Source organism: Wolbachia endosymbiont (group B) of Horisme vitalbata (assembly GCF_964028625.1).
In the GTDB taxonomy this organism is placed as follows: domain Bacteria; phylum Pseudomonadota; class Alphaproteobacteria; order Rickettsiales; family Anaplasmataceae; genus Wolbachia.
Map to the genome: position 1 here is coordinate 1,384,114 of NZ_OZ034797.1, position 115,343 is coordinate 1,499,456.

Consider the following 115,343-nt stretch of genomic DNA (forward strand, 5'->3'; position numbering starts at 1 on the left):
TCTATCAGATTTGACAATTTAAAGATGATAAATAATGGAGTTAGACTAAAAAATGGCAGATTAGAGTCTAAAATCATCGGTGGTAATATGACTTTGGTTGAAAATAGCATAGGAACTGCCTGGCAAATAAACGCAAAAAACAAAATTCTATTTTTAGAAGACATAAAAGTTTATCCATATTCAATTGAGCGAAGTCTAGATCACCTAAAACAAGCTCATATTTTTGATGGAGTAGATGCAGTAATATTCGGTGACTTTGTTAACTGTTATAATGATAATCTTGTTGAAATTGTAAAAGAAAGGTTTGCAAAGAGTGTTAACTTTCCTGTATTTACAATGAAAGGGGTAGGCCATGGACATATAAATGACCCTTTACCTCTTAACACTCACACTATCATCAGCATTCAAGACGAGAAGGAGTTTATGGATGTGCAACAGTGGGATGAATGAAAAGTAGCCTCTGTAGCGTCATTCAAGTAGCCCTCTTTATTGTCATTCAAGTACTCCTTTTTCTGTCATCTAAGTAGCCCTCTTTCTTGTCATCCCAGTGCTTGACACTGGGATGGCTTTGTTGCATCGCTATCTACGGCGGATTAAAGATAAAAAAGATGAAGAATATCAGTAGCTTATTATTCTAGCATTTATAGTAAGGACGGTCAGTGAATATCTAAATTTGAGTAAAAGAAATTTTACTACCATTCACTAATCTAGCTAAAATTCAAGAATTTCAATGCTTTAGCTATTTTAAGTAGAATTAAATTTACTAATACAAACAATAAATTACTATTCTTAAATTTGATCAGATTGACTGCAAAAAAATAAGATTTTCAATAAGTTGCTTGTATAGTTAGCCTTTCATAGGTAGCGATGCAACAAAGCCCACTGGGATCCATATATAACAAATCATGTAATAAACAAAAGATTGTAGGAGTATATGTCAAAAACAATGTTTGTGATGAAATAGACTGGATTCCAGCGTCACGCGCTGGAATGACATCGTCATAAAGTGAAACAGCGTCACGCGCTCTACTATGAAGGAATGCTAGTAACTCCCTGCTGTCCATTTATTAAGGCGGCAGATGATTTCTCTGCTCCATCAACTTTAGTACTAGGCTTTAGTAATGCATATGTAGCACAACCAACTACCAGTGCTGCTGCTGTAACTGCAACCACTGCTATAACGATAGGTATCAACTGAGCTGTAATTGTTCCAGTTGTAAAAAGTGCCACTGCTATAGCAGTGCCTAATAATGTAGTTACTCCACCAGCAATCATTGCCTTATTACGTGCTTTCACAAAAGCTGCGTCTAATAGAGCTTTTACTACGTCTTGATTCTTAGCATAATCTAAAGGAGTCTTTCCATATTTATCTACTGCATTAACATCTGCTCCTGCTTTGATTAAAGCATTTACTATATCTACTTGACCATTCTTAGCAGCATTATGTAAAAAAAGAGGTTCGTCTACATCAAAATCTGCTTCTATTCTGAATAAAGCCTTTGTTATCTTTGTGTGATCATACAAAGCAGCATAGTGCAAAGCAGTGCTATTCAAACTATCTTTCGCATTAACATCTGCTTCTTTTGAGATTAAAAACTCTACTATCTCTTTGCGACCATAAAAAGCAGCATAGTGCAAAGCAGTGCTATTCAAACTATCTTTCGCATTAACATCTGCTTCTTTTGAGATTAAAAACTCTACTATCTCTTTGCGACCATAAAAAGCAGCATAGTGCAAAGCAGTGCGATTCAACACATCTTTCGCATTAACATCTGCTCCTTTTGAGGTTAAAAACTCTACTATCTCTTTGCAACCACACAAAGCAGCATTGTGCAAAACAGTGCACCCAAAACTACCTTTCGCATTAACATCTGCTTCTTTTGAGATTAAAAACTCTACTATCTCTTTGCGACCACACAAAGCAGCATGGCACAAAGCAGTGCAACTAAAACTATCTTTCTCATTAATATCTGCTCCTACTCCGAGTAAAACCCCTACTGTCTTTGTGTAACCATTCCGAGCAGCTATTATTAATAATGGAAACTTTGAGTACTCTATCCCTGAAATATTTAAGCTAAATCCATGATTTACATCAAATGCACCTTTTTCCCACTCTTTATATAGACCTTGATCCTGTTCCTTTAGTTCTTCTTGTATTTTCTTAATTATATTCTCTTTATCTAAGCCTTCCTTAACCTCAATCGTCCTCAGTACTTTTTTCAGTGATTCATATTCTCCTGTCACGATTTTACCTTCAATATTAAAAGAGTTACTTAATTATAACATAATTATGATAAAAAGTCAATTAAAACAAGCTAATAACTGGGATTGTGAATAGTAAATTAGATTCAAGTAGCCTCTTTGGTGTTATTTCAGTGTTAGACCTTTTCATATCCCTACGAGCAAATTAATGTTATCCTTTTATTGCTAATCTAAAGTTTTTTATGTTCATACACTTGCGTGTTCATAGCGTTTATTCTCTGCTTGAGAGTTCGGTTAAAATTGAGGAGCTGATTGGTCTTTGTTTGCAGAACAAAATGCCGGCAGTTGCAGTTACTGACTCAGGTAACTTATTTGGCTCACTTGAATTTGCAGAATATGCAGCAAGTAGGGGAATACAGCTAATAATAGGATGCAATATTATCGTTCGACACTTAGAACAAAATTTATCAATACTGCTACTTGCAAAAAATGAACAAGGGTACACTAATTTAGTCACCTTGGTGAGTGAGTCTTTTAAAAAGTGCAAGAATAACAGCGATATTCCTTACGTTGATTTTGATGAGCTATTAAATTTAAGTTCAGGCCTAATCGCCTTAACTGGTGGATATGACGGCATATTGGCTCAACTGTTATTGAAGCAAGATAAAGAAACGATAAAAAGACTGCTCTCAGCATTCGATGGTCATTTATATGTTGAATTGCAGCGTCATGGGCTGAATAAAGAGCTAGAGCTTGAAGAAGCTTTAATAGATTTTGCTTATCAGCGCAATATACCACTAGTTGCAACGAATGATGTGTTTTTTCCAAATAAGTCTGACTATGAGGCTTATGACATATTAACGTGCATATCAGAGGGCAGTTATGCCCTGGAGAATAACAGAAAGAAGTTAACTACCGAGCATTACTTCAAATCTGTGGCAGAAATGGAGGAACTGTTCAGCGACATTCCCGAAGCAATTCATAACACTTCAGTGATAGCTAAGCGGTGCTCTTACATGCCAAGAAGCAGGCAGCCTATCTTGCCTAAATTTCCTTGTCGAGAAAATAAAACTGAGAATGAAGAACTGAGGGAGCAGGCAGTTGCAGGATTAGAATTCCGCATTGCAAATGAAACGGACATAGACCTTAAACAATACTACGATCGGCTGAATTACGAACTAAGCGTAATAACTTCGATGAACTACGCTGGCTACTTTTTGATAGTTTCTGATTTCATTCGTTGGAGCAAAGCAAATGGCATTCCAGTTGGACCGGGAAGAGGTTCTGGTGCTGGATCGATTGTTGCTTGGAGCTTACAAATTACAGATCTTGATCCAATAAAGTTTGGTCTGATCTTTGAAAGATTTTTAAATCCTGATCGTGTATCGATGCCTGACTTTGATATCGATTTCTGCCAAGAGAAAAGGGACCTGGTTATTGATTATGTTCAGAAAAAGTACGGTTATGTTGCTCAAATAATCACTTTTGGAAAATTGCAAGCAAGGGCAGTATTGCGTGATGTTGGTAGAGTATTGCAAATGCCTTACTCTCAAGTGGATAAAATATCTAAAATGGTTCCATTTAATCCAGTAAATCCTGTAACTTTATCGCAAGCGATAGAGCTTGATCAAAACCTACAGAAAGAACGAGATAGTGATGAGGTAATTGCAAAGCTTCTTGATATATCACTAAAGCTCGAAGGAATATATCGTCACGTTTCAACTCATGCTGCTGGAATTGTAATATGCGATCAAAAATTAGAAAATTTTGTTCCCGTCTATTATGATCCAAATTCGGCTCTGCCAATCACTCAATACAGCATGAAATATGTAGAAAAAGCTGGGTTAATAAAATTTGATTTTCTTGGACTTGGTACGCTAACACTAATAGATCATGTATGTCGTTTAATTAATCGTGATGAAAAAAAATTTGATATTTCCTCGGTTTCTTTGATTGATCAAAGAACCTATGAAATGCTCTCAAGAGGTGATTCAATCGGAGTGTTTCAGCTTGAAAGTTCGGGAATGAGAGAAGCTTTAATCAAACTAAAGCCAGACTGCATTGAAGATATCATCGCTTTAATTTCTCTTTATCGCCCAGGGCCTATGGATAACATTCCAACTTATGTTGCAAGAAAGCATGGACTTGAAAAGCCAGATTACATTCATCCATTGCTTGAGGAGGTGTTAAAAGAAACATTCGGAGTAATAATCTACCAAGAACAGGTAATGGAAATAGCGCGTATTCTCTCTGGATATAGCTTAGCAGAAGCAGATTTACTCAGACGTGCCATGGGTAAGAAAATTAAGGCAGAGATGGATAAACAACGTGAACTTTTTGTTCAAGGAGCAACAAAAAACGGTGTTGATTACGACAGGGCAAGTTATATTTTTGATCTTGTTGCAAAATTTGCTGGTTATGGATTTAATAAATCCCACGCTGCAGCATATGCGATTATATCTTACCAAACAGCTTACCTTAAGGCTAACTACCCGCTAGAATTTTTTACGGCCTTGATGAATCTCAACATTGATGATAGAGACAAACTGAATTTGTTTTATCATGCTGCAAAATCCAGTGGAGTTGCTGTTCTTTCGCCTGATATCAGCAAATCTAAGGCTGAATTTTCAATAGAGGGTGAGCACATACGCTACGGAATTGCTGCTTTGCGTAATGTTGGTTTTGCTACAGCAGAAGGAATAGTAAATGCACCTTATAAGGACATATGGGAATTTATTCAAAATTCTGGTCATATGATAAATAAGAGGGCGCTAGAAAGCTTAATTAAATCTGGAGCTTTCGATAGTGTGCACAAAAATAGAAAGCAGTTATACGAGTCAATAGACACATTGATTTACTTTGCAAATAAAAATAGGCAGTCAAATCAAGCTGCTTTATTTGGTAATCTTGATATTCTGAAGCCAAAACTTGAGAACGTGGAAGATTTTAATGAAGAGGAAAAATTAGAGCATGAGTTATTTTCATTGGGATTTTACTTAACTAATCATCCACTTGAAAAGTTTAGAACTCTCTTGAAAAAATTAAATATTGGGTTTATCGGAGAGAGTAAGACGATAAAAACTGCTGGTGTAATATTAAATGTGCGTATGAGAACCTCAGAACGTGGAAGATTTGTTATCCTAACACTTTCTGATCCCCACAATGTTTCTGAAATAGCATTCTACAATAATGAAATAATAGAAGAAAAAAGGAATCTATTTTCACCTGGAGCATTTGTGATAATTGATCTTGAAATTTCAGAAAACACAACGAGACTATCAGGAAAGGACATATCTGAATTTACAGAAAAGGTTACTTCTCTAATGAAAGGATTAGTTTTAACTGCTGTATGTGCAGACTCGCAAAAAGTTGCTGAGGAGTTGAATTCAGTGTTAAAAAATGGAGGCAAAACCAAAATAATGCTAAAGTTTCTTCTCAAAAAACATAAAGTCAGCATCTTGTTGCCAGGTACATATTCAATCACCCCCCAAGCTATTTATGAAATATCTCACTTAAGTTGGATTGAAGGCGTAGAAATTAATACAAATAACTTGCTTATATAAAAAAGTTTTATATAATAAAGTGTTTAATTGATATTAAAGGAAGATATAGTGAATCTCTATGAATTTACTTTTATAGCACAACCGAACTTATTGCAGCAAGAAGTAGAAGAAATGGTCCAAGAATTGGCTATTTTGTTGAAAAATATTAAAGCAGATGTTATTTCTCAGGAGGTTAAAGGTCTCATAGAAAGAGAACATAGCACAGTTACAAAACAAGAGCTAGAGGCAAGTACTGAAAGCATTAAAAAAAGTCTGATTGTTTACTCTGATTTTTTTGAAACTCTGACAAAAATTTTATGGGTTGAATTGGAAGAAGATTTTTCAAATTTAAAAGAAATAAAGTCAAGAATCGATAAAGAATTGAAAAATGAACTAAGTGATACGGGAATAAAACAAAATTTTATGGACCTTCCAGGAGCTAACACTAAAAGTGCATTTATCTATAATGTAGTAAATGCTTTTAAGGAAAATATTTCACAACATCTAATAAAGCCCCTTCAAGAGGTTTTAAAAAGTTTTAAAATAGTAGACTCAAATCAATTGAGTAAAACGCTGGAAGTGCTTTTGAAAAATATTGAAGCTTCAGGATTGATAAAATATGAATATTGGGGTCTATTGGATTTTGCATACCCAATAAATAAGATGAAAAGTGGTCATTACTGTATGATGTGTATAAGTTTTACTTCAAGCATTATGGATGAATTTGAGCGTAGAGTAAAACTGAATGAGAATATTATTCGCCACTTGTCTGTACGAGTTAATGAGTTTTTTAAAGGTAAATCTTACATGCTGGATAAACAAATTGAGGAGAAAAGTGCATAATGATGAAAAGACGAAATAGTTTTAATAATTCTTACGTGTCTGTAAATAACAGAACTGGCTTTAGGCGTCCTAAGGTCTGTCCTCTTACTGCATCTAAAGATGAGGACATAGACTATAAGAATATAGATTTATTGTCCAAATTCACCTCTGACTATGGTAGAATATTACCTAGAAGGTTAACAGGTGTGTGCGCAAGAAAACAAAGAAAGTTGCGCTTAGCAATTATAAGAGCACGCTTTTTAGCTCTTGCTCCTTACTGTACTAAAAAAGTTAGGTAATTTATGTTAATAATTTTAAAGGAAAATATAACAACTTTAGGTAAGCTTGGTGAAGTTGTCAAAGTTAAGCCAGGTTATGCACGTAATTTTCTTTTTCCACAAAAAAAGGCGATGAAAGCCACTAAGGAAAATTTAATAAAGTTAGAGGAACAGCGTTTATTATTGGAAGAAGAAAATATCAAAAAATTAAATGCAGCAAAAGTGCTTGCATCATCACTGCATGATAAATTTATTATATTAATAAAGCAAGCTTCAGAGGATGGAAAGATTTTTGGCTCTGTAACCACACGTGAAATTGCAAAAACTTTATTACAAGAAGGATATGATATAAGTCATCATAGTTTATCTTTTGGTGGAATAAGTATCAAAAATTTGGGCGAGTATCAAGTAAATATAGAATTACATAGTAAAGTGATAGTTCCAATTACTATATACGTTGTAAGATCTGAAAAAGATGCACATGAATTGAGGCAAGTAAAGTTGCAAAATCAGAAATCTGAGCAACAAGAGGCAGAGCAAGATGCGAGTAAAGAAGCTACTGATGGTGATGATAGCTGATCAAAGATGATCCCTTGTTATAGTCGTAAAGAAATGTCTTCCATTGCTAAGCTGGTATCATCCCAGTGCTCCCCTCATGTCATCCCAGTGCGTGACACTGGGGTCCAGTTTATTTCATCATGGACATTATTTTATGCTTCTAGAATCCGTTGTCCATTGAATAATTTGCAAATACTTTTATATCTGGATTCCAGTGTCATGCACTGGAATGACACCATTATTGAAATAAATCAAAAATGATCCCACGCTATAGCCGCAAAGAAATGTCTTCCATTTGGGAAGAAAAAAATAAGTTTAATATATGGCTCAAAATAGAAAAATTAGCGTGTGAAGCTCAAGCAGAGTTAGGAGTGATTCCAAATAGTGTTGCTCAGAAGCTCTCTGATGTTATTGAATTTGATATTGAACGTATTAACGAAATTGAATCCATTGTAAAACACGATGTTATAGCTTTTTTAACATATGTTGCTGAAGAAGCGGGAGTTGATGTTCGTTATCTTCATTATGGAATGACAAGTTCTGACGTTTTAGATACATGCCTTGCGGTTCAGTTAAAGGAATCATGTGATATTTTGCTCGAAAATTTAAAAAATATACTTTCAGCACTGAAAAAAAAGGCTGAGGACTATAAAAATATTGTTTGTGTTGGGCGCAGTCATGGAATGCATGCAGAATCAACAACTCTTGGATTAAAATTTGCTAGATTTTATGCTGAATTTAAACGCAATTATCAGAGATTAATTAGCGCGAAAACAGAGATCTCGATTTGTAAAATATCAGGTGCAGTAGGTAATTTTTCAAATGTTGATCCGTTTGTTGAAGAGTATGTAGCGAAAGAAATGGGACTTATACCTGAAACCATATCGTCTCAAGTCATTCCTCGTGATAGACACGCAATATTCTTTTCAGTTTTAGGAGTGATTGCAAGTTCAATAGAGAATATTGCCGTTGAAATACGTCACTTGCAAAGAACTGAAGTTGGAGAAATTTCTGAGTATTTTTCCACTGGTCAGAAGGGAAGTTCTGCTATGCCGCATAAGTGTAATCCTATTTTAAGTGAGAATTTGACTGGGCTCTCACGCTTAATACGCAGCTATGTTTTTCCTGCATTAGAAAATGTTGCATTATGGCACGAACGAGATATATCGCACTCGTCTGTGGAAAGATGCATTGCTCCTGATGCTTGTATAGCAATGGATTTTGCTTTAGTACGATTAACAGATTTGATAGATAAATTGGTGATCAATAAGGAAAACATTGAAAAGAACTTAAATTCTTCAAAAGGCTTGGTTTTTTCACAACGAGTATTACTCGAGTTGGTAAATAGTGGTTTGGCGAGGGAAGAGGCATATAAAATTGTTCAGAATAATGCAATGAAAGTAAAGCAAGATAACAGTGATTTTCTGTTCGAATTGAAACAAGATAAATCCTTGCATGGAATTATTGACTCTGAAAAACTTGAGTCTTTGTTTGATTTGAAGTATTATATGAAACATATAGATTACATATATAGCAAGGTTTTTAATTAGGCTGAGTAGCTCAGTGGTAGAGCAGGAGGATCATAATCTCTTGGTCGGGGGTTCAAATCCCTCCTCAGCCACTCAAGCTAAGCTATGGTTTGGCGATAGCAGCGCACTTGACAAAATAACGTGATTCATTGTCAATTAACTGAAGTTTTTTTTCAGTTGTTCATATAGTATATGGAATAATGTATGTGAAGTGATAAAGATACAACATTTGTTGTATCTTTTCAGGGGAATGGCTAATGGTATCCGTTCAAGAAAGTGGTAAGGTAGATGAGAAAAGACAACTAAATGAATTTCATCCGAGTAGCTGACACTGGCATCTATATAAAGACAATCTAATGCACTCATTTAAAGTGAAGTTTTCTGGATCCCAGTGTCTAGGCACTGGGATAACAAGAAAAGAGTTGACTTGAATGACACCGAATAGGTACTGGGACAGAGGCTACTTGAATAATATTTTACCATGTCATTCCAGCACTTGATGCTGGAATCCAGAAGTTTTTTGAGCACAAAAGTCATGCTAAGTTTTTGTTGTTAAGAAAGGCTGGATAGCTACTTGCATGACACCATTTGTTACTGTGTTTTTGTCTATCTTATTTTGCTACCCTACTGAACGAATACACAAAATCTAACTTTTTTCTATACAACCAGCCAGGTCAAGAAAGGTGAATCTATCTCTTGTTGCAAATGTAAGATTGACTACCTTGCAATATTGCTCTTTGTTCCAATTAAGATGCTCCGGTAAGTACGGAATTGATAGATCTTCAAATACTTTCTGCAGGTGTTTTGCAGATAGTAAATTTTGCTTAATTAAACTAGAAATATTACTCCATTCTTTGCAAATAATCTCTTGAATTTTTTGCTGCATCATTTGCTTCTGCTTTAGAATTTTTATAAATTCGGTATTACCAAAGCACTGAGTTATATGTTTTACATCTAAAGTGATCGGTTTGGTAATCGGGTTTCGTATTGACAATATCTCCTCTTGCAAGTTAGCCATGGTAATCGTTGTCACAGCAATTTTTTCCCCATGTAACGAGGAGGAATAATCCTGTGTTACCATCTCAATTGCATGAGCTATCATATGTTCTCCTTGACTTGCAGAGTAACTGCCTTTTGACATCACCATTCCGAGTCCTGAAATCAATAAGGCTTCCATAAGTAATAAAACTACTCTTTTATCTTTTTTAGCAAGTGCCAAGTGTTCTCTGAGCAAAATTTCCTCCAGATTGCGAACAAGTTTAAAGGGGAGTTCATTATATTCTGTGCCAAGTAATAGATGAGATAATAGCCAATCGGCTTGTACTGTTGAACGGCAGATGAAATCTGCAAATCCACTTAATGTGAGGCGTGGTGGTGCGTTGGCAATTATATCGGTATCAATGTATATTGCCTTTGGAAGATGTGCTCCGAACGATTTTTTATATCCATCAACTAATATTGAAGCGTTTGCAGAGCTATATCCATTCATGGAAGCAGCTGTTGGAAAGGATATGTAGTCTTTGCCTTCTAAATAGCTTGCGTACTTACAGATATCATTAACAGTGCCACTGCCAAATGCAACCATTAAGTCACTATCTTTTGCTTTATTTCTAACTAGGTTTACAGCTTGGAGAGAAGCAGCTCTGTTCAGTCTATTTGGTGTCATCCAAGTAGCGTGACACTGTGATCCATCATAGTCACGCGCTGGAATGACAGGTGTGGCTGGAATAATTAAATGAGAAACTTTATTAAGTATGTTTTTGTTTAAAAGTTTTGCTGTATTTTTATCTGCAATCAGAAAAATGTCATTTCCGTATTGTCTACATATTTCATAGATATTATCAGCAAGTACTGTTACTTCCCTAATAAGAACTTGTTCTGTGTGCTGTAATATTTGTTTTAAATATCGCATAGAATGTTTACAATACGGTAATGTTAGTATTTCAAGATTGATATGAAGATTGACCCTGTAGAACTAACTAAGAAATTAATTTCTTTTAAAAGTATAACACCAAAAGACGATGGGGCAATAGAGCATATAGCAGCCATTCTCAAGAAAAGTGGTTTTGAATGTGAGATTTTAGAGTTTGGTGATAAAGTTAAAAATCTTTATGCGAAATATATAAATGGAGTACCAAACTTGTGTTTTGCTGGACATGTTGATGTTGTACCACCAGGTGAGTTAAAAGATTGGATATCTGATCCATTTAAGCCAGAAATTAGAGATGGAATGCTATATGGAAGAGGAGCAGCTGATATGAAAAGTGGAATAGCCGCATTTATTGCTGCTATGGTAGATTCAGTTGCAGGTAAGTTTCGATTCAGTGGTTCAATCAGTGCATTGATTACCAGTGCTGAAGAAAGCGCGGAAGAACATGGAACAAAGGAAGTTTTGGAATGGATGAAAAGTAAGCAAAAAAAGATAGATTTTTGTATAGTTGGAGAACCAACGAGTAGTGAGAAATTAGGTGATACCATAAAAATAGGTAGAAGAGGTTCTGCAACATTTAAATTGATTTGCCATGGTAAACAAGGGCACGTTGCCTACCCAGATCTAGCAGATAATCCAATATATAAAATGGTATCGATACTAAGTAAGATAAAAGATACCACTTTTGATACTGGTAATAAATACTTTCAGCCTTCACATTGCGAAATTACTACTATCGACGTTGGAAATAATACTAATAATCTAATACCTAGTTCAATAGCAGCAGGTTTTAATGTTCGATATAACAATACACAAACACCAGACGTTTTATATAAGATGATTGATGCAATATGCACCAATGTGACTAACGATTATAAACTGTCTATGCAGAGCAGCAGAAACGTTTTTCTCTCTATTCCTGATAGAAATACTGATATTATGCTTGATGCGATAAATAAAATTACCGGCATTGATGCTGTGCTGAGTACAAATGGTGGCACATCTGATGCTGCGTTTATTAAGGATATTTGTCCAGTAATTGAATTTGGTATGATCAACAAAACCGCACATCAGGTAAATGAATGCGTATCAATAGACGATATACATAAATTAACAGCTATATATAAGGAGTTTATAAAAAATTATTTTTACCCCACTAATAAAATATTAAACCAGATCAATGTAATTGGTAATACGCCTGATGGTCCATTATTAGCTTGAGGTGCAGTTGCATAGAGAAGAAAACTTACTAGACACATTTTACCAGCCCCTTATTATAATATTAAGGGTATTTTTGACTCAAAACTTGTCTTTGATCTGTGCAAGCTCAATAACAAAAACTCAGTAAAAAGCTTATTAGCGAAAATTATCTGTTCAGCAGAGTGACAAAATAAGATAGACAAAAAGGGTATAAGAACAAATAGTGTCATGCAACACTGGTGTTTTGTACACAAAACGTTGTAAAGCGCTTTTGTCAACCTGGATCCCAGCTCGGATAACAAGAAAAGAAGCACTGGTTTCACATAGATCTGAATAAATATAATTTCTTAAACATTTATAGCTCACATAAAACCCGGTCTGACTGTCATAAAGGCTACTCATTGCAGCAGACAACTTTCGCACTACTTCAAATTCTAATTTTCAACTTAAAGAGGTACATAATGTCAAATAACTTCAATTTCAAAGAATTTTTTCACCATCACGAAGCAAATAGCACTTTAGATGATATACAAAGGTACTGCATACTGTGGCAATCAGTGATATCACAGGCAATGATTGATGCAGCAAGTAACTGTAAAAAAACAGAAAGCTTGGTAGAGAAACGTAAAGCAATTTCCTGGCTATCAGACTTCAGTCAAGATTTTGTTGAAACATGTATACTGGCTGATTGCGATCCGTTATACGTAAAAAACAAAATACAGCCAATTCTAAAAAAGATAAAGCCCTTTTAATGAGGTTTACCCCTCTCACCAAGAAAAATATCATTTAATCTTTTTTCTATAGCTTCATCTATATCTTGGATTAATAGCTGCTTTATCATATTCACTTTCCGTTCTGCCTCTTGAAGATTATTGTTACCGTAACTGTTCTTATTACTATAACCATAACTACTGCCATTTGGTTTATTACTCATTTTTCTTCTTGTTCTGAGTATCTGAACTATCTTCTCCTTGAAAAAAGACTTCCAGCCTGTGCCAGAAAATAATTTGTAGAGAAAATGCGGAGTAAGAAACGCTACTAATATTCTAATAGAAACTCCATAACCCAAATCATCTCTATTTTCATAATACCATTTTAAATATTGATACAAATGGTAAAATGCATTTTTGAAAGAGCTAAACTCTACAGTATACCAAAAACCATTGGTGAGAAACATAAGCATAATGCTCGATGTATAAAGATACAGAGTGAAAAGAAATAGCTTGACAACTATATCTTTCAAGCTGCCCAGTATATAATTAAATAACCTTAATTTATAAAAAAGTGATATCATTTCACGCACACTTTAATAAAGCTGGGGTGGAAGGATTCGAACCTTCGCGTGACGGTATCAAAAACCGCTGCCTTACCACTTGGCTACACCCCAATATTGTTTATATCAATAACATTATTAACCCAATTAGTAAAAGATTTATTCGATTTTCCTATGGGTATTATCACAACGGCTGGTTGATCATAAGAATGCATTGCCTCGATTTTTTCTACAATCTTATCAGCCTGATCATTCCTACTCTTCATAATTGTCACCACTTCACAATTACTATTAATTTTACCTTCCCATAAATACAGAGAATTTACTTCAGGAAATATATTTACACACACAATTAACTTCTCGTTTAACAATTCTTCAGAAATAGCCTTAGCCTCTTTCAAGTTTGAAAAAGTTATATAGACTAAAACTAAATTGCTCATTAACCGCTACATAAATGCATTTTTACTATACTCTACTTAGATTTATTCATCAAGAGAAAATAGGAGAGACCTCTTCAGTGCTTGACACACAGAAATTGAAGATGTCATTTAGTAGCTCTCCTCTTGTCATCCCAGTAGTTCTCCTCTTGTCATCCCAGTGCGTGACACTGGGATGGCTTTGTTGCATCGCTCAAGTGAAAAGAACTGGCAGTTACTGACAAAATTCATTATAAAACAGCCATTTAACTGTTGAAGAAAAAATATGCCACAGAAAATGAAAGTCAGTAACCAAAACGAATATAACAAATTCCTTGAAAAAAGGGGAATATTTTTCGTTACATCGATGAAGCTATCGAAAATTGGTATGAAAATAGTCCAAAGATGCAGGGTGGCAACTATATTTATAGTGATAAAGTTGTGATTTTGGTGCATATAATCGTTAATCTTTTTAGAATTGGTTTAAGACAAACGGTAGGGTTTGTAAAAGGGTATTTGCAACAAAAATGAATTTTGTCAGTATAGCCCTTCTCATAATAGTCCAAAAAGAGTAAGATATGGATTGATAGTAGTGGAAGGTAAGGATGCCAGTAGCAAATAGTTATGACTTAAGAAAAAAGGTAATGGAAGCATTGGATGAAGGAGAGAGTGGAGAAACTGTTGCCAAGAGATTTAAGATCGGAAAAACAACTTTATATGAGTGGAAGAAAAGACGTGAGAAAACGGGAGATTTTCAGTCAAAAAAGCCTGGAAGCGTGGCATAAAATTACTGACTGGAATGCATTTGCCGAATTTGCAAATGAGCAAGGTGGCAAAACTCAGTCAGAGATGCTGGGGCAATATTAGTAGACAAACAATTCATCGAGCACTTAAAAATATAGGATTCACAAGAAAAAAAAGACCTACGGATATAAAGAAAGAAATGAAGAAAAGCGAGCTCAATTTTCAAAGGTTATAGCAACAAAAGAACCTAAAGAATTAGTGTATATAGATGAGTCTGGACACTGAACCTATGGGTATTGCCAGAAAGGACAGCGGTTTTATGCCCTAAAATCTGGGAAGAAAACTCAACGAATTAGCATGGTTGCAGCCTTAAGTGGAAGAAAAATAATTGCTCCGTTAACCTTTGAAGGCCACTGCAATATAGATATCTTTAATAAATGGTTTGAGCAGTTTCTGACACCGATTTTGAAACCTGGACAAACTGTTATCCTTGATAATGCTACTTTTCATAAGTCTAATAAGATTTGCTAAAGGAGTTGGCGCAGAAATTTTATATCTACCTCCTTATTCTCCCGATTTTAACAAAATTGAGCATCATTGGTTTGCTATAAAAAACAGAGTTAGTCCTCTATTCACATCTTTTCGTCATGCTGTTGATTCCGCTTTTCTATAAGCTTTTCGGACTATTATGAAAAGAGCTATATTAAGCTATATAACTCAAAATCTTGATAAAATGCAGAAAAGTTTTTTTAATTTCAGCTCCATCCTCGAAGAGTTAGAAAATAACTTTAAGCAAGTTAGTCAGAATTTTTCTGACGCAAAGGAACAAGTTTTAAATTTAGCTGTCAACTCTGAAAATTTGGCAGGCAAGTTTCTTAATTATCACCCGAATATGTGCATAGTATAAAATTAGCTTGATAGACTTCAAGAGCTTTGCCTATGAAGTCAGTGTGCTTCTTGAAATGCAATATACTTTTATTACTTTAATTATGAAAATCCGTTAAGCCTTCTTGCCAATTACTACAATATTTTCACTTGGAAAAAAGTAGTCAGGTATAGCCATGTTCTTTGGTGCAGGACCGCCAATTACTCGGCCTGATGTGTCATAATATGAACCGTGACAAGGGCAGAACCAACCGTTGCCGTCTTTTGTAGCGTGATCAACTGGTACACATCCAAGATGGGTGCATATTCCAATCATAATTAACCATTCATCTTTTCCTTTGTATACTCTTTTTTCATCTGATTCAGGATCTCTCAAATTTTCTGCATTTATGGCTCTTGCAGCCTCAATCTCTTGTTTTGTGCGCTTGCGGATAAATACTGGCTTACCTTGCCATTTTACCTTTTTTCCTTGTCCTTCTTGAATATCAGATAGATTAACCTCAACCGTAGACATCGCTAAAACCTCAGCAGAAGGATTCATAGACTTAACCAATGGCCAAAGACCGCTTGCAGCTCCTATACCTGCCATGGCACACGTAGTTAATGTGATAAAATCTCTTCTACTCTTATTTTTGGCAAAATCTTTAACAAGAGATGTTTTTTTATTCTTCTCATTCGTCAATGATTTTTTATTTTTAGTTAACTTCTTATCCATCAATCTCTACTTGAACATAGACATATATTTTAATTTAAATATTATAGATTAATCAATAGAAATTTGCACTATTTGTTTAACCTTTGCTATATAGTTAAGAAGAAACAGAGTTGTCAATTTCGGAAATACTATCTTCAGTGGAATCGGGATCCTCAATTTTCGCTACTGACACCACCTTTTCTCTACTCTCTGTTTTAAACAGAGTGACTCCTTGAGTGCTACGTCCTGCAATTCTGATATCATTTACTGAAATACGAATTAACTTTCCTTTATCTGTAATAAGCATGATATTATCACCCTGTTCAACTGGAAAGCTAGCAACAACATTACCGTTTCTGTCGGTAGTAAGGATATTTGTAATACCAACACCACCTCTATTTGTTACCCTATACTCGTACGCAGAAGTTCTTTTACCAAAGCCATTTTCAGTAATAGTTAATATGAACTCCTCATTCATTGCAAGTTTTAAGAACAGTTTGTTATCTATTCCTAAATCATTCAAAGTCTTTTCCAATTTAGAATCAATGGAGTTATTAATTGCAGTCCCCAGTCTTTTTGCAAGTGGAACTTTTAAGTAAAGTTCTTTTGTTTCTGTTGCTACACCTATCCCATTTAATATGGTCATAGATATCACGCTGTCATTCTTTGCAAGTTTGATACCTCTTACGCCATCTGAATTGCGACTTTTAAATTGACGCACATCACTTACAACAAATCTGATACTTTTGCCGAATCTTGTTGAAAGAAAAACATGATCAATTTCATTGCATACTTTAACTGATATTAACTTATCTCCCTCATCGAGCTTGATTGCTATTTTTCCATTGCTTGGAATATAGTGAAAATCTGCTAAAGAGTTGCGCCTTATGTTCCCATGAGCAGTAGCAAAAACTATGTTTTGATTTTCGTCATTTTCACTTGGTAATGGCATTATATTAGTTATAGTTTCACCATCGCTAAGCGGGAATATATTAACAAGTGCTCTTCCACGTGCAGTTGGCTCTGCAATAGGTAACTTATAAACTTTTAATCTATAAACTCGGCCAATATTAGAAAAGAATAAAAGGCTAGTGTGGGTATTCCCAACAAATAATTTTGTGGTTACATCCTCTTCTTTTAATCCTTGTCCTAGCTTTCCTTTTCCACCACGACGCTGAGTTCTATAATGAGAAAGCTTCACACGCTTGATATAACCATTCATAGTTACGGTTATCACCATATCCTCTTGTGGAATTAGATCTTCAGCTTCAATGTCCGTATCTGATTCCTCTATTGAAGTTTTTCGCGGCACAGTAAATCTGTTCTTTATTTCTTGTAGATTGTTTTTTATTTCTTTCATCAACTTCTCTCCTGAGCCAAGAAAAGCGATATATTCTTTTATCAGGTTGATCATTGAACTTAGCTCAGCTTCTAATTTGTCTTTTTCAAGGCCTGTTAAACGTTGCAATTTCATGTCAAGAATAGCTTTCGTTTGCAGCTCAGTTAATCTATACACTCCGTCTTTCAAAAAGCTTGTGCTGTCTGAGATTAATCCAATAATTGTGTTTATCTCAGCTGAAGTTTTCCATTCTTTATTTAAAAGTTCTCTACTTGCTTCCGCAGGATCTTTTGCACCACGGATGATTTTTATCACTTCATCTATGCTCAAGACCGCAATGTAGAGCCCTATATATATATGAGCTTTTTCCCTCGTTTTTCTTAGACGAAACTCTGTTCTCCTGATTAATACTTCTTTTCTAAAATCAATAAAAGCAGCTATAATTTCTTTCAACGACATCAAAGCAGGCCTGTTGTTGTTGAGGACTAAAGTGTTAACACTAAAACTACTTCTTAGTGGAGTTAGTCCCAATATTTGATTAAGTATAAAACTTGCTTCAGCATTTCTTCTGAGGTCAATTACTACCCTAATACCAGACTTATCAGATTCATCCCTAATTTCTGTTATGCCATCAATTCTTTTTTCTTTTACAAGCTCACCTATCTTCTCAATTAATTTTACTTTATTTACCTGGTAAGGTATTTCATCAATCACTATTGCTTGCCTATCTTGTGACAGGTCTTCCATGTGAGTCTTGCCTTGCACAACAATTGATCCACGACCCGTTGCAAATGCTGATCTTATTCCAGACCTTCCAAGAATCGTTCCCCCAGTTGGGAAATCCGGTCCTGGCATCACTTCAAGTAACTCATCCAAAGTAACTTCAGGATTATCTATATATAACATACAAGCATCTATTATTTCTCCAAGGTTGTGAGAAGGAATATTGGTTGCCATACCAACCGCAACACCGCTTGCACCATTTACCAATAGATTCGGAAATTCTGCAGGCAGTACAACAGGCTCTGTTTCATTTCCATCATAGTTTGGCCTAAAATCAACTGTATCTTCGTCAATATCATTTAGTAAAAAATGCGACACTCTGTGGAGCCTTGCTTCTGTATATCGCATTGAAGCTGGCGGATCTCCATCTATCGAACCAAAGTTACCTTGCCCATCAATAAGTGGTAAAAGAAGAGAAAAATCTTGAGCCATCCTGACCAAGGAGTCATAGATAGCCATGTCACCATGTGGGTGATATTTTCCCATTACATCCCCGACTATACGAGCTGCTTTTTTATACGGTTTACCGGCATCGAACCCAGCCCTCGACATTGCGTATAATATGCGCCTATGAACAGGTTTAAATCCATCTCGCACATCAGGTATAGCTCGACTTATGATCACACTCATTGCGTAGGAGAGATAAGAATCCTCTAGCTCTTTCACTATTGAAACTGGTACTATGTTGTCTTGCATTTTCTATACTTTGATTGAAATAATTGTAATATTAATATTCAACTAGGCTAATGGGCAATGACAGACTTGAACTGCCGACCTCCTCGGTGTAAACGAGATGCTCTACCAGCTGAGCTAATTGCCCCTCTAGATATAATTCTATAGTTCAATGTTGTTGTTGTAAACAAAAATAGCGATACAAGCAACTCTTATGGAATCGCTGGGTGCGCACTATGGAGTTGTATAAATTTTAGCCTTGCTGCTACCTTGTATAAAGGTATTCTTTCACTTGCATTTTTTGACATGTTCAACAACTTTGAATAACATGCTGTGGCATTTTTAAAATCTGAGAGCTTATCTAGAATAACAGCTAAATTATAGGTATAAAAAATATTGTTTTGATCTAAAGAAATTGCTGCTTTCATATATTCTTTAGCTTTTACGTAATCCCCTTTTTTCATATAGATCAAACCTAAATTTGCTGATAAAGGGGCGCTATTTCTGAGTGTATCATACAATTTCAACATTTCACTCAATGCTAAATTAGGATCATATTGTGAGATTATCGTCAGAAAATTCTTTAATACATAAGGGTTGCTAGGATATTCTTTTAACAGTCTTGTGTAAATCTCTACAGCTTTTTTAAATTCTTTGTTAGCGTAATAGATATTCCCTAGTCCAATTAAAGCACTTTCATGATAAGGAAATCTTGCGATAATCTGATTGAGGAGAGAAGTAGCTGTTTCACTATCTCCTAACTCAAAGGAATCTTTTGCTTTTTTTAAAATAGAGTATATGTCAAAATTCTTGCCAGAATTCTGCGAAATTTTGATATTAAATTTGTCACTTTTTCTCTCGAGAACATCAAGATCTTTATATTTTTTATCAGCTTTTATATGCTTGACAACACTATCAAAGACCTTCTGTATCTCCAAATTTTCACTAGCATAGGTAACAGAAGACCTCCATAAAATCACAACGCAAATTAACATGCAGACAAACATAGATCCTAGTGTTGTGGCATTGGCTGCAGCGCGTAACCAGTAAATCTTATTTCTTTGAACTATACGCAACACATTACAAATTCATAAATGCTAAATTACTTATCTAATATAATAATAAAGATATTATTAATTGGCAGATACTATTTAGAATGAGTTAAAAGAGCACTTCTACACATTCCATATGGTTGCCAATTACACTCCTCACATGCGTAGTCAAATTTCTCTAAAGACATTTTCTTTCTAATTCTTTTTACTGCTTTACTCCAGGTCAAAATCTCGCCAATTTTTATTCCTAAAATTTCCATATGCCTTCTATCTAGCTCTAAAACTTTAGCTTGTGTGGTACATTTACCTTGTTTAGTCTGGTTTGGGCAAACACTACAAATAGTGTCAAGATTATCAACTACTTCGATTTTAGTATTAGGATCACTAATTACTTTACTTGCTATCTTTTTGTAATTTTCTACAAAGCCCTGAGAATATCCATACCCTTGAAATGCAAGAGTGCACATAAAATGATGAGGACGAAACCTTATCACTTTTTCAAATACTGCAAAGCTGCTACAAGTAGAAAAATTTTTACCAAACCAGGAAGGATGAATGGTAAAACACCTACCATTATTGCTTGTTTCAGACCCACGTAAATAGTAAGCCAACTAATACCACAAATAAAGATTACGACTGTACCCGCCAGACAACTTAAAGAATTACACATAAATGATTTATATTTAGAGTTCAGTAATTCATTTACTCTGCTCATTACTACAACAGCAACTAAACAGCCAATCAAATATCCACCTGTTGGCCCGAGAAAAATGTGATGACCACCAGAAAAATTCGCAAAAACAGGAAATCCTGCTGCACCAAGTGATAGATATGTAAGCACAGAATAGAATGCTGTTCTGCGGTTAAATTTAAGCCCAATAAGCATTACTCCTAAAGTTTGCAATGTGATAGGCACAGGCTGCAATGGTATGCTTATTTGAGCCATCAAGAATAAAAGTAAAACGCAAGACAATATTTCAGCCAGTGTTGATCTGCTGCTAGATTGTGTTATAAACATACTTTCCCAATAAAAATAACTTATTAAATGTCATATATGTGTATGAGAGGTTTTGCAATTTAAATTTTGCTCATATTGTGCTACAATGAATTATTTATGCACTATTAAATTAAAAATGATGAGTAAACAAGATCTATTATCGTTGATGAAAGCAAGACACAGCGGACGTTCATACGATCCTACAAGAGCAATATCTCAGGAAGACATGGATATTTTAATGGAAGCTGTAAGGCTGACTCCCTCATGTTTTGGTGATGAACCCTGGAGATACGTAATATGCAACAAACAGAACAATCAAAGCGCATGGGAAAAGCTGCTAAATTGCCTTGATGAATCTAATCAAAAGTGGGCAAAAGATGCACAAATACTAATTATATCTCTAAGCGCTAAGAATTTCCGTAAATCTGACAAAGGTGAAAATTTTTGGGCTAATCACGATACTGGTGCAGCAAATTATGCACTTATGCTACAGGCTGCAGCTATGAACTTAATGGCTCATCAAATGGGTGGATTTGATAGAGATAAAATAGTAGAAAAATTCAACATATCCGATGATTTTAATGTAATGTCAGTGATAGCGGTTGGTTACGAAGAAGATGGCGCTGAAACAAGTAAGAAGAAAAGAAGACCAATAGAAGAAATATTTTTTTATGATGAGTGGCCAAAAACTAGTTAACTTACTTTGACCACCCCTCTCTCAATACCTTAAAAATAGGATTATCTGGTAAGTATAGCTCTTTTCATAATAGTCCAAACGAGGTAAAATAAGGTTTTATAGTAGTGAAGGTAAGGATGCCAGCAGCATATAGTTATAAAAAAAGCAATGGAAGCACTAGAAGAAGGAGAAAGCAGGGAAACGGTGGCAGCAAGATTTAAAATTGGAAGAACTACGTTATGGGAGTGGCAGCAAAGAAGAAAAGAAACAGGAGATTTTCAGTCAAAAAAACTTGGAAATGGAGGTTATAATCACAAAATTACTGACTGGAATAAATTTACTGAATTTGCTAAAAAATATGGTGGTATCGGAAATGGCTAAGCTTTGGAGCAATGTTAGTATTCCAACGATCCATCGAGCTCTTAAAAAAATTGGACTCACACGCAAAAAAAGACATATGGATACAAAGAAAGAAACGAAGAAAAACGCGCTGAATTTTTGAAAATTATAGCAACAAAAGAACCTCAAAACTTAGTTTATATAGATGAGTCTGGACACCGAGTTATGGATATTGCCAGAAGGGACAGAGGTTTTATGCTCTAAAATCTAGTAAAAAAATTCAACGAATCAGTATGATTGCAGCCTTAAACGGCAGAAAAATAGTTGTTCCGTTAACATTTGAAGGCCACTGTAAATGGATATCTTTAATAAATGGTTTGAGCAGTTTCTGACACCGATTTTGAAACCTGGACAAACTGTTATCCTTGATAATGCTACTTTTCATAAGTCTAATAAGATTTGCTAAAGGAGTTGGCGCAGAAATTTTATATCTACCTCCTTATTCTCCCGATTTTAACAAAATTGAGCATCATTGGTTTGCTATAAAAAACAGAGCTAGTCCTCTATTCACATCTTTTCGTCATGCTGTTGATTCCGCTTTTCTATAAGCTTTTCGGACTATTATGAAAAGAGCTATAGTATATCCAATCCAGGAATTTTGGTAAAATCTATACCAGTTACTCGATATAATTCTTCATGCAAAGCAAAGTTTGGTTTACTTTTTCTGTGCTTATTTTTCTCTTCACCTAACTTTTTACTCTCATCAGACTTTGTCTCAAATGTTTTATAATATTCTTAAATGCTCCTGTCACATTCTGCTACTTTTTCCTGATAAATATTATATAGCTCAAATTCTTGCTTTAATGTAAATAGGTGTTCTTTTCTATAGTTTCCTGCTAATGCTTTTGCAATAACAGATTTATCACTTTTTATTCGTCCATCTCTTAGTTCAGCCAATTTTTCAGGATTATTCTCACCATCTATTATTGCTTTAATAATTTGCATTCCAGTTACACCAGTTGTATCGCTTATAACTTTATGTAGTTGAATATTCATTTGTGTTAGCGCTTTTTGCATACGCAAAGTATGTGTAGAAGCATTTTCAATTAAATTTTTACGTTGCCGAACATAACTACGCAATACACACATTTGATCATCTGGCCTAAATGACCCTTGGAGTAACCCGTAACTGTGTAGTTGTTGAATCCATTTGCACATCTGATTTTCTCCCAGGTACATTTTTAACATGTTTTGCGTTTACCAGTTTTACTTCAAATCCGTGTGATTCAAGTACTTGAAACAAAGGAATCCAGTACACTCCTGTTGACTCCATGGCTACTGTATTAACTTTACATTTTTTCAACCATTTTGTTATGTTGTAGAGATCTTACGTAAAGCAGCTAAATTTTTGTATACGTTGTTCATCGCTTCCTTCGGGTACACATACATAATGTACAGCCGAGCCAACATCGATTCCTGCTGCATTAGATCTCTAATTTACTTTTGAACTTTGCCATTTTTAATCTCCATTATATAATAATCCATAATTGAGAAGTGCTTAAGCTTGGGACGGTTGAGTTATACATTCTTCTAATCGAGGTAGCCCAAAAGGCTCAATCAGTGGTTCGACCGTTCCTCCAAAGCCACGCTGTCCTACGGGCACTTAAGTCACCATTGCACAGTTCGGCTATAACTGCAAAAAGCTCTTCTCTACAAAATTATACATAAAATTTGCTATACACTCAGCTAGGAAGTTTCTTTTTGGTTTGACAGGTTTTATCTGTCCGGCGCTGTCCAGTATGATAGGGGTTTTTAGGTCAATTCGGCAGATGCTATATACCATGCTGCTATAAAACCTAAATAAATCTTTCTGAATTCTACTTTGTTCTACATTATGAATGGCAGAATTGTTAGTATTATAAAGCCTTTCTGGATGTGGTTCATTTAAGATATTATATCCAACAATGGCAGGATGGTCCTTAAGTTCTCTTGCAAGATCTTGCCAAAATTTTGCTGCTTGTTTTTGAAAAGCTTGATCTGACCATAAACGTAAATCATCTTTATCGTTATTATTTTGCTTCCATCTAGATCCAGGTAAGCTAAGCATCGTTAACACTACTGGTATTTTTTGTTGATGAAAAGCATCTAAAACATCTTTCAGAACTTTCAGGTCTTTGGAAATCAGGCCCGGATAATTGTCTGCATTGCCTAAGAGGAAGTCACGTTGCGTAGTTTCAAATTTGTCAGGAGCAAGACGAATAAAACCAATTTTGTATTCCTTTGCTGCTTTGATTAAGTCACTATCAACTTTTCTATTGAAAACATTTGCTCCCTTTCTAACTCCAGTTTGCCAAAAGAGCATTTTGCTGTTCTCCGGTATTGACTTAGCACTCACATTACAGAAAACTATAGAATACAAAACAGCTGTAATTAGAAGAAAAATTTTCACTTATATAATTTTGCTATAATGGTAAGTAACCTAACAGACAAGATCCCGTTTGTAAAGATGCATGGTACTGGCAATAGTTTTGTTATCATAGACTCACGTTCAGCAAATAATTTAGACTGGAATTATAGACAAATTGCTGATCAAGGCAGTTGTGATCAAGTGATAATTATAACAATGTCTAATGCTGCAAACTGCTTTATGCATATCTACAATGCTGACGGTAGTCGAGCTGAAATGTGTGGAAACGCAGCACGCTGTGTTGGATATTTGATAATGTTAGAAAAAGGTACTGAATATATCACTATTGAGCTGATAAATAATCGTATCTTAGAATGTTTTAAAGTAGGTGATAAATCAATAAAGGTCAATATGGGTAAACCACTGCTTAAATGGAATGAAATTCCTCTTTCTTGTGAATGCGATCCCCTTTATCTACCTATAGAGCTTGAAATGCTGAAAGAGCCAGTTGCAGTAAATATTGGTAACCCTCATATAGTTTTTTTTGTTGATAACATAAGCGAAATACCATTGCAGAATTTAGGACCAAAGCTAGAAAATCACGAATTATTTCCTCAGAAAACAAATGTTAGTATTGCACAAATAGAAAAATCTGGAGAAATAAACTTAAGAGTTTGGGAAAGAGGAACAGGTATTACTGCTTCATGTGGTAGTGCGGCTTGTGCAGCATTTGTTGCATCTATACTTCGTAAGTGTTTGGCTACTAAACAAACTTCAGTGCATTTACCAGGAGGTCAGTTACTGATTGAGTGGTCAAAAAATATACTGATGACTGGGGATATAGGGTTTTTATGACCTAGGCTAGGCACTGACACTCATTACTTCTAACACCTTTTTACCAATCACAGCAGGGGTTTCTGCAATCGCAATCCCAGCACTGCGCATAACCTCTAACTTTGCACCAGCACTTCCGCCACTAGAGGAGATAATAGCCCCAGCGTGCCCCATACGTCTTCCTGGAGGTGCTGTTTGACCTGCTACAAAACCAACGATTGGCTTTTTAGTTTTTTCTGTTTTCACAAAATGTGATACATCCTCTTCTTCGTTTCCACCTATTTCACCAATAACTACAATACCATGAGTATCGTCATCTTTTAAAAAGAGCTCCATACAGTCAACAAACGTCATACCATGAACAGGATCCCCTCCAATTCCTATACATGTTGACTGACCAAGACCAACAGCGGTTGTTTGTGCTACTGCTTCATAAGTTAAAGTTCCAGAACGAGACATAATTCCTATATGTCCACGTCTGTGAATATGTCCTGGCATAATTCCTATTTTGCATTCTTCGGGTGTAATAACCCCTGGACAGTTTGGGCCAATCAATCGACTGTTTGAAACAGCGAGAGCGTGCTTTACCTTTACCATGTCAAGTATAGGAATGCCCTCTGTGATGCAAACTATTAATTCTATCTCTGCATCTATTGCCTCAAGTATTGCATCAGCTGCAAATTTAGCAGGTACATATATCACAGTAGCATTCACATCAGTTTTTTCTTTAGCTTCTGCTACGGTATTAAAAACTGGTAAATTAAGGTGAGTGCTTCCACCCTTGCTAGGAGTTACACCGCCAACCATTTTGGTTCCATAGCTAATTGCTTGTTCTGAATGAAATGTACCTTGTGCACCAGTAAAGCCCTGGCATATTAATCTTGTATCTTTATTTACTAAAACAGACATACTCTACTTCACCTCTTGTACTATTTTCTGTGCAGCCTCGTCAAGTTCGTCTGCAGCAATAATATTTAGCCCTGACTCTTCTAAAATTCTTTTTCCTTCTTTAAAGTTAGTGCCTGATAGTCTAACCACTAAAGGGACCTTAATATCTATTTCTTTTGCAGCTTCAACTATTCCATTTGCAATGATATCACAACGCATTATACCGCCAAATATATTAACGAAAATTCCTTGTACATTACTATCAGATAATATAATTTTAAATGCTTCAGTGACAGTTTCCTTACTTGCTCCACCACCAACATCTAGAAAGTTAGCAGGCTCTGCTCCATAGTACTTTATTATATCCATTGTTGCCATAGCAAGACCTGCACCGTTCACCATGCAACCAATATTGCCATCCATTTTGATGTAACTAAGTCCATGTTTTGAAGCTTCTATCTCTTCTTTAACTTCTTCATCATAATCACGAAGCTGCACGATTTCTGGATGACGATATAAAGCGTTGTCATCAAAATTAATTTTAGCATCAAGTGCAACAAAATCCCCGGAATTTGTTTCAACTAGTGGGTTAATTTCTATTTGGCTTGCATCAGTTGTAATAAACGCATCATATATATTTTTTGCAATATTTGTTATTCTTTCTATTTGTTCTGAATTCAAATTAAAATTATTGGCAAGTTTACTGTTATCAAGATTTGTAAAACCAGTAGCAGGGTCAATATCAAATTTCACAATTTTTGTAGGAGAATTTTTTGCCACTTCTTCAATATCCATTCCACCTTCTGAGGAAAATATAAATACTAACCTACTGAGCTTTGGATCAACTACTAGACTCAAATAGTACTCTTTTTTAATGCTTGAACCTTCCTCAATGTATACTCTTCTTACCTGCTGTCCACTAGGCCCTGTTTGATGAGTAACTAAAGTTATGCCAAGCATGTCCTTTACAAGTTGTTGAGCTTCTTTAGTTGACTTTGCTAGCTTTACGCCACCAGCCTTACCCCTACCACCTGCATGAATCTGAGCTTTAACCACAAACACGTCAGATTTTAGTTGATTTATTTGAGTTTCTACTCCTTCTGCAGATGTAGCAACAAAACCCTTTGGTACCGGGACATTAAACTTGTGTAAAATTTCCTTTGCTTGATATTCATGAATATTCATAAGATAACTAATTATTAACCTTAGTAAAAACTACCAACCATAACGCTGTCTTCTGCATTCTTGCTGATACCTCTTTTTCCTTGCTTCAGCTTTTTTTTTAGCTGTTTTCTCTGATTTCTTTTCGTGATATTTTTTTTTCATTTTGAGCCCTCTTCCTTCCTTTTGAATTATTTTTCTCAACACTGGAAGAGCTCTATCTACATCACCATAATGGACTGATACTTCAATCAAACTCTATACCTCCTTCGGTAATCACTTCAAAATCCATTTATAAATTAGAAAATTAACATTGTCAATTATTTTATAAACTTGAGCGATAGAATATGGTATGCAGTGATTTATATGAAAAAAGCTTCATTCTGCTGTCAATCATTTACTTGCTGATAAAAATTGCTCTTAGGTTACAGTGCTCTTGTAATTTTTCTAATCTCGGGGCGGAGAGATTTGAACTCCCGACCCTTTGGTCCCAAACCAAATGCGCTACCAGGCTGCGCTACGCCCCGACTTCTTTACTAAGAGTATCGATAGTTCGGAAAAATGCAAGTTTCATTTATTTCTTTTAGGAAAAATATAATGCAGATTTCTTTATATAGAGTGTCAAGTTGCACTAGCCATATTAAAAAATCTAGCTATACCAATTGGTGAAGGTTAATGCAGCAACTACAGCAGTATCAACTCTCAAAATTCTTTTTCCTAGACTCAGTTTCTGACAAAATTTATTGGCAGAATCAAGTTCGTAAGATGAAAAACCACCTTCGGGGCCAACAATAATAGCAACGTTTTTCTTGCCTTTTAGAACTTTATTAGGAGGTTGTCCTTCACCTGTTTCATCACACAAAACAAAATTTTTATTCTGGGAATCGGATAATTCACAAAAATTAATAGGAAGAAAAATCTGTGGTATACTTGTCCTACCGGATTGTTCCGCAGCTTCAATTGCCTGTAATTTCGCTCTACTTAGGTTAATGTTTTTTACTACTGTACGTTCTGTTGAAATAAATTGAATGCAGGTTACTCCCATTTCAGTTGCTTGTCTTACTATGTTGCTTAAGGCGCCGCTTTTTACCAGAGCACAATACAAATATAGATTTTTTTCATGTTGTTGTTGTTTAGTGCGTTCTTTTATTATAATTTTTGTCGATTTACTTGATATATTCACTACTTCTCCTAACCATTCTCCATCCTTTCCATTAAAAAGATAGATGTTATCATGCTTCTTAAGCCGCATTACATTGTAAATATAGTGACTTTGTCGTGGATGAAGAGCCAAACTTACATTTTGTGATAAAGCTTCTTCAACATAAAGCCTAATTTTTTTCATTCAAAACTTTAGTTATTTGCATTCTGTTTGAGTGACTCTTACGGGATTTGAACCCGTGTTACCACCGTGAAAGGGTGGTGTCCTAACCACTAGACGAAAGAGTCGACTTGAATCTAACTGAGTTATATCGATTATACATATAAAGTCAATTCAATTATTTTGAATCACACAGTTAGAGTGATATATCAGTGATTTTATATCGACAGCCTCCTATTACCCCATGTTCAATGCTTACTGAACCTATCTCAGATTTAGGAGCTTTAGATCCTAAATCTAATTTTTGTTCAACTTTTGTATCTGAATCATAGCCAGAATCGTATCCAGAATCTCTACGCTCAAAATTTTGCCTTATTTCTTTTACGTTAAAGCCAGCCTTGGTCTTGATTTGCTGACTCGCTGGCTTATTAGCACTTTGCTCATTTAGTTTTACTTGCAAATTATTCACTTTATCCTGCACTAATCCATGATAAGTCCCAGAATTATCTTTTATATGTTTTGCTTGTCTTTCTGATCTCTTTTTCGATAAATCTACTTTAGCATAAATAGGCTCTGGTTGCTCTTTATGATTTAAGCTAGTGGGCTTTTTTTGCTCTGAGAAATCATCTACATCTTCATAAATAGGTTCTCCTGATATACTAGAATAACCACTATCTTTCAATGATAAATTTTCAGTAGATCTTTTATGCAAATCATATACTTCAGCATAAATGGATTCTTCCGATACGCTCAACTCTTCTAATGAGTTACTAACCTTAGCGTCATATACCTCATCATAAATGGGCTCTTTTAAAAGTAAAATATCATCATGCTCAAAAATTCTAGGAGGTTTTTTAGGTGAGTTGGCCTTAAATTTTAGCTCTACTTCCTCTTTAAGCTTGTCACAACTTTCCGTTTGTTTCAAAATCTCCAATATTTCTTTTCTTTCTTTTTTTATTAGCTCACCAAGCACTAAACAACATTTTTCTTTACGATCTTTGAGACTGTCCTTATCTCCGTACTGCATAGCTTCTGATGCTATTTTGTATTGAAGGATTACATTTCCTATACTATTATTTATTTCATTAATATTTGCTCCAGCACTAATAAGTAACGTCATTACATTATGATCAAGATTTGTTACTGCATACTCTAAAGCTCGATTTAAAGTTTGATCATTATTCAAGTCAAATGACCCCTTGTTCCTAAAAGGATTAATTCTAGAAAAGAGTTTTTCAAAGCTGTTTACTATGTTATGAAGACTTAAAGCTAGCCTCACGCCTCTTATATTGCTATTTCTAGCGGATTTAATTAAAAAACTATCTACTATACCCATGATTGTACCCCTCTATATAAAAGCTCACCATTGTGGTACAATTTTAAACTATAACGATTTATTTTATATTAATAACCGCTTTTCACACCCACTTGACAAGAGGCGGCATCGACATCATAATTGCATCGGGGTTACCATTAGTCATTAAACCAAACCTTGTACCACGATCATAAAGAAGATTGAACTCCACATATCTGCCACGTTTTATCAATTGTTCTTCTCGTTGTTCTTTTGTCCAAGATTTTTGCATATGTTTGTGTATGATGTGTAAGTAAATTTCTAAAAAGGCTTCACCTACTGCTTTTGTGAACTCAAAATCATTTTTCCATTTGCCAGAAGTTAGATTGTCATAAAAAATTCCACCAATACCACGTGGCTCTTTTCTATGTTGTAAAAAAAAGTAATCATCACATTGCTTTTTAAATTTCGGATAATATTCGATGTTGAACTCATCGCAAGTTGCTTTAATTGATTCGTGAATATACTTGCAATCTCCCTCATCTTTATAAATTGGAGTAAAGTCCATTCCTCCACCAAACCATTGTTTTGAGGTATATATCAGCCTTGTGTTCATATGTGCTGCAGGGATAAGGGGAGATTGCATGTGAGACACTAAAGATATACCGCTTGCCCAAAACTCTCCATTGCTTTCACTTGCACCAGGAATTTCATTAATGGCTGAGTCTGCGAGCTTTCCGTATACTCTTGAAACGTTTACTCCAACTTTTTCAAAAATATTACCAAAGATAATTGTAGATTCACCACTTCCTCCACCTGGTCGGTTCCACTTTCTTTTTTCGATTTTTGGTTCTGTGAATGACTGTAACTCAATTGATAAGAAAGATTCGGTGATCTTGTTTCTCAGTGCGCAGAACCATTCAAATGCTTGTGTCTTTTGTTTTTCCATAATGCCTTCTGTTGGCTTATTAATATTATTCTACTCTATATTTACAGGAATTAATTAGATTGGGATAGTAACTACCCATCAAGGATGTTAATAAATCTATAATAATTAAATCAATATAGTAGAATATTTTTATATGTGCAAGGATGCCAAGCAATAATAATGAGTAAAAGATACATAGATAACAAAAAAGAGAACAGAGTTGACTTCATACTAAGAAATTATGGGATGTCAATTATTGTGATGGCAGTCATTATGTTCTTACCTCCAATAGCAATATCAGTACTCTATTTTTCTAATGTATATAGTCAGCATGTTAATATAGAGATTAATTTATTAATTAGCATTCTAATGACTCTCTTTGTGGCATATAATATAAAACGTTACAAGTATCTACTTAATATCATAGAGTTTCAAAATGCAATATTTGCAAATGCGCTGAATCATAATACAGAGTTTTGTCTCATTTTACATAAAGATGAGGGTATTATTTATGCTGATGCGAGGTTCTACGAAAGGTTTAAAGATCACATAAACGATGATGTTACGCTAGATAAAATCCTTGAAGCAGGAGATGTGTCAGAAAAAGACAGAAAATCACTCTATCATGCGTTAAGAAATAACACTTCTGTAAAAGTATGCATTTCCTTAAGCAAGAAGAGTAGAATATCTAACTTTCTTTTGCTCTCTGAACCAATACCGGATAATCCACAAATTGCTATAAATAGTAATAAGACTTTAAATTTATCATTAGCCCCAATAGCAAGACCGAATGGGTATTTTGTACTGAAGGCAACACAGGTAAACAAAGAGCAGGTATATGAAGAGTTGATAGAGAAACACAATATAGCAACTTACGTTGCAAATACAAAAGGAGGTATCTTATCTGTAAATAAAAGATTTTTAGACATGTTTGAACTAAAAAAATTGGAAAAAGGTAGCTCAATCAATGATTTTATATCTCAATCTAAGTATGACGATACAATAACCAAAAATGAAATTATGTTTTTTACTATAAGCGGTGCTCCATTTAAGGCTTATATGAGTACTGCTATATTTTGTGATAAATACAATCATAGCTATATACACGGCTTTATAACACCAACTGAATCAAATATTGTTGATTATCAACTACACCCTTGTTTTACAAATTCGTCAATTGCTATTGCACAATGCGACATAAATGGCAATTTTATAAAGAAAAATATAGCATTAGTAAAACTTGCGGGGTCAAATAATGGTTCTATCTTTGCATTGATATCAGATGGTTATCATATGAAAGTGCGTGAATATTTTTCAAGTAATAGGATAAATAATGCGTCCTTTGATGTGCAGCTCAATGGCGGTAATAACATGAAAATATATTTTAATAAGTTTCTTCATAATAAAGTGATGTTCATACTTTGTTATTTTATTGATAATACTGAACGTAAAAAACTAGAGATAAAACTTGAGCATTATCAAAAGGTGCAAGCTATAGGGCAATTAGCAGGTGGTATTGCACATGATTTCAATAATATATTAACCGGAATAATAGGATTTTGTGATTTGCTTTTACTCCAGCACTCAGCTAGCGATCCATCTTTTGGAGATATAATACAGATACAGCAAAATGCAAAACGTGGGTCAAATTTAGTAAGACAACTGCTTGCTTTTTCAAGAAGACAGACTTTGCAGCCAAAGATTATTAATGTAAATGGTACGATAGCTAATCTTTATGAAATGATCAAAAGATTAATAGGTGAAAATATAAAATTTAATATTTATTATGGTAGCGATTTGGGTGCTGTTAGGGCTGACCAAGGACAATTAGAGCAAGTTATGCTTAACTTAGCAGTTAATGCTGGTGCTGCTATGGAAAAGGGGGGAGAGTTAACTATACGAACCTTTAATCAAAAGGTTGATTCATTAAATTCTACACCTCAGGATATGTTTTCTCCAGATAAGGAAACGATTGAACATGGGAATTATGTTGTGATTGAAGTGATTGATACTGGATGTGGAATGACGAGTGATATAATTGAAAAGGCATTTGATCCATTTTTTTCTACCAAAGATATTACTTCTGGTACAGGTCTTGGCCTCTCTACTGTATATGGCATTATTAAACAAACCGAAGGATACATCTATGTTGCTAGCAAAGTGAATCATGGAACTAAATTTAGCATATTTTTGCCCATAGTTTACATATCGGATGAAAATGATAAAGAGGAAGATAGTAAAGAAATAGAGAAACCGGTAGAGATTAAAGGTAATGGTATAATTTTATTAATTGAAGATGAAGATTCAGTAAGGGAATTTACTGCTAAGGCTCTTACAAGAAAAGGATTTAATGTAATAGAAGCGAGTATAGGCAGCGAGGCACTAGAGATCATTAGAAAAAAAAATCAACACATAGATCTAATAATCACTGATGTAATCATGCCAGAGGTGAGTGGTCCAGAAATAGTTAAAGAAACATTGATACATAGGCCAAACATCAAAGTTATTTTTATTTCTGGGTATACAGAGGATGCTTTTTTAAAGAGCGATGAAATCAATATAGAAGACTTCCATTTTTTACCCAAACCATTTACTCTGAATGAGTTAGGAAATAAGGTTCAAAGTGTGTTACACAAGACAAAAAAAGGCAGTTTACTTTGAGCATGATTGGCAACAAAAAAATTTTTCTAATGCAAAAATTTCTTGCATATATACAATAGAGTTATTTTATACATAAGATAAAAGGTGTGAGCAAGATCATTGCAATAGTAAATCAAAAGGGTGGAGTTGGTAAAACTACAACTAGTATAAATTTATCAACAGCCTTTGCTGCTGTGGGAAAAAGTACTTTACTGGTAGATCTTGACCCTCAAGGAAATGCTAGTACAGGACTTGGGATTTCTTATCGTAGCAGGGAAGAAAAAAATATATATAAAATACTGCTGAGCAGCGAAAGTGAATTGGTGGAATCGGCAATTTTCAATATAAAGGAAATTCCAAATCTATCGCTGATTTCATCAGTGGTTGACTTATCAGCTGCAGAAATTGAGCTATCACAACTTGAGCAGGGAAAATTCGTACTAAAAGACACTCTAGAGAAAGTGCGTGATAATTATGAGTACATAATCATCGACTGCCCTCCATCACTTGGTCTGCTTACTATCAATGCTTTGACCGCTGCTAACTCTATTATTGTTCCTCTTCAGTGTGAATTTTTCGCTCTGGAAGGATTGAGCCATTTAGTTAAGACTGTAGAGCTGATAAAAAGAAATAACCTAAACCCTTTCCTGGCAATAGAAGGAATATTGCTCACAATGTATGACAGACGCAACAAACTTAGTGAGCAGATAAAAAATGATATTTGCCAGTATTTAAATGATAAAGTATATAAAACTATCATCCCATTGTATGAGACCATTATTCCACGTAACGTACGGTTATCAGAAGCGCCTTCTCATGGAAAACCTGCTATTGTATATGATCTTAAGTGTCCTGGTGCACAAGCATATATAAGTTTGGCAAAAGAAATTTTAAAGAAACACATGAGCATCTGTAAAGAGAAAAAGCTGATAAGTGAGGGTGCAGCGTGAAGGACAATAGGCGCTTAGGTAGAGGTCTTGCTGGCCTCATAGGCGATAATTATGGTAATAAAGAAGATCGGTTACCTATTTCATTACTACACCCGAGCAAATTTCAGCCGAGAAAATATTTTGATGAGGAGTCATTAAAAGAACTTGCAGGTTCGATAGAGAAAAATGGTATAATACAACCTGTTGTGGTGCGCAAAGATCCAAATAATGAAGGTTATGAAATAGTAGCAGGGGAACGTCGTTGGCGAGCAAGTAAGGTCATAAATCTTGATAGTGTGCCGGTTATCATAAAAGATTTAAATGACAAGGAATGCTTAGAAGTATCGATAATTGAAAACATACAGAGGCAAGATATTAATCCAATAGAAGAAGGTGAGGCGTACAGAAAACTAATAGATGAATTCTCCTATACACACGAAGAATTAGCCTTAACTTTAGGTAAAAGCCGCAGTCACATAACCAATATGATACGAATGCTGTCACTCCCTAATGGAGTAAAAACAATGATCAACGAGAAAAAATTGTCTATGGGTCATGCAAGAGCATTGATTAATGTTGAAAATGCGGAAAGTATTGCAGAAAGAATAGTTTCTCAGGGCCTGAGCGTTAGACAAACTGAAAAATTGATAAAAGACTTACAACAAAATAACGACCGAAAAGAGCATAATTGTACTAAAAATCAAGATATGGCAGCATTAGAAGGAGCTATATCTTCTCAGCTTGGTTTAAAGATCAAAATTAATGACAGTAATTCTAAGGGTAAAGTCATGATACGTTATAACAACTCAAATGAATTGGATTTTATATTGAAAATTTTGAATAGAAGACTTGAATCAGCTATTAATGTCGAAAGTAGCTCATAGAAATTTCTTGACAAACCTTCCCACTTTCCTTGCAATGGAAGTGAAATGGTGGAGTTTGTCAAGTAAGTTATTTCGTTTCTACCTTCAATAAAAATTTGCACGCAATAGCACAGAAGCATACGTTGCTATTCCCTCATTTCTTCCAATAGAACCTAATTTTTCCGCTGTGGTTGCTTTGATATTTACGAATTCATCATTAATTTCTAATATTTTTGATATGAATTCCTTCATTCCTGCTTTGTAAGGCGATATTTTAGGCTCTTCACAAACTATAGTAATATCTAAATTAGACACGCTATATCCTTTTTCCTGTGCTTTTTTAGCAGCAAAGTCAAGAAAATGAGATGAATTGCAATCCTTCCATTTAGAGGAATTAGGAGGAAAATGTTCTCCTATATCGCCACATCCTAGTGCTCCGAGTATTGCATCAACGATTGCATGTATTGCAACATCACCATCGGAATGTGCCTCTATTGCCATATTATGCTCAATTTCCACACCGCAAATTTTTATAAAGCTCTTAGCATCATTTTGAATTTTAACAAATTTATGTATATCATAACCGGTTCCGACACGGAATTTTGGCTCTCCAAAGAGAAGTTTTGCCATATTGATATCCTCTTTTGTAGTTAACTTAAAATTCTTTTTCTCACCTTCAATAATCGCAACATGTTTTTTATGCTCCACCATTAGTGATGAATCATCAGTAAATTCTTTGACTGACTGATGGCACGATAATAATTCTCTGAAATTAAAAATTTGAGGGGTTTGTATGGCTCTAAGTTTTTCTCTTGAAATCGTAGATTCAACGAAATTATTACTCACCAACGATATAGTATCCTCGACTTCTATTGCTGGAACTACTCCTGTATATTGACCATTAATCATAGATTCAATCAAGTTATTTATTAGAATATTTGATACAAAAGGCCTACAAGCATCATGTATAATAACAAAATCTGGATTGATCTTTTGCAAACTCTCCAGTCCAAGTTTAACTGAACTCTGCCTGCTTTTTTCTCCACATACTGGACTCAGCAATTTAGTATCTATAGTTGATGACGTAACTTCTTTATAGAAATCTTTTTGACTTTCATTTACTACCACTCTTATGTAACTTATGTACTGATTAGCTAAGAATTTTCTAATTGTGTGAAATAAAACAGACTTACCTGCCAGTTTTATATACTGTTTAGGGATTTTGGCATTGCATCTACTGCCTACTCCTGCTGCAACTATTAATGCTGCTATCTTGTATTCCTCAAGTCTGTTAGTGTACATGCTTATCATTTTCGTTGTTAATACAAGTTATCTAGCATTTTAAAAAAGTTTGATCCAATTCTCAAAAAAGAATATTCTTTTACTAGGTGTAATATATGTTAGAGGGAAATAATGCACGTTGCTAAGTATCATAAAGAAAATGAGATACATCTTATATTTTTTCATGGAATAGGTGATAATTATAAAAATGCGTCCAGGTATATACAAGATAGATCTACATATCTCCATAGGTCTAATTTCTACACTCATGCACATAAATACCCAATTGCATTTCAAAACTATATAACTTACGCAATAGCTAGTTTCTTATTTTTAGGAATATCCATATTATCACCCGCTCTGATATTATTTACCAACCCAATGACGTCTAGGACAGCGAATTCAGCAATATTAGCAGCTTTGATTTGCACTTTTTTGTCTATATCAATACTCATGATTCCATTTATAAATAAGAATAAAAGCTTATCTCAGTCTTCGATAAAAAAAATCAATGAATTAATGGACAAGGGTGTAAAACCTGAAAACATCATACTTTTCGGCCATTCCTTTGGAGGAGCAGTTGCATCAGAAGTATTAAAATATTTTACAGACAAAAATATTAAACTTGGAGGCGTTATTTTTACTAGCACTTTCAGCTCTTTTCATAATGCAATAAAGCATTTTCCAATTCCTCAAGCAAAAATTTTAAGTGTACTGCCCTCATGCTTATTGAAAAAGATGCTTAAGGTCCTAAATTTAGATTTTGATATAGTAAGCAATATACAAAAGCTACAAAATGATAATATACCAATAGTAGTCATTAATCATGAAAGAGACACCTTAATACCATATCCTGTACAATTGGCAAAGGCAGTAGATGATCTATTGTTAAATAGAAATTCGATTAAGATCGTTAATCTGAGAGGCTTTACAGATAACCCGCATAACGGAGTTTTATCTAGTTGGCAATTGAGTGAAAATTTGGCTGATCTCATGCCTAATAAAATAATGAATAGATAGTACTTACAAAAAACTGTATATTTTTCGGTAAATTAACTATTCTAAACACATGCAAAAACGTCATATAACTATTTGTTGTGTACTGCTTTTCATAATAGGGGCATTATTTTTGATGCGTCCTATGATTGTTCCGTGTCTAATATCTGTTTTTGTTGCACATCTATTTAACCCGCTAGTAACCAAGTTTGAAAAATATAGAATACCACGTTCATGTTCTGTAGTTTTTATAATACTTACCTTATTGATAGCTTTTATATTAGTTATCACATTTGTTTTACCTATTATATATTTTCAAATTACTTTAATATTAAATTTCTTAGTGAATAAGATACCTTCATTAAAGCTTAAAGTGATTCCTTCTGTGCTAGAATTTCTTAATATAAAAACTGAAGATAGTTTATTTGATCACTTGTCTAAAAATCTAGTAGAAAATTACAGTGATTATATATCTTATTTTATAAATGCTCTTAGCATGGGCAGTAATCTTATAATTCAAGTGCTAAATTCAAGCTTTAATTTGATTTACATGGTATCATTAATAGCTATTACGCTTGTGGTGTTTTTTTATGTATTACGTGATTGGCCTGCAATTGTAGAAAAGGCTAATAAACTAATTCCCATTCTTTACAGAGAAAAAGCTGCAGGTTATTTTTCCAAAGTAGATTTCATTATATCTAATTACCTAAAGGGACAGTTAAACGTATGTATAGTCATGATGATCTTTTACTCCGTGGGCCTTAGCATAATTGGGCTGAAGCATTCTGTAGCTATTGGAATTTTATCAGGAACATTAACATTTATACCCTATATAGGGCCATTATTATACACTATTATCGGATTTTTGAGCGCCATTACTCAATTTAGTGGATGGTTTGAAAGTACTGCTGTCTTGCTATTATTTAGTGTTGGTCAATTAATAGACTCAAGCATATTAGTGCCTTTATTAATAGGAAAAAAAGTTCATATACATCCAACTATCATTATTTTAGGAGTTGTCATATGCACCTCATATTTTGGGTTTATAGGTATATTATTTTTTATTCCAATAATAGGAATGTTCAGTGTATTAGTAGAATATGCAATCAATAAATATTTTGAAAGTGAGCTTTATAAAAATGGCTAATTAGTTCACGATAAAAAGAAAAAGGACCTCTGATACATTTGAGAGATGGTGCGACCTGAAAGTCTTCGGTCATATTGTTTAAAAGGAGAGGAATTCATTCAGAAAGAAACTGAAAGGATTCTAAAACTTATTAAACCAGATGTTTTGCCGTCTGAGTCTACGCATCAGTGCGAATCGGGCAACCGGTTGGTGCCAAGCGATGCGGACAATGAACCTCCTCTTGAAAAAGAAGATGCTCAATCGTGAGAGGGGCATAAACTGCAAGCATCATGTGGTTGGAGGGCTAGGCTAGTGGTATGGTGAACGTAAGTGAAGCTTTATAAGTACCGATACGATGAAAGAGCTAAAGATGCTGATAAGCTCTGACCAAAAGGTAATGTGGATAAGTTACATTTTTCATTTCTAGATGTACGCAAATAATAACTCCACCGGTATAGAGAAGCCACCTAACCCACTGTTGTATGACTGGAGAAACAGGGTAAGCCTGTATTTTCGCCTACATGGCAAGCAAACCGCAAGGAATGCTGATGGAAGTGCAGGTAAAGGAGAATGGAGAAAGCGAATGCCATTTTGTAACGAAATGGATAGAATTTGTAACATTAATTCGCGTGAAAACGAGCAGACTTCCATTTGGTCCCTCGTGACAAGAAACTTTGTTAACCACTTAAGGTAGGAAAGCAGATGATTACAAGTAAACCCGTAAGTGCATCTACCGAAAGCTTTGAAGCATGGAAGCAATTGCCATGGAAGAAATGCCAGAAAGTTATTGTGAGGCTACAAAGACGTATTGTTAAGGCTGTCCAAGAAGGAAGATGGGGTAAGGTAAAAGCTTTACAACATCTTCTCACACGCTCTTTTAGCGGAAAAGCTTTGGCTGTTAAGAGAGTAACTGAAAACCAAGGAAAAACCACAGCAGGTGTAGATCGTCAACTATGGTCAACTTGCAATGCTAAATTTCAAGGAATAAAGCAGTTAAAGCAAAGAGGATATAAACCTTCTCCGCTAAAACGGATTTATATCAGTAAATCTAATGGCAAAAGAAGACCTCTTGGAATACCCACGATAAAAGATAGAGCCATGCAAGCATTATATCTGTTTGCTCTGGAACCGATAGCTGAAACGATCAGTGATCGTCACTCCTATGGCTTTAGACCTAAAAGATCCTGTGCAGATGCTACAGTAGCTTGTCATTTGTTACTGGCAAGTCGTAATCAACTACAATGGATACTTGAAGGTGATATCAAAGGATGCTTTGACAACATTAATCATGAATGGCTTATGAAGCATATTCCTATGGAGAAAAAAATTCTGCATAGTTGGTTAAAAGCTGGCTTCCTAGAATCAAAAACTCTGTATCCCACAACTGCAGGTACCCCGCAAGGTGGTATAATTTCTCCAATACTAGCCAATTTAGCCTTAAACGGACTTGAAAAGTTATTGGAAAGTCGATTTGGTAAACTCGGCAGTAGAAAAAGAAACAAAATCAGAAGTGGAGTGAATGTAATCAGATACGCAGACGACTTTATTATTTCAGGTTTCACACATGAAGTACTGGAAAAGGAAGTTAAGCCTTTAGTATCATCTTTTCTTCATGAGCGAGGTTTAATTCTGTCAGAAGAGAAGACAAAGATTACATCTATCACAACAGGGTTTGACTTTCTTGGTTGTAATGTACGTAGATATAATAAGAAGTTAATTATTAAACCTTCGAAAGAAAGTATTAAAAGACTTCTTAATAAAGCACGTACATTGATAAAAGCAAATATAGCGAACACTCAGGCTATAGTAATTAAGTCACTCAACTCTCTACTGAGAGGATGGGGAAATTACTATCACCATGTGTGTGCTAAAAAAGCGTTTAGAAAGATCGACAATGAAATTTGGCATAGTTTATGGAAATGGGCAAAGAAAAGACATCCTCGTAAAGGATTACGTTGGATAAAGAATCGTTACTTCAAAGTAATGGGTCAACGCCAATGGGTTTTTGCTGCACCCATATGCAAGAACAAACCAAAAGAGATACGGTATTTAAGACTGCTTAAGCTGATTGATATACCTATCAGACGACATGTTAAAATCAGAGCGGATGCAAATCCCCTTGACTTAAAATGGAAAAAGTATTTTGATGAGAGAGTGAAACGAACAAGAATGTTAGCAAGCTCTTTCTCAAGAGAAGGTTCTCTACTGTTGGTGTCACCATTAAGAATGATGTTTCCTGAGGAATCATGAAGGACAAGCCGGTTCTAGAAAAGAAGAACTTAGATAAGGGGCTCAAGCGTAGTGTGGGGAAACCTGCATGCTGCGTTTCTAAGGGAGGGGGTAGTAGTAATACTGCTTCCTTACCTGACCAAGTAAATTTTTATGCAAAAATTATTATCAAAAAGTAGTAATGTAAGAGGCTTTACGTGCAATTAAATTTATTTAGCAATAATCAAGTTGATTATTGCTGGCAAAACTATATCACCTTAGACGAAAATAAGCACGTATATAACTCAATAGTTAACGATTTATCTTGGAAATGCCTGATTCTTTTTGGACCTAACAGCTCTGGAAAAACTCACCTTGCTCATATTTGGCAATCAATAAACAATGCAATTTTTATCAATGTGAATAATTTTGTAAGCGAAATGAGGTATAGCGATGCGTTTATTTTAGAGGATGTACAAAACATTAAAGATGAGGAAATGTTGTTACATTGTTATAATTATATGAAAGAAAATGATAAGAGACTGCTAATCACTTCTTCAATTTCACCAAAAAAGCTTAACTTCAAACTAAGAGATTTAAGCTCCCGAATATTGTCAACTACCAGCGTAAAAATTTTGCCTGCAAGCGAGGAATTATTAAGAATTATGCTAATAAAACTATTTTCAGATAAACAGTTAAAAATTGATTTAAAAGTGATTAATTATATTCTAGCAAGAATAGAACGTTCTTTCCACAGCATTAATAAAATTATAGAAAAAATAGATAGTGAATCCATAGGATCGAATGTAACCATTCCTTTTATTAACACTTTATTAAAAAAAAGTCCCAAGTGATTCCTTCTGCTCAAGACATTTGTTATATATATTAAAGATTTATTAATACCCATACAATAATGAAGTTGAAATCACTATCTCTTTATGTTAAAATTATAATAAATGCTATGATGTAATAAGCATAAACAGACATAGCTAAGGGATATTTTATATGATAGTAAAACTTACTTTACAGGATGTTTTTTATAGATTTGATGTTATAATTGAAATATGGTAAAAATAAGATCAAATTTAAAAAAAAGGTTAAAACAAAGGTTTGTAGTACTTACTTTATTGATAAATGTTTTATTTATCTCATATTTTCTTATAAAAAATACAAAAAATACTTTTAATCAAATTATAGTCAAAGAAATAAATATAGGAGCTGATAATGAAAAATAAACAACCACAAAATAAAAAAGAGGATCTTTACATAACGTATTACATAGATACTTTGGTTTCCGAAAAATCCTCTACACAAAATACTTTGGAAAGTTATCGTTCAGATTTACACCAACTTGAAAAATTTTTATTAGAAGGAGGCACTACCTTAGTTGGTGCAAGTAAAGCTAATATTAAAGATTATGTAAACTTTTTACGTACACAAAAGAAATATAAAACTAGCTCTATATCAAGAAAAATATCTGCTATCAAAAATTTCTATAAGTGCCTATTTAATGATGGAATAATAGATTTTAATCCAGCACCGGCTAATGATAATGAATTAAGAAATCCAAAGGTTTCCCGTCCTTTGCCTAAGTATTTAAGTGTTCAAGAAATATTTTTGCTCATGGAAACAGTAAAAAAATCAGCAAGCGGATCGAATAAAGAGATAAGCAGTAAAAGGCTATGTGCAATTTTAGATATTCTTTACTCTTCCGGGATGCGTGTTTCTGAACTAATCAATATGAAGTTATGTGAAGTATCACATTTAGTAAACAGTAATGGTAAGGAAGGCTACATAATAATAAAGGGAAAAAGTGGCAGAGAAAGGCAAATCTTTTTTAATCAACAAGCATTGCAAAGCCTTAAAGATTATTTATCAATTCGTGACAATCTGCTCCCTAACAACAAAAAATCTGATTGGCTATTCCCAGGTGATAAACCTAATAAACCAATTACAAGGCAAAGAGTTGGTCAATTAATAAAGGAATTAGCAAGAAAGTGCGATATTGATGAAAATAAAATCTCTCCACATGTGATTAGGCATTCTCTTGCTACCCATCTACTGAATAGCGGAGCAAATATTGTGCTGATACAAAAAATTCTTGGCCATACTAATCTTTCTACAACACAAATATATACTCATATTGCTAACGAAAAGTTAAAGGACAAATTAGCTGATTCTCATCCTATTACTCAGATGATCAATAATTAAACTTATTGCTTTTAGTTTTGTAGTAAAGTTAAATTCAAATAAGTTTACGTGTGTTTGTGATTGCAAGTTTATTATTTAATTTACTCCTTATATTATGGGAAGTATTCTATACTTTAATTACTCTCCCTGTAATTTTCTTTCCTGAGTGTGTAATAACCATTTTCCTTGTTTGCTCGGTGAGAGTTGTATTATTCATGTTGCGTTTATTATGTGGCATTAAATATGAAGTGAGGGGAATGGAAAACATTCCTAAGCAACCTTTTATAATTGCATCTAAACACCAATCTCCATTTGAAACATTTATTTTTATACTACTTTTTAGAAAAGCAGTTTTTATTTTAAAACGTGAATTGAAATGGATTCCATTCATTGGTTTGCATCTCATGGCATTAAAAATGATTTTTATTAACCGCTCAGATGGTATTAGTTCTGTGCGTCATATCATGAAATTAGCAAAAGTGTGTATAAAAGAAAATAGAGGCATAATAATATTTCCTGAAGGTACAAGAACAACTATAAACCAAAATATAAAATATCAATCGGGTATTGCTGCTTTATATAGCGTATTATCTGTTCCTGTGTTACCGATTGCTTTAAACACTGGTTTGTTTTGGCCAAAAAGCATACTTTCTCTGAGAAAGAATCCCGGAAAGGCGGTAATAGAAATATTACCTCCCATATATCCTGGGTTAAACAAAAATGAATTCTTGCAAAGTTTAGAAAAAATCATTGAAGAAAGAAGTAGTAGATTAATTGCAGAAAAAACTGATATTGCAAATTAACAAAAAAACTTTATAATTAAAAGAAAAGTACAGGTATTAATATATGGCAAATCATAAGAGTGCTAAAAAAATGATGAAGGTAATAGCAAAGCGTACTTTAGTAAATAAGATGCGAAAAAGCAAAACTCGTACTGCTATTAGAAGATTAGTTGATATAATCAAGTCTGGTGATAAAGAGAATGTTGTCTTGGCATTTCGGAATGCTGAATCCAATTTACATAAATGTGTAAATAAAGGTGTCATTCATAGGAATACCGCTGCGCGTAAAATAAGTCGCTTAAATGCAAAAGTAAAAGCATTGATGACCGCTTAATACGGTTAATGTAAAGTTAGCTGTATTAATATATACTCTTCAGTTTGTATATTCTGTATAAAATTAAGTAGCTTAAGTGATGGATAAAAAAGCATTATTGGAACTAAGTAATGGGTCAAAAATTGATCTACCCGTATTAAATGGAACAGTAGGTCCTGGCGTGTTAAATATCAAGGATTTATATAAGAAGACAGGATTATTCACTTACGATCCAGGGTTTGTTTCTACAGCTTCATGCTCTTCTACAATTACATTCATTGATGGAGATGAAGGAGTTCTTAAATATAGGGGACATAATATAGCTGATTTGGCAGAGAATAATAATTTTACTGCTGTGATTTATTTATTGCTCTATGGTGAATTACCCAGTTCAGAGCAACACAAAAAATTTCTTCTCAAAATACAAGAATCATCCAAAGTATCAGAGCAAGTTACAAATGTAATCAAAGCATTTCCAAAAACTGCTCACCCTATGTCGATTTTAGTTGCATGTTTTGCAAATTTGTCAGCGTCTTACCATGAAATGCATGGCAACAATGTCAATGGTGAAGATTTAGATTTTGGAATTTCTGCAATAGCAAAAGTTCCTGCAATTGTTGCAATGATTTATAGACATATCAACAATCAGGAATTCATAAATGCTAATAATAAATTAAGTTATAGTGAGAATTTCTTAAATATGATATTTGGCAGTGCTGTTAATAATACCCTTTTTGTAAAAGCTCTGGATAAAATATTTACTCTTCATGCTGATCATGAACAGAATGCTTCTACAGCAGCTGTCAGATTGGTAGGGTCAGCTGGTTCTAATCTATTTGCAAGCCTGTCTGCAGGAGTTGCTACACTTTGGGGTCCAGCACACGGTGGAGCTAATGAGGCAGTTATAAATATGCTAAAAGAGATAGAGCAAAGTGGAGATGTAGATAGATTCATTGAGAAAGCTAAAGATGATAAAGATCCATTTAAGCTAATGGGATTTGGACATCGTGTTTATAAAAACTATGATCCGCGCGCGCTTATATTAAAGGATGCTTGTCATGAGATTTTAAGCAAACTAGAGCAAAACAATAAATTACTTGAAATTGCAAAAAAACTTGAAGAAATAGCTTTAAAGGATGAGTATTTTATTACACGTAAGTTGTATCCAAATGTTGATTTTTACTCAGGTATAATAATGAATGCTATCGGTATCCCTTCAAGTATGTTTACACCCATTTTTGCACTTGCAAGAACCACTGGTTGGGTTGCCCAGTGGTATGAAATGGTAAACGATAAAGAAACCAAGATTTGTAGGCCAAGGCAGCTATACCTTGGCAAATAAACTTTCATTCACAATTCGTCCTCAAATAGTCTAATTTTCTTTAGCTATAAAATACAGCAAATTGATTTTTTACTAGTTGATGTCTGCTTTTTTGCAGAACATTGGTCAGGCTGTGATATAGAAGGTTGGTTAAATGTTGTTTTGGGCTTATTAAAAGAAGATCGTGCTGAAGATCGTGCTGAAGAAGGGCCAAAGCCACTATCTTTAGCCGAAGCATCATCCCCACCTTTACCTTCACCATAGTAGTCGGGCCTAAGGAATTTGCTTGAGTTTTTAGCATGTGATTTACCTATAACTGAATTCTTAGGTGAATCACCAAAACCACTATCTGCACTTGTATCTGCACTTGGTCCATCCGTCCCTACTTTTTCTTCAGAAGGGGCAAGAGTTTGTGGTTTCATAGCTGGCACACGCGCAGGATCAATGGACAGTTTATAATCCTCATTGATTACAGAGCTCTCTATGATCTTATCCATCACGCAGTAAGCAATGTCTCGGTTAAAAAAGTCTATTGCATATATTCGTCCGTCACCATATGTTGGCAGACCTCTTTCTGCAATATCATCTTTTACATCACGCAATACTTTTGTACCACCAAACACCTTATTATTAATATGATCAACTTCTTTTTCATTTAAAAACTCTATGTAATTATCATAATCAATAACAGGAGCCAAAATTGAATACTCATCTTCACTTTCTTTATGGCAAGTATGCCACATAGAATCAATTGGTAGGTGCGGTAGTGCCTTACAAATTAAATCAACAATTGCGAACTTCAGAGTTTTATTCATTTCATCCTCGGTATTTGGATTATCATCCTCGGTATTTGGAGTATCAAAACAACGGCATGTCAGAGATACTATATGCTTTACTATGTCTTTAACAAGCTTAGGATTATCAAAAATGCTTTTCTTTAGATATACATAATTTCCTTTCTCTTCTAAAAAATCCTTAGTTTTTTTAGGACCATTTTCATAACCTGTTATCCTCGATGAGAGCAAATCTACAAAAGAACGTTGCAAATTTCTATCAACACACTCCGCACCATATAGATAAGATCCCTTATCAAAGACTTCATCAATTATATTATAATCTACATACTTTTCTATCTCCTTCTCTATATCATTTGGTAGCTCCTCAAAACCTAGTTCCGATTTTTTGTCTTCTTTTTTTTGCTCTTTAATAAGATCTGTTGCAAATCGCGCGATTTCATTGGCTAGTAAAAACTTTAGATTAGAAACCACCTCTTTCCTCATTGGCACCAAAAATTTATTACCTTCAGGCAATTTCTTTTGGTAAGAGTTAAAAGGAAAAAACTCTGTATAAAAACAATCATCACTAATAGTGTCATCAGAATGCCTTTTTTTCCTGTCATCCCAGTCTGGGATGGCTTTGTTGCATCACACTTTATGAGATGGTGATTTATGGTAAATTCATGTAACTATCTCAAATTTAGCCACACCAATATCAGTGAATTTATTAAGCAAATAGCATCTAGTTCTTTTTCTCGATTTATCTCAGATTTATTCCTAAAACTAAATCCGAATATTTGCTTTAATCTTGAGAAAAACCCTTCAATATAAGATCTTTTCCCATAATTTACTTTTTTTTCCATTCTTTCATGCCATCTTCACCGTATAATTTTATTAACCTAATAGCAGCATTCCTGTCAGACATATAATCTATTTTTGAATGTTCTGCTGCATCCTTTTTTGGTAGAACTTTTGTTTTTATATCGTATTTCTTACACAATTTATAAAGTTTTTGCCTATCGTATGCCCTATCTGCATATAATGCTTTTATTTTGTGCTGAAAATTAACTTCTTCAAGCAAATCGCAAGTGGTCAGAGTAGACACCGTTACTGTATTTTACAGCTATGGCTTTTTTGTTGTTTATATTTAACATTACGTGCAATTTTCTCGTTTGCTCATAGCCACTCTGTCAGTGCTATTTTCCTTGCTGTGTGTCGTTGTATATACTAATTCCTGTACTGTCTATAGCAATTTCGATATCTTCTATATTATTTTCTGCAATCATTTATCTTAATATTAAGTTTTTTTTGATGCTTGTGAATAGCTGCAAATCTCTTCCTATTTGTTGCAAATACCCTTTTATAAACCCGACTGTTTGTCTTAAACCAATTCTAAAGAAACTGACGATTATATGCACTAAAATCACAACTTTATCACTATAAATATAGTTGCCGCCCTGCATTTTTGGACAATTCTCGTACCAATTTTCTATGGCGTCATTGATATAACAAAAAATGCTTCCTCTTTCTTGGAGAAATTTGTTATATTCATGGCAGTTACTGACTCTCATTTTTTGTGGCATATTTTTTCTTCAACAGTTAAATGGCTATTTATAATGAATTTTGTCAGTAACTGCCAGTTCTTTTCACTTGAGCGATGCAACAAAGCCATCCCAGTGTCAATCACTGAAATGACACCCTTCCGGTGGGGATTGCTCTCAGACTACAATGTTCGTACAGTTGTACTGGGATTCAAGTATAAAAATATTTGGAAATTATACAATGGACAATGGATTCTAGGAGTATATGTTAAACATAATGAAATAAGCTGGATTCCAATGTCACGTACTGGAATGACAACATATAGGTATTGGAATAACAAAAGAGGAATATTATGATTTTATATCATTTTCCTCTTTGTCCGTTTTCACGAAAAGTTAGAGCTCTTCTCAAGGAAAAAAAGCTGAGTTGTGATTTGGTATATGAAAATCCATGGGAAAAGCGGAATGAATTCATGGAGATCAATCCAATCGGACAAGTACCAGTATTAATAGATAATAACTTTGTAATAGCGGATAGTAATGCCATTTGTGAATACATAGAAGAGACTTACAATAGCGACGTCAAATTACTTGGTTCATCCACTATTATTAAGTCTAAAATACGCGCTTTAATCAATTGGTTCGATAGCAAATTTTACAATGAAGTTACTAAGTATATTATGAATGAAAAAGTAATTACTAACCGCAGCCCTGACTCTAGATTTCTTCATGCAGCTCAGAATAACCTGCCTTGCCATATGGAATACATCGAACACTTAATTAACAAGAACGTTTGGCTTGCAACCGATAAGTTCACTTTAGCCGATATTACTTTAGCATCACATATTTCTATAATAGACTACGTAAATAGTTTCCCATGGGAAAAAAGTAAGATTTTAAAAGAATGGTACTCCATTGTTAAATCAAGGCCTTGTTTTCGCGAAATATTATTAGAGAGAGTTTTTGGCTTAACTCCCCCTAGACATTACGCTGACCTTGATTTTTAACTTGCGTGAGTTTTAAAGCTACAGTCATTCCTTCGTCAGTAGGAATCTTACTATTACCCACAAATATAAATGGACATAAAAATAAAGTATTACAACATTAAAGTTTGCAAACATTGAGGGTAAAAAATGGCAAACAGGAATAATGAATGGGCTGAAAATGAATTTGGAGATGCTGTACTTGGAGATAAAAGGTTAACTGACCGATTAGTAAATATTGCTGATAGTTTTACAAGTTTACCTGAAAGCTCAATCAATCAGGCGTGTGGAAGTTGGTCAGAAGCAAAAGCAGCATATCGTTTTTTTCAAAATGAGAACGTGAAAGAAGGCGATATTCTAGCTTCACACGTTGCTAAAACAGTTGAAAGAACAAAAGCCCATAAAAAAATTTTTGTGATCCAAGATACAAGTTATATTTCATACACAGACCATGAAAAAACAAGTGGATTGGGAGTTATTACAAGAAAACATAGTCAAGGTATTATAATGCATACAGCTCTAGCTGTTAGTATAGAAGGTTTGGTACTAGGGATACTAGATCAAAAAATTTATTCAAGACCTGAAGAATCTGAAAACATAAAAAAAAAGAACAATGACAGTATCCGCATTGAAGATAAAGAGAGTATAAAATGGTTAGAAACTTTAAGCAACACAAACAACATTATTGATTCAACTCAAACTGAGACTATAACTATATGCGATAGAGAAGCAGATATATATGAGTTTTTTGAGCTTGCACATAATCTTAATTCGGCAGTGTTAGTTAGAGCTTCCAAAGATAGGGCAGTAAATAGAAAATCTCGATATCCTGAAAAAGGTGAGCAGAAGTTATGGGAATTTATTAAATCCTCTCATTGTGCAGGTACGGTAAAAGTTGAAGTTCCTGCAAAAGATAATAAGCCAAAAAGAACAGCACATTTGGAAGTTAGATTCGGAAAGTTTATTATGCATCCATCTAAGAATAGTATTAGGCATAAGAAAGAAGAATTACTTAAATTACCACACTATGCAGTTTACGTTGTTGAAAAAGACTTTCCTTCTGAAACAAGTCCGCTAGAGTGGATGCTTTTAACAAATCTTCCAGTCAATACCTTTGATGAAGCTGTTGAAAAAGTTAGGTGGTATTGTCTTAGATGGAAAATAGAAATATTACATAAAATTTTAAAATCTGGTCTCAAAGTTGAAGAATGTAGGCTTGGAACAGCAGAAAGGTTGATGCGATATTTAACAGTAATGAGTATTATTGCTTGGAGAATTTTCTTTATTACAACAATTGCAAGAACTGATCCAACATTACCGTGTACTACCTTATTAGCCGAAGAAGAATGGAAAGTTCTATATGTAAAAATACATAGAAAACCATGTTCAAATGCAACTCCTACTATAAAAGAAGCTGTTTCATGGGTTGCTCAACTTGGAGGACATTTGGCTAGAAAAAATGATCTAGAACCAGGACCCATTACTATTTGGAAAGGATGGAGACGTCTCTTTGATCTAGCAGAAGGATGGCGACTTGCTCACGAACTTTATATTTGTGGGTAATAGTAAGAGTAGGAATCAATATGGAGAAATATTTTTTTTCATCTGACAATCTATCGTTAAACTCTCTCATAGCACGCCATGACTTTTCTGATACTTCTTTTGGAGGAGATTCTAAAAATACTGTATCAAATAATAGAGTGTTTACACTACCGACAATGTTGCAAAAAACATAAAAATAAAACTAGAGAAAACCATTTCTCGAAAACTTCTGTGTCCAGAACCAAGAGTCCGATTTACTTATAGCGCTAATAATCAATTAACCATCGGCTTTAAGGAATGATATGAACATATTATTTCAAGGAAAAGTCATGAGAAACAAGAGATTAGCTATCCAAATTAGCTGTAGCTATGAACCTAATCGGTTAGCAGAACAATGCTTATCAGATGCTTATGAAAAGGTAGTGTCAAAGGAAATAAGTCAAAAAAACTTAAAACATAAAAATGGGATTCAAGGAGGGTCAAATGGTAACAGTATGTTTATATGCGAGAGTTTCTTCGGGGAAACAAGTAGAAGGAAATACGATAGAAAGTCAAATTGCAGCTTTAGAGAAGCAAATTAATCTGGACGGATACAGATTGTTAAGTGAGTATAAATTTATTGATAACGGCTACAGTGGATCTCATTTAGTCCGCCCTGATTTAGAAAAATTACGTGATAAAGTAACAGAAGGTAAAATTGATAAGATTTACATTCATTCTCCTGATCGTTTATCTAGAAAATATGCATATCAAATGGTGCTGATTGAAGAATTTGAAAAAGCAGGAGCAAAAGTGGTTTTTTTAAATTATGAGATTAACGGTAACCCAGAATCTCAATTACTGTTACAAATGCAAGGTATGATAGCAGAATATGAACGTGCGAAAATTATGGAACGAAGTCGTCGTGGTAAAATCTATGCAGCTAACAAAGGCTATGTAAATGTAATGGGAGGAGCTCCTTATGGTTATCGTTATATAGATAAGCATATGGGAGGAGGACAAGCTTTATTTGAGATTAACGAAAAAGAAGCTGATGTCGTTCGTAAAGTATTTTTGTGGATAGGCAGAGAAAGAACAAGTATTGGGGAAGTATGTCGTCGGCTAAATACTATGTCCATTAAGACACAAAAAGGAAAAGAACGCTGGAATAAAGGTACAATTTGGAGTATGTTGAAAAACCCTGCTTACAAAGGACAAGCAGCTTTTGGTAGAAGAAGGTTAGGAGTAAGATTAAAGCAAGTAAGACCACAGAAAGGCTCTTGTGAGCAGCCAAAAAGTAACCACTCTGTCTATCCTGTTGAAAAAGCAAATTGGATTTATATTAAAGTGCCAAATATAGTAGATGAAGATATATTTGATATTGTTCAAGAACAATTAGCTGAAAATAGAAAAGTAGCAAGGACAAGAAAAAGAGGAGCAAAGTACTTACTACAAGGTTTAGTCATATGTAAGCGTTGTAATTACGGATGTTACGGAACTTGCATGAGAAGTAGACGAGAAGAAGAAGGTGGTCATTATGCATATTACCGTTGTAGTGGTAAAGATTCTTACCGTTTTGGTGGTAATAAGATTTGTGACAATAAACCCATTCGCTCAGATGCATTAGAAACAGCTGTGTGGGAAGAGGTTAAGCAGTTATTGAAAAATCCAAACAGGATTTTAGAAGAATACAAGCGTAGGCTTTCAGAACTAAAAAAATCATCATTGGATCAAAAAAGTGACCTGCTAGAGAAACAAGAAAATAAATTAAAACGTGGTATTGCTAGACTTATCGATAGTTATGCTCAAGAATATATCAATCAAGAGGAATTTGAACCACGAATTAAAGCAATGAAACAAAGCTTAAAAACAATTAAAGAAGAGAAGAAAAAGATATTTTATCAAAAGGAATTAGAACAGGAGGTAACTCTGGTTGTGGCCAATTTAGAAGACTTTTCTTCCAATATTACGTTAAACCTTGATAACGCAGACTGGTTAACTAAACGTGATATTATCAGAACATTGGTCAAGAGAATTGAAATTAACCTTGAGGACGTAAATGTGGTATTTCGCGTAAAAGAGCTACCGAACTCTTCTGGACATAATGGAAAGGAAAATAAAAATTTGCAACATTGTCGTAGGTGTATTATCTGCAACGATTAGCCCATCTTGTTTAATGTATGACTCTGCCCAATCTAAATACTTAGAACCTGTCTTGAAAGGAGTTAATTGGCTAATTTAGTAAGCATAGAAGTAATCATATTAAATAAGATATTGTTTTTTGAAGTAAGAGGAGAATGTTCGTAATCCTTGCTCATGCGTCTAAAATTGGAAAGCCAGGCAAAGGTTCGTTCTACAATCCAACGTTTAGGAATAACTTGAAATCCTGTATCAACCAATTTCTTGGTAATCGTTAGCAAACATCCAGTTTCCAACAAACATCGATTTTGTAATTTACCTTTATACCCTTGATCAGCAAAAAACCTACGTAATGTTGGAGCTTTGCATTTAGCTTGAACAAAAAGATTGGTAGCACCATCACGGTCCTGAATGCTTGCGCTGTGTACTTCTGCAGTAATTACAAGACCTAGTGTATCTACAATAATATGACGTTTTCTACCCTTTATTTTTTTACCGGCATCATATCCTCTTGATCCCCTTTTTGAGTCGTTTTCACTGATTGACTGTCAATTATACCTACTGAAGGTGTTTCATTTTTGCCAACCATTTTTCTTACCTCTTTTACTAGCATGTCATGTATTTTTTTCAATTTTCCATTATTACGCCACCTGAGAAAATAGTCATACACCGTTTTCCATGGAGGAAAATCTTTTGGTAGCATTCTCCACTGGCAACCACCCCTCATTATGTACCTTATTGCATTAATAATTGTTCTTATGTTATGTTTTCTTGGTCGTCCTATCGCTCCTTGTGCAACATAGGGCTCTAAAATTTCCCATTCCTTGTCACTTATATCACTTGGATACAACTTACCCTCCTATTTTTTGCTTACCTCATCATACTCTTTTCTTCATTACCTTTCAAGACAGGTTCTTAGGATAACTACTTTTGTCAGCATCGATGAATATCATGTCAAATGGTGCCTTTGCTGATAATTCATTAATTTTTTCCAGTGCATCACCTTCTATTAGAGTAATTTTATCACTTAGATTAAAAGCACTAAAATTTTTTTTTGCTATTCTTGAGTGTTGAGGATTATTTTCTATTGTATATATATGACCATCTTTCGGTAAAGCTTTTACCATACAAATTGACGAATAACCATATAACGTGCCAATTTCAACTATGCTTTTAACTTTATGGATTTTGATAAATAAATTTAATAATTTTCCTTCTTCAGGAGTGATTTGAATACGTTGTTTCTTATCAAGAGTACAATGTTCTTCTATTTTTTTATACTCTTTTGCAAATAAGCTTCTTATGTACAACGATTTTCTGCTAAAGTTATGACGCATTAAGTTTTATAATATAAACTAAGGAGGTTTAATCTATATAAGATTTATAAATATAACAATAGAGTTAAGAATAATAAAATTTTTTTATTTTAAGTTGTTATTTTATAAAGTAAAATTTTAAGTGACAAAGATTATTATATATTTTACTATGGTTAACTAGTATAATAACCAATTGTTATACTAGAATTAAGGGATCGTTTATTTACATCTCTCTTAAAATGTAATTTTTATAATCAATTAGAGGGGGTTATATGTCTTATAACATTGCTAACGAAGTTGAAACGTTAAGCAAGAAATCTAATAATAATGAAGGAGTGAAATTACTGCACAATCCAGCTTATCGCGAGAAGTACAAAGAACGCTTTAACGAAGCTCAGAAAAAAGTTATGGATATGGTCCAATTTTATGATGGAACGATAGTATTAATAGAGAATAAAATTGCTATGTATTATTATGCTTGGCACAGTAAAAAAAGAGAGTTTGAGCGTAAAAAGCAACAAACAGTATCAAAAAATACTGATTCAGCATAGGGTTTTTATATGGTAAGCTAAAGTGTTATTACTTCACTATAGCTTTTCCATATAACTCATCTATTACATTAGTGAAATATTCCAGCTCTCTATATCCTTCATGTTTAATTTTATTATTCTCTACATATGATTTATTATTGTTAGGCTTGACGATAAATACTGGAGTAGCTGTTATACCAAGTTTATTAATTGCAAGTGATTTATCATTTATAATTTTGTCCATCATCTTTTTATCATTAATGCATTGGTTAAATACATCTTGCTTCAAATTGCTTAGTGCAGCAATTTTTTGTAGTATAGTTAAATCACTAAAATTAGAGTAGTTCCACGAGTCTATTGCATTAAACACAGCTTTGTTAAAATTAAAATAGTCTTCTTCTTTTTCATAGCAATAACTTAGCATTGCAGCTTTTAATCCTCTGTAATCTAGAGGAAAATGACGGAATATGTATAACATCTTACCTGTATCTATATACTTCTCTTTGATTTTAGGAAAAACTTTCTTATGAAAAAGAGAACAGTGATAACAAGTGAGCGAAGCATATTCTATCATTAAAATTGGTGCTTTTGGATCACCTAATAATTTATCATCAGGCAGTAGTGACAGTAGTTCTTTTGATGTTATTTCATCAGTTTTTTGAGTGTTGGGTAAGTTTTGTTCAATAGCTGCATAAGAACTAACACTTATAAAAATAAGTAAGAACAATAATCTAAAAATCATTACAATGGAAACACTTAACTTATTAAAGAATTTATGCATTTATATAAATGATGTCAAGATAACTTTTGTTTAGCAAGGCTTTCTACTCTGTCTTTAAATGCAGCAATTATTTTACTTTGTGTATATTTATACACTGAGTTTAATAAGGTGGAAAACAAATTGGATTTAAATTCAAACTTTATATAGAACTCTACCATAGTTTTACTTTCATCTATAGGAGTGAATTTCCATTCGTTGTATAAATGTTTAAATATTCCATTTGACGACACAGCTTTTATCCAACTTTTATTTGCTCCATTTGGAGAAAGAAAGGTCACTTCTGATGTGTAACTTCCTTTAATGCCATGAAAAGCTGCAAGGAGGTCCACAATCATTTGGCTATCAGTTTTTTCTTTTATATAAACAGCTTTGCACCAAGGAACAAAATCAGGATACTTCTCAACGTCAATTACAACTTGAAATATCTCATGAGATGAACAGAAAAAAACACCTTGTTCTTTATATTGGTGTAACATAAACCTAAATAATGGAAAAGGGATCCATATCTACCGTCAGTCTTAGTAGATTCCTGAGACCTAAAGTTAAGGTGGGCATCACGTACTAATTTCAATGAAATTAACAGAGGCAATTCCCTTGATCAGAAATTATCGCTCGGGAAATTTAACTTAACTCATAACGCATAGCACAGACCCCTAAATTAATTATAGATTATTTATATAGAGTATGTCTATAGATATATTAAAACTAGCGATCATTATTTTGCCTTTGTTAAATTTTGCATTTTAAGTATCATAGCTAATAAATATATCTTATGAATCTTATTAAGTTCTTAACCATCTTTATTGTAATCTCCTCAAGTGCTTACGCGAATTGTATAGGGCACAAAACTTTTGTGCTTGCCATGAAGCAGCAAGTAGACAACACGTCTATGAAAGGGAATAGAAAAAATCTAGAACATGTACAAGAAGAACTTCTGAAAATTATTCAGAATAATGTTGACCTCAAAGGAATATCTCGATTTGTCATAGGGAAATATTGGAATTTATCTACTCAGAAAGAAAAAGAAGAGTTTCTAAAAGAATATGAAGTATATCTCGCGCGCTTGTGCGCTAAAATTTTGTATAAATACATAAATAATAGTGAAATGATCATAATGAGTACAAAAGCAGTTGACGATGAAACTTGTCTGATAGGAACAAGATTTTCTTATGGTGATGAGGAATTTACAAACATTGACTTTAAAGTGACTAAAAATGACAATTCTTTCTTAATAAACGATGTTGTAATGAGTGGGATAAGTATTGCTATTAATCAACGTTCTCAATTTAGTGAAAAAATCGACACGCACGGCATGGCAAGTGTAATAGATGAATTAAAATGTAACAATAATCTATGATATACATGCCTCATTGGCCTAAGCCGCTTGGCAGTAGACCAAAGGATTTTTCTCTTGATCGCATAAAAAGCTCTCTCAATAGATTAGGCAATCCTGAGAAAAAAATACCGCCAATAATTCACATAGCTGGCACTAATGGCAAAGGATCGACACTATCATTTCTAAGATATATGATGCAAGCAGCAGGGTATAAAGTTCATACCTACACTTCTCCACATTTAGTGAATTTTAATGAAAGAATAGTTATTGCAGGCAATGATATCGATGATAGTGAATTACATAACTCACTAGAAGAATGCCGTATAGCAGTCGCAGAACAACCCATCACTCTATTTGAAGCCGCAACGACTGCAGCCTTCTTAGCTTTTTCTCGTCATAAAGCTGATATTACTTTAGTTGAAGTGGGTCTGGGTGGAAGGCTTGATGCAACAAATGTTATAGATAATCCAATTCTAACGATCATCACTTCAATTGCCCTTGACCATACAGAATATCTTGGTCCTACCGTAGAAACCATAGCAGGTGAAAAGGCTGGAATAATGAAACCTAATGTTCCTTGCGTAATAGCACCACAAGAAAAATCTATAATGAACACGCTAGAGCATCATGCAATAAATAAGAAATCTCCTCTGTATAGAGGAGGACTTGAATGGAATTGCGAAAAACAGAATAACAGAATGGTCTTTCAATCGGCTATTCAATCAATAGAATTTTCTTTGCCATCTTTAAAGGGTGAACACCAAATAATCAATGCAGGAAACGCCATTGCAGCATGTAGCATTTTGAGTGGAAAATATGGATTTGATATTGGAGAAGAGGACATTGCTTCAGGTTTACAGAGCACTTATTGGCCTGCGCGGCTAGAGTCTATAAAAGAAGGTAATTTAATTTCTTTATTACCAAAAGATTGGCAATTATTTCTAGATGGTGCACACAACAATGATGGTGCCAGAGTGTTAGCTAGGTGGGTAAAAGACAATTTTGCTGAAGGTGTTTATATGATCTTTGGTGTCACTCGTAACAGAAACGTCGCAGAGTTCTTAGAGCACTTAAAGCCATACATCAAACTACTATGCGCCGTTTGTGTTAAATCTGAACCTAAAGCAACAAGTACAGATTTAATCAGAGAAGGAGCTAATAATATAGGAGTAAATGCTATTGAATGTGAATCAATCGGTGATGCAATATCAAATCACATACTAAAAGCCTCTATTCAAAACGTCAAAACCATACTAATTTGTGGCTCGTTATTTTTAGCCAGAGATTTGAGTATGGAGAATAATCAACCTACTTGATGAGCCGAGACGTTAAAAGCACCATCAGGATTTACAATGCTGCTTGGCTTTTCGGTTGATGCTCCTATAGGTACATTTTGTTCATCACCTATTCCTTCAGTTTTTACAAGATTTACAACTTTTCTCTCGTAGATTTCACTTGCTAAGTGTAGTAATAAACTACAACCTAGTACTGTAGCAAATCCAATGAGTATTTTACTGTCTACGCAACTAGATTGATACTGTAACACCAAACCTGCTATTAATAAAATAGGAGGGAGATAACTCGAACATTGGGAAGTAAAAATGAAATATTTAAATCTTTTACTTTTTAATATTTCTTCCCATCTCTCTTCTTGATCTAAATTTTCACCTTGTTCCCGTTGAGAATTTTGCAAATCTACAATTTCTTTCATTAAAGGTGATATCAAATAAATAGATAAGAAAAAAGTTGTAACAAATGTTATTAGGCTCGCACTAAACAAAATGCCAGGTGTATCAGTAAAATTAGCAGCCTTATATAGCTTACACCCCAAGTAAATATACGACACTAATGACGAGATGAACAGTAGGAAGCTTACTAAACTAAAAACAACATAATACTTTGTATGCTTATCATTCTGACCTTGCTAAATTGATTGTAAATACCTTTTCCATTCCTCAGGAATGATTAATCCCTGATTCTTTCCACTTAGTGGTTTAATATATTGCAAAAGTGCTGCTTTATTTCTGTTAAGGGCCTGTATTTTTTCATCGCTACCTCCTGGTTTATCTGGGTGACACTTTATTGATAACCTTCTATAATTTTTGCTATTATATTAGATATTTCTAAGAAGTTACGACCTTCTACTTCTTGCACTTGAATGCCTATCTCTTTAAATAAACTTTCATTATAATCATATTCTCTTTTTCTTAGCTTATAGCCCATGTCTCCACCTCATAAATTAACTAACTATTAATACTTTATAATATATAAATTTCCAAATCATTTCATTCATGCTTATTGTATGAATTATTTCTTTCACGACTACCATGACAAGTGTATGAAAGTTATCATTTAGTGCATAATAGTGCTTCAATGTTTAGGGTTACAGTTTTCATTGGTCATTTGAGTTACTCAAATCCAATTCATGCCAGTTCTATCTATCCTGTCATTTAAGTAGCCCTTTTTGTGTAATCCCAGTACCCTCTCTTTGATGTCATCCAAGTAGCTTACACTGGCTTTCCGTAATCTCAAAAAACGTTGTGTTTTAGCATAATTTTGTGCTCAATATGCTTGTTTATAGTAAAAATTTCTGGATTTCAGCATCAAATGCTGGAATATGGGTATCATTCAAGTAGCCCTTTGTTGTCATCCCAGTGCTCCGACACTGGGATGGCTTTGTTGCATCGCTACCTATGAAAGGCTAACTATACAAGCAACTTATTGAAAATCTTATTTTTTTGCAGTCAATCTGATCAAATTTAAGAATAGTAATTTATTGTTTGTATTAGTAAATTTAATTCTACTTAAAATAGCTAAAGCATTGAAATTCTTGAATTTTAGCTAGATTAGTGAATGGTAGTAAAATTTCTTTTACTCAAATTTAGATATTCACTGACCGTCCTTACTATAAATGCTAGAATAATAAGCTACTGATATTCTTCATCTTTTTTATCTTTAATCCGCCGTAGATAGCGATGCAACAAAGCCCACTGGGATCCAGGAACCAGCGTCACGCGCTGGCTCTCTAAAATTACTTTAGCTACAAATATTAAGAAATTTACTAAATAAAAAAAAGACAAAAAACCCCCCGTATAGCGAGTTTTAATAATGTAAATTGATAATGTGCTAACGCTTAAAATAAGCGCGATTTGGCTGAATGTAGAAAAAATTTAAAAGACATGCAGCCGCTATAATTTTTATGTAATTTGCCAATAAATATCTGAGTTTTTTACTGAATTTTGTTATTAAATCCGCGGAGATTAAAAACAAGGATAAATACTTTTGCTATTATAGTAAGGGAGATGGCGTAATTTGTCAAGTTAAATAAGCTAATTTATTAACATGTAATAATTAGGCAGCTATTGCAGATTGAATGTTCAAATGATCACTAGCTTTGAGGTTTTGGTTTCATCTATTTGCGGCTGACTAATCATAGTTCGAATGAAATTGGTTGCCATAAAGGTACAACCTAGAATAAAAAAAGCAGTAGAAATGAAAGGAATAATAGGAGATTCGAGAGGCAATATATATATTATTCCTCCTATTAAAAATGAAACGCTAGATGCAATATCAAGACAGATCTTCATTAATTTCTCTTGCCGAGGAACGAGTTGCTTATTAAGGTCACGCTGCCTGAAATGATCAGTTAATGACCATACATTTAAGACAAGAGAAAGTGCACTTAGTATAGTGCTGGCAATAGTAAAATACAAGCTTAAGGCAGAAATATTCAAAGCTAATGCTGCTATGTACCCACTCAAAGAAGCAATAGATAATGCAGTAACTAAGCGTTTTGAATAAGTTCTTATTTTCTTTCTGTAAACAAGCCTCTCTTTGTCGCAACTCATAAACTTAAGTATAGTAAATATGTTATATTATAGCATTAATTAACTCAAAAATCAATATAGAGTGCCCGAGAGAAGACTTGAACTTCCACAACTTAAAAAGTTACTAGCACCTGAAGCTAGCGCGTCTACCAATTCCGCCACCCGGGCTTTTTGTGATTTACTATGTTAAAATTAAATAATATACTTAAACAATTTTTAGCTCAAAGGTAATGCCAAATCTAGATCAAATATTTTTTGCTCAGAACAATGTTAATATTAATAATGTATATAAAATAGTCAACAACGCTTTGAGCAATAGTGATGGTGGTGAGCTATTTTTAGAGTTTTGCCAATCAGAGTCCCTGGTTTTTGATGATAACATATTGAAACACATGGATTTGAATATCAGAAGGGGATTTGGGTTAAGGTCCTTTTGTGAGGATAGTACGTCTTTTGTTTGCTCTTCTGAAATTAGCGAAAAGGAAATTAGTAACGCTGCTTCTATAGTGAAAAACTCAGTATCTTTAAACAAAACAAATTCAATAAACTTAAATGAGGGAACAAGAGAGCTGTATTCAAAGATTAACCCCATAAATGAAATGGATCTGAACTCAAAGATTAAACTACTCAATGAGGTTAATGAGTATGTAAGGTCCAAGAATAACTACGTGAAGCAAGTAAAAATAACTCTAAGTGGAGAATGGCAAGTTGTACAAATAATAAAGGGTGATCACAGGTTAAGCGATATTAGGCCTTTGGTACGTTTTAATGTATTAGTCATCCTAGAGAAAAATGGCCGAGCTGAGAAAGGCTCTTCAGGGCACGGTGGAAGAGACTCTTATAGTAATTTTGTTTCTGAGAAGAAGTGGAAAGAAGTTGCAAATCAAGCGTTAGAGCAAGCGCTGGTAAATCTTGAGGCAATTCCAGCTCCGGCTGGAGAAATGACGGTTGTTCTAGGTCCAGGTTGGCCAGGAGTACTATTACATGAAGCTGTAGGTCATGGACTTGAGGGCGATTTTAATCGCAAAGGAATCTCAGCATTTTCAGATTCCATTGGTAAACAAGTGGCAGCCAGTGGCATTACTGTAGTTGATGATGGAACTCTGCCTAATTTGCGCGGTTCTATTAGCATAGACGATGAGGGTACTTTACCTGGCTATAATGTGCTTATAGAAGATGGAATTCTCAAAGGATACATGCAGGATCATATGAACGCTAAACTCATGGGTGTAAGCCCAACTGGTAATGGTAGAAGAGAAAGTTACAAAGAAGTTACCATGCCACGCATGACAAACACCTATATGCTACCAGGAAAACATACAACAGAAGAAATAATATCTAGTGTAAAGAAAGGTCTATATGCAGTAAATTTTGGTGGTGGACAGGTTGATATAACATCAGGAAAATTTGTTTTCTCATCTTCGGAAGCTTACCTAATAGAAAATGGTAAAATTACACAGCCAGTTAAAGGAGCAACACTCATTGGTGACGGTCCAACGGTGTTGAAAAAAGTATCAATGATTGGTGAGGATATAAAGTTAGATCCTGGTGTTGGTACGTGCTCAAAAGACGGACAAAATGTACCTGTTGGAGTTGGTCAGCCAACACTCAAGGTCGATGCAATAACTGTTGGTGGAACTGAGATATAGATAAGGGATAAATGAATTTCAGCTCATGATGCACAATAGTACAAACATTGTAGCCGTTATTCAAATAGCTCGTGAACATGCAAAAACTACTTAACAAATTTCTCTATTTTCCTTACCATAACGTATATAATAATGTTACAAAAAATAATATCTTGGAATTCAATAAGTTAAATTTCTAGAAAATTCCTAAAGAAAAAGTAAAGTGCCATTTAAATAAGCTGATATAGTGCTCTATTATAGCTGGTTTTATGATATAACAAAATTATTATAAAAAAAAGTTCAGACAGATTACGTAGTTGAGTGCCTTTAAACTCAAGCAAATGAATTTGTGAGTTTAGTGGTGTTAGGAATACCTAGCTCTTTTATGCGTATTGATATTCTTAATAACCTGCTCTAGAGATAGATTATATAATTTTGACAAGGTTCTTGGCATGTGATATTTTTCTCGAATATAGGTAATGGTATAAATGACTTTATATCTATATCCAGCTCTAGGGGAAGATCTTCAATGTTTACGTCCATCCCTGATAAAGGATATTCTATGTCCATGTGCAGCTTTGGGGGATAGTTCTACTTTGAAGATTTCTTTCACTTTTACTATTGCGACTCCCGATTGGCTTTGTTGCATCACACTTTATGAGATGGTGATTTATGGTAAATTCATGTAACTATCTCAAATTTAGCCACACCAATATCAGTGAATTTATTAAGCAAATAGCATCTAGTTCTTTTTCTCGATTTATCTCAGATTTATTCCTAAAACTAAATCCGAATATTTGCTTTAATCTTGAGAAAAACCCTTCAATATAAGATCTTTTCCCATAATTTACTTTTTTTTCCATTCTTTCATGCCATCTTCACCGTATAATTTTATTAACCTAATAGCAGCATTCCTGTCAGACATATAATCTATTTTTGAATGTTCTGCTGCATCCTTTTTTGGTAGAACTTTTGTTTTTATATCGTATTTCTTACACAATTTATAAAGTTTTTGCCTATCGTATGCCCTATCTGCATATAATGCTTTTATTTTGTGCTGAAAATTAACTTCTTCAAGCAAATCGCAAGTGGTCAGAGTAGACACCGTTACTGTATTTTACAGCTATGGCTTTTTTGTTGTTTATATTTAACATTACGTGCAATTTTCTCGTTTGCTCATAGCCACTCTGTCAGTGCTATTTTCCTTGCTGTGTGTCGTTGTATATACTAATTCCTGTACTGTCTATAGCAATTTCGATATCTTCTATATTATTTTCTGCAATCATTTATCTTAATATTAAGTTTTTTTTGATGCTTGTGAATAGCTGCAAATCTCTTCCTATTTGTTGCAAATACCCTTTTATAAACCCGACTGTTTGTCTTAAACCAATTCTAAAGAAACTGACGATTATATGCACTAAAATCACAACTTTATCACTATAAATATAGTTGCCGCCCTGCATTTTTGGACAATTCTCGTACCAATTTTCTATGGCGTCATTGATATAACAAAAAATGCTTCCTCTTTCTTGGAGAAATTTGTTATATTCATGGCAGTTACTGACTCTCATTTTTTGTGGCATATTTTTTCTTCAACAGTTAAATGGCTATTTATAATGAATTTTGTCAGTAACTGCCAGTTCTTTTCACTTGAGCGATGCAACAAAGCCATCCTATGGTCAAGCCATAGGATGACAGGAGAAGGAAACACTGGGATGAAAGCAAATGAAACCACTGGAACGTTTATTTTTGAAAGTAAGTTGCATAGTAGATGATGTCATTCCAGTACTTGATACTGGAATCCAGGAATTTTGATTCTAAATTAGGTATTGGTATGGCTAAATTTGAAATCATTACATAAATTTGTCGTAAACCATCACTGCTTAAGGTGCTATGCAACAAAGCCATCCCAGTGTCGAAGCACTGGGATGACAGGATAAGGAAACGCTGGAATAAAAATAGAAGATCTAATTCCTTATATCAATTAATTCTCATCCACCTTTTATGTTACATAAACTCATCACTTTTATAGAACATCTCATTAAAATCATTCAAAATTCCAAAATCTTGATTTTTAATAAATAGATGCCCATCTGCAATATAGGACTCAGCAAGAGTAAATGGTTCATCATGATGCTGTGATGCTGGCCTAACAATTTCATTGTACAAAACCATTACTTGCTCATAATTGTATCCACTACCATCATGATATTTACCACGTATAGTGTCATAAAAATTTCTTACATCATCATACGTAACTTGCAGTTCTACCTTATATTTCCCTATTTCAACAGCCTCACCCACTTTGATTTTTAAAGGATGTTGTGATTCTTCTTTCACATTATCTATAACAATTGTTTCCTCTTGCTTCTCTTCGTCTCCTCTTATCGATCTTTTACTTCTTTCTTCACTCGCAGGTTGATCTGCTGGCATTTGGTCTATATCGTTAGATTCTTCTTCTTGCATAGTAATTTTTTTGAGATAGCTAAGCATATCCTTTCCAGCTTTTTCCCAAGTTGCAGCTTCTTTTGAAAGCTCACGATAATAAGAATCATTATCGCCTTTGCTATCTATTACATCTCTTGCTAGTTCTTTCTCTTCTGCCCATAACTCAGCATGTTCAACAAGTGTCCTGCCATCTTTGCCTACAACGTCAACGTCAGCTTTGTTTTTTATTAGATATTCTATTGTATCTAACTTTCCATGCCTCACTGCATGAACTAAAGGTGTCCAACCATCATTATCCTGAGCATTAATATTCGCACCTTTTTCAACTAACTGCTCTATCATCTTCTTATTCCCAAGATCAACAGCAAGATGCAAAGGTGTTAAGCCGTAGCTATCCTGAATATCAATATCCGCATTGTGCTCTATGAGATATTTAACTACTTCCATATTTTTCATGTGCATGGCAAAATGTAGTGGAGATTTACCAGAGCTAATATCACGGGTATCAACATCTATACCACGATCTATTAAGTATTTAGCAATTTCCGTATGTTTTAGCTCAATTGCATAGTGTAGCAGTGTTTGAGCTGACGTGTTCTTTATACCAAGATCTGCGCCATACTCAATTAAACTCTTAACTATTTCCGAATTCCCTAGCTTAATAGCAGCAAGTAACGGAAAAGTATAATAACTTTTACTATTAGGATCTGCGTTATGATCTAATAGATACTTCACTATTTCTGTATTACCTGAATAAATAGCACTGTATAATGGTGTTTGGGAATAAGCATCTTGAATATTAGGATTTGCACCACGATCTATTAAGTATTTAGCTATCTCTATATTTCCAGACTCAATAGCATAGTGTAAAGGTGTCTTATAATACACATATTTAGTATTAGTTTTCTGATAATAATTGTCATGAACATTAAGATTTGCTCCATGATCAATAAGATATTTTGCTACTTCCGTATTTCCTGACTGAATGGCATAATGTAGTGGCGTTTGTCCATTATGGTCTCTTGTATCAATATATGAATTGTGTTTTAGTAGCGTTGCTACTTTGCTTAAATCTCCCAATGAAGCAGCAAAATGTAAACTAGTCGCACCTGTTACCTTATTTATCTCGTTTACTTTTCCTATAGTATTTTCTACATTATTGTCATCAATATTCACCTTTAAGAAAGGCTGTTTATTATACTTCATAACTTTTGTTGTAACAGCTTTTCCTTGTTCGTCTTCACTCGCTTTTTTAGCAGGTTGCATAGAATCTTCTCTACTGACACTTGATTTAGATTCTATCTTGGTTTTATCACCACTTACATTATGTACTGGGCTATAACCATATAGACCCTTGCCTGCACTTTGTTGGCTTGTTGAACTTTCAACACTGTTAGATTCAACAACATTATATTCCATATGTTGTTCACCACTCAGCTCAGCCTTAACCCATTGTTTAAATTCTTGATCATAACCTTTCAGCTCAGCCAAAAAATCCTCAAATAATTTATTACCTTGAGACCTATTTGCACCAGATTTAGAAAGGCTCTTGAGCAAATTATCAATCATATCTGGGTGTTTATCTTCAAGAAATTTGATCACTTGTTCAGCATCCGAATGATAATGTTCCCCTTTATTACTCCAAATATTATTGCGCAATATTTCATCTGGTTTGAGACCTTTATTCTTTATTGCAATCAAGGCCTCTTTATCTCCGTGGTCATTGACATGACGACCATCTTCTAAACTTGCCATATAGTTAGCAACCCCTTCATGCATAGCCTTAGATAAGACATCACCTGTACCATAATAGGAATTAATGATAGTTAAGGCGTGTCCCAATTCGTGTTTCAAAGTTTTACACGAGTCATCAAATTGGTCTTGTAGATAAAAATAAACATGAATTTCTGAGCCACGCCCTTGAACTGTTAAGCCAGAAGCGCCTTTATAGTTAACGTTCAACTCCTTAAGATAATTTTCGTAGTCACTCTTTGTATTAAATACGAAAACATTAACTTTATTTGGTATGTTGTGCCAAGGCTGAGAATTATTAATGCCAAATGCTGAATCAAAATCTTTTATAGTACTCTCGATGGCATTTTTTACACTACTCAATTTGCTCTGAGTTAATTCCTCATCATCATATTTTATATTTATTTGAAGCTTGTGTTCGCCAAAAGTCATAACTTCACTATCTGGCACAAGATCTGCCACAATTTTATCGCCACTTTTTACATCCATCCACTGCTTAAATTCTTTTTCAACTTCTGAGTTATTCAAAAGATGCTTGAATTTTGATATCGCTTCTACTCTATCGAAGGACATCTCAGTAAGCAATTGCTTTATGAATTGAGGATGTTTTTCTTGTAGGAATGTCACTAAGCAATCTGATATTCTATAGTCGTTAGACATACTTGCTATTTTATATGGTGTATCATGCCCAGATTCATGCATTTTATTGTATGCTTCTTTTGTATAATGCATATCGCGAGTGCTTTCTTTTTTAGCTGCATCATAGCTCCACATGAAAAGCTTCATACCGGTACGTAAAACTTCAGGTACTGTATCCATATTACCGGTAGAGTACTCAAGAAATGCATCACTCATTTTTTCCATTAAAATTTTAGATTTTGCACAAAGTAAGCCATTTACATCTCCAACAATAAAAGTCTTTGCTATCGTGCCGTCAGCTTCGTGTGCTCTTACTGTTCCACCACCCCATAATTCTCTATGGTCCTTACCACCTGAAAGTTCCTTGATGTGAGCTTTGTAATCATCATAATTTTTCAGCACATAAAGCTGCAATTTTACTGGACCAGAATGAACGCTTTTTTGTGAATAGAAATTATCAGACCAGGCTCCGTAAGCATCTTTTACAGTTTGTTTTATATACTCAGGGGTATAACTAGCTAATCCCCCATATTTTACTTCTATTGTAAGCTGATCGTTTATTACTATACTTTCTTTATTTGGAAATAATTTTTTAATCAAAGTTTGTGATTTATCATATTCAGAATTTGTTTTAAATTTCATATCCACCTCTTAAAAATTTTCACTATAAATAAGTCTTGAGAAAAATGCGTTAACTGTAGATTCAGCCTTTACCTTGTTTTTGCACAACTGCTGAGATAGTTGATCATCGCTGAAAAGCAGATTCTTAGTATTGAGATATTTAGCATAGCTGCCAGCAGGTATTGAGTAAAAACCGCTTTCAAGTTCAAGATAAGAGCTGCTATTCAGAACAAAAAATAAATCGCTCTGGTCAAGCAGTATGTCATAACCAGAGCTCGTGCAATGTAAGTATTCATTGCTTTCATACTCTGCTATGTAGTATTTACTTGCATCAAGATCACCATTAAGCTGTAAAATTGCTGCTGAACGTCCATTCCCAATACTATGGCCTTTTATTACTTTAAGTACTTTAATCTCATCATTTTCTATGAGTTCTCTTAACTTTTCATTCTTTTGATTTAATTCTTCCTCTGCCTTTCTTCTGTCTTCTTCTAATTTTGTTTCTTTTTCAACAAGCTCATTTTGTATTTGCAAAAACATATCTTGAATGGTTAAGCCATTTAGAAAGTAATCCAATACACTTGACACAAACGGCTGCAATTCACCATTATCTTCAAAGCTCTTTTCCTGCTTTTTGTCATATTGAGTGGGATTATAGATTGCATACAGAGGATAAAAACCATAATTCACCTCGTCGAATGATAACTCTATCGAAAATCCGCTCTGATCAAGTGGAAGTTTAGTAGCTAAATATCTACCATTATCATCTCTGACATATAGCTCATTTATACCATAGTGACCACTATATTTGTTGTAATAAATATAAAAATTCTCAGGATTAAGATTAAAGTAATCATCTAAATTGTTAGGTTTACCGAGCTTTTCACGTAGAAAACTCTTGCTCTTATCTGTAAGTTTGATGCGTGTAGAGAAGTAACACCGATCTATTCGGTCACCTTTTTCTATTTCAAAGTCTAGGACTATTTTATCGCTAAACATACAGAATTTCCTCACATTTCCAATATTTATGATTATAAATTGTGTACTATGAAAAAAGCATTAAGGCTTCTTTATATATCTAAAAACAGCGCTAACTTATGACAAGAACAGTTGACGTATTACTACCACTTCCAATTGATCAGCTATTTTCATATGCAATTGAGAAAGATACTGAAATTTCAATTGGAGATTACGTAGTGGTGCCGTTTGGCAGAAAGCGTTTGATTGGAATAGTTTGGAGAGAAAGTAGCAAAAGCGATCGAGAATTAAAATTTATTGAACAAAAGGTCGATTTACCGAGTATTAGACCAAAACTGATCGAATTTGCAGAGTGGGTTGCGCAGTATAATGTAATACCTATTGGTATGCTTGCGAAAGTGATAATGGGGGGAGTGCTAAAAGTAAATCAAATAAATAAACTAGTTTATGCTGAACAAAAGCAGGAAATAAGCAAAATAGACTACCAATTAAACCCTGAACAGCAAGTAGCTCGCGATAAAGTAATAAGTAATTTGAATGAGTATTCAGTGACTTTACTTGACGGTGAAACCGGGTCTGGGAAAACGGAAGTTTATCTCTCTGTAATTTCACAGTTAATTAAGAATCATAGTATTTACGAACATTGTCTATCCTTCTCCTGTAATTCCAGTGTTTCCTTCTCCTGTCATCCCAGTGCCTACTTTTTTTGCAATTCCAATGCTCTCTTCTCTTGTCATCCAGGTGCCCTCTTCTCTTGTCATCCCAGTGCTCCGACACTGGGATCCAGTTTTTCATATAATCTCATCACAAACGTTTATTTTAATTTAAGACCAATACCTAATTTAGAATCAAAATTCCTGGATAAACACTGGAATGACACCTTTGTATTTAAGGCAAAACCCACTGTAACACTTAGCATACTGCCTTTGCCAAGCACTGGAATGACAACAGAAGGAGGTAATGCACAAGTCCTTATCCTTCTGCCAGAAATTGTCCTAACTTCACAATTGGTAAATCGTGTTCGCAGTCAGACATCTGGCAATATAGCTGAGTGGCATTCAGGACTTACTCCCAAAGCTCGCCGAAATAATTGGCTTAGTATTGCAAATGGAAGTGCGCAGATCATTATTGGGGCAAGGTCAGCACTTTTTTTACCTTATAAAAGCCTAAAATTGATCATCATTGATGAAGAGCATGACTCATCCTTTAAACAAGAACAGGGAATTATATATAATGCTCGAGATATGGCAATTATCTTAGCCAAGCTCGAAAATATTTCGATTATTTTATCATCCGCCACTCCGCTGCTTGAAACAATTTATCACGTTAAAAAAGGGAATTACAATCATGTAAAATTGACTAAACGATTCGGTGGTGCAGAGTTGCCACAAATAAAAGTAGTAAATAATAAGCAATGGATTTCCAATGAACTTTTCGAAGGAATAAAACAAACCATAGAGAAAAAACAGCAAGTTATGCTCTTTCTAAACCGCAGAGGATACGCACAACTTGCAGTTTGTAAAAAGTGTGGATACAAAATTTCCTGCTCAAATTGTGCTGTCTGGCTTACATACCACAAAAAGAAGAACGTCCTTTTGTGTCACCATTGTTCTTATCAATCAAAACTTCCAGAAAAATGCTCCAATTGTCAAAGTGAGCAGTCATTGCTTCTTTATGGTGTGGGAATTGAAAGGTTAGTTGAAGAAATAGTGAAATTAATACCAAATGCAAAAACTGCGATTATCAGCAGCGATCAGAAGTCGCTTGGTAGCGTCATTGACTCAGTGCTTAAGGAAGAGGTGAATATTATAATCGGTACACAAGTGATTGCCAAAGGGCATAATTTCCCTAAGTTAACTTTGGTTGGAGTGATAAATGCAGATTTAGGACTTGAAAATTCTGATCTTAGGGCAGCAGAAAAGACGTATCAATTATTGCATCAAGTTGCGGGTAGATCTGGGAGGTTCAACGAAAAAGGAACGGTAATAGTGCAAACTAATAATCCTGAAAGTTTGATAATAAAAGCATTGCAGCAGCAAAAAAGGGATTTGTTTTATGAAGTTGAACTTGAGTCAAGACGCAAAGCTAAAATGCCACCATTTAGTAGATTAATAGCGCTTATAGTTTGCGGTAAGGATCAATTTGCAACGCAGAAAGCAGCAAGTGAGATAACAAGCTTTTTGCATGATCAATGTTCAGCTACTATTCCTTCTGCGTTGTCATTCCAGTGCGTGACTAGAAAAAAAGAACTCGAAATTTTTGGCCCATCACCAGCAGCAATAAATTTCTTAAATAATAAATATCGGTATAGAGTGCTACTCAAAATACACAATAAACATAGTTTATCTATAAAGAAAAAGCTAAAATATTGGATTAAAAATTACAACTTGAATTCAAATATTGCAGTAACAATAGATGTTGATCCTGTGAGTTTTTTTTGATGTTATTTGAATTTATTTGACATTCACAGAATTAATTATATTAATTTTTTAATCAATGATTTGACTTTTATTAGAGTTTATTATATTATTGATATAACTAGAATAAGGAGATGGTATGAATACTTTACTTGAAATCGTCTGTAGGCCAGGGATAAAGCATAAAGAAAAAATTAGAGAATTGAAGGCATTTCTTAATAAAAATATCGAAATACCTATTGATAAGGAGTTATTTAAATCAGCTTTATCTATAGAGGATACTGTAGATATAAGAAAAAAGATGGTGTATCTTATTTTGCAACACTGCATTGTATACGATAGTACAAGGTCTAAGAACCTGTCTTGAAAGGAGTTAATTGGCTAATTTAGTAAGCATAGAAGTAATCATATTAAATAAGATATTGTTTTTTGAAGTAAGAGGAGAATGTTCGTAATCCTTGCTCATGCGTCTAAAATTGGAAAGCCAGGCAAAGGTTCGTTCTACAATCCAACGTTTAGGAATAACTTGAAATCCTGTATCAACCAATTTCTTGGTAATCGTTAGCAAACATCCAGTTTCCAACAAACATCGATTTTGTAATTTACCTTTATACCCTTGATCAGCAAAAAACCTACGTAATGTTGGAGCTTTGCATTTAGCTTGAACAAAAAGATTGGTAGCACCATCACGGTCCTGAATGCTTGCGCTGTGTACTTCTGCAGTAATTACAAGACCTAGTGTATCTACAATAATATGACGTTTTCTACCCTTTATTTTTTTACCGGCATCATATCCTCTTGATCCCCTTTTTGAGTCGTTTTCACTGATTGACTGTCAATTATACCTACTGAAGGTGTTTCATTTTTGCCAACCATTTTTCTTACCTCTTTTACTAGCATGTCATGTATTTTTTTCAATTTTCCATTATTACGCCACCTGAGAAAATAGTCATACACCGTTTTCCATGGAGGAAAATCTTTTGGTAGCATTCTCCACTGGCAACCACCCCTCATTATGTACCTTATTGCATTAATAATTGTTCTTATGTTATGTTTTCTTGGTCGTCCTATCGCTCCTTGTGCAACATAGGGCTCTAAAATTTCCCATTCCTTGTCACTTATATCACTTGGATACAACTTACCCTCCTATTTTTTGCTTACCTCATCATACTCTTTTCTTCATTACCTTTCAAGACAGGTTCTAAGAAAGCAGAGATATTGTCATTTAAAAACGTGATGAAGATTTTAGATAAAGCGGTGAATAGATCTGTTACTCCTCAGTATTTCTACAAATTGATCAATTTTCAAGATCAAGATCGAGAGACGTTATTACACCAAGCTGTTAGAAATAATAACACTGGTGCTATAAGAGCCCTTTTGGAACATGTTACAAATCCTTTGATAGAGAATGTAAATAAGCAAATTCCATTAGATTTAGCTCAAGGAAATACAAGAGAAGTACTCATTGAATGTATGAAAAACCAAGCTAAATTGAAAAAAGGAGATGCTAGATGTAATAGTTTGATTGGCATTGTACCTGGAGTTTTTCTCGGTATTGGACTCGGTGTTGGTGGTGCTTTAGTCCCTTCAATGACTATTATATTATGCGCACTCGCAGTATCTGCTCTTGTTGCTGGAATAGCAGTTGGACTGTCTATATATTTCCTAAGTCAAGACTATAAACAGGCTAAATCGATAGAAAAAGCTGTTAACCCTCAACTCTCTTTTGTCAAGCATGAAAAGGCTTATACAAATGAAGCAATGCTATAAGAATAATAACTGTGAGTTTTTTAACATTAGATTTCTTGCATAATCAAGTGTGATCCCAGTGTCAGCTACTTGTATAACAAGAAAGAAGGCACTGGTCTCACATGCATCTAAACGGATAGATAACCTTTCATTCACAATTCGTCCTCAAACAGTCTAATTTTCTTTAGCTATGAAATAGAGCAAATTGATTTTTTATTAGTTGATGTCTGCTTTTTTGCAGAACATTGGTCAGGCTGTGATATAGAAGGTTGGTTAAATGTTGTTTTGGGCTTATTAAAAGAAGATCGTGCTGAAGATCGTGCTGAAGAAGGGCCAAAGCCACTATCTTTAGCCGAAGCATCATCCCCACCTTTACCTTCACCATAGTAGTCGGGCCTAAGGAATTTGCTCGAGTTTCCATTATGTGATTTACCTATAACTGAATTCTTAGGTGAATCACCAAAACCACTATCTGCACTTGTATCTGCACTTGGTCCATCCGTCCCTACTTTTTCTTCAGAAGGGGCAAGAGTTTGTGGTTTCATAGCTGGCACACGCGCAGGATCAATGGATAGCTTATATTTAACTTTATCTTTACCTGTATCTTTATCTTTAACTTTATATTCGCTGATTAAAGAGCTCTCTGTGATCTTATCCATCACACAGTAAGCAATGTCTGGGTTAGCAAAATCTATTCCATACACTCCTTTACTGCCCAATAGCGATTTCTGTGAAGTCCGACCTTCAAAGCTATTTAATATATACATACCAAACATATTATTAACGTGATTCACTTCTTCTCTTGTTAAATATCCCTCCTCATTATTATAACTTACAATAGGAATTAAAATTGAATCTTCGTCACTGTTCAAGTAAGAGTCACGCAATATACGATCAACTGGTATGTTTGCTTTAAGAAACAAATTAACCACTGCAAATTTCAGCATGTCACTAACTCCAATCTCGCCTTTTGGAGTATCAAAACAACGACACATCAAGGATGCTCTATGTTTTACTATGTCTTGAACAAACTTAAGATCATCAAAAACGCCTTTCTTTAAATATACATCATTCCCCTTCTCTTCTAAAAAACCCTTAAATCTTTTAGGACTATTTTCATAACTTTCCATTCTCGATGAGAATGATTTTACAAAAGAGTCTTTTAATTCTCGATCATCAAAGCCCTTACAGTATAAATAATATTTTCTTTCAAAACCCACATCGGATAAATTGTTTTCCACATAATCTGGACCTTTAGGATGATCGTCTATAATACTCTCTATTGTGAATCTTATAAGTTCATTAGCTAGCAAATATTTTAGATTACAAACTACCTCTTTTTCAATTGGCACTGAAAACCTATGTCTGCTACTATCTGTAGTCCATTTTCCTTGATTAAAGTTAAAAGGAAAAGAGTCTGTATAAAAAAGATCATTGGCAGCCCTTTCACTTCCACAAAACTTTTCTACTATACTCTCTCTCATATTTTTCAAGTACTCTCTACGCTGATCAATATTCATATTTTTATCAAATGAGAGAACAACATGATCTTTTTCTATAGTGAGATTAGTAATAGCAGTATTATCAGAAAGAAGAACACTATTAAACGCTTTTACTAATTCTCGATTTATTTTACTTTTATTAGGCATAACGCCACCCCCCTAAACTAATATAATTATTTACTGCTGCTCTGACCACTAGATTGATTTTTCTTTCTTTCCTCTTCACGTCTAATCATGTCTCTAAAGTCATCTATTTTCTTTGGATCTATTTTACTCAGATCAATCTTTATTCTCCCTGAATCAGGTACTTTTTTATTTGGATCATTATTGCCATGCATATCAACCTCTAAATTAAATTATTATGTAATGAGTATATTAAGAATCAATTATTAGCACAAGCAGTTTTTTAACATAAATTTTATTCACCATTTTTATACTCCTGGATTCCAGACTGGGATGACAAGAGAAGAAGTACTGGAATAACAACTTTTTAAATTAAGTTTTCTGGATCCCAGTGTCAGCTACTTGGATGACAAGAGAGAGAGCTACTTGTCCGCCATGTCATTCCAGCACTTGATGCTGGAATCCAGATGAAAAACCAGTGTCACGCACTGGGATGACAAGAGAGAGCTACTTAGATGACATTCCGCCATGTCATTCCAGCACTTGATGCTGGAATCCAGATAAAAAACCAGTCTGGAATGAAAAAAAGAGAGAGAACCTTTACACACCTCTCTCTTTGACTGAAGAAGCATGGTTTTCAACTTTTACGTCCTCAGTTAATCCTCCTGGCAGTTCCATAGAAGCATTAGACTTTTGCTTACTACCATTAGAAGATCCTTTTCTTTTAAATCTCATCCCATGAGCATCATTCGATGTGTTTCTTCTAACTCTCCTGTGTCGCTCTGGAGCAGGTGGACAGACAGCTAATTTTGGTTTTTCAGTTTTCTCTTCTTTTGCTTCTTTCTTTTCTTTATTCATTTTTTCCAGTTTTTGTACTTCACTATTTTTGTGACTTATAACAGGTTTAGGTAGAGTGTCTACTAATTTTTCTATAGGCTTTGGTAAAATAGCACGTTCTTGCTTGTCTAGAACAATTGGCATTGGAACTTGAGATGAAAAATTAAATAGGGAAATTGGTATGATTTCATTCACTTTTGTTTCTATTTCTTGACGAACTTCTTTTGATTCTGTTTTTTCTGCTTTTTTGTCTCTTTTTTCCTCAGTTACATCTTGCTCTACTACTGCTGCTAAATCAACTGCAAAAATTTCTGCAAACATTGCAATGACTGAGCCCACGAGAAAAGTTTGAAGCTTCAATTTTAAATTTTGCAACGCTTGCAAACGTTCGAGTATTGCTATTTCCTCTTCCGGAGATAACCCACCACTGAGTAATTTCTCCTGCAATTCTTTTATCTCTTTGTCTAGCCTTTTATCCCAACTTAAATCTAAATCTTTTTTGAAGATCTTGTTAACTAATTCCTTAAGCTTATCACGCAAAAACTTAATTATCGAAAGAAGCAGATTTTTCTCTTTCTTCTCCTTGAGCATTTTGTAGACTTTCGGATCTACATTTACTTCAAAAAGATTAAAGAGGGATTCAAAGAAATTTGCGAATACCCCTTGATTATTATCAGTAAAGTAATCCTCATTATCTTGTATCTGTAGCTCTACTTGAGATAATGTTTCATCAATGCAACTCGCAGCCTGACGCTCAAGCTCTATTCTCTTGAGCTCAGCTTTCCTAGCAAGCTCCTCCATGAATCCTTTTAATTCATTGAGCTTCTGCTCTGCAGAGAGATCTTGCTCTCTGATTCGATTAATGTAGATTGAGCTACCGTCCTCTTCGTTGTTATTGATTAAAAAATTTTTCATTGCTTTTTCTCCATTAATTGAATTACTGTTTCTATAATTGTTTAGAAGGCTTTTTACCATTTTATCTTAAGTCTATAAAATACAATAACTCAATCTTACAATATGAAGTATTTAATAAGTATTAACCTTAAAAAATATCAATAAATTATTGATATTTTTACATTCATACTATATACAGCCTAGCATATATTACGTAATTTTTCAAGAACATATTCACTATAACAGAAGACTTTCTTATTTGCCTCTAAAACACCTGCAAATCATATAATAAGAGAATATTATAATGTTTAATGTAATACTATACAATGTTATAAAATATAGTATAATACTAGCATACCACTGAATTAATGCTGAGATATTCCCTTGCTTGATCAGTTAAAACACGTCCTCTTGGTGTGCGCTTTACGAAACTGACCTTGATTAAATAAGGTTCTACTGTTTCTTCAATATTGCCAACATCTTCAGATAGTGCAATAGATATGGTGTCAATTCCAACAGGTCCTGAGGTGTTAAACAAAAATCTCAGATAATCCATATCTAATTTATTTAGTCCCATTTTATCTATACCCAATTTTGATAGTGCAGAACCGGCAATTTCACAGGTAATTTTTTTATCATCTTTTACTTCAACAAAATCTCTTATTCTTCTGAGTAATCTCAAAGCAATTCTTGGAGTACCACGGGCGCGGCAGGCAATTTCCTGCACAGCATCCTTTTCGATTTCAGCACAAAGAACTCTTGCACCTCTTTTTATAATATCAACCAGTTCCTCAAAAGAATAAAACTCAAGATGCAGGGGAATACCAAAACGATCCCTCAGCGGTGCAGAAAGCAGTCCAAGCCGTGTTGTTGCCCCAATCAGTGTAAATGGTGGTAAATCTATTCTTAAAGTTCTGGTAGATGGGCCCTCACCTACTAGTATATCTAGGCAAAAATCTTCCATAGCAGTATATAAAACTTCCTCAATGCTACGATTTAATCTATGGATCTCATCGATAAATAGAACATCTTTTGCATTTAAAGTAGTGAGCACTGCAGCTAAGTCCCCAGCTTTACTAAGCAATGGACCAGAAGTTGCACGAAAGCTAACCCTTAACTCCTTAGAGACAATTTGTGCTAAAGTTGTTTTACCAAGCCCTGGAGGACCATAGAGCAATACGTGATCCAAAGCTTCAGCTCTCGTCTGTGCAGCATTTATAAACACTTTTAAATTTTGTATTAAGTCTTTTTGCCCGACAAAATCATCAAGTTGCTCAGGCCGGATATTTAAATTACGTACATCTTCAGAGTATTCCTTACTACATGATATTGACTTCATATTGTTTTAAGCGCCATACGAATAATATCTTTAGTGTCCAAGTTTGGTGATTCATCTTCTATTTTTTTTATTGTATCATAAGCTTTTGTTCTTTCATATCCAAGATTGATCAAAGCTGAAAGAGCATCTTCACTAATTGAGTGAAAATGATTGTTATTTATCTCTAATTTACTTACTTTGCCATTCAGCTCAGTAATAATTCGATTTATGAGTTTCAGGCCAAGTCCACTCACCTTAAGTGCTAGTTTATCCTCATTTATAATTGCCAAAAACAGTTGCTCTGGAGTTAATTTGCTCAAAATTGACATTGCGGTTTTATAGCTGACACCGCTCACTTTAACTAATAAACGCAGACACTGCTGTTCTTCTTTACTTATAAAGCCATATAGCTGAGTAACGTTTTCTCTGCTATTTGCATAAGTGTCGATAAGTAATTTTACTCTACTTCCAATCGAACAAGCACTTAAAGTTTTGGCTGAAAGATATACTATGTAGCCAACATCATTCACATTCAGGATTATGTGATCGCTACACACCTCATCAACTATTCCTCTTAGATTTCCTATCATTTCTAGTACTTTATAAAATTCAGTTTAAATGCTCCTGAGTCTTAGGTCAAGCAAACGAACATTATAGAAGTAGTTCCAGTTTCAATCATTGCAGACAAGTTTGCAGGAAATCTATTTTAATATGTTATTCCAGATCATTATGTAATTGAACCACAAGTTACTCCGATAGAAATAGAATTGCAGTCTCCTAACTTAGCTAAGTAATAGCAATTTCTATCTTTGGTGAAATAAAGGTAATTGTTTACTGTTTGCGAAAATATTTGCATAATTTAAGTAACATTACTTGATAAGAATTAACTATGGAGCTTAATAAGATTGCAGCATCGATTTTACTTTCTGGATTAATAATTATGATAGTTAGTAATGTAGTTGATATGCTATACAACCCAGAGGATTATAAAATTGAACACCAAACAATAGTAGCAGCCAGGAATGAGCCTCAACAAAAGATTGAACAAGTGGCACTTGATATTGGAGAGCTCATGCAGAATGCTAGCTTTGAAAAAGGCAAGTCAGCAGCAAAAAAATGTATAGCTTGTCATAGTTTTGAGAAAGGTGGAATGAATAAAGTGGGGCCAAACTTATGGAACGTGGTTGGAAATAAAAAGGCCCATCTTGGCAGCTCATTCAATTACTCAAAAGCACTACTTGAAAAAGGTGGGAAATGGGAGTATGAGGAGTTATTTGCTTTTTTAAAAAATCCAAAAGCCTACATAAAAGGTACACGTATGGCATTTGCAGGCATTTCCAATCCACAAGAGATTGCAGATCTAGTCAGCTATTTGCGTTCGATGAGCGATAGTCCGGTTGCCTTGCCAAAGTAGTATGAATTATTGTAAATTACTCGATGGAAGTAATGGCCATATAGCATATCGAAAGCTACAAGGAAAGAAGGCTTCTATAGTTTTTTTTAGTGGTTTTGCATCCAATATGGATGGAACTAAAGCAACTGCCGTTTACAAATTTTGCCAAGAAAATGATATAGCACTTGTGCTCTTTGATTATTTTGGCCATGGTAATTCAAGCGGTGATTTTGCTGATTATACAATAAGTGATTGGCAAAAAAATTGTGCTAAAGTGATAAGTGAATTAACTAGCAATAAACAAATAATTATAGGTTCAAGTATGGGAGGATGGCTGATGCTGCTCACTGCTCTTCAATTTCCAGAAAAAATTGCAGCATTAATCGGCATATCGTCTGCTCCTGATTTTACTGAAGATTTGATATTCAAGCAATTGTCAGGCAAGCAAAAAGAAGAACTAGGTTCTAAAGGTGTAATAGATTTTACTTCGGAGCATTGTGCATACAAAATAACTAAAAATCTGATCGAAGACGGTAGAAAGAACCTTCTTTTAAACAGAGAAGCAATAGATATAAACTGTCCTGTGCGCTTATTGCATAGCATTAATGATAAAGATGTTCCTTATCAAACTTCATTGAATTTAGCTGAAAAAATTAAGTCAACAGACGTTGAAGTACACTTAATAAAATCAGCAGAACACAACATGTCTGATAATCATTCACTGAAAATTTTATTTAAGACCATCAGAGAATTTTTGCCAGGAGAAATATATAATTGAAGTAATTCAGATGTGTTTGTCGTAAGAGCTGCAGTTATAGCTTCAACAGTAGGCACTATTCTTGATCACCTCAACATTTTCTCTTGGCAATTCTTTAATAAATCGAGAAGTGCGCATTGGTTGCCACTGATTATTAATTTCCCTCCTATCTGCACATGAAATGATCAACCTTTCTTTTGCTCTAGTTATGCCAACATATGCAAGTCTTCTCTCTTCTTCTAAAGCTTTACCATTTTTATCTTCAAAAGATCTTTGATGAGGAAATAATCCTTCTTCCCAACCAGGTAAAAACACGCACGGGAATTCAAGCCCTTTAGCCGCATGAAGAGTCATAACATATACAGTGTCATCGCTATTCATATTATCCACTTCCATCACCAAACTAATATGCTCCAAGAAGGTTATAGTGCTGTCAAAATTCTTCAAAGATGAAATGAGCTCTTTAACATTTTCTATTCGCGCTAAACCCGTCACTCCTTCATTCTCAAGCATTTCCATATATCCTGATTGATTTGCTACGATTTTAACAAATTCATGCAGTGGTTTTACGCTTACTATTTCTTCCCAAGCTTTAATTTTATTTAAAAAATCATTTAGTGAGAGTTTAATTCTTTCGGTTACTTGATCACTATTAACCAATATTTTTGCTGCCTGAAAAAAAGAAATTTTGTTATCCTGAGCAGTCGTGTATATTTTCTTTAGAGTTGTAGCTCCTATGCTTCTTTTTGGACGATTTACGATCCTTTCAAAAGCGAGATCATCATTATTATTTGTAACAAGCCTCAAATATGCAATTATATCCCTTACTTCTTGACGTTCGTAGAATTTTACGCCACTTATAATCCTATAGGGAATTGAATATTTTATAAAATACTCTTCGAGCACTCTAGTTTGAAAAGTCGCTCTTACGAGCACTGCAATGTCACTAAATCTGTATTTATTGAGCTTTAATATCTGTTCGCTTATGAACCTTGCTTCAGCTTTCCCGTCCCATAATTTTATTAGATTTACCTTTTCCCCTTCAATGTTTGTTGTCCACAACTTTTTTTCTAAGCGAGTCTTATTGTGATTGATAACATATGATGCAGTTGCAAGTATGTGGGATGTTGACCTGTAGTTACACTCCAGTTTAACGGTTTTTGCATTTTTAAAATCATCGGAAAATTTCAAAATATTTTCAACTTCTGCACCACGCCAACTGTATATCGATTGATCGTCATCTCCTACACAACAAATATTTGAGTGCTCTTTTGCAAGGTATTTTAGCCAAAGATATTGTATTGCATTTGTATCTTGATATTCATCTACCATGATATATTTAAACTTGTTTTGGTAGTAGGATAGAACCTCGATCTTTTGATTAAAGAGTTGTATGTTATATAGCAATAAGTCACCAAAATCGACAGAGTTAAGGAATTTTAACCTTTCCTGATACTGGTGATAGACTTTGAGTGCAGTTACGTACACTGGCCTAAATGATTGAACGTCTTCCACTTCGAATGGCAGTAAACACTTCTCTTTCCATTGCTGAATAATATTCATAATGGTCTTACATTTTTCTGATAGGTAATCAGGGCTGATTTCATTCATGATGTTTTTTATTACCTGTAATTGGTCATCCACACCAATAATTGTAAAATTGGAATTTAGCCCCACGACTTCAGCATGATGACGTAGAATTTTTGCTGCAATTGCATGGAAAGTGCCAAGCCATGGTATGTTTGTGCCCGTGAGTTCAAGCACTCTTGATATCATTTCATTTGCTGCTTTGTTCGTGAATGTAACTGCTAAGATCTCATCGGAGTAAGCGTAGCCATTTCGAATTATGTGCGCTATTCTTGAAGTGATCGTTCTTGTTTTTCCCGTTCCGGCTCCTGCCAGTATTAAAACTGGTCCATCTATGTTAGTTACAGCTGATTGTTGTTCTGGATTTAGCAGCGAGAGATAATCGTTCATTGTAGCCCTATAAATTATAGCTGCAGTAAGTTAATCTTACTACTTGCGCTCTGTAAAGTTTTTGTTGCTTGCTTCCAGTTTATTTCAAACAGTAGGTGCCTGGATTGACAAATGTTAAAATTTTAGGTAATATTGAAATATATACTAATAATAGTAAATAGATAATAAATATGTTTGCTAATTTAAATGGTCAAGAACAATTACAACAAAGAAAAGTGCGTTTTGCAGACCACAATGAGCTATCAGAAGATAAATCTGAATATGACTGGTATGGCTGGATCGATCACTTGATATCTCTGGAGTTTCACAAGGCTATAGAGGAGTTAGAAAAAGAGATCAGTGAGTTAGAAAAAGAACTCGAAGAATTAGAGGATAAAAATAAAAAGAGGTTAAAAAGTGATACGGAAACAGACCTCAAATTTATCAAATACCTAACTAAGCATTTTAATAATCCTGAAGAGATTATAAAGGAGTTAAAATCGTATGTTGATGAGGATAAATCTAGAGCGTCAAATAGGATGAAAAGTCATATTGTATTGGTCAGATATTTTGCTGAAAAGGTGCAAATAAAAATGACTGAAGAAACCAACGAATTTATAAAAGGCATTAAAATTAAATACGAGAAAAAAACAAGAACTAAAAGATTGCGTAAAAAAAACCCTCAATCTCTTTATGCTACTTCAGATAAAAATACAGCTAAACAATATGACGAAGAGGCTTACGATAATAAGCTAAAAGAATTAAGGAATTTAATTATTCATTCAAAAAATAACTTTAATCATGATATCCATGTAAGTCTGCTTATTAGAGTCAATAATGGTATTGTAGGTGATATTTGGGATAACCCTAGTGAACTAGGAAAATCTAGTCATGAATGGAAGCTGATACATTGTGTAAAAGAATTGCTAAAGATTAACCATGGAAATTTTAAACAAATATTGGGTAGCATTGAAGATCTCATGGAACCATCATTAAAGCAATATAAAGAGCTAAGCCCTCCTATCAACATAACACAAGATCAAAATCTTAAAACAACAGCACTTGCAGAAGTAAGTTTGCAGTCTAAGGAATCTTTTCCAGGCGATACTGAGAATGATTTACAAGGCACCCAACCTACACCAGGAGGCTGTAAACCACTAAAGCGTGAAGGAACAGAAGGATTAGCTGTTCCTTCAGCTGGCACTAAAATAGATATGAATAGTGGCCAATTACAAACAACCTCTCACGAACTGCAAAACCCTTATGATAATGCAGGTATGTATAGCGCTTTAGGTGTTGCTGTTGTCGGTTTTATAGCAATTGGAGTGATGTTATGTGCTACAGGTAATCCAGTTCTTGGAGGAGTCTTTATAGCAGTCCCTGTAATTAGTGCATTAATACTTGGTATTGCAAAAATTTATGAAGAAGTCAGTAAAAAGAAGGAAAAAAAGCCAGAAATAGATACATTGACCGCCTTGAGAGAAGTGCTTACCCCTCAATGGTTAAGTAAGGGTAGAGTTTCAAATATTTAATATGATATTGACTTTATTGTAATAGTGCTTTAATTAGGTAAGTAGCGTTGAAAGTAGTACGTTAATGCCTTTTTTCTTTTATTTTTTTGCAATTCTTAGCATTTTATCTGCTGTATGCGTAATTAGTGTAAGGAATCCTGTGCATGCAGTATTATTTTTAATTTTCACCTTCGTTAATTCTGCAGTTCTTTTTATTCTCCTTGGAGCTGAATTCATCGCTATGATGATGCTGATAGTATACATCGGTGCAGTTGCAGTGTTATTCCTCTTTGTAGTCATGATGCTCGATATTGACTACATAAGATTGCATCAGGGTTTTGCAAAGCATTTCACTCTTGGTGCTATATTATGTGTTGTGTTTTTTCTAATCATCAGCTTTGTAATTCGCAGTTCAGAACCGAATATAAGCAATGTTATAAACTATAATAACAATAACGTGAAAGCTATCGGTAATTTGCTCTACACTGACTACATGTACGCTTTTCATCTTTCTGGTATTCTGCTGCTTGTTGCAATTGTTGGTGCAATTGCTCTTACTTTGCAGGAAAAGAAAAAAGGAGTTAGAAAACAGAACGTGTTAAAGCAATTGACACAATCTTCATCTGTAAAATTGATTAAGGCTAAATTTGGAAAAGGAGTGGAATGGAAATAGGATTAAATCACTTTTTGATAATTGCTGCTGTTTTGTTCACTATTGGCGTGTGTGGTATTTTCATTAACCGTAAGAGCATAATCAATATACTGTTATCAATAGAAATATTACTCTTGGCAATTAATATCAATCTAGTTGCTTTTTCTGCCTTTATGAATGATATAGTTGGGCAAATTTTTGTGATGTTTGTGTTGACTGTTGCGGCAGCAGAGTCAGGAGTTGGGCTTGCAATATTGGTTGTATATTATAGAAGCCGTGGCAATATAGATGTTGAACAAGCGAACTTAATGAAAGAATGAAAGTATGATGGATATACTGAAATTAATAGTATTTTTGCCACTCTTTGGTTCGCTATTTGCAGCACTTTTTAGAAAAAGTCAGTTAGTTACAACGGCAGGGATTGGAATATCTGCAGTTTTATCTTGGTATGTTTTTCTCACCTTCTCTGAAAATTATCACTTGAGTTTATTTCCTCTATTTTCATTAAGTGTATTAAAAGTAAATTGGGCAATTAGTGTGGATGCTCTCTCATCCTTAATGCTTATTGTCATTACCACCGTTTCACTAGTAGTCCACCTCTATTCTATCGGTTATATGGAGCATGACAAAGGGAAGTCGAGGTTTTTTTCTTACCTATCGCTATTTACGTTTTGCATGATTGTGCTGGTTGTAAGCGATAATTTCGTGCAGCTTTTTTTTGGCTGGGAAGGGGTTGGCCTGTGTTCTTATTTACTCATAGGATTTTGGTTCCAAAAATATTCTGCAAATAATGCAGCAATTAAAGCATTTGTTGTGAATAGGGTAGGAGACTTTGCACTATTGATTGGAATCTTTCTTATTTATTATACATTTCACTCTTTGAATTTTACTGAAGTTTTTGATACAACTGATCTTCTTGGCACGCAGAACATTAGAGCATTCTGCTGTGAATTCAAAGTAACTCATATAATATGCATATTACTTTTTATTGGCTGTATGGGTAAATCTGCACAGCTTGGTTTACATGTTTGGTTGCCAGATGCAATGGAAGGGCCAACCCCTGTTTCTGCACTCATTCACGCAGCAACGATGGTAACAGCAGGTATATTTTTAGTAGCAAAATGTTCTCCATTATTTGAGCTATCAAATGTGGCACGAGAATTAATAGTTATTGTTGGGGCACTTACTGCTTTCTTTGCAGCTACGGTTGCGATTACTCAGAACGATATAAAAAAAATAATTGCTTATTCAACCTGCAGTCAACTTGGTTATATGTTCATGGCATGTGGGCTTTCTGCTTACAATGTTGCTATTTTTCATTTAATGACACACGCTTTTTTTAAAGCTCTACTATTTCTTGGTGCTGGCAATGTGATTCATGCAATGCATCATGAGCAAAACATTCAGAAAATGGGAAATTGCTGGAAGAAAATCCCTTGCACTTATACTCTCATGTGGATTGGATCTCTTGCGCTTTCTGGAATATTTCCATTTGCAGGTTTTTACTCAAAGGATTTGATAATTGAACATGCTTATAGCACGGATAGCTTTGCTTTTGTAATAAGCTTAGTTGTTGCATTCTTCACAGCGTTTTACTCTTGGAGGTTATTGCTTCTTGTGTTCCACAGCCAAAAACAAAGTAAAATTAATATACATGAGGCACCAAAGATTATGCTTATACCATTACTGATACTCGCTTTTGGATCGGTATTTTCTGGAGTGTGGGGAGCAAATATTTTGAACATAACTAGTAATGCGTTTTGGAAATCAAGTTTAATGGTGATTGATGAGCATGGAGCTCATAATTTCTTTATAAAACTGCTGCCAACCTTAGCGAGCCTAAGTGGAATAGCTCTTGCGTACCTAATTTACCAATATCAAGTAATTAGGCAAATTAAGAGTAAATTTTTACTTAAGTTTTTGCAGAATAAGTGGTACTTTGATGAGGTGTATGAGTTTGTTATAATTGCACCGATAAGGTTTATATCTAGGCTTCTATGGAAGTTTGATGTTAAGGCTATTGATTCATTTGGACCAAATGGTGTTGTAAGGTTGGTTAATGAATGTTCAAAAAGTTCTATAAAGTTACAAACTGGTTATATATTTGATTATGCATTTGTTATGTTTGTTACTTTAATAATTGGTGCTTTGTATATTATTGGAATTAAATAGAAGGTGTTGTTACTTAGTATATTCTTGCTTCCACTGATAGGAGCGTTAATTTTATCCTCGATCAGGATTAACCATCAATCTATACACCTAAGATTCCTTGCCCTATTTTTTGCTATACTTCCATTTTTGCTTAGCATTGTAGCTTGTATAGGATTTGATTATAACAATGCGGACTTTCAGTTTGTCAGCTATCCAATCAAGAATGTAGGAATAGGGATAGATGGTATATCGTTGCTTTTCCTTCTGCTTACAACTTTCTTGTTTGTAATTTGTATACTCTATAACTGCAAAATGAGTTATACAACCCTTAGGTCATATATGGCATTATTTCTACTGCTTGAGAGTTTTGTAGTCGGTTTTTTCGTTTCACTGAATGCTATAAGCTTTTATGTGTTTTTTGAAGCTGTCTTAATACCAATGTTCTTTATTATTGGCATTTGGGGAGGGAAGCAAAGGATATATGCGACGTTTAAGTTATTTCTTTATACATTAACTGGCTCATTATTATTTCTACTGGGGTTAGTATACATCTATAGTGTTTTTGGAACGTTTAGTATACAAAAATTAGCTACATTAGTGCCAAGCCTTGATCTTGAAGTGCAGTCATTGCTGTGGATTACATTTTTTATTTCTTTTGCAATAAAAGTACCTATGTTTCCATTTCACACTTGGCTTCCTGATGCGCATGTGCAATCACCAACTTCTGGGTCTGTGATTTTAGCTGGCTTGCTTATTAAAATGGGGGGATATGGATTTTTAAGATTTTCTATTCCAATGCTTCCTCAGGCAAGTTTGTATTTTTCAAATTTCGTTGTTGTGCTGAGCATTATTGCGGTGATATATGCTTCTCTAGTTGCGTTTGCTCAAGATGATATGAAGAAGTTAATAGCTTATTCTTCAATAGCACATATGGGGATCGTTACCGCTGGCCTCTTTTCATTTTGTGAGGAAGGAGTACTGGGTAGCATATTTCAAATGATTAGTCATGGCCTTATTTCTGCTGCTTTATTTTTGTGTGTTGGAATGCTATATACTCGAACTGGGACTTTGGAGATTGCAAAATATTTTGGCATAGTAAACACAATGCCAAAATTTGGTTTTATGTTCATTTTATTTTCAATGGCTTCAATAGGGCTACCTGGAACATCTGGGTTCGCAGGTGAGTTTTTGGCTATGGTTGGAATGTTTAAGAGCATAGGGTTTTTTACAGGATTTATCGCACTTGGCACTATTTTAAGCGCAGTTTATATGCTGAATTTATGTAAGCAAATAATATGGGGGGTTAGCTATTCTAAATTATTAAATAACCGTTTGGATAGCATAGAATTTTCTGTCTTAATTCTGCTTGCAGTGTTTGTTATTTTGCTTGGATTTTACCCAACCCTTGCACTGAATTATTTGAAGCCATGTATGGCAAATTTGTTAGTCAAATATAATGCGCTATGAATTATATACAGATATTGCCGGAAACGTTCTCTATTATCTCCTCGTTAGTGTTGCTACTGCTTGGAATTATATTTAACCGCCGAACTATCAACTTATTAGCACTTGGCTGCACAGTGGTAACTTTGATTATTTTAATTATTTCGGCAGAAAACAATGAAATTTTTCTCTTTAATTCGTTGTTAAAACTCAATTTATACATCAGGTCAGCCCAAGGGTTAATTCTCAGCACAGGAATTTTAATACTTTTGATGCTGAATTTATCAAAATATGACTATAAATATGAATTTTCAATACTGATTCTTTTTGCGCTATTTGGCATGATAACTTTGGTTTCAGCAAATAGTCTGATTTCTTTTTATTTAGCTTTTGAGTTGATGAGTATATCTTTGTATGTTCTTGCGAGCTTTAATAAAGATTCAGCTTATTCATGTGAAGCAGGAGTGAAATATTTTACACTTAGTGCACTATCTTCCTGCATTATGCTATATGGAATGTCGCTGCTTTATGGATATACAGGACAAGTCAATTTCTCTGAGCTCGGTTCATTCTTGCAAAACCATCAGATAACTTATGGAATAGTTTTTGGGTTAGTTTTTATCCTTATTGGTTTGTGTTTCAAGCTTGCTATTGCTCCTTTTCATATGTGGGCTCCAGATGTCTATCAAGGTGCACCTACCATAGTAACTGCGTTTTTTTCTACGGCCCCAAAAGCTGCACTTGTAACATTTTTAATTCGATTGATGAATGAAGAGTTAGTAAATGTAAAAAGTTATGTTCAGCCTATTTTCTTATACGTTTCAGCATTGTCTGTGCTTATCTCAGCTTTTGGGGCCTTGCGTCAGCAAAACTTAAAAAGGCTGTTTGCTTACAGTTCAATTGGTCACATTGGTTTTATATTTGCTTCACTTTCTATTTTTACACAAGCAGGAACAGATAGTGCCTTAATGTATTTGGTGATATATATCATCACAAGCATAGGGCTATTCTCATATCTCGTACAAATTGACGATGATGATTGTGATATTGCAAATTTATCTGGTATAGGAAAAAAGCAACCAATTTTAGCATTCCATCTTTCTATACTATTACTCTCGATGTCGGGAATACCTCCACTTGCAGGTTTTATCGCTAAATTTTTTATATTCAAAAGTTTAATAAATTCTGGCTTTATCAGCCTGTCTTTGATTCTTGTAACAGCGAGTGTGATATCATGCTACTATTATTTAAATATCATGAAAGTTATGTATTTTGATAAAGCTAGTGGTAATAAGGTTGCTTATTCTAAGAGTCTATTCATTATCACTTCAGTGGCTTCACTGATCAACCTCGTTCTTTTCTTGTACGCAGAAGATCTTTACTCATTGATTAATTCATTGACAAATTAACAATTTAGTGTTTATAATTAGTGATTAATTAATATTTTGTGGTGAAAAATGAGTAAAAGAAAAACTGTTTTGAAATTTTCAATTGCCGCTCTCTTGCTAGGAGGATCGAGCACTGTAGCTGTTTTATATTTTCCTTATGTTGCTTTAGCAATTAAATTTGGTATTGTAATCTCTACAGCTCCTCTGGCAATTTTTGCCATTTCTGTAGTTGCTGCATTAGTTTCAGTAATTACATTAGCAGCATTTACTATTTCCGCCATACGCAGTAAGGGTAAATCTAATAAGGTTAGTAGCGAACCAAGAAGTAAAAATGAAGAAGAAGGAGAAAGTCTAGTACAAGAAAAAGAGCAAGCTGTGCCTATTCTTACGCCACCGTTGCTTTCGCAAGAGCCTGAAAAGTCGGTTATTCCTATTCCACAACAACCACCAGTTGATGATCCAGTGAAAGAAACAGAAACACCGCAACCTGACGTTATGGTTAATGGTGCTGATCAGCAAGCTAACCAAACAGAGGAATCGTTGCCACCATATCCAGAACCCACCTCGCCTCTAAATAGCATGGATCAACTCAAATCGTTTCCTGAATTGCCGTCAATTGTTAGTTTGGAAGGTAGTAGTAATTCTATCAAAAATTGCAAAGAACGAGAATATGTGTTATTTTTACCAAGTCTGTCAGAGCAACCTTTAACGTTGTCTAATGCAAAATTGGCATTTAAGCTGAGAGCTGCATTAGATGAGTACAAAAGGCAACAACCTAATCAGGCTAGTACAGAAAATAGTTATGTTTCCTGGGGCAGTGACTTTGAGGATTCAATAATTGGTAACAATAGCCTTCCTAGTGTTAGTATCACCCAAGAATTAGAAGAACGGTCAGGAGGAGTTAGGTGTTTTTCTGAACTAAATAATGTTCATAATATACTCGAGTATCGAAGACAGCTATCTCTTATGAATAATTGCTCTAACAGTTATTGTTCTTCTATGCTTTCATCAATACAAGAACCAGATAGGCTACAAGCAAGTTTAGGAAGTGACAATCCATCAGTGCAGTCTTTTCAACCAAAGAAGGAGCTTTTATATGATGTAAATAAAAAAATTTTTGATAGCGTTGATTATGAAGTAAATTATACTAGACTTTCTGAGAATGCAGGGGAAGCTCCTAATTACGAACGGGAATTTCCACTTACTGAAACAAATGTTAACAGCGGTCCTGAAGCAATGCCCTATGACGTAAATGAAAATGGGGCTTCATATAGCAGTATGCAATCACCTGTATTATCAAGTTCTGCTAGCCGTGGCAACAGTTTTTCTAGATAAGAGAGTTTTTTGATAGAATTAAGAAAATGATCCCTGAAACATTTGAGGGCTTTCATATTCATCATTACAAAGAAGTTCCAAGTACTAATAAAGAAGCATTGGGTTTAATTGAGAAAGGGATATCAAATGAAACTGTCATTATTGCTGATAAACAAACAGAAGGTAGGGGACGCACTGGAAAAAGCTGGATTTCTCCAGAGGGTAATCTCTATGCGAGTTTGATAATTAACCAAGAAAAGGATGTCAGCAAATTGACAGAATTGACTTTTGTGACTGCTCTTGCTGTTGGAAATACTTTATTATCGTTAAATTTCTTGAATAATCAAACCCACTGCGGTGTCATTCCAATGCGTGACACTGGAATCCATACTTTTTCTTCTGGATCCCAGTGTCAAAGCACTGGGATGACAAGAGATCAATTCATAAACGATCTCAATCTTCAACATAAATGGCCAAATGACATTCTAATCGATGGCAAGAAAATAAGCGGAATATTGCTTGAAAAAAAATCCAATTCAAATTGGCTCATTATAGGAATTGGAATTAATGTCAATCATGCGCCACTTCCAGGCACAACGTGCATTAGCAATTACGGTGAATCTGTGTCTAACATGGATCTATTAAAGGAATTAATAATAAATTTTAATAAGCTAAGAAAGCAATGGCTATTTGATGGGTTTTATGCTATAAGAGAAATGTGGTTAAAAAAAGCATTCAAAATGAATGAGCAAATCAGTGTAAAGTTAGCTGACAAATTGTATGAAGGAATTTTTGCTGATATAGATAAAAGTGGTAAATTGGTGTTGCAGCAAAAGGATGGAAGCTTAATTTATTTTGATGCAGGTGAGTTATTTATTGGCAGTGCATTATGAATACATATGTAATTTTTGCTTACCTTATTAGTTTTACGTTGATTACCGGAGAACTGATTTTTACCGTTTCTTGCTATACTAAAAGTAAAAAAATTCTAGAAAGCCTGAAAGATAATAATGAAGAAGAAACATAAGCGATTACTTATAACTTCAGGAATTTTCTGCTTTTTAAGTTGTGCAGTTTTTTTTATTTTAACAACGCTCAAAGAAAATATCTCATTTTTCTATACAGTAAGTGAGGCAATAGTTTTACCAAATAATCAAAAGCCAATCCGTGTTGGTGGAATGGTTGTTGAAAATAGCGTGATACGGAGCGAAAGCGAAGTAGTTTTTCAAATGACAGATTTTAACAAAAGCGTTGTGGTGAAATATCAGGGAATACTTCCACCAATGTTTTCAGAAAAAAGTGGTGTTGTTGTGCAAGGTAAAATATTTGATAATAGTACCTTTCTTGCAGATACGGTGTTTGCAAAACATGATGAGAACTATAAGCCGAAAATTTTGGAACAAACTCCCTAATACAGCTATATACTATTTAATATATCAGAGTGAGTTGGTGCTTCCCATTCTACGTTATTATGGTCAATTATTGCTGCTTTTAATCCTTCAACTTCGCCCCTTAGGTGATCAAGTTCTTCTGCCCATGTTCTGTAGTTTTGATTATTATCAATAAATCCATCCTGCTGAATTAACTTATTCAAATGAGATAAACCTTCGGCCAAGTGTTGGTTTATATCAAGAAACTCTTCTCGAAGTTGTGCTATGTTGTCCATAATTGAGACACGCAAGCCCGAAACAAACTTCTCATTTAAATCGTAGATTAACTTATCCATAACTTGATAGACGTAATGAATTGTTGCAATTTTATCTTCAATGTCCTCAAAGTTTGTGGGCTTAACTTCAACTTCTATATTGTCTATTTCTTTAAACTTGAAAACGCTCATTTGGTTTATTGCTTCAAAGTTATTTTCGCTTTCTTGTTTACTGTTGTTACTCATGTTAGCTCCTATAAAAAATTAGAATTAGCTGCACATATCATGTAGTTTTTTCTAGCCTACTAAACACCGGTTTACAGGTGCCCAGGTTCATACTGAGCACACCCTTATATTGCCATAAACTCAGTATCAGCACCTTTGAACTGTGGCGCATCCCATTCAAATCCACTACCATCATTTCCAGCATTTTCTAAGTTTTGTACCTTACCTTTTAGCTCATCGAGTTCTTTCACTAAGCCTTTACTACTGTCACCTAGAGTACCTTTTAATTGATTAATAGATTCGCTATTATTATTCAACACGTCATCTAATTTAGGAACAAACTCCTTGTTCAGCTCTGCAATTAATTTATCTAAAACTTTGTGGACATAACCAAGCTTTGCTGTGTTTTTCTCAGTTTGCTCATCATAGCCTTTAGGTCTAGTGTCAACTTCTATTTTGCCTATTACTTTAAGTTCGTTGTCACTTTCTTGTTTACTACTGTTCATATTAACTCCCGTAAAAAATTATAATTTCAAAATCGGCTAAGCTGCACACAAATGATTTTCTTCAAATCTCTTAGACCAGTATCATTCCATACTCACTCTGAGTGTACTCTTCCATTGCAGTCAATTCAGCTTGAAAATGCGGACTACTATTCCAATCAAATTCACTACCATCTGTTCCTTTAAGCTTATCGAGCATCTCATTTATCAATTTGCTTTGTTCATTAAACTTCTCTTTTAATGCATCAATAATAGCTTTAGACTGATCTTTACTGCTAAGATCGCCAATCACAGATATGACTTTCTCATGAGGCAGTTTGTGAATGATGTCTTTAAGCTCTTCTGCATCTACGTTATCCAAAAGTTCTTTAAACTGCTCACGAGACATATTATGAGCAAAAGCTTGAAGTTTTTCTGGTTTGTCAACTAAAGACTTAATAACCATCTGAATCTTATTAGGATCAGTTAAATCTCGAGCTACTATTGCAAGTTTCTCGTGGTCTAGCTTATTAATTAAATTATGTAATGTATCTTCTTCTAAAGTTTTTACTAGGGCTGGAAGTTGATTTTTCAACGCTTCGTCCAAAATAGTGTTTATCATTTTCTCATTTGAATTTTTTATTAGTTCTACAAACTGGTCATGCTTCATTGTCTTGATCATCATCTCGAACTGATCCATTTTAAGGTGAGGGAAAATTTGTTTTACTTGATCTGAGTTAAAGTCTTTTACTAAGTTCTCAACCTGATCCTTATTTAATAAGGGGACTATTATTCCTAACTTTTTTGAATCCAATGTGTGAGTAAGGGCTTGTAATTGATGATTGGTTAAATGATCCACTAAAGCTAGAAATTGTCCATCTGTTAAGTTCTCTGCTAAAACCTGTAGTTGTTTATTTGTTAAGCTCTTTGCTAAAATCTGTAATTTCTCATTATTAAGAATATCGGCAAGAGTCTCTAACTGATTTCCTGTTAAGTTCTTAAAAAAAGTTTTGGCGAACTCACTTGATATTAGTACACTCTTTGGTATCTTAGACGATGTTATATCTTCTATCAACTTTGCTGTATCATGGTGTGGCATACTGTATTGTAATATCTTGTTGTCAGGTGAATCGATTATGTTTCCTTCCTTATCTGAAAAATAATATTTATCGTCACCAAGACCTGATTCCTCCCATGTTAAATATTTGTACTTCAATTCTTCACCTACAAAATCATGATAACCAGTTTTATCTTCTATGCCCCACTTTAATGATAGTTTAACTAATCTATCATTGTCATATGCAAATGAATTACTGTTCTTAGAATAACCAGGTTGACCATCTCGAATATATCTGTTTTGTTTTTCTTCTACGCAATATATTCCGAATCTATTAAGAAAATCGCTACAGAATTTTATAGATAATTCTAGCGTATCGTCTTCTTCGCTTAGCGATATAAGCTTGACTTTTTTCATAGATTTAGGATTTTCAATGTTATAATACCTTTCATATTCACTAGATCCGCATGAAAATTGCTGTCCAGGTACCATCTTAAAGACATGTTTTTTTCCACTCATAAGTATTATCTAATAAATTTAATTATAGCTATTCTAGCATTTAATGATTAATTTATAATTAAATTAGCATGTATTGGAGTCATAATAACAAATATCACTAGAGAATTAGTATAAAACCCCGATAGAATAAATAGGCTGGCTTTATGGTATGTTGAAACCTATATTGGTGGGGGTAAGCGTACTTTTCGAACTCGCTCTCTCGAATATTATACAAAATGAGTAAAGTGAGTAAATAAAAGAATTTAATTTGTACTTAATGACATCTCAATTCAACCACTATGGATTAAAATCCAAAGATTGAAAGAGAGCGTAGAATGCTAACTTTCAACTTACCAAATTTATCTTCTTTTTTAGAGTGATTTTCAATATGATTTTTTATCATTACAAAGTAGCCTACTAACCATAACTCAGTATCTTTTTCTCAGCTCTGGAAAGTTTTGCTGGAACTTTTTCCTTTTATTAACTGCACTAACTTACTAATACTGAAGTATGGGGTACAGAAACGTATACATGTTGACGCAACTCTACCTCTGATAATTTCTACTTCCACATACTTCTTGTACAACTTCTTTAGTTTTCTGACCAATATCTCCAACTAATACTGGATATCGATATTTTGTTATCCACACTATGTGATATATATACAGAGTGACTGCTTTTTCTATAATATTCCACATTCTTTCAAATTTTTCACCTTAAGATTATATTCTTGAAAGGATGGTCCAGGGTTTTTCTCCCAAATTTGGGAGAATAAAGAAAAATTGAGATGATTTACAGCAAAAACGAAATTAGAACAAAGCCCTTCTACAAGGAAGCTCAAAAACTTCAACAAAATACCATAATATTCAAAAATCCTTTGTTTTTCTGATGTATCTAATTACTATATAAAAGCTTTAGGTAATATAGGGGGTGTGTATGCTGAGGACACAACATCGAGTAAGTAATCTAAAAAAAGAGATTAATTCAGAAATCATTGATCGGTTGAAAGAGCAGCTGAATAAGCAACAAAACAGTAAATCTTTTCAATTTAAAAATAGAATAAGACGTCAATATAATCCTGATGATACTAACATTGCTAAATTGTTTCTGGCGATACGTGAGCATAGAACGGATAATCCTCAGCTAAATAAGATTAGTGAAATTGAAGGGTTACTTACTCAAGTACAAAATATTAATGATATTGATCTCAATGATGGTGGTAATACACCACTACATGTTGCTGTAAGCAAAAATCATCAAGACATTGTTGAACTTCTTTTGAATGTGTCTGGTATAGACCCAAATATTAAAAATAATCAAGGTAAAACTCCACTAGATATTGCTAAGCAACAAAATAAGGGAGAGATTATTAGGACTCTAGAAGAACATTTAAAAAAATCTTCTGATCAAGTAAAAAGACTTTCTGCACAGGAGGAGGAAGTACATGAAAAGCTAAGAAAGTTTGTTGAAGGTTTTGTTTTTATTTATGAACGCTCTTTATCAGAGTACTATGAGAGACTAGAAAATCAAAGAGGAAAGCAAGGTAAATGGGCTGATTTTGTTAATATGATAATATATATAGGAAAAGGTGGAACAGAACAAGGAGAAGCGGAATCAAAAGTAATTCCTCTTATTGGAATTAACATTCTTCGAGCAACAATATCCAGCATTGGTAGTAGTTATAATAGAGCAGAGCTTAAAAAGCTGATAGATCAATTGTATATATTTAAAAAGGATCCAATCAAAGTCAGGGAAGAGTTAGTAAAATCTGGTATTGAGATTTTTCAAAGTTTTGAGAGCCAATTTATACAAGTAACAGCAGAAGGAAGTTGGCAGAGAGCAATGACAAAATTAGCAGAAGATGCTGTGAGTAGAGTGGTTGATTACTATAGAAAAAATACTGAAAAAGAGCTTTGTGCTTCCTCAATTACTGAGGGTATTATTTTTGGAGAATCAAAAAGATATAAACAAACCTACACTGGTGTTCCTCATATTAAGCTAGGACATACTTTAGAAAGTAAAAACTCGAATTCATGGAGTACTGCAGAACTATTTGATAAAGCGGGATTAGTAACAATAAAGAGTGATGGTAGTGCTGATAAATACTATAGGAGAATAGATGGAAAGAGTGATACTAGCAAATATGGCTATCGTCTTCTTTTTAAATGGGAATTGGAAAGTAAAATAAAAAAATTCGCTAGAGAATACATTGAAGAAAATCCTTCTAGGGAGGAGTATAGGTATATTTTAAAGTTAGATGAGGGAAAATGGAAAGATGAATTATTGGATGAGCTTAATAAGCAAGATCCGAAGTTAGTCGAAGAGAGGTTACTAAGAAAATTCAAAGGAGAAATGGAACAGGAAGCTGAAAAAAACTTCAATGAATTAGAGGATTATATAGGTAAGAATTTTAATGAGTTATCAGGTTACATAGAAAGTAATCAAAATGAGATTAAGGGAGTCTTTGATGAATTAATGAGTCAATATCAGGAAGCCAGTAGGCAACGTCACAAGATAGCAGATTCTATTGTAGAAGGAAGGAAAGAAAGTGAAAAAAGTTTCGAGAAAATAGATAAAAAGCTTGATAAGATATATGATGCAGTTGTAGCAGGACAAAAAGTAAGAGAGCCTATTTGGTTTAATGTGAAAAAGCCAGTAATTTTGTTTGCTGGAAGAAGGGAAGAGTTAATTGACCTACATAATAAGATACAACGTAGTTCAGAAAAAGTAACAGTAATATCACAAATAACCTCAATTAGCGGTTTAGGAGGAATAGGAAAAACTGAGTTAGCTAGACAATATGTTCAAGAATATAGTAAAGATTGTTATGACAACGTTATATGGATCAATGCTGAAAGTGAGATAGCTCTTGTTGAATCATTTACTCGATTAGCGAAGAATAAACTAAGAATTGATATAAAAGATGAGAATGGAAAAGAAAAGGATATAAAAGCTCTCATAGAAGAGGTTTATGAATTTTTCAGTAATAGTAAAAGCTTGTTTATTTTTGATGATGCCGAGAAAAGTAATTATTTGAATAAGTTTTTACCAATTCATGATTCATTACCGGGTGGTAATGGACCTTATATTTTAATTACTTCTCGTAATCGAGAGTGGGAAAGGGGGATAGAAGTTATTAATCTAAACGAATTAAAGTCAGAAGAAGCGATAGAATTTGTAAAAAAGGGCTTTAGTATAGAAGATGAATCTCAAAATGAAAAGATAAAAGTGTTGGTAGAAAAATTACAACACTTTCCTTTAGCTATACAGCAAGCAATATCATATATTGAAGATCAAAGGGTTACAAGAGAATTTAGCATAGATGATTATCTAGAGGAGTATGAAGAGAAGACGAAAGATTTGCTTAATTATGAAGGATTTAGAGGAATTGATAATAACTATGCAAAAACAACTTTCACAACTTGGAAGATTACAACCGATAAGATAGCAAGCAATGAAAAGTATGGAAATTTAGCTTTAAGGATTCTTGATGTTATCTCTTATCTTGCACCTGACAATATTAGTAGAGAATTCTTTTTAGATTTGACAGGAAATAATGAAGAGGAATTAAGGTCAGCTGTTCGTTTACTTATAAAATATTCTATGGTTAATGGTGAACAAGAGCAAGGTGTATTGAGTATTCATAAATTAGTTCAAGAAGTGACAAAAATAGCGTTAGAAGAAGAGGGTAAAAGCGAAGAAGTTATGAAAGAGACTTTCGAGCTACTCAGAGCAAGTTTTCCTTATGGTAGTGATAAATTAGAAGACTATTTAAAAAAACGAGAATTATTACCGCACTTAGAGGCATTTTTATCACGTATAGATAGTTGGTTAAAAAAGAACCCTCAAGATAAAGAAAAAATAGAAAAGGATTATCTTGAAAATTTGTTGACATGGATGAGTGATGGGTATTTTAATTTGGGTAATCCCAAAAGAGAAAAGGAGTTGCTAGAAAGGGTTTTGCCTATTTTAGAAAAGCATTACGGAGAAGATCATTTTGAAGTATTTAAAAGACTAGTAAATCTAAGCAACAGTTATCTAGTTTTAGGTGATTACCAAAGAGCAAAAGATTTGCTAGAAAGAGCTTTAAAAATTGAAAAGCAAGATTATGAAGAAGAGCGTTTTCAATTAGTTAGAACACTGGTAAATCTGAGTATCAGCTATCGAGCTTTAGATGATTATCAAACAGCGAAAGAGTTACTAGAAAGGGCCTTTCCCATTTTAGAGAATCATTATCGGGAGGATCGTTCTTCATTAGCTCAAGTACTAATAAACCTGAGTATTGCTTATGGATCTTTAGGTGATTATGAAAGAGCGAAAAAGTCAATAGAAAGAGTATTCTCTATTTTAGGTGACAATTATGAAGAAGAGCACTTTGAGTCAGCTAAAATGTTAGTAAATCTTAGTATTGCTTGTAGAGGTTTTGGTGATTATCAGACAGCAAAAGAGTTACTAGAAAGGGCACTACCTATTTTAGAAAATTATTATGAAGAAGATCATTTTCAGGTAGCTATAGCTAAAACAAATCAAGGTATCACTTATATAGCTTTAGATGATTATGGAAGAGCAGAAGAGTTGCTAGAAAGAGCTTTGCCTATTTTAGAGAATCATTATGGAGAAAATCATATTGAAGTAGCTAAAATATTAGTAAATTTAAGTACCATCTATAGATACTTTGATGATTATCAAGGAGCAAAAGAGTTGCTAGAGAGAGCTTTACCTATTTTAGAGAAGCACTATGGGGAAGAGCATTTTGAAATAGGTATGATTCTGGAAAGTTTAGGCACTGATTATATAGCCTTAGGTGATAATCAGGAAGCAAAAGAGGTGCTAGAAAGAGCTTTATCTATTTTAGAGAAATATCATGAAAGAGATCATGTTGAAGTAAGTAAAATATTAGTAAATTTGAGTATCGCCTATAGAGGTTTAGGTGATACTCAGGGAGTAAAAAAGTTGCTAGAAAGGGCTTTACCTATTTTAGAGAAGCATTATGGAGAAAATCATTTTGAAGTAGCTATAGCCTTAGAAGATTTAGCTATTGCCGATGGAGCTTTAGGTCATGTTCAGAGAGCAAAAGATTTACTAGAAAGGGCTTCTGCAATATATCAAAGGAGTAAAGTTGAAGAATGTTTGCCGAGTACGAGTTCAGTAAGGAACAGAAGAGAAGCGAAGATTGGGGAGTGTAAACTGTCTTGGGAAGACGTAAATGAATTCAATACAGAAAAAGATGAGAAAAGAGATTTTAGTAAAATTAAAATAGATAGTAAAAAGTTTATTGACTATATAAAAGATATACCAGAAGAAAAACGTTCTCAGCTAATTGAGCTAGCAGATAAAGTGCAAGTTAAGGGTAGGTTTAGCAATTTGGTCAATAAGCTTACCAGTAATCAGAAGGTCATGAATCATTTAAATAGAGTAAAGAAAATCTCTAGCATAACTATGCATGGAATGATAGCTAAAAATATTTTAGCTGACTTTTTAACCGGAGATTATCAGGGTGTAGCAATTAATGTTGGCTTTATTGCCGGTGATCAAGGATTTGCTAAAGTTGCTGAAGTTGCATCTCGTAAAGGATTAAATTTGCTCTCAGAAAAAAAGGTATTACTTGGTAGGTCTTTAAGAGTTGCATCACCTTTTCTTGCTCGAGGTACTTCTGCCTTTATTATTTATGATTTAGTAAATCAGGTAAAAGCATTAAAAAATGGTACAGAAGGAGCATTGGTTGGCGTAGTAGGAGATAGCATTTACCTGGGAGTTGACGCTGCAGAGATTGGGATTGAAGTTGCTGAAGGTTTTGAAGTATTAGAAGGAGTTTCATCTATTACTGGACCTATTGGAGCAGGAGTTGGCACTGCAGTATTTATTTACACTGATATTTATATGGCAGTAAAGAGAGTTGATAAAATTGATGAAATTATTCACTTAACTAGAGGAGAAAAATTTATTGAAGGATTGCGTGCATTTATAGTTATGCGACCTGAACAATATGTAGAAAAGTTAATGGAAGAAAAACAACTTTATAACCAATTAGTTAAGCAAGGATTTGAGTATTTAAAGGAGTATAGTGATATTCAAAGCTATGTATTCCCTACTGGTAAATCAGTTGTGAATTCTTGTCGTACAGTGCCACACCAAGTAAGGCAGTGTGGTGGTGCCGGATGGCTTTGTTGCATCGCTACCTATGAAAGGCTAACTATACAAGCAACTTATTGAAAATCTTATTTTTTTGCAGTCAATCTGATCAAATTTAAGAATAGTAATTTATTGTTTGTATTAGTAAATTTAATTCTACTTAAAATAGCTAAAGCATTGAAATTCTTGAATTTTAGCTAGATTAGTGAATGGTAGTAAAATTTCTTTTACTCAAATTTAGATATTCACTGACCGTCCTTACTATAAATGCTAGAATAATAAGCTACTGATATTCTTCATCTTTTTTATCTTTAATCCGCCGTAGATAGCGATGCAACAAAGCCGTGCCGGATTTGGAGAGCTATGCATGAGAAGGATTAACGTTACACTTTATACTGAAGAATGCAAAGTTAAATTTAAGATAGACTTAGACAGTAAAGTACTACTTGATAAAAAAAGAACCGATATGAAATGGAGCAGAGCAAGGCCGAATAATCCAAGTGGTGGAAAATTGTTTTGTTTACCAAAAGGAGATGATGAGCCTGCTCCAAGTTATGGCTCATATTTATGTGAAAATGCAATTGGTTTATCTAATAACAAAACAGAAGGTTATACTCTAATTAATTTAGGAGAAGGTGAAGATTATGCAAAAGGATTTAAGGATAGCCCAAACATATTTATAGTGAATGATGGATCTAAGAGATACTATGGAGGAAATAAGAATGATATCTTTGTTTTGCAGGGAGATCTGATAGAAGGGTCTTTGTACGGAGAGGATGGAATTGATACCTTAGATCTGACTGAATTTGCTCAAGAAGCTGTAAGTGTGAATGTGTATTTAAATACAAATATTGGCACTATTATGTACAACAGATATGGTTATTCTGGATTTCAAATTAATTCAGTAGAAAGAGTGCTTGGTAGAAAAGCTAAGGCAGATCATATATTTAGTGCATGTGAAACTAAATTCTTGGATGGTAATGGTGGTAAGGAAGATCAACTTGATTATTTGGAAATAAAAGATAATAACTGTGTCTATGATATACAAGTAATAGTTAGAAATTACACTGAAGTAAATAATCTAGCACTCAAAGGTAACTTTAACTATATTGTACCATTTCAAAAAGGTAGTGCATCTGTTAAATTACTTGCTAATTTCGAAAATAACCATAGGTTTATATTCGACTACTTGCTTGCTGATATTCAGAGTATTGATATTAAAGATCACAATAGTATAAAGTTCAATTTTTTTCCAAAAGTTGCAAATGGAAACTTTAGTATAGCTATCTCATATAACATAATGAACAATATAATCTATCAATTAAAAGACAGTGCTGAAATAAAAGTAGGTAAGGAAAGAAACTTGTATGCAATACAGAATACTAATAAAACTATTGATGAAATTATAGAAAGTTACCCAGCTATAGCGAATAAACTCAATATGACTATCGCTGTGCAATCAGGTGGTGAATCTATACTTGTTGGCCGTGGGAAATTTGAGGCACTTCACAATCACCCAATCCATAACAGTCACTTAATTGGAAATGGTGGTGAGAATATATACGTAATTACTATAGCCTCAGGTGAGCAAAGATATGAACATAATATTTTTTCTATGCCACAAATAAACATCTACAATCCTGATCAAGCAAGTTCTATAGATACGTTAGATTTACGTAACGTGATAAAAATAATACAAGATGATTTGAAAATACATATTAATCTGCCAAGAATTTTTCAAGATGGAAATGATTTGCTAGTTAGGTTAGAAGCAGAAATGGGACAAAGTTTTTTATTAGAAGTGCTAACAGTAAGATTAAAAGACGGTTTGGATTGGTATGAAAATCTTCATATTATCTCAGATAGTGCGCCTATGAAAATAAGTTCTGAATTAGAATTAAAACCACTACCTTTGATCTTTGACAAAGATAAAGAAATTATTGTGGTAACCGATCAAGATGTGGAGAAAGATGCTGAGCTTATCACGCCTAGAAAAGGAGGAAACAATACGTTTGTTCGTAGTAATGGTCATGATCTAATAATAACTAATGCTTTTGATTCGACTATTACTAAAGATGATTTTTGCAGTATTACACTTAGTAAATTCTATAAAACATCTAAAATGAAAACGTTATCAATAAAATTTACTGATAAAGAGATAGTATTAAAAGATCATGAGAAGGAAATAAGTGCTGCAAGATACTTGGATATTGTAAAAAGAGAGTATAAGGATCAAGTGTACGATGATGTGTTTACAGAAGTCATGTTATCTGATCAACCTCATAGACATAGGCAGCACATTAGAAACCGTAGAAGTGAGTACACAATGAGTAGTGGTACAAGACGACCATCTTCATGGATAAATGATTTATTTGGTTGGGTAAAAAGCTCTATAGGTGGGTTATTAGATTCCAAATCAAGTACTACAACTAAAAGTCCAATCTCACAAGTAGATGCAAAAATGGATGTAAATGGTACGATAATGTTACTTGATGTGCTTGTAAGAAAGTTTACGGGTAAACAATATATACCTGCAGTAGATCAATCTATACCTTTATTAGAAGCAAGAGGTTATGCACTAAATATTACACATAGATTTGAGAAAGTGTTAAATAAAACTGCTATTAAGTCAGGAATATCAGTGACAAATCTAAACTTTGATCCCATGGCAGTGCAATCAGCTATAATTGAAAAAATAATAAATGGAAAAATAACAAATAGAAGATTTTCTGAAATAGCAGAAACCCTATATTCATTTGGAAAAGAAGCATGTCCAGAATTTAAACAAACTGATAAGTTTCTAGATCATTTAAAGAGTAACTTAGAAGAAGTTTTAGCTAAGGAAGAAATTATGATACTACAGCAGAAAGTAGAAAAGCCTTCTAAAGTTTTAGGTCAGAAAGTTTCAAGGAAAGTAGAGTTATCTAAAAAGCCTGATACATTCTTAAATGGAACATCAGTAGTTAAAGGAATAAGCAGAGGGATAAATTGAGGGAACTATGAGGTCTTTTCTGCCTGTAACTGTTTGATATCATCGAAAGAAAGACCGGGAGTGTTAAATAAAGCATACGCGTCAAGTTAAGGAAAAGTGACATAATGAGGGAAGAAAATGGCAAAAAACTATTTTATATATTAAGTAGTTAAGTTAATAATTTACATTATTTTAGGCAAGAATTTCCTAAAAAATAAATGTAACAAATAAAATACCCTCTTTAAATGTTGCTATATTTGACAGTATTTCCTTAACTTGACGCGTATGGTTAAATAAAGTGTGTCAAACCGAAAAGTAAAATATTACAATTAATATAAAACGGAGGTTTTACACATGAGTGAAAAAATGGCAAATAAATATGTTGGATTAGTAGACTATCAAGAACTAGAGTCAAATATTCTGTCATCTATACGAGAAGGTAGGCCACTTACCGGAAGAGATGGAGCGCTAACACCATTGATAAAGAAGCTGCTAGAGGCAAGTTTAGAAGGTGAAATGGAAAGCCATTTATCAAATAATAGGAACGAAGAAAATAATCGCAGAAACGGCAAAAATTCAAAAACTTTACGAACAAGTTCCGGATCATTCGAGCTGCTAACACCAAGAGACAGAGAAGGAAGCTTTGAGCCACAAATAGTCAAAAAAAGGCAAACAAGCCTACATTCTGAACTTGAAACAAAGATTTTGAGCATGTTTGCCAGCGGTATGGGATATAGAGACATAATGTCACACGTCGAAGAAATTTATGACAACAAGATATCGGTTGCTGAAATATCCAGTATTACTGATAAATTATTGCCAGTGATTAACGAATGGCGCAGTCGTCCTTTACAGGCAGTTTATCCGATAGTTTTTATGGATGGAATGTTCTTTAAAGTAAAAGAGGACGGACGCTGTGTAAGCAAGTGCATGTATAATATATTAGCAAAATGGCAGAAAAGAGGTGTTAGGCTTCTATTTAGCTGAAAGTGAAGTTCTGGTTGGGAGTACTAAATGACCTAAAGGAGAGAGGAGTAGATGATATTCTGATAGCTTGTGTTAAAAAGCTTTCCTACAGCTATAAACAGCGTCTTTCCTAATACAGAAATGTATAGTGCATCAGATACGTAATTCATTGAAGTATGTGGCTAGCAAAGATACAAAGAGCTTTTTAAGTGATTTGAGGAAGGTATATCAAGCACCAAGCAAGGAAATTGCTGAGAATTATCTACTAGAACTGGATGAAAAATGGGGTGCAAAGTACCCTATGGTTATAAAATCGTGGCAGAATAATTGGGAAAATTTGTCTAGTTATTTCAAGTATTCTGATCCAATGAGGAGAGTAATTTACACCACTAATCCGATAGAGGGACTACACAGGCAAATTAGAAAATTCACCAAGACCAAAGGCTCATTTACCAGCACAAATGCCTTGTATAAACAGGTATATTGTGCTATAAAAAAGGTGGAAGAAAAGTGGACGATGCCTGTACGTGATTGGGCATTAACTATGTCACAGCTTGATATTTTCTTTCCTGGTAGATTGAAAATTGAGTTGAGTTGAAAATGTGGTTTGACACACTTTATTTAACCATACGCGTCAAGTTAAGAGATTGTGAGCAAATTTAGAGAAGTTAAGGTGGATACTCTAGTTTTTCTGTACTTGTCTTTTAATGAAAACTGCGACCAAGTTATGGTAAGCTTTTTGAGAAAAATATTTAAGCCTTTAATTTTATTATTTAGTGCTAAAAATAACTCTCTAACCCGTCTTTTTAGCTCAATAAATGCCTTTGTTAAGCTAAGCTCCGTATTTTTTTTCAGTTCTGTGCAACCCACTATTCCATGAAATATAAGAATTGCACACAATTTGGCATATAGCTCACATAATACTCTGTATGGCTTTCCTCTCAGCTTATCAAGCCTTATATTACTCTTATATAATTTGAACAATAATTCAATTTGCCATCTTATTCGGTAAACTACTAGTATTTGCTCAGCATTAATCTTACTTTTTGGAACATTAGTTATAAATATCGACCAATTTAGTAACTTTTGGTTCCTTTGAGAAGATGTGTATCCATGTGATCTTGCTAACCTATTAGCCTTTCTTCTTCTAGCCATAGCTTGTTCTTCAGTTAGTTTTTTAAATATAATTCTTACTTTAACCCTTGTCTCTTTTCCTAACAATACCTCCTGTTCTAGAAAAGATCGATCTCCCAAATGTTCTAGTAAATCTATTTTTTGACCTGTCTCTATATCATATATGTTAGTATCGGATTTATAACGACTTATGAAATAAGCTCCTATTTCATTGATTTGTTTAAAAGAACTTGGCACAAAATAACCCAAATCAGATATTAGTAAATCGTTGTTCGATATATTGCTTAAATGGCTTCTATAACCCTGATCTGACCTTATTCCCTCAGTTATATTAAGCTGGTCTAATGTCTGGTTTAGGTAGTCAAAAACTAATTGTAACTTTATTCCAGACTTAGTATTGCTTTCATAACCACTGTAGCTGGTACCATAACCTTTATACATTTCTTCCATACTGTTAGGTAAGCTAATGTAGCTGCTGTCTAATAATTTAACACCTCCAAAGTGCTTCAAGATTCTGCAATCAACTTGTAAGGTATTTTTAAGTAACGTTAAAGATTCATTATACATTCTTTTCATAAATTCCACTGCTTCCTTGGTAAATCTAAAGTCCAGACCTTGTTTTGTTATATTTATCGAGTCTTCATTCAATAATTGACACACTGTCTCTATACTACAATTATCAACCCCTATATTACCCAAAACGATGGCTTTTATGAACGACGAGCCTTTTAGCTTCCTCTTTCTTTTTATGAACCCTGTTGTAGCTGAGATTTTATCTGCTTTTTCATTAAAAAATTCTTTGAGCTTTTTTGAGATGCAAACTATTCTTTTCATTGTATAAGTTCTCCGTTTTCTTTGTTAGATTTAAGAGAACTTATATCTTTTTTTTCTCTTCCTTACACTAAGTTTATTACCACAGTTCCTTAACTTGACGCGTATGCTTTATTTAACACTCCCTCGGTGTCAGAAACTGCTCAAACCATTTATTAAAGATATCCATATTGCAGTGGCCTTCAAAGGTTAACGGAACAACTATTTTTCTGCCGTTTAAGGCTGCAATCATACTGATTCGTTGAATTTTTTTACCAGATTTTAGAGCATAAAACCTCTGTCCCTTCTGGCAATATCCATAACTCGGTGTCCAGACTCATCTATATAAACTAAGTTTTGAGGTTCTTTTGTTGCTATAATTTTCAAAAATTCAGCGCGTTTTTCTTCGTTTCTTTCTTTGTATCCATATGTCTTTTTTTGCGTGTGAGTCCAATTTTTTTAAGTGCTCGATGAATTGTTTGTCTACTAATATTGCCCCAGCATCTCTGACTGAGTTTTGCCACCTTGCTCATTTGCAAATTCGGCAAATGCATTCCAGTCGGTAATTTTATGCCACGCTTCCAGGCTTTTTTGACTGAAAATCTCCCGTTTTCTCACGTCTTTTCTTCCACTCATATAAAGTTGTTTTTCCGATCTTAAATCTCTTGGCAACAGTTTCTCCACTCTCTCCTTCATCCAATGCTTCCATTACCTTTTTTCTTAAGTCATAACTATATGCTACTGGCATCCTTACCTTCCACTACTATCAATCCATATCTTACTCTTTTTGGACTATTATGAGAAGGGCTATACTATCAGAAAGAGGGAGACTATGCTACTCCTTTCTATCCACTTTTTTGAGCAATCCACTTCTACATCTAACACACATCTCAGTGATTATAATATCCAATTTTTGATCATGTTTTTCTACAGGTAAATTTTTACAATATTGCTTCTCATAGGCTACACCTATAAATATTTTTCCAAGTGGCCGTAATTTTTTTATCATTTCATCATACCAACCACCGCCAAAACCTAACCTATTAAAATGATCATCAAAAGCAACAATAGGGGTAATGATTGTGTCGGGAATTATATCTTCATCTGCTTTATTCCATTCCTCAAATTTTAATAACTTATTTTTATTAGGAATTGCTACTTTATATCCTAAATCGAGTAAATGATGCATCAAAGGCACAACATTAATTTCTCCGTCTGTTGGAATGTACGCTGCTATTGTTTTACCTTTAACGCAACTTAAGTTTTTGTTAAAGAGATTAATAAGAGAATTTGCTGCATAACTAGAATAACTTTCATCAACATCTTTTCTTATGGTTCTATATTGCTTCCTTAGTTCCTCTTTGTGCTGTTTAGTGTCTTTGAACATGTTCTATCCATTTTGCAGTGAGCTTTTCTTGTAAACTATTTTGCTTCAAGCGCTCACTTAAAAAATCAAAGTCAACAAGCTCCATATCCTGGTCTTGATTACTGCAACTATAAACAAAACTTATTTCTCCTGTTTCCTTATTTATGTGTTGCTGAATACATTGAGCGCAGATTTCTTTCATCATGCACTGCATAGGAGAGTTAACTGATGATATTGCTATGTGTTTTGGTTTCAGATATGGCTTTAAAATTGTTTTTCTAGCTTCATTTACAGCTTTCATCATTTTATCAGAACCAATAGTGATGATTTTATCTATAGTGTTTAAACTAATAGTAATTTTACCTAACTTTCCTTGCTGATATGAGCTTATTGCATTAACTATATTACCATGAAAGGATTTATCCTGATCTCTACTTGTTTCTATCAATCCTTCTTCACATGCCCAAATTACTGCACTTGATGCACGTTCTATCAGTGCTCGTTTAAATACATCACTTAATTTTTTATAGCCAGCGAAATATAAAACCTTATGATTGTTTTCAAGACATGCCTTCCCTATCGAAAATAACACTGCATTTCCAACTCCACCGCCAATGAGCATTATATTCTTCATAAACTTTTTATGGAGTAGAAAACCTCTCTAACTTCAATTAAACTGATAACTAACAGCTGCATTTTTACGCATATTATCCAATAACAGGTTGCTTTGTATCATAATCTTTTGTTGATACATTTCCTGTTTGATTGCTTCTATATCCATTGCATTATTTTTGATATCACATAACATCATCAACTTTGCAGTGCTATTTTCTCTTAATTCTACTATTTCATTCATATTTGTTTTACTAAATAAAATCTGTAAATCAGGATTTAAATTTCGCATTTTTATTTCAAACTCTTTTACGCTTGGCAACTTGAAATCATCTGCTAACTTGTCAAAATTTAAACAACTGACCTTTTGCTCCTTAAAATTAGAGAGTAAACTTTCTGAACCTTCAACTACAACCTGTTTCAGTTTTAAAGTACTTTTCAGCATTGTATGATTAAGCTGTACTTTATCTATGACTTTTATAACAGAGTAACCTTCGCTTAAACTAACCGGACCTGCTACATCACTGATTTCTAATCCTTCCAAAACGTCCTTGAGTTTACCTTTTAGCTGACTTAAATTAACGGTTGCTTTGCTCATCTTTATTGAAGATTCTGGATTATTACTGCTACGTAATTGTTTTATTAAATCTTCAGCCATCTTCTGATCAGGAATTACAAACTCCTGAAATGTAATAAGGTAGTCAGGTTTCTCTTTTTGTTTTCTTACATCGTCCACTTCTTTATCGCTGATATTGACAAGTGGCACAATTCCTACTTCAATAATCTTGTTCCACAGTAGCTGACACTTTACTTGTTTTTTTAGGGTATTGAGATCTATATTATGCTTTTTTACGTATTGATCAACTTCATCATCCTCAAGTTTTAAACTTTGAGTTAAGAATAACGTGACAGCATTATTTAACTCCTCGTTACTCAATTCTATATTCATCTTCTGTGCTTCGCTGACAATGATAATTTCGTCTATTAACTGTCTTAGAATTTGAGATTTCACCTCTTTTTGATTAATCTTCTGAGTGCCAAGCAATGAATTTATGAAGTTTATACGTCTTTCGATATCTAAATTTGAAATTGGCTCACCATTTACATCTGCAACAATTTCAATCTCAGTTGCAAGTAACCTAAGCGGCAGCATTATTAATATCAAAATTAGTATTTTATGCATATAAAATTATTTAGCTAATAACTAATTCTATAATAAATACTGAATAAACGCTAGCTAACTTTTTAATAATTAAAAAAGAGGGTGAAATTACTGTAATGAATACCTAAACAATAATATACGGAAGGAGAGGGATTCGAACCCTCGATACGACTTTTCAATCGTATAACGGTTTAGCAAACCGCCGCCTTCAGCCGCTCGGCCACCCTTCCAAATTATTACTATAATATCAAGACCTTTACTGCCTGTCTAATGCTTTTAACCGCAATATAAAAAACAACAATATTTTTCTGAGCAGCTCTAATGCAAACTAATTTCTACTTTTTTCAATGATTTTTTTTGCTTCTTCTACATCAGCCCATTCTCCAACTGTCACCGTTTTTCCCTTTTCTAAATCTTTATAATGAGAAAAGAAATGAGCAATTTTATCTAGTAGATTTTTAGGTAAGTCAGAATAGTTCTTTATATTGTCATAATAGCTATCAACACTGGAGATAGGTACAGCTAATATTTTTTCATCCTCTCCTTTTTCATCTTTGGTAAGTAATGCACCTACTGGACGCACCGATATCAAAACTCCAGGCGCTAAAGGAAATTGAGTTAGCACCAAAACATCCGCAGGGTCACCATCACCTGCACAGGTGTTTGGTACAAATCCATAATTGCAAGGATAAGTCATTGAAGTAGACAGAAATCTGTCAACTTGTAATAATCCGAGCTCTTTATTAAATTCATACTTTACGGGTTCAGCATTTGCGCCTATTTCAATTACTACATTTATTTCATCTGGTTTTGTTGTTATTTTGCTTAAATCCATGGATTACCTCGTTATTCAAGAGAAGATATTATATAGCATACACTTTAAAAGTGCTACATTTATCATTCATAAGTAGAGGTTTATGGTTGCATAGGACCATTTGTAAAACCATTAATAGTTGCACTGTTGAACGTTGAATGTGGCGGTTCTTGAGGTGATTTCAGTAGTTGAAATAAAGCATATACTACTACAATAGTCAGTACTGCAGCAATTATTAGATTAGTTTGTGGGCTCATTGAGTTAAACAAATTTTGCTCCATAAAGAAATAATCGGTAGCATATAATCCAACAGACAATACAAACATACCTAAAGCTAATTTACAAAATGTGTTTTTATGATTTTTGTTTTTTTTGTTACTGATAGTAGAGTTTAGTCTGCATTCACTTTGTGGCACTGAGTAATACGTATTCTCAGGGTTTGTTACTAATTGTTCAAATGCATCACTATTTTGGTTTTTTAGTAGTTGCTCTAGAGTACGTTTGATATTTTTAGGATATAGAGAATCTTGACTGTCTTGCTCTCTTGCAGCTGTAAATGTCCCGTTCAATTCACTTATACCTCTATAATTAAGTGTATACTTGGTGAATCCATTTCTATACGGTAACTCAATTTTTCTTAATACGTTTATTAACTGTAAGATGTAACTGTAATACAGTGGTGTGTTGATTACTCTAGCTTTCTCATTAATATATTGATTGAGTGATAAAATATCTCCATTTCCAGTACATGTAGAAAATATACCATAACTAGAAAATAGTAATGCTATGTCTTTATCTATTTTTATACTGTGAATCGAGTAATAATGATTTATTACCTCTTTACATAAGCTAAACTCTTTATCAAATTCATTTGCATAGCTTATTTTGAGTAACTTTTTAACATTATTGAGTACTTGTTTCTCAAAGTCATCATTATTGTTAAATAGAGCTTCACCTTTCGGATTTGCTAGAATATTAAAAAGCTTTAGTTTTTTTTGATCTTCTGTCAATTCTACTTGATCTACAATTTCCCTTAGCAGTTTCTTCGAAGTGTCACAAAGAGTAGGTATTTTTTTACTTTCAACTGCAGCATATATTTTATCAATTACTTCTTGAGTATTGAACTGAGCATTTTCTGCAAGAACTCTATAAGCTTGAACATAAATTAAAAACAATCCTTGTAGACTAAATTTTAAGTTAAAATATTTATCTAATGGCTCTTGTTCTTTTTTATTAATGAATTCGGATAGACCTATATGATTTCTGCAATCCATGCAATGATGTAAGTCAGCATGTTGAAAACTGCCCAAACGAATAAATGCGGCCTCTAGTAAATTGCCCTTACCAACAATTTTTATTAACTCTTCAACTTCTTTAACCATCCCTCTAGTCCACAATATAATAATTATCTTTATAGTATAAAGAATATAGGATAAAACAGCAATAAATTTTATTGTATGTTTAAATTCTGCATTAAAAAATTAAACCACCAAGTTAGGAGCATATCCAACCTCCACCTATAACTTGTTCGCCCTTATATGCTACACAGGCTTGACCTGGACTGATGCCAAAGTAATCGTCGTTTAAAATTACACAGGCTTTGTTCTTTTCGTCAGTTGAATATATTGTCGCTAAGCTTCCTGCATGTGATGACCTAAGCTTCACAGTTACTTCCATGCCTTCTTTTGGTTGTTCTAACCAATTTAACTCTTTGACCAATATCTTTTTTTGCATGAGCGCATTGATTGGACCCACTACAACCTCATTATTTTCTGTATTAATTCTTATTACATAAAGAGGCTCACTGTGTGCAATGCAGAGGCCTCTTCTCTGGCCCACTGTAAAATTTACTATGCCGCTGTGCTCACCTAGAACTTTTCCATGAATATCTACTATTTTACCTTTCTGTACAGATTGTGGAGCTAATTTAGCTATTGTTTTACTATAGCTTTCGGAAACAAAGCATATATCTTGACTATCCGGCTTTTCAGAGATTTGTAAGCTAAAATATTTTGCTAATTTTCTTATATCACTTTTATAGAACTCACCTAGTGGAAATCGCAAAAGCTTTAACTGCTCCTCAGTTGTAGCAAACAAAAAATAACTTTGATCTTTACTTTTATCAATACTTCTGCACAACTTTACCTCACCATTTTCTTCTAATCTTCTTACGTAATGTCCTGTTACGAGCACATCCGCACCAAGATTTTTTGTGACTTGCAATAGATCACGGAATTTTACTGTTTGGTTACATCTTACACATGGTATGGGGGTTTCCCCACGCATATAGGTATTTGCAAAATCCTCTATTACTTCCTTTTTGAATATTTCCTCGTAGTTTAAAATATAGTGGGGAAAGCCAACACTTTCAGCCACGTATTTGGCATCATAAATATCCTGTCCAGTACAGCATGCACCCTTTCTCGCATTACCATCACTGCCATAGAGCTGAAGAGTCACACCTATCACTTCGTACCCAAGGTTATACAGCAGTGCTGCAGCAACGGAGCTATCAACTCCCCCGGACATTGCAACAATAGCCTTAGTTTGATGCGGAGCTTTATCTTTTAATAAAGGTTCAATTTCAAATTCTTTTAGCATATAATTTATAAACACAAACCTGGTGTCAAGCACTGGAATCCAGTTTCTATTACACAATTTCATCGAAACAGCGTACTTATTTGTAGTCAAGTTCCAGTGTCAAGCGCTGGGATGACACCCCTTCCTGCTGGAAGTCGCCTTTAAATTACTTGGTGCGTGACACTGGGATCTCATTTATATTACATAATTCCATCAAAACAATTCGATAAACTGCCTTCAAAAACAATTTAATCTTGCTTGAATAAAACATGGCCAAAATAGTCCATGTTTTCAAGTACTTTTCCGCTACCCAGGGCAACACAACAAAGTGGATCATCTGCAACACGAACTGGTAATTTTGTTGTTTCACTAATAACTTTACTCAAGTTGCGCAATAACCCACCTCCACCAGATAAAATTATTCCTCTATCAACTATATCAGAAGAAAGTTCAGGTGGAGTACTCTCCAGTGCAGTTCTAATAGCAGAAATTATCTGATGTACAGGCTCTATTAGGCTCTCTGCAACTTGATATTCTGATAAAAGCATTTCTTTTGGCATACCACTCACTAAATCCCTGCCTTTAATTATCATTCCCTCTTTGTTGTTTTCAACTGGCAGACTGGCTGAACCGACGTTTTTCTTAATTTTTTCAGCAGTTGTTTCGCCAATCAATAACTTATGATTTTCACGAATGTATGACTTTATTGCCTCATCCATAATATCGCCACCTACTCTGGCAGAACGTGAATAAACAATTCCACCTAAAGAAATAATTGCAACTTCAGTTGTACCACCTCCTATGTCAACAATCATAGAACCTTCAGGTTCGGTAACTGGAAGTCCAGCCCCAATTGCTGCAGCCATTGGTTCTTCAATTAAGAATACTTCATTTGCACCAGCACTTTCTGCTGCATCTTGTATAGCACGCCTTTCAACTGGGGTAGATCCAGATGGAACACATATGATAATATTAGGCTTATTAACAGTGAATCTTGTGTTTGCGCTGCGTATGAAATATTTTAACATTTCTTCCGCGCTTTTAAAATCAGCAATAACTCCGTCTTTCAAGGGCCTTATCGCTTCTATTTCTCCAGGTGTTTTTCCGAGCATCATCTTAGCTTTTTTGCCAAAAGCATAAGGAACGTAACTTCCTTTTTCTTTTACTCTTGCTACAACTGAGGGTTCATCAAGCACTATCCCCTGACTTTTCTGATAAACTAAAGTATTTGCAGTACCAAGATCTATAGCAATATCGCTAGCAAATAAACCTTTGAAAGTAAAAAAATTTCTGATTAAATTCTGAACAAAACTCATACACAACTCAAGAAAACCATTTATTGAGACAAATTATACTTTTCAGATAAGTAACTAGTGTAGCACTCAATATCTAAATCCCTACCTGTTACCTTTTTTAGCTGTTCCAAAAAGCCATAATTTGCACTATATACATTTTTAGAGAACCAATCGATAAGTAAACTGAAATCTCCTTTTACTATAGAATCTAAAAATTCGTAATGATTTTTCTTAATGAAAGAAAAAAACTGCACAGCAGCGATTAATGCTATGACTTTAATAGGAAAGTAGCCTATAACACCACTTATCCAATACTCATCTTGAAAATAAGTGTCTAGCTCATTTTTAGCTTTTACTGAAATCTTGTAATGCTTCATACCTTCCAACCATTTATCGTGTAGATCTTTAACTTCTAACGTACCATTTATTAGATCTTGTTCTAATTTAGTTCTTAGCATAATGTGAGCCAATAAACTAAATTCATCCGCATTCTTCAAAAAAGATGAAAGATTTACTTTATTGAAAATCAAATACAAATTTTCAACACTACTATTAATTTTGCCTTTTGTAGAAAGTTTCTCCTTTATGTGTGGTTGAATGAACTCAATAAATTCTCTGGATGTTCCAATGATCCTTTCCATGAATAACCCTTGAGTTTCATACATAATATGTTTAGTAATTGAGCTCTTTATAGAATTTTGCGCTAAACATTTTTGATGAATTGCATAACCAGTATGCCGTAAAAGTAAAAATAAACCATAACAAAGGTCAGATTCATCATAATCGATAGGATCGTAATAAGAAATGGAAATCTCATTTGGTGTAACACTCATTTGCTGTAAGAATAAGGAACCAAGTTCAATCTGTCTCTGAACCGTAACTTTTTGTATATTAGTAACCTTATCCTTCTTCTGCTTTTGAGTTACTTTCTCTACATTTTCACTAAAAAATTTACCTAGCTTAGGAAATATTTCCTTTATGTTCTTTTCTGTGATATTAGAGTCATAGTCAGCAAGCAATGACTCATAGTTTGAGCGCTTTAATTGCTGCGATTTTATAGAAGCTGCTTCACGAGTAAGCTTAATTAGGTTAGTAAAGCATTCTTTCAGCTTTGCTAAGTTACTAATTTCAGAATTAGTTAGCCTCCATAAGTTTTGGCATTCAATCTTAGCTTTGGACAAAGATTTTACTAAATCAACAGGAATAGCACTGCTGCTTTTGTGTATCCCCTCTATTAACTTTAGCTGCTGAATATTAGCACTCTTTTTATTCCTAAGAGCATTCGCTAATGATTCCTTTATTGCATCATGAGAGATAATTTCATGTCTGATTTCCTCTAGAAGACACATTTGTTCAACTTTGTCCTCTACATTCAATTGGCTTTTGCTTAGTAGTTTTAGTGTGTTTTCGATATTCCTTACCTTATGTAATACTTCCTCTAAAAACTTATAAGATCTCATTTTTATTCATTGCTTTGAAACATCTGCTTAATATCGTAATAGATTAATAATAAAGTTAAAAGTATATTTGCTTAAAGTACAATAAAAAATTGTATTTTTATTCTTTTATTGTACTTCATTGCTAAGAATTGAGCATCTTATCAGAAAATTAATTATAAGATTGTAAAGAAAACATTTAGTATTTTATTTCCCTTGACTCTATTCTAGTATAGAGGGATTATTAGTACTAAAATTAAAATTACGCACTATATTTTAAATTTATGGAGGTTTAGTGATGTGGAGTAGACTGATTATAATGTGTTGTTTTTGTTTACTGCTTACTGGTGTAAGTTCTTGCCCTAAAAAAGGAGTAAATACGACAAATAAAATGAATGCTGTTGTTAAGCAGATAGGTGATAAAAGAGTTTTCTTTGGTTATGATGAATCTAGTATCAGTGAAGTGAGTGCAGATGCATTACTTGACGTGATGGAAGTGTTACAAAATAATCCTGACGCAAAGG

At 34.0% G+C, this 115,343-nt stretch carries 100 protein-coding genes, 7 tRNA genes, 1 other RNA gene and 8 pseudogenes (2 of these 116 only partly in view); 54 read left to right on the forward strand and 62 right to left on the reverse strand.

The window, feature by feature from the left end; genetic code table 11:
- A protein-coding gene (locus ABWU56_RS06625) for an LD-carboxypeptidase (RefSeq protein WP_353281384.1) crosses the window boundary here: on the forward strand, positions 1-450 show its 3' end. It extends 519 nt beyond the left edge of the window; 450 of the gene's 969 nt are visible here — the last part of the coding sequence; its start codon lies beyond the left edge, outside the window; the stop codon is at positions 448-450.
- A gap of 417 nt (positions 451-867) precedes the next feature.
- Entirely contained in the window at positions 868-1,005 is a 138-nt protein-coding gene (locus tag ABWU56_RS06630) for a hypothetical protein (protein WP_353281386.1), read from the forward strand.
- A 24-nt stretch (positions 1,006-1,029) separates the two neighbouring features.
- Here ABWU56_RS06630 and ABWU56_RS06635 read toward each other — a convergent pair whose 3' ends face one another.
- Positions 1,030-2,244 carry an ankyrin repeat domain-containing protein gene (locus ABWU56_RS06635; RefSeq protein ID WP_353281388.1) on the reverse strand — a complete coding sequence of 405 codons (1,215 nt, stop codon included), beginning with the start codon at positions 2,242-2,244 and terminating at the stop codon, positions 1,030-1,032.
- A 200-nt stretch (positions 2,245-2,444) separates the two neighbouring features.
- On the opposite strand from ABWU56_RS06635, the gene dnaE reads away from it, so the two are divergent.
- From dnaE to ABWU56_RS06665, 6 genes are all read left to right on the forward strand, one after another.
- Positions 2,445-5,765 (forward strand): DNA polymerase III subunit alpha, encoded by a 3,321-nt coding sequence (gene dnaE, locus ABWU56_RS06640; RefSeq protein WP_353281389.1) that lies wholly within the window; start codon positions 2,445-2,447, stop codon positions 5,763-5,765.
- A 48-nt stretch (positions 5,766-5,813) separates the two neighbouring features.
- On the forward strand, positions 5,814-6,587 hold the full coding sequence (gene rpsF / locus ABWU56_RS06645) for a 30S ribosomal protein S6 (RefSeq protein WP_264376165.1): 774 nt from the start codon (positions 5,814-5,816) through the stop codon (positions 6,585-6,587).
- A complete protein-coding gene (gene rpsR, locus ABWU56_RS06650) occupies positions 6,587-6,865 on the forward strand; it encodes a 30S ribosomal protein S18 (RefSeq protein WP_010402759.1) in 279 nt (92 codons plus the stop codon). The genes rpsF and rpsR overlap by 1 nt, the downstream gene beginning before the upstream one ends.
- A 3-nt stretch (positions 6,866-6,868) precedes the next feature.
- Positions 6,869-7,423, forward strand: coding sequence for a 50S ribosomal protein L9 (gene rplI / locus ABWU56_RS06655; protein WP_010402757.1), 555 nt, complete (start codon positions 6,869-6,871; stop codon positions 7,421-7,423).
- A gap of 236 nt (positions 7,424-7,659) precedes the next feature.
- Positions 7,660-8,952 (forward strand): adenylosuccinate lyase, encoded by a 1,293-nt coding sequence (gene purB / locus ABWU56_RS06660; protein WP_064085669.1) that lies wholly within the window; start codon positions 7,660-7,662, stop codon positions 8,950-8,952.
- Positions 8,952-9,023 (forward strand) — tRNA-Met (locus tag ABWU56_RS06665). The genes purB and ABWU56_RS06665 overlap by 1 nt, the downstream gene beginning before the upstream one ends.
- Positions 9,024-9,577: 554 nt before the next feature.
- Here ABWU56_RS06665 and ABWU56_RS06675 read toward each other — a convergent pair.
- Positions 9,578-10,843: an iron-containing alcohol dehydrogenase gene (locus ABWU56_RS06675; RefSeq protein WP_353281391.1), complete on the reverse strand. Its 1,266-nt coding sequence runs from the start codon at positions 10,841-10,843 to the stop codon at positions 9,578-9,580.
- Positions 10,844-10,885: 42 nt separating this feature from the next.
- On the opposite strand from ABWU56_RS06675, the gene dapE reads away from it, so the two are divergent.
- Complete coding sequence (dapE, locus tag ABWU56_RS06680; protein ID WP_353281393.1) at positions 10,886-12,082, forward strand: succinyl-diaminopimelate desuccinylase; 1,197 nt, start codon at positions 10,886-10,888, stop codon at positions 12,080-12,082.
- 440 nt (positions 12,083-12,522) lie between these two features.
- Positions 12,523-12,813, forward strand: a complete 291-nt coding sequence (locus ABWU56_RS06685) for a hypothetical protein (RefSeq protein ID WP_007301973.1) — start codon at positions 12,523-12,525, stop codon at positions 12,811-12,813.
- Here the strand turns inward: ABWU56_RS06685 and ABWU56_RS06690 are convergent.
- The 3 genes from ABWU56_RS06690 to cutA form a co-directional block, all read right to left on the reverse strand.
- On the reverse strand, positions 12,810-13,172 hold the full coding sequence (locus ABWU56_RS06690) for a hypothetical protein (protein WP_255563436.1): 363 nt from the start codon (positions 13,170-13,172) through the stop codon (positions 12,810-12,812). The two genes, ABWU56_RS06685 and ABWU56_RS06690, sit on opposite strands and share 4 nt — an antisense overlap.
- Positions 13,173-13,376: 204 nt before the next feature.
- A tRNA-Gln gene (locus ABWU56_RS06695) sits at positions 13,377-13,448 on the reverse strand.
- On the reverse strand, positions 13,439-13,774 hold the full coding sequence (cutA, locus tag ABWU56_RS06700; protein WP_353281395.1) for a divalent-cation tolerance protein CutA: 336 nt from the start codon (positions 13,772-13,774) through the stop codon (positions 13,439-13,441). The genes ABWU56_RS06695 and cutA overlap by 10 nt, the downstream gene beginning before the upstream one ends.
- A 262-nt stretch (positions 13,775-14,036) precedes the next feature.
- On the opposite strand from cutA, the gene ABWU56_RS06705 reads away from it, so the two are divergent.
- The 3 genes and pseudogenes from ABWU56_RS06705 (at position 14,037) to ABWU56_RS06715 (ending at position 15,167) form a co-directional block, all read left to right on the forward strand.
- Entirely contained in the window at positions 14,037-14,195 is a 159-nt protein-coding gene (locus ABWU56_RS06705) for a hypothetical protein (protein ID WP_264687275.1), read from the forward strand.
- Entirely contained in the window at positions 14,126-14,281 is a 156-nt protein-coding gene (locus tag ABWU56_RS06710) for a transposase (RefSeq protein WP_319803548.1), read from the forward strand. The genes ABWU56_RS06705 and ABWU56_RS06710 overlap by 70 nt, the downstream gene beginning before the upstream one ends.
- Positions 14,282-14,355: 74 nt before the next feature.
- Positions 14,356-15,167: pseudogene (locus ABWU56_RS06715) on the forward strand (IS630 family transposase).
- A gap of 327 nt (positions 15,168-15,494) precedes the next feature.
- Here the strand turns inward: ABWU56_RS06715 and petA are convergent.
- The 6 genes from petA to ABWU56_RS06745 all read right to left on the reverse strand — a co-directional run bounded on the left by petA (position 15,495) and on the right by ABWU56_RS06745 (position 20,937).
- Entirely contained in the window at positions 15,495-16,094 is a 600-nt protein-coding gene (gene petA, locus ABWU56_RS06720; RefSeq protein WP_006014178.1) for a ubiquinol-cytochrome c reductase iron-sulfur subunit, read from the reverse strand.
- A gap of 94 nt (positions 16,095-16,188) precedes the next feature.
- Complete coding sequence (gene gyrA / locus ABWU56_RS06725) at positions 16,189-18,891, reverse strand: DNA topoisomerase (ATP-hydrolyzing) subunit A (protein WP_010403949.1); 2,703 nt, start codon at positions 18,889-18,891, stop codon at positions 16,189-16,191.
- Positions 18,892-18,942: 51 nt separating this feature from the next.
- Positions 18,943-19,015: transfer RNA gene (locus ABWU56_RS06730), tRNA-Val, on the reverse strand.
- A 64-nt stretch (positions 19,016-19,079) separates the two neighbouring features.
- Positions 19,080-19,946: a tetratricopeptide repeat protein gene (locus ABWU56_RS06735; protein WP_264686742.1), complete on the reverse strand. Its 867-nt coding sequence runs from the start codon at positions 19,944-19,946 to the stop codon at positions 19,080-19,082.
- A gap of 68 nt (positions 19,947-20,014) precedes the next feature.
- The gene (locus tag ABWU56_RS06740) at positions 20,015-20,413 is read right to left on the reverse strand and encodes a DUF1284 domain-containing protein (RefSeq protein ID WP_353281398.1); all 399 of its coding nucleotides are present in this window, start codon (positions 20,411-20,413) and stop codon (positions 20,015-20,017) included.
- The gene (locus ABWU56_RS06745) at positions 20,410-20,937 is read right to left on the reverse strand and encodes a biotin transporter BioY (RefSeq protein ID WP_353281399.1); all 528 of its coding nucleotides are present in this window, start codon (positions 20,935-20,937) and stop codon (positions 20,410-20,412) included. Before ABWU56_RS06745 ends, ABWU56_RS06740 begins: the two co-directional genes overlap by 4 nt.
- Before the next feature lie 85 nt (positions 20,938-21,022).
- Here ABWU56_RS06745 and ABWU56_RS06750 point away from each other — a divergent pair, with 85 nt between their 5' ends.
- Together ABWU56_RS06750 and ABWU56_RS06755 are read left to right on the forward strand one after the other, a co-directional pair.
- On the forward strand, positions 21,023-21,613 hold the full coding sequence (locus tag ABWU56_RS06750) for a nitroreductase family protein (protein WP_010403959.1): 591 nt from the start codon (positions 21,023-21,025) through the stop codon (positions 21,611-21,613).
- Positions 21,614-21,729: 116 nt separating this feature from the next.
- Positions 21,730-22,539: pseudogene (locus ABWU56_RS06755) on the forward strand (IS630 family transposase).
- A 28-nt stretch (positions 22,540-22,567) separates the two neighbouring features.
- Here the strand turns inward: ABWU56_RS06755 and ABWU56_RS06760 are convergent.
- Both ABWU56_RS06760 and ABWU56_RS06765 read right to left on the reverse strand, forming a co-directional pair.
- Positions 22,568-23,448, reverse strand: a pseudogene (locus tag ABWU56_RS06760) (IS110 family transposase); the annotation flags it as partial.
- Between the two features lie 170 nt (positions 23,449-23,618).
- Entirely contained in the window at positions 23,619-24,293 is a 675-nt protein-coding gene (locus ABWU56_RS06765; RefSeq protein WP_353281401.1) for a cellulase family glycosylhydrolase, read from the reverse strand.
- 105 nt (positions 24,294-24,398) lie between these two features.
- Between ABWU56_RS06765 and dapF the strand changes: the two genes are divergently transcribed.
- On the forward strand, positions 24,399-25,193 hold the full coding sequence (gene dapF / locus ABWU56_RS06770) for a diaminopimelate epimerase (protein ID WP_010403976.1): 795 nt from the start codon (positions 24,399-24,401) through the stop codon (positions 25,191-25,193).
- 6 nt (positions 25,194-25,199) lie between these two features.
- On the opposite strand, the gene sucD is transcribed toward dapF, so the two are convergent.
- The 8 genes from sucD to hemF all read right to left on the reverse strand — a co-directional run bounded on the left by sucD (position 25,200) and on the right by hemF (position 30,785).
- Positions 25,200-26,081, reverse strand: a complete 882-nt coding sequence (sucD, locus tag ABWU56_RS06775; RefSeq protein WP_353281403.1) for a succinate--CoA ligase subunit alpha — start codon at positions 26,079-26,081, stop codon at positions 25,200-25,202.
- 3 nt (positions 26,082-26,084) lie between these two features.
- Positions 26,085-27,245: an ADP-forming succinate--CoA ligase subunit beta gene (sucC, locus tag ABWU56_RS06780; RefSeq protein ID WP_353281405.1), complete on the reverse strand. Its 1,161-nt coding sequence runs from the start codon at positions 27,243-27,245 to the stop codon at positions 26,085-26,087.
- A gap of 30 nt (positions 27,246-27,275) precedes the next feature.
- Positions 27,276-27,476, reverse strand: a complete 201-nt coding sequence (gene rpsU / locus ABWU56_RS06785; RefSeq protein WP_007302350.1) for a 30S ribosomal protein S21 — start codon at positions 27,474-27,476, stop codon at positions 27,276-27,278.
- A 198-nt stretch (positions 27,477-27,674) separates the two neighbouring features.
- Positions 27,675-27,748: transfer RNA gene (locus tag ABWU56_RS06790), tRNA-Pro, on the reverse strand.
- Between the two features lie 122 nt (positions 27,749-27,870).
- Positions 27,871-28,566: a 16S rRNA (uracil(1498)-N(3))-methyltransferase gene (locus ABWU56_RS06795; protein WP_015588133.1), complete on the reverse strand. Its 696-nt coding sequence runs from the start codon at positions 28,564-28,566 to the stop codon at positions 27,871-27,873.
- 32 nt (positions 28,567-28,598) lie between these two features.
- Positions 28,599-28,670, reverse strand: a tRNA-Glu gene (locus ABWU56_RS06800).
- Between the two features lie 68 nt (positions 28,671-28,738).
- A complete protein-coding gene (locus ABWU56_RS06805) occupies positions 28,739-29,878 on the reverse strand; it encodes a hypothetical protein (protein WP_179949529.1) in 1,140 nt (379 codons plus the stop codon).
- A gap of 82 nt (positions 29,879-29,960) precedes the next feature.
- Positions 29,961-30,785 carry an oxygen-dependent coproporphyrinogen oxidase gene (gene hemF, locus ABWU56_RS06810; RefSeq protein WP_353281406.1) on the reverse strand — a complete coding sequence of 275 codons (825 nt, stop codon included), beginning with the start codon at positions 30,783-30,785 and terminating at the stop codon, positions 29,961-29,963.
- A 159-nt stretch (positions 30,786-30,944) separates the two neighbouring features.
- On the opposite strand from hemF, the gene ABWU56_RS06815 reads away from it, so the two are divergent.
- The 3 genes from ABWU56_RS06815 (at position 30,945) to ABWU56_RS06825 (ending at position 35,217) form a co-directional block, all read left to right on the forward strand.
- Entirely contained in the window at positions 30,945-33,425 is a 2,481-nt protein-coding gene (locus ABWU56_RS06815; protein ID WP_064085912.1) for a response regulator, read from the forward strand.
- An 86-nt stretch (positions 33,426-33,511) separates the two neighbouring features.
- The gene (locus ABWU56_RS06820) at positions 33,512-34,354 is read left to right on the forward strand and encodes a ParA family protein (protein WP_264376152.1); all 843 of its coding nucleotides are present in this window, start codon (positions 33,512-33,514) and stop codon (positions 34,352-34,354) included.
- Positions 34,351-35,217: a ParB/RepB/Spo0J family partition protein gene (locus tag ABWU56_RS06825; RefSeq protein WP_264376151.1), complete on the forward strand. Its 867-nt coding sequence runs from the start codon at positions 34,351-34,353 to the stop codon at positions 35,215-35,217. The genes ABWU56_RS06820 and ABWU56_RS06825 overlap by 4 nt, the downstream gene beginning before the upstream one ends.
- 84 nt (positions 35,218-35,301) lie before the next feature.
- Here the strand turns inward: ABWU56_RS06825 and ispD are convergent, their stop codons facing one another.
- Together ispD and ABWU56_RS06835 are read right to left on the reverse strand one after the other, a co-directional pair.
- The gene (gene ispD / locus ABWU56_RS06830) at positions 35,302-36,507 is read right to left on the reverse strand and encodes a 2-C-methyl-D-erythritol 4-phosphate cytidylyltransferase (protein ID WP_264376150.1); all 1,206 of its coding nucleotides are present in this window, start codon (positions 36,505-36,507) and stop codon (positions 35,302-35,304) included.
- A gap of 278 nt (positions 36,508-36,785) precedes the next feature.
- Positions 36,786-36,932, reverse strand: coding sequence for a hypothetical protein (locus ABWU56_RS06835; RefSeq protein WP_010404009.1), 147 nt, complete (start codon positions 36,930-36,932; stop codon positions 36,786-36,788).
- On the opposite strand from ABWU56_RS06835, the gene ABWU56_RS06840 reads away from it, so the two are divergent.
- From ABWU56_RS06840 to ABWU56_RS06885, 10 genes are all read left to right on the forward strand, one after another.
- Positions 36,931-37,497: an alpha/beta hydrolase gene (locus tag ABWU56_RS06840; RefSeq protein ID WP_010404012.1), complete on the forward strand. Its 567-nt coding sequence runs from the start codon at positions 36,931-36,933 to the stop codon at positions 37,495-37,497. The genes ABWU56_RS06835 and ABWU56_RS06840 overlap by 2 nt on opposite strands.
- 49 nt (positions 37,498-37,546) lie before the next feature.
- Positions 37,547-38,620, forward strand: a complete 1,074-nt coding sequence (locus tag ABWU56_RS06845) for an AI-2E family transporter (protein ID WP_319803561.1) — start codon at positions 37,547-37,549, stop codon at positions 38,618-38,620.
- A 48-nt stretch (positions 38,621-38,668) separates the two neighbouring features.
- Entirely contained in the window at positions 38,669-38,866 is a 198-nt protein-coding gene (locus ABWU56_RS06850; protein ID WP_230609272.1) for a hypothetical protein, read from the forward strand.
- A 435-nt stretch (positions 38,867-39,301) separates the two neighbouring features.
- On the forward strand, positions 39,302-40,849 hold the full coding sequence (gene ltrA, locus ABWU56_RS06855; RefSeq protein ID WP_149168704.1) for a group II intron reverse transcriptase/maturase: 1,548 nt from the start codon (positions 39,302-39,304) through the stop codon (positions 40,847-40,849).
- On the forward strand, positions 40,846-41,007 hold the full coding sequence (locus ABWU56_RS06860; protein ID WP_012481963.1) for a hypothetical protein: 162 nt from the start codon (positions 40,846-40,848) through the stop codon (positions 41,005-41,007). Before ltrA ends, ABWU56_RS06860 begins: the two co-directional genes overlap by 4 nt.
- Positions 41,008-41,025: 18 nt before the next feature.
- On the forward strand, positions 41,026-41,661 hold the full coding sequence (locus ABWU56_RS06865) for a DnaA ATPase domain-containing protein (protein ID WP_353281409.1): 636 nt from the start codon (positions 41,026-41,028) through the stop codon (positions 41,659-41,661).
- Between the two features lie 370 nt (positions 41,662-42,031).
- On the forward strand, positions 42,032-43,018 hold the full coding sequence (locus ABWU56_RS06870; RefSeq protein ID WP_010404031.1) for a site-specific tyrosine recombinase: 987 nt from the start codon (positions 42,032-42,034) through the stop codon (positions 43,016-43,018).
- Positions 43,019-43,074: 56 nt separating this feature from the next.
- A complete protein-coding gene (locus ABWU56_RS06875; protein WP_029237643.1) occupies positions 43,075-43,800 on the forward strand; it encodes a lysophospholipid acyltransferase family protein in 726 nt (241 codons plus the stop codon).
- Between the two features lie 43 nt (positions 43,801-43,843).
- Positions 43,844-44,113 (forward strand): 30S ribosomal protein S20, encoded by a 270-nt coding sequence (gene rpsT / locus ABWU56_RS06880; protein WP_007302369.1) that lies wholly within the window; start codon positions 43,844-43,846, stop codon positions 44,111-44,113.
- Between the two features lie 79 nt (positions 44,114-44,192).
- The gene (locus ABWU56_RS06885) at positions 44,193-45,434 is read left to right on the forward strand and encodes a citrate synthase (RefSeq protein WP_064086000.1); all 1,242 of its coding nucleotides are present in this window, start codon (positions 44,193-44,195) and stop codon (positions 45,432-45,434) included.
- Positions 45,435-45,478: 44 nt separating this feature from the next.
- Here the strand turns inward: ABWU56_RS06885 and ABWU56_RS06890 are convergent, their stop codons facing one another.
- The 3 genes from ABWU56_RS06890 to ABWU56_RS06900 all read right to left on the reverse strand — a co-directional run bounded on the left by ABWU56_RS06890 (position 45,479) and on the right by ABWU56_RS06900 (position 47,772).
- Positions 45,479-46,723 (reverse strand): hypothetical protein, encoded by a 1,245-nt coding sequence (locus ABWU56_RS06890; protein ID WP_353281411.1) that lies wholly within the window; start codon positions 46,721-46,723, stop codon positions 45,479-45,481.
- Positions 46,724-47,036: 313 nt separating this feature from the next.
- Positions 47,037-47,270 carry a hypothetical protein gene (locus ABWU56_RS06895; RefSeq protein WP_353278766.1) on the reverse strand — a complete coding sequence of 78 codons (234 nt, stop codon included), beginning with the start codon at positions 47,268-47,270 and terminating at the stop codon, positions 47,037-47,039.
- Positions 47,271-47,475: 205 nt separating this feature from the next.
- Complete coding sequence (locus ABWU56_RS06900) at positions 47,476-47,772, reverse strand: transposase (protein ID WP_264374473.1); 297 nt, start codon at positions 47,770-47,772, stop codon at positions 47,476-47,478.
- 311 nt (positions 47,773-48,083) lie between these two features.
- Here ABWU56_RS06900 and ABWU56_RS06905 point away from each other — a divergent pair, with 311 nt between their 5' ends.
- A complete protein-coding gene (locus ABWU56_RS06905) occupies positions 48,084-48,737 on the forward strand; it encodes a glutathione S-transferase family protein (RefSeq protein ID WP_010403901.1) in 654 nt (217 codons plus the stop codon).
- Positions 48,738-48,863: 126 nt separating this feature from the next.
- The gene (locus tag ABWU56_RS06910) at positions 48,864-50,276 is read left to right on the forward strand and encodes an IS4-like element ISWosp2 family transposase (protein ID WP_264686125.1); all 1,413 of its coding nucleotides are present in this window, start codon (positions 48,864-48,866) and stop codon (positions 50,274-50,276) included.
- On the opposite strand, the pseudogene ABWU56_RS06915 reads toward ABWU56_RS06910, so the two are convergent.
- A pseudogene (locus ABWU56_RS06915) lies at positions 50,197-50,418 on the reverse strand (hypothetical protein); the annotation flags it as partial. The gene ABWU56_RS06910 and the pseudogene ABWU56_RS06915 sit on opposite strands and share 80 nt — an antisense overlap.
- 299 nt (positions 50,419-50,717) lie before the next feature.
- Here ABWU56_RS06915 and ABWU56_RS06920 point away from each other — a divergent pair.
- Positions 50,718-52,397: a recombinase family protein gene (locus ABWU56_RS06920; protein ID WP_149168752.1), complete on the forward strand. Its 1,680-nt coding sequence runs from the start codon at positions 50,718-50,720 to the stop codon at positions 52,395-52,397.
- Positions 52,398-52,459: 62 nt separating this feature from the next.
- Here the strand turns inward: ABWU56_RS06920 and ABWU56_RS06925 are convergent.
- Both ABWU56_RS06925 and ABWU56_RS06930 read right to left on the reverse strand, forming a co-directional pair.
- Positions 52,460-53,223 (reverse strand): IS5 family transposase gene (locus tag ABWU56_RS06925; RefSeq protein ID WP_353281091.1). Its coding sequence is split into 2 segments (ribosomal slippage): positions 52,460-52,869 and positions 52,869-53,223, totalling 765 coding nucleotides; the frame shifts between segments, so codons are not numbered across the junction.
- Positions 53,224-53,281: 58 nt separating this feature from the next.
- Positions 53,282-53,710: pseudogene (locus ABWU56_RS06930) on the reverse strand (O-methyltransferase); the annotation flags it as partial.
- A gap of 251 nt (positions 53,711-53,961) precedes the next feature.
- Here ABWU56_RS06930 and ABWU56_RS06935 point away from each other — a divergent pair.
- The gene (locus ABWU56_RS06935; protein WP_010403908.1) at positions 53,962-54,240 is read left to right on the forward strand and encodes a DUF2671 domain-containing protein; all 279 of its coding nucleotides are present in this window, start codon (positions 53,962-53,964) and stop codon (positions 54,238-54,240) included.
- Positions 54,241-54,268: 28 nt separating this feature from the next.
- Here the strand turns inward: ABWU56_RS06935 and ABWU56_RS06940 are convergent, their stop codons facing one another.
- The 3 genes from ABWU56_RS06940 to ssrS all read right to left on the reverse strand — a co-directional run bounded on the left by ABWU56_RS06940 (position 54,269) and on the right by ssrS (position 55,655).
- Positions 54,269-54,961: a thioredoxin domain-containing protein gene (locus tag ABWU56_RS06940; RefSeq protein WP_353281413.1), complete on the reverse strand. Its 693-nt coding sequence runs from the start codon at positions 54,959-54,961 to the stop codon at positions 54,269-54,271.
- A gap of 53 nt (positions 54,962-55,014) precedes the next feature.
- On the reverse strand, positions 55,015-55,476 hold the full coding sequence (locus tag ABWU56_RS06945) for a type II toxin-antitoxin system RatA family toxin (RefSeq protein ID WP_353281415.1): 462 nt from the start codon (positions 55,474-55,476) through the stop codon (positions 55,015-55,017).
- A gap of 17 nt (positions 55,477-55,493) precedes the next feature.
- Positions 55,494-55,655, reverse strand: a non-coding RNA gene (ssrS, locus tag ABWU56_RS06950) — 6S RNA.
- 117 nt (positions 55,656-55,772) lie between these two features.
- Between ssrS and ABWU56_RS06955 the strand changes: the two genes are divergently transcribed.
- Entirely contained in the window at positions 55,773-56,357 is a 585-nt protein-coding gene (locus tag ABWU56_RS06955) for a phospholipid-binding protein MlaC (protein WP_179945643.1), read from the forward strand.
- Positions 56,354-57,652 (forward strand): bifunctional folylpolyglutamate synthase/dihydrofolate synthase, encoded by a 1,299-nt coding sequence (locus ABWU56_RS06960; protein ID WP_353281417.1) that lies wholly within the window; start codon positions 56,354-56,356, stop codon positions 57,650-57,652. Before ABWU56_RS06955 ends, ABWU56_RS06960 begins: the two co-directional genes overlap by 4 nt.
- On the opposite strand, the gene ABWU56_RS06965 is transcribed toward ABWU56_RS06960, so the two are convergent.
- The 4 genes from ABWU56_RS06965 to ABWU56_RS06980 all read right to left on the reverse strand — a co-directional run bounded on the left by ABWU56_RS06965 (position 57,640) and on the right by ABWU56_RS06980 (position 60,331).
- Entirely contained in the window at positions 57,640-58,167 is a 528-nt protein-coding gene (locus tag ABWU56_RS06965; RefSeq protein WP_264704567.1) for a hypothetical protein, read from the reverse strand. The two genes, ABWU56_RS06960 and ABWU56_RS06965, sit on opposite strands and share 13 nt — an antisense overlap.
- A gap of 248 nt (positions 58,168-58,415) precedes the next feature.
- On the reverse strand, positions 58,416-58,559 hold the full coding sequence (locus ABWU56_RS06970) for a hypothetical protein (protein ID WP_264686763.1): 144 nt from the start codon (positions 58,557-58,559) through the stop codon (positions 58,416-58,418).
- A 1,154-nt stretch (positions 58,560-59,713) separates the two neighbouring features.
- Positions 59,714-60,184, reverse strand: coding sequence for a hypothetical protein (locus ABWU56_RS06975; RefSeq protein ID WP_353281419.1), 471 nt, complete (start codon positions 60,182-60,184; stop codon positions 59,714-59,716).
- A 62-nt stretch (positions 60,185-60,246) separates the two neighbouring features.
- A tRNA-Leu gene (locus ABWU56_RS06980) sits at positions 60,247-60,331 on the reverse strand.
- A 62-nt stretch (positions 60,332-60,393) separates the two neighbouring features.
- On the opposite strand from ABWU56_RS06980, the gene tldD reads away from it, so the two are divergent.
- Positions 60,394-61,812 (forward strand): metalloprotease TldD, encoded by a 1,419-nt coding sequence (tldD, locus tag ABWU56_RS06985; protein WP_353281421.1) that lies wholly within the window; start codon positions 60,394-60,396, stop codon positions 61,810-61,812.
- A gap of 826 nt (positions 61,813-62,638) precedes the next feature.
- On the opposite strand, the gene ABWU56_RS06990 is transcribed toward tldD, so the two are convergent.
- From ABWU56_RS06990 to ABWU56_RS07005, 4 genes are all read right to left on the reverse strand, one after another.
- Positions 62,639-62,872, reverse strand: a complete 234-nt coding sequence (locus ABWU56_RS06990; RefSeq protein WP_353278766.1) for a hypothetical protein — start codon at positions 62,870-62,872, stop codon at positions 62,639-62,641.
- A 205-nt stretch (positions 62,873-63,077) separates the two neighbouring features.
- A complete protein-coding gene (locus ABWU56_RS06995) occupies positions 63,078-63,374 on the reverse strand; it encodes a transposase (protein ID WP_264374473.1) in 297 nt (98 codons plus the stop codon).
- A 424-nt stretch (positions 63,375-63,798) separates the two neighbouring features.
- Complete coding sequence (locus ABWU56_RS07000; RefSeq protein WP_353281423.1) at positions 63,799-67,272, reverse strand: ankyrin repeat domain-containing protein; 3,474 nt, start codon at positions 67,270-67,272, stop codon at positions 63,799-63,801.
- A 9-nt stretch (positions 67,273-67,281) separates the two neighbouring features.
- Positions 67,282-68,250, reverse strand: coding sequence for a hypothetical protein (locus ABWU56_RS07005; protein WP_353281425.1), 969 nt, complete (start codon positions 68,248-68,250; stop codon positions 67,282-67,284).
- A 98-nt stretch (positions 68,251-68,348) separates the two neighbouring features.
- Between ABWU56_RS07005 and priA the strand changes: the two genes are divergently transcribed.
- Both priA and ABWU56_RS07015 read left to right on the forward strand, forming a co-directional pair.
- The gene (priA, locus tag ABWU56_RS07010; protein WP_353281427.1) at positions 68,349-70,670 is read left to right on the forward strand and encodes a primosomal protein N'; all 2,322 of its coding nucleotides are present in this window, start codon (positions 68,349-68,351) and stop codon (positions 70,668-70,670) included.
- A gap of 115 nt (positions 70,671-70,785) precedes the next feature.
- A complete protein-coding gene (locus ABWU56_RS07015) occupies positions 70,786-71,013 on the forward strand; it encodes a hypothetical protein (RefSeq protein ID WP_353281428.1) in 228 nt (75 codons plus the stop codon).
- Positions 71,014-71,019: 6 nt separating this feature from the next.
- On the opposite strand, the gene ABWU56_RS07020 is transcribed toward ABWU56_RS07015, so the two are convergent.
- Positions 71,020-71,783, reverse strand: a protein-coding gene (locus ABWU56_RS07020; RefSeq protein ID WP_353281091.1) for an IS5 family transposase whose coding sequence is annotated in 2 segments (ribosomal slippage) — positions 71,020-71,429 and positions 71,429-71,783 — 765 coding nt in all. Because the reading frame shifts where the segments join, the coding sequence is not laid out codon by codon here.
- Between the two features lie 99 nt (positions 71,784-71,882).
- Between ABWU56_RS07020 and ABWU56_RS07025 the strand changes: the two genes are divergently transcribed.
- A complete protein-coding gene (locus tag ABWU56_RS07025) occupies positions 71,883-72,416 on the forward strand; it encodes an ankyrin repeat domain-containing protein (RefSeq protein ID WP_353281430.1) in 534 nt (177 codons plus the stop codon).
- Between the two features lie 167 nt (positions 72,417-72,583).
- Here ABWU56_RS07025 and ABWU56_RS07030 read toward each other — a convergent pair whose 3' ends face one another.
- The 5 genes from ABWU56_RS07030 to ruvA form a co-directional block, all read right to left on the reverse strand.
- A complete protein-coding gene (locus ABWU56_RS07030) occupies positions 72,584-74,044 on the reverse strand; it encodes a hypothetical protein (protein ID WP_353281431.1) in 1,461 nt (486 codons plus the stop codon).
- A gap of 26 nt (positions 74,045-74,070) precedes the next feature.
- Positions 74,071-74,235, reverse strand: a complete 165-nt coding sequence (locus ABWU56_RS07035; RefSeq protein ID WP_353281433.1) for a hypothetical protein — start codon at positions 74,233-74,235, stop codon at positions 74,071-74,073.
- 385 nt (positions 74,236-74,620) lie between these two features.
- A complete protein-coding gene (locus ABWU56_RS07040; RefSeq protein WP_353281435.1) occupies positions 74,621-75,832 on the reverse strand; it encodes a hypothetical protein in 1,212 nt (403 codons plus the stop codon).
- 268 nt (positions 75,833-76,100) lie between these two features.
- Entirely contained in the window at positions 76,101-77,090 is a 990-nt protein-coding gene (gene ruvB / locus ABWU56_RS07045; RefSeq protein ID WP_007302374.1) for a Holliday junction branch migration DNA helicase RuvB, read from the reverse strand.
- Positions 77,087-77,659, reverse strand: coding sequence for a Holliday junction branch migration protein RuvA (gene ruvA / locus ABWU56_RS07050; RefSeq protein ID WP_007302375.1), 573 nt, complete (start codon positions 77,657-77,659; stop codon positions 77,087-77,089). The genes ruvB and ruvA overlap by 4 nt, the downstream gene beginning before the upstream one ends.
- A gap of 299 nt (positions 77,660-77,958) precedes the next feature.
- On the opposite strand from ruvA, the gene ABWU56_RS07055 reads away from it, so the two are divergent.
- On the forward strand, positions 77,959-78,483 hold the full coding sequence (locus ABWU56_RS07055; RefSeq protein ID WP_353281436.1) for a c-type cytochrome: 525 nt from the start codon (positions 77,959-77,961) through the stop codon (positions 78,481-78,483).
- A gap of 1 nt (position 78,484) precedes the next feature.
- On the forward strand, positions 78,485-79,240 hold the full coding sequence (locus ABWU56_RS07060; RefSeq protein ID WP_007302377.1) for an alpha/beta hydrolase: 756 nt from the start codon (positions 78,485-78,487) through the stop codon (positions 79,238-79,240).
- A 42-nt stretch (positions 79,241-79,282) separates the two neighbouring features.
- Here the strand turns inward: ABWU56_RS07060 and ABWU56_RS07065 are convergent, their stop codons facing one another.
- Positions 79,283-81,196, reverse strand: coding sequence for an ATP-dependent helicase (locus tag ABWU56_RS07065; RefSeq protein ID WP_353281438.1), 1,914 nt, complete (start codon positions 81,194-81,196; stop codon positions 79,283-79,285).
- Between the two features lie 170 nt (positions 81,197-81,366).
- On the opposite strand from ABWU56_RS07065, the gene ABWU56_RS07070 reads away from it, so the two are divergent.
- The 9 genes from ABWU56_RS07070 to ccmE all read left to right on the forward strand — a co-directional run bounded on the left by ABWU56_RS07070 (position 81,367) and on the right by ccmE (position 91,046).
- Positions 81,367-82,707, forward strand: coding sequence for a hypothetical protein (locus ABWU56_RS07070; protein WP_264704560.1), 1,341 nt, complete (start codon positions 81,367-81,369; stop codon positions 82,705-82,707).
- Positions 82,708-82,771: 64 nt separating this feature from the next.
- Positions 82,772-83,359 (forward strand): NADH-quinone oxidoreductase subunit J, encoded by a 588-nt coding sequence (locus ABWU56_RS07075; RefSeq protein ID WP_029237644.1) that lies wholly within the window; start codon positions 82,772-82,774, stop codon positions 83,357-83,359.
- Complete coding sequence (nuoK, locus tag ABWU56_RS07080; protein WP_010404075.1) at positions 83,350-83,658, forward strand: NADH-quinone oxidoreductase subunit NuoK; 309 nt, start codon at positions 83,350-83,352, stop codon at positions 83,656-83,658. The genes ABWU56_RS07075 and nuoK overlap by 10 nt, the downstream gene beginning before the upstream one ends.
- Positions 83,659-83,662: 4 nt before the next feature.
- Positions 83,663-85,510, forward strand: coding sequence for an NADH-quinone oxidoreductase subunit L (nuoL, locus tag ABWU56_RS07085; RefSeq protein WP_353281440.1), 1,848 nt, complete (start codon positions 83,663-83,665; stop codon positions 85,508-85,510).
- 3 nt (positions 85,511-85,513) lie between these two features.
- A complete protein-coding gene (locus tag ABWU56_RS07090) occupies positions 85,514-86,956 on the forward strand; it encodes a NuoM family protein (protein WP_353281442.1) in 1,443 nt (480 codons plus the stop codon).
- Positions 86,953-88,341 carry an NADH-quinone oxidoreductase subunit N gene (locus ABWU56_RS07095; RefSeq protein WP_353281443.1) on the forward strand — a complete coding sequence of 463 codons (1,389 nt, stop codon included), beginning with the start codon at positions 86,953-86,955 and terminating at the stop codon, positions 88,339-88,341. The genes ABWU56_RS07090 and ABWU56_RS07095 overlap by 4 nt, the downstream gene beginning before the upstream one ends.
- A 48-nt stretch (positions 88,342-88,389) precedes the next feature.
- Complete coding sequence (locus tag ABWU56_RS07100; protein WP_353281444.1) at positions 88,390-89,655, forward strand: hypothetical protein; 1,266 nt, start codon at positions 88,390-88,392, stop codon at positions 89,653-89,655.
- A gap of 26 nt (positions 89,656-89,681) precedes the next feature.
- On the forward strand, positions 89,682-90,527 hold the full coding sequence (locus ABWU56_RS07105; protein ID WP_353281446.1) for a biotin--[acetyl-CoA-carboxylase] ligase: 846 nt from the start codon (positions 89,682-89,684) through the stop codon (positions 90,525-90,527).
- A 117-nt stretch (positions 90,528-90,644) separates the two neighbouring features.
- Positions 90,645-91,046 (forward strand): cytochrome c maturation protein CcmE, encoded by a 402-nt coding sequence (ccmE, locus tag ABWU56_RS07110; protein ID WP_353281447.1) that lies wholly within the window; start codon positions 90,645-90,647, stop codon positions 91,044-91,046.
- A gap of 5 nt (positions 91,047-91,051) precedes the next feature.
- Here ccmE and ABWU56_RS07115 read toward each other — a convergent pair whose 3' ends face one another.
- From ABWU56_RS07115 to tnpA, 4 genes and pseudogenes are all read right to left on the reverse strand, one after another.
- A complete protein-coding gene (locus ABWU56_RS07115) occupies positions 91,052-91,525 on the reverse strand; it encodes a hypothetical protein (protein ID WP_353281449.1) in 474 nt (157 codons plus the stop codon).
- A gap of 104 nt (positions 91,526-91,629) precedes the next feature.
- Positions 91,630-92,010: a hypothetical protein gene (locus ABWU56_RS07120; protein WP_353281451.1), complete on the reverse strand. Its 381-nt coding sequence runs from the start codon at positions 92,008-92,010 to the stop codon at positions 91,630-91,632.
- Positions 92,011-92,080: 70 nt separating this feature from the next.
- A complete protein-coding gene (locus tag ABWU56_RS07125; protein WP_353281452.1) occupies positions 92,081-93,562 on the reverse strand; it encodes an MgtE intracellular N domain protein in 1,482 nt (493 codons plus the stop codon).
- Positions 93,563-93,845: 283 nt separating this feature from the next.
- Positions 93,846-94,237, reverse strand: a pseudogene (tnpA, locus tag ABWU56_RS07130) (IS200/IS605 family transposase).
- Positions 94,238-94,477: 240 nt separating this feature from the next.
- Between tnpA and ABWU56_RS07135 the strand changes: the two are divergent.
- The 3 genes and pseudogenes from ABWU56_RS07135 to ABWU56_RS07145 all read left to right on the forward strand — a co-directional run bounded on the left by ABWU56_RS07135 (position 94,478) and on the right by ABWU56_RS07145 (position 104,208).
- The gene (locus tag ABWU56_RS07135; protein WP_353281453.1) at positions 94,478-99,754 is read left to right on the forward strand and encodes a tetratricopeptide repeat protein; all 5,277 of its coding nucleotides are present in this window, start codon (positions 94,478-94,480) and stop codon (positions 99,752-99,754) included.
- A 250-nt stretch (positions 99,755-100,004) separates the two neighbouring features.
- The gene (locus ABWU56_RS07140; protein WP_353281455.1) at positions 100,005-102,665 is read left to right on the forward strand and encodes a latrotoxin-related protein; all 2,661 of its coding nucleotides are present in this window, start codon (positions 100,005-100,007) and stop codon (positions 102,663-102,665) included.
- Positions 102,666-103,010: 345 nt separating this feature from the next.
- Positions 103,011-104,208 (forward strand): annotated as a pseudogene (locus tag ABWU56_RS07145) (IS256 family transposase).
- Between the two features lie 41 nt (positions 104,209-104,249).
- Here the strand turns inward: ABWU56_RS07145 and ABWU56_RS07150 are convergent.
- From ABWU56_RS07150 to ABWU56_RS07200, 11 genes and pseudogenes are all read right to left on the reverse strand, one after another.
- A complete protein-coding gene (locus ABWU56_RS07150; RefSeq protein WP_353281094.1) occupies positions 104,250-105,578 on the reverse strand; it encodes an IS4-like element ISWosp7 family transposase in 1,329 nt (442 codons plus the stop codon).
- A 124-nt stretch (positions 105,579-105,702) separates the two neighbouring features.
- Positions 105,703-106,302: pseudogene (locus ABWU56_RS07155) on the reverse strand (IS630 transposase-related protein); the annotation flags it as partial.
- Between the two features lie 87 nt (positions 106,303-106,389).
- On the reverse strand, positions 106,390-106,941 hold the full coding sequence (locus ABWU56_RS07160) for a 5-formyltetrahydrofolate cyclo-ligase (RefSeq protein WP_010403418.1): 552 nt from the start codon (positions 106,939-106,941) through the stop codon (positions 106,390-106,392).
- A complete protein-coding gene (locus tag ABWU56_RS07165) occupies positions 106,925-107,554 on the reverse strand; it encodes an oxidoreductase (protein ID WP_139686783.1) in 630 nt (209 codons plus the stop codon). The genes ABWU56_RS07160 and ABWU56_RS07165 overlap by 17 nt, the downstream gene beginning before the upstream one ends.
- Positions 107,555-107,587: 33 nt before the next feature.
- Positions 107,588-108,715, reverse strand: a complete 1,128-nt coding sequence (locus ABWU56_RS07170; protein ID WP_353281457.1) for a SurA N-terminal domain-containing protein — start codon at positions 108,713-108,715, stop codon at positions 107,588-107,590.
- 118 nt (positions 108,716-108,833) lie between these two features.
- A tRNA-Ser gene (locus tag ABWU56_RS07175) sits at positions 108,834-108,924 on the reverse strand.
- 98 nt (positions 108,925-109,022) lie between these two features.
- Positions 109,023-109,529, reverse strand: a complete 507-nt coding sequence (ppa, locus tag ABWU56_RS07180; protein WP_353281458.1) for an inorganic diphosphatase — start codon at positions 109,527-109,529, stop codon at positions 109,023-109,025.
- A gap of 80 nt (positions 109,530-109,609) precedes the next feature.
- Entirely contained in the window at positions 109,610-110,890 is a 1,281-nt protein-coding gene (locus tag ABWU56_RS07185) for a hypothetical protein (RefSeq protein ID WP_353281460.1), read from the reverse strand.
- A gap of 112 nt (positions 110,891-111,002) precedes the next feature.
- Positions 111,003-112,109, reverse strand: coding sequence for a tRNA 2-thiouridine(34) synthase MnmA (mnmA, locus tag ABWU56_RS07190; RefSeq protein ID WP_353281462.1), 1,107 nt, complete (start codon positions 112,107-112,109; stop codon positions 111,003-111,005).
- A 227-nt stretch (positions 112,110-112,336) separates the two neighbouring features.
- Positions 112,337-113,404: a rod shape-determining protein gene (locus ABWU56_RS07195; RefSeq protein ID WP_064085834.1), complete on the reverse strand. Its 1,068-nt coding sequence runs from the start codon at positions 113,402-113,404 to the stop codon at positions 112,337-112,339.
- 20 nt (positions 113,405-113,424) lie between these two features.
- A complete protein-coding gene (locus ABWU56_RS07200; RefSeq protein ID WP_353281463.1) occupies positions 113,425-114,843 on the reverse strand; it encodes a carboxypeptidase in 1,419 nt (472 codons plus the stop codon).
- 274 nt (positions 114,844-115,117) lie between these two features.
- Here ABWU56_RS07200 and ABWU56_RS07205 point away from each other — a divergent pair, with 274 nt between their 5' ends.
- Positions 115,118-115,343, forward strand: the 5' portion of a protein-coding gene (locus tag ABWU56_RS07205) for an OmpA family protein (RefSeq protein WP_007302208.1). The gene runs 254 nt beyond the window's last position; 226 of the gene's 480 nt are visible here — the first part of the coding sequence; it begins with the start codon at positions 115,118-115,120; its stop codon lies beyond the right edge, outside the window.

What these genes read in the sequence shown, in the direction of transcription:
- ABWU56_RS06630 (WP_353281386.1), top strand. Translation starts at nt 868, where the DNA reads ATGCAACAAAGCCCACTGGGATCCATATATAACAAATCATGTAATAAA.
- dnaE (WP_353281389.1), top strand. Translation starts at nt 2,445, where the DNA reads ATGTTCATACACTTGCGTGTTCATAGCGTTTATTCTCTGCTTGAGAGT.
- rpsR (WP_010402759.1), top strand. Translation starts at nt 6,587, where the DNA reads ATGATGAAAAGACGAAATAGTTTTAATAATTCTTACGTGTCTGTAAAT.
- rplI (WP_010402757.1), top strand. Translation starts at nt 6,869, where the DNA reads ATGTTAATAATTTTAAAGGAAAATATAACAACTTTAGGTAAGCTTGGT.
- purB (WP_064085669.1), top strand. Translation starts at nt 7,660, where the DNA reads ATGATCCCACGCTATAGCCGCAAAGAAATGTCTTCCATTTGGGAAGAA.
- ABWU56_RS06675 (WP_353281391.1), bottom strand. Translation starts at nt 10,843, where the DNA reads ATGCGATATTTAAAACAAATATTACAGCACACAGAACAAGTTCTTATT.
- dapE (WP_353281393.1), top strand. Translation starts at nt 10,886, where the DNA reads ATGAAGATTGACCCTGTAGAACTAACTAAGAAATTAATTTCTTTTAAA.
- ABWU56_RS06685 (WP_007301973.1), top strand. Translation starts at nt 12,523, where the DNA reads ATGTCAAATAACTTCAATTTCAAAGAATTTTTTCACCATCACGAAGCA.
- cutA (WP_353281395.1), bottom strand. Translation starts at nt 13,774, where the DNA reads ATGAGCAATTTAGTTTTAGTCTATATAACTTTTTCAAACTTGAAAGAG.
- ABWU56_RS06705 (WP_264687275.1), top strand. Translation starts at nt 14,037, where the DNA reads ATGCCACAGAAAATGAAAGTCAGTAACCAAAACGAATATAACAAATTC.
- petA (WP_006014178.1), bottom strand. Translation starts at nt 16,094, where the DNA reads ATGGATAAGAAGTTAACTAAAAATAAAAAATCATTGACGAATGAGAAG.
- gyrA (WP_010403949.1), bottom strand. Translation starts at nt 18,891, where the DNA reads ATGCAAGACAACATAGTACCAGTTTCAATAGTGAAAGAGCTAGAGGAT.
- ABWU56_RS06745 (WP_353281399.1), bottom strand. Translation starts at nt 20,937, where the DNA reads ATGTTTATAACACAATCTAGCAGCAGATCAACACTGGCTGAAATATTG.
- ABWU56_RS06750 (WP_010403959.1), top strand. Translation starts at nt 21,023, where the DNA reads ATGAATTATTTATGCACTATTAAATTAAAAATGATGAGTAAACAAGAT.
- ABWU56_RS06765 (WP_353281401.1), bottom strand. Translation starts at nt 24,293, where the DNA reads ATGCTCTTTTGGCAAACTGGAGTTAGAAAGGGAGCAAATGTTTTCAAT.
- dapF (WP_010403976.1), top strand. Translation starts at nt 24,399, where the DNA reads ATGGTAAGTAACCTAACAGACAAGATCCCGTTTGTAAAGATGCATGGT.
- sucD (WP_353281403.1), bottom strand. Translation starts at nt 26,081, where the DNA reads ATGTCTGTTTTAGTAAATAAAGATACAAGATTAATATGCCAGGGCTTT.
- sucC (WP_353281405.1), bottom strand. Translation starts at nt 27,245, where the DNA reads ATGAATATTCATGAATATCAAGCAAAGGAAATTTTACACAAGTTTAAT.
- ABWU56_RS06795 (WP_015588133.1), bottom strand. Translation starts at nt 28,566, where the DNA reads ATGAAAAAAATTAGGCTTTATGTTGAAGAAGCTTTATCACAAAATGTA.
- ABWU56_RS06805 (WP_179949529.1), bottom strand. Translation starts at nt 29,878, where the DNA reads ATGGGTATAGTAGATAGTTTTTTAATTAAATCCGCTAGAAATAGCAAT.
- hemF (WP_353281406.1), bottom strand. Translation starts at nt 30,785, where the DNA reads ATGGAAAAACAAAAGACACAAGCATTTGAATGGTTCTGCGCACTGAGA.
- ABWU56_RS06815 (WP_064085912.1), top strand. Translation starts at nt 30,945, where the DNA reads ATGAGTAAAAGATACATAGATAACAAAAAAGAGAACAGAGTTGACTTC.
- ispD (WP_264376150.1), bottom strand. Translation starts at nt 36,507, where the DNA reads ATGATAAGCATGTACACTAACAGACTTGAGGAATACAAGATAGCAGCA.
- ABWU56_RS06840 (WP_010404012.1), top strand. Translation starts at nt 36,931, where the DNA reads ATGATTCCATTTATAAATAAGAATAAAAGCTTATCTCAGTCTTCGATA.
- ABWU56_RS06835 (WP_010404009.1), bottom strand. Translation starts at nt 36,932, where the DNA reads ATGAGTATTGATATAGACAAAAAAGTGCAAATCAAAGCTGCTAATATT.
- ABWU56_RS06845 (WP_319803561.1), top strand. Translation starts at nt 37,547, where the DNA reads ATGCAAAAACGTCATATAACTATTTGTTGTGTACTGCTTTTCATAATA.
- ltrA (WP_149168704.1), top strand. Translation starts at nt 39,302, where the DNA reads ATGATTACAAGTAAACCCGTAAGTGCATCTACCGAAAGCTTTGAAGCA.
- ABWU56_RS06860 (WP_012481963.1), top strand. Translation starts at nt 40,846, where the DNA reads ATGAAGGACAAGCCGGTTCTAGAAAAGAAGAACTTAGATAAGGGGCTC.
- ABWU56_RS06870 (WP_010404031.1), top strand. Translation starts at nt 42,032, where the DNA reads ATGAAAAATAAACAACCACAAAATAAAAAAGAGGATCTTTACATAACG.
- rpsT (WP_007302369.1), top strand. Translation starts at nt 43,844, where the DNA reads ATGGCAAATCATAAGAGTGCTAAAAAAATGATGAAGGTAATAGCAAAG.
- ABWU56_RS06885 (WP_064086000.1), top strand. Translation starts at nt 44,193, where the DNA reads ATGGATAAAAAAGCATTATTGGAACTAAGTAATGGGTCAAAAATTGAT.
- ABWU56_RS06900 (WP_264374473.1), bottom strand. Translation starts at nt 47,772, where the DNA reads ATGCCACAAAAAATGAGAGTCAGTAACTGCCATGAATATAACAAATTT.
- ABWU56_RS06905 (WP_010403901.1), top strand. Translation starts at nt 48,084, where the DNA reads ATGATTTTATATCATTTTCCTCTTTGTCCGTTTTCACGAAAAGTTAGA.
- ABWU56_RS06910 (WP_264686125.1), top strand. Translation starts at nt 48,864, where the DNA reads ATGGCAAACAGGAATAATGAATGGGCTGAAAATGAATTTGGAGATGCT.
- ABWU56_RS06920 (WP_149168752.1), top strand. Translation starts at nt 50,718, where the DNA reads ATGGGATTCAAGGAGGGTCAAATGGTAACAGTATGTTTATATGCGAGA.
- ABWU56_RS06935 (WP_010403908.1), top strand. Translation starts at nt 53,962, where the DNA reads ATGTCTTATAACATTGCTAACGAAGTTGAAACGTTAAGCAAGAAATCT.
- ABWU56_RS06940 (WP_353281413.1), bottom strand. Translation starts at nt 54,961, where the DNA reads ATGATTTTTAGATTATTGTTCTTACTTATTTTTATAAGTGTTAGTTCT.
- ABWU56_RS06945 (WP_353281415.1), bottom strand. Translation starts at nt 55,476, where the DNA reads ATGTTACACCAATATAAAGAACAAGGTGTTTTTTTCTGTTCATCTCAT.
- ABWU56_RS06955 (WP_179945643.1), top strand. Translation starts at nt 55,773, where the DNA reads ATGAATCTTATTAAGTTCTTAACCATCTTTATTGTAATCTCCTCAAGT.
- ABWU56_RS06960 (WP_353281417.1), top strand. Translation starts at nt 56,354, where the DNA reads ATGATATACATGCCTCATTGGCCTAAGCCGCTTGGCAGTAGACCAAAG.
- ABWU56_RS06970 (WP_264686763.1), bottom strand. Translation starts at nt 58,559, where the DNA reads ATGGGCTATAAGCTAAGAAAAAGAGAATATGATTATAATGAAAGTTTA.
- ABWU56_RS06975 (WP_353281419.1), bottom strand. Translation starts at nt 60,184, where the DNA reads ATGAGTTGCGACAAAGAGAGGCTTGTTTACAGAAAGAAAATAAGAACT.
- tldD (WP_353281421.1), top strand. Translation starts at nt 60,394, where the DNA reads ATGCCAAATCTAGATCAAATATTTTTTGCTCAGAACAATGTTAATATT.
- ABWU56_RS06995 (WP_264374473.1), bottom strand. Translation starts at nt 63,374, where the DNA reads ATGCCACAAAAAATGAGAGTCAGTAACTGCCATGAATATAACAAATTT.
- ABWU56_RS07000 (WP_353281423.1), bottom strand. Translation starts at nt 67,272, where the DNA reads ATGAAATTTAAAACAAATTCTGAATATGATAAATCACAAACTTTGATT.
- ABWU56_RS07005 (WP_353281425.1), bottom strand. Translation starts at nt 68,250, where the DNA reads ATGTTTAGCGATAAAATAGTCCTAGACTTTGAAATAGAAAAAGGTGAC.
- priA (WP_353281427.1), top strand. Translation starts at nt 68,349, where the DNA reads ATGACAAGAACAGTTGACGTATTACTACCACTTCCAATTGATCAGCTA.
- ABWU56_RS07015 (WP_353281428.1), top strand. Translation starts at nt 70,786, where the DNA reads ATGAATACTTTACTTGAAATCGTCTGTAGGCCAGGGATAAAGCATAAA.
- ABWU56_RS07025 (WP_353281430.1), top strand. Translation starts at nt 71,883, where the DNA reads ATGAAGATTTTAGATAAAGCGGTGAATAGATCTGTTACTCCTCAGTAT.
- ABWU56_RS07030 (WP_353281431.1), bottom strand. Translation starts at nt 74,044, where the DNA reads ATGCCTAATAAAAGTAAAATAAATCGAGAATTAGTAAAAGCGTTTAAT.
- ABWU56_RS07035 (WP_353281433.1), bottom strand. Translation starts at nt 74,235, where the DNA reads ATGCATGGCAATAATGATCCAAATAAAAAAGTACCTGATTCAGGGAGA.
- ABWU56_RS07040 (WP_353281435.1), bottom strand. Translation starts at nt 75,832, where the DNA reads ATGGTAAAAAGCCTTCTAAACAATTATAGAAACAGTAATTCAATTAAT.
- ruvB (WP_007302374.1), bottom strand. Translation starts at nt 77,090, where the DNA reads ATGAAGTCAATATCATGTAGTAAGGAATACTCTGAAGATGTACGTAAT.
- ruvA (WP_007302375.1), bottom strand. Translation starts at nt 77,659, where the DNA reads ATGATAGGAAATCTAAGAGGAATAGTTGATGAGGTGTGTAGCGATCAC.
- ABWU56_RS07055 (WP_353281436.1), top strand. Translation starts at nt 77,959, where the DNA reads ATGGAGCTTAATAAGATTGCAGCATCGATTTTACTTTCTGGATTAATA.
- ABWU56_RS07060 (WP_007302377.1), top strand. Translation starts at nt 78,485, where the DNA reads ATGAATTATTGTAAATTACTCGATGGAAGTAATGGCCATATAGCATAT.
- ABWU56_RS07065 (WP_353281438.1), bottom strand. Translation starts at nt 81,196, where the DNA reads ATGAACGATTATCTCTCGCTGCTAAATCCAGAACAACAATCAGCTGTA.
- ABWU56_RS07070 (WP_264704560.1), top strand. Translation starts at nt 81,367, where the DNA reads ATGTTTGCTAATTTAAATGGTCAAGAACAATTACAACAAAGAAAAGTG.
- ABWU56_RS07075 (WP_029237644.1), top strand. Translation starts at nt 82,772, where the DNA reads ATGCCTTTTTTCTTTTATTTTTTTGCAATTCTTAGCATTTTATCTGCT.
- nuoK (WP_010404075.1), top strand. Translation starts at nt 83,350, where the DNA reads ATGGAAATAGGATTAAATCACTTTTTGATAATTGCTGCTGTTTTGTTC.
- nuoL (WP_353281440.1), top strand. Translation starts at nt 83,663, where the DNA reads ATGATGGATATACTGAAATTAATAGTATTTTTGCCACTCTTTGGTTCG.
- ABWU56_RS07095 (WP_353281443.1), top strand. Translation starts at nt 86,953, where the DNA reads ATGAATTATATACAGATATTGCCGGAAACGTTCTCTATTATCTCCTCG.
- ABWU56_RS07100 (WP_353281444.1), top strand. Translation starts at nt 88,390, where the DNA reads ATGAGTAAAAGAAAAACTGTTTTGAAATTTTCAATTGCCGCTCTCTTG.
- ABWU56_RS07105 (WP_353281446.1), top strand. Translation starts at nt 89,682, where the DNA reads ATGATCCCTGAAACATTTGAGGGCTTTCATATTCATCATTACAAAGAA.
- ccmE (WP_353281447.1), top strand. Translation starts at nt 90,645, where the DNA reads ATGAAGAAGAAACATAAGCGATTACTTATAACTTCAGGAATTTTCTGC.
- ABWU56_RS07115 (WP_353281449.1), bottom strand. Translation starts at nt 91,525, where the DNA reads ATGAGTAACAACAGTAAACAAGAAAGCGAAAATAACTTTGAAGCAATA.
- ABWU56_RS07120 (WP_353281451.1), bottom strand. Translation starts at nt 92,010, where the DNA reads ATGAACAGTAGTAAACAAGAAAGTGACAACGAACTTAAAGTAATAGGC.
- ABWU56_RS07125 (WP_353281452.1), bottom strand. Translation starts at nt 93,562, where the DNA reads ATGAGTGGAAAAAAACATGTCTTTAAGATGGTACCTGGACAGCAATTT.
- ABWU56_RS07135 (WP_353281453.1), top strand. Translation starts at nt 94,478, where the DNA reads ATGCTGAGGACACAACATCGAGTAAGTAATCTAAAAAAAGAGATTAAT.
- ABWU56_RS07140 (WP_353281455.1), top strand. Translation starts at nt 100,005, where the DNA reads ATGCAACAAAGCCGTGCCGGATTTGGAGAGCTATGCATGAGAAGGATT.
- ABWU56_RS07150 (WP_353281094.1), bottom strand. Translation starts at nt 105,578, where the DNA reads ATGAAAAGAATAGTTTGCATCTCAAAAAAGCTCAAAGAATTTTTTAAT.
- ABWU56_RS07160 (WP_010403418.1), bottom strand. Translation starts at nt 106,941, where the DNA reads ATGTTCAAAGACACTAAACAGCACAAAGAGGAACTAAGGAAGCAATAT.
- ABWU56_RS07165 (WP_139686783.1), bottom strand. Translation starts at nt 107,554, where the DNA reads ATGAAGAATATAATGCTCATTGGCGGTGGAGTTGGAAATGCAGTGTTA.
- ABWU56_RS07170 (WP_353281457.1), bottom strand. Translation starts at nt 108,715, where the DNA reads ATGCATAAAATACTAATTTTGATATTAATAATGCTGCCGCTTAGGTTA.
- ppa (WP_353281458.1), bottom strand. Translation starts at nt 109,529, where the DNA reads ATGGATTTAAGCAAAATAACAACAAAACCAGATGAAATAAATGTAGTA.
- ABWU56_RS07185 (WP_353281460.1), bottom strand. Translation starts at nt 110,890, where the DNA reads ATGGTTAAAGAAGTTGAAGAGTTAATAAAAATTGTTGGTAAGGGCAAT.
- mnmA (WP_353281462.1), bottom strand. Translation starts at nt 112,109, where the DNA reads ATGCTAAAAGAATTTGAAATTGAACCTTTATTAAAAGATAAAGCTCCG.
- ABWU56_RS07195 (WP_064085834.1), bottom strand. Translation starts at nt 113,404, where the DNA reads ATGAGTTTTGTTCAGAATTTAATCAGAAATTTTTTTACTTTCAAAGGT.
- ABWU56_RS07200 (WP_353281463.1), bottom strand. Translation starts at nt 114,843, where the DNA reads ATGAGATCTTATAAGTTTTTAGAGGAAGTATTACATAAGGTAAGGAAT.